Below are 115,343 nucleotides of genomic sequence, written 5' to 3' on the forward strand. Positions count from 1 at the left end.
GAGCGCCAAGAGCGCGCACACGAAGGCGCAGTCGGACGTCACGTCCGCACAGGGCGCGCTGGACGCGGCGAAGAAGATGGCCGCGGACGCGCGGAAGATGCGTGAGGAGGCGGCGCGGGACGCGAAGTCGAAGATCGACGAGGCGTCGGACGCGGGGGTCCAGAACCGGTCGTGGTGGGAGGAGATCAGCGACTGGTTCACCGACAACTGGGACAACATCGTCGCCGCCTGCAAGATCGTGGTGGCGGTTGTCGGCATTGTCGCCATGATCATCGGCGGCCCCATCCTGGCCGCGATCGTCGTCGTCGCCGCGCTCGTCGTCCTCGCCGACACGCTCTACAAATACTCCAAAGGCCAGGCGTCCCTATGGGACGTAGGTCTCGCCGCGCTGGACTGCATACCGGGCGGCAAGGGCCTCACCACCCTGGGCAAGCTCGCCGCAGGCGCGAAGGCGCTGGGCAAAGGCGGCCTCAAGGCCATGGTGAAAGGGCTCGGCAGAGGGCTCCGCAAGGGAGCGGACGACGTCGTCGGCAACAGCAAGCCCGCCAAGGGGCGCTGCAAGAACGGTGATCCCATCGACATGGTCTCCGGCGCGATGATCGTGGAAGAGATCGACGTCAGTCTTCCCGGACTCCTCCCACTGGTGCTGCGGCGTACCCATCTGTCGACGTATCGCTGGGGCGGCTGCTTCGGCCCTTCCTGGGCCTCGACGCTCGACGAGCGCCTCGAACTGGACGAGGAGGGCGCCGTCTTCGCCTCCGAGGACGGCATGATGCTCGTCTATCCCGTGCCCACACCCGGTACGTCGGTCATGCCGTTGGAGGGACCGCGCTGGCCTCTGGACTGGGACGGCGCTCCCGGCGCGCCCATACGCATCACCGATCCGGCCTCCGGACGTACCCGTCACTTCGCGCCGCTCGCCACACCCGTCGCCGCGCACGAGGCGTTCACCCTCCCGCTGGCCGCGCTGACCGACCGCGGTGGACGGCGCATCGACGTCGACCGGGACGAAACCGGCACCCCGGTCGCTGTCCGCGATTCCGGGGGCCGGCATCTGCACGTCGACACCGAGGACGACCGGATCGTCGGGCTGCGGCTGCGCAACGAGGCCGACGGCCCCGAAGGAACGGCGCTGGTGCGCTACGCGTACAGCGCCGAGGGACACCTCACCGAGAGATACAACTCCAGCGGTCTCGCGCTCAGGTACACCTACGACGCCCAGGGACGCATCACGTCCTGGACCGACCGCAACGGCTCCTGGTACCGCTTCACCTACGACGACCAGGACCGGTGTACGGGGGGCGAAGGCGCCGAGGGATTCCTCTCCTGCTCGATCGCCTACGACCCGGAGGTCCACGAGACGCGGTACACCGATTCCCTGGGCCACGTCACGACGTACCGGTACAACGAGCGCGGGCAGGTGGTCGCCCAGACCGATCCCCTCGGCAACACCACGCACGCCGAGTGGGACGCGTACGACCGACTGCTCGCCCGGACGGATCCGCTGGGCCACACGTCACGCTTCACCTACGACGAGCGCGGCAACCTCACCTGTGTGGTCCGGCCCGACGGCACCACGACGACCTGCGAGTACGACCACTCCGACCGCCCGCTGTGGATCACCCTGCCGACCGGGGGAAGGCGCGGCTACGCGTACGACGAACACGGCAACCCCACCGCGACGGTCGACGCCGACGGCGCCGTCACCCGTTATTCCCATGACGCGTCCGGTGCGCTGGTCGCCGTGACGAACGCCCTCGGAGCCACCCACCGGGTCCAGCCCGACGCCCTGGGCCTGCCCGAGTCGGTCACCGCGCCCCTGGGCGGCACGAGCCGGGTGACCCGTGACGCCTTCGGACGCATCGTCGAAACCGTCGACGCCACCGGCGGGACGACCCGCACCACCTGGACGGTGGAGGGGCACCCCGCCGAGCGGGTCATGGCCGACGGCAGCAAGGAGAGCTGGAGGTACGACGGTGAGGGCAACGTCGTCCGCTACACCGGCACCGACGGCCGGAGCACCACCCACACCATCACCCACTTCGACCGGCTGCGGTCCCGCACGGAGGCGGACGGCTCGACGACGTGGTTCGCGTACGACACCGAACTGCGGCTCACGTCCGTCACGAGCGCGTCGGGCGCGGTGTGGACCTACACGTACGACGTGGCCGGCCGCCTCGTCCGCGAGACCGACTTCAACGGCCGTACCGTCTCCTACGCCTACGACGCGGCAGGCCGGCTGACTCGGCGCACCAACGGCGCGGGCGAGACCACCGCATACGTGCGCGATGCGTGCGGACGGGTCGTGGAGCGGCGCTCCGGCCAGGACGTCACGACCTTCGCCTACGACGCCGCCGGGCAGCTGGTCGCGGCGGTCACCCCCGACACCGCTCTCACCCTCACCCGCGACGCGGCGGGCCGCGTCGTCACCGAGGAGTGCGACGGCCGCGCGCTGCACACGGTGTACGACGTCCTCGGCAGGCGAGTGGAACGCCGCACTCCGTCGGGCGTCGTCAGCCGATGGGAATGGGACGCGAACAACCGCCCCACCCGGGTACGGCTCGCCGACAACACGTTGTCCTTCGCTTACGGGGCGTCGGGCCATGAGATCGAACGGCGCCTCGGTGAGGCGGCGGTGCTGTCCCAGGAGTGGGACGCCGGCCACCGTCTGACCGGCCAGACGGTCCTGCCGCGAACGGCCTCCGATTCGGGCGCCCCGGACGGGGCGCTGCTGCGCCGCTCGTACACGTACGGACAGGACGGCGGTCTTGCCGCCGTCGACGACCAGACCCATGGCGTCCGCCGGTTCACCCGTGACCGTCTCGGCCGGGTGGAGGCGGTCTCCGCCGGCGGATGGTCCGAGCGCTACGCCTACGACGCGGCGGGCAATGTCAGCCGGGCCGACACACCGGAGGGCCCGCAGGGCGAGCGGATCCACGACGGGACGCTCATCCGCAGGGCCGGCCACGTCACGTACGAACACGACACACAGGGGCGCCTCGTCCGGCAGACGCGCAAGCTGCTGTCCGGGGGGTCACGGGAATGGACGTACACCTGGGACGCCGAGGACCGGCTCACCCAGGTCACGACGCCAGACGGACGCCGCTGGGCATACGGCTACGACGGTCTCAGCCGGCGTGTGGCGAAGCGCCTGCTGTCCGACGACGGCGGCACGACCGAGGAAACCGCGTTCACCTGGGACGGTTCCCACCTGGTGGAGCAGAGCAGTTCCGGAGACGGCCCCACCAGAAGCTGGGAATGGGCTCCCGGCACCGACCGTGCACTGCTGCAGTTCGACCAGGACGAGGTCGACCACCGCTTCTACGCCATCGTCACCGACCTGGTCGGCACCCCCACCGAGTTGGTCGACGACAAGGGCCGGATCGCCTGGCGGGCACGCACCACTCTGTGGGGCACGCCCCTGGGCGGACACGCGGACCCCGCCGACTGCCCGCTCCGTTTCCCGGGTCAGTACCACGACCGTGAGACCGGCCTTCATTACAACTTCCGCCGCTACTACGACCCCGCGAACGCCCGTTACATCAGCCCGGATCCGCTGGGCCTGGCCCCGGCGCCCAACCATCACGGGTACGTCCCCGACCCGCTGCGCTGGACCGACCCGTGGGGACTGGTCAACTGCGAGAGCAGTAGGCACGGCATCACGGAACAACGTGAGGCCCACATAGAGGGTCAGCACGGACCGGGTGCACAGGACCGGGTGCGCGAGAACGCCGACCCCACCGGGCCGGAGCCCTCACTGCCCGGTGAGTTCTACGAGGACTTCTTCTGGGACGGCGACGACTTTGTCCTGGGCCGACGGCTCCGGGAGGGTGTCGACGGGACCCCGGCCATCCCCAACCCTCGTGCCAGAGCCGGCCAGGACAGCCACCTGCACCGCTTCGACCACGGCGGACCCGTGGGCGTGAACGGCAGCGGCCGGGAGACCAGCGTCGTGGAAGTCGTGATCCGTGACGGCCACATCCATACCGCGTACCCCGTCTGAGAGAGCAGCGGCGGGACGGCAGACCGTGGGCCTTGGCGGAGCCGCCGAGGTCCCTGCCTCCGGGGACGACGTCCGCCCCGGCGTGCCGCCCGCCGGCCGTGGTGGTGCGCGGCACGCGCCTCGCGCATCGCGGCGGCGGACGCCCCGTCAGGCCGCACGCCCGCCCGGCTGCCACCGCGCCCGCCGGCTGAACCGGCCGTTCCACGGCCCCGGACGGGGTGGATCACCCATGTGATCTCGGACATCCGTGTCGGCCGTACGAGTCCTCCCCGCGCGCCCGAACGGGCCGGCGCCAGCGCCCGTTCGGGCGCCTTCGTGCCGGGACGGCGGAGCGGCCGGGGACGGTTCACCGGGCGCTTGTGTCCCGCCCAGGTCGCCCACCCCGCGAGGCCGCCACGTGCACGGGAACCTCCTGCGCCGTCGTCACGGCCGCTCCCCCGGCGCGGCCGGCCGGCCTGGGCCCGCGGGCACCGCGAGTCTCATCCATCGCGCGCCTTACGGGAGTTGGGGATTACCGAACGCGGCCGGCGGGCAGGCTCCGGCCGTCCGAATCGGCCACGCCACTTGACCACAATTTCCACACACCCTCTCTTCATACCGGCCCCGATGGTCTAGATTGACCCTGCTTCGGATGTTCAAGCACGAGGCGACCGATTAAATGATCTTTGAGTCCGGCCCCGTGGGAAGGGAGATTCCGCGGCGCCAGGCGTGGGGGTGATCACACCGCTGAGCCCCGGGGGGGCTCGGGTGCGGCACGCACCCGGGGGACCGGAAGGTCCGCTCGGCTCGTTGCACCGGCGCGGCCGTGTGCCGTTGCCGCCGCGACAGGTTGTTCACGTTGTTCTGACGTACTCGGCATGCCATGCACGGGAGGCGGGGGCCTCCCGGGGTGAGGAACAGCGCGGTTCGGGGGGTGGGGCCCCCGGCGGGAGAAACAGTGTCAGGCGCACACGTCGCATCACCGGGGACCTGGGGGGTTCTGTGCGGCAAGGGGGAGTGGTCAGCCCGTTCCCGTCGGAGCGGGGGCAGCTGGCGGACGGGGAGATCGGCAGAGGCACGGCCGACTGGGAGCACCGGTACCGCCGTACCGTGATCACCGGCGACACCATGGCCACCGCCGTCGTGGTGGCGGGCATCGGGAACTTTTTCGGCGTCCGGGACGCCGCCAACTGGCACGAGAAGTGGGGCATTCTCGCCTTCGGCACCTGGTTACTGGTGCTGGCGGCGCTCGCGGTGAGCCGCTCGTGGGCTCCGACCGTGCTGGGCCAGGGCGCCGAGGAGTTCCGCCGGCTCGGGCGCTCGCTGTTCATGGCGACCGTGGTGCTGGCGCTCGGCGGGATCGCCCTGACCTCGCGCAACATCAAACTCTGGATCTTCGTCGCGGTGCCCGCCATCGCGCTCGTCACCATGACGATGCGGTACCTGCTGCGGCTGCGGCTGCACCGGCAGCGCAAGGAGGGGCGGTGCCTGCGGCCGGTGCTCGCCGCCGGAAGCCCCGCCACGGTGCGCGACCTGATCGCCCGCACCCGCAGGTTCCCGCACCTGGGCTGGCGGGTGGACGCGGTCTGCACCACCGACGGCCCCGGGCTGGGCGGCGACCGGCTGGAGGGCGTGCCGGTGGTCGGACGGCTGGCGGACGTCGCCGAACACGTCCGCAACGACGGCTACCGCGTCGTCGCCGTCACCCCGGACCCGCACTGGTCACCGGACCGGCTGCAGCGGCTGTCCTGGAACCTCGAGGGCAGCGACGCCGAGATGGTGGTCGCCCCGGTGCTGATGGAGGTGGCCGGTCCGCGGCTGCACGTCGACGCGGTCCTCGGCATACCGCTCCTGCGGGTCAGCATGCCGGCGTTCACCGGGGGCCGCAGGGCGGTCAAGGGGGTCGTCGACCGGCTGGGCGCGCTGATCCTGCTGGTGGTGCTGGCGCCGCTGATGCTGCTGGTCGCGCTGCTCGTGGCGACGGACGGCCGGGGCGGAGTGTTCTACCGGCAGCGCAGGGTCGGCAAGGACGGCCGCGAGTTCACCATCCTCAAGTTCCGCACGATGATCCCCGACGCGGACCGCGTACGCGCCGCGCTCACCGACCGCAACGAGGGCGCCGGGCCGCTGTTCAAGATGCGCCGGGACCCGCGGGTGACCCGGGTGGGGGCGGTGCTGCGCCGCTACTCGCTGGACGAACTGCCGCAGCTGTTCAACGTGCTCACCGGGTCGATGTCGCTGGTGGGCCCGCGGCCGCCGCTGCCCGAGGAGTGCGCCGCCTACGGCCCGGACATCCGGCGCCGGCTGAAGGTCAAGCCCGGCCTCACCGGCCTGTGGCAGATCAGCGGACGCAGCGACCTTTCGTGGGAGGAGGCGGTCCGGCTGGACCTGCGGTACGTGGAGGACTGGTCCCTCGCCCTGGACACCGTGATCTTGTGGAAGACGCTGCGCGCGGTGGTGCAGGGGCAGGGGGCCTACTGATGCGCGCCGGCCGTGGGGCGGCCGGGGTGGTGCGGACCGCAGGCCGAGGGGGCCTGCCCGGGGGGAGGAACGGGTCATGAGAGTCAGCGTGTTCGGGCTTGGTTACGTGGGCTGCGTGTCGGCCGCGTGCCTGGCGAGCATGGGTCACGAGGTCATCGGGGTGGACGTCAACCCGGTGAAGGTGGACCTGGTCAACGACGGCAAGGCGCCCGTCGTCGAGGAACGGATCGGCGAGCTGATCGCCGAGGTGGTGGGCGGCGGGGCACTGCGGGCCACCACCGACGTGCGCGAGGCGATCGCGGGCAGCGAGGTGTCGCTCATCTGCGTGGGCACCCCGTCGGAGCCCAACGGCAGCCTGTGCACGACCTACTTGGAGCGGGTGACCGAGCAGATCGGCGCGGCGCTGGCCGAGCGGGGCGGGCGGCACACCGTGGTGTTCCGCAGCACGATGCTGCCGGGCACCTGTCTCGGTCTGCTGGTGCCGGTCCTGGAGAAGCACGTCGGCGGCACCGCGGGCGTGGACATCGGTGTCGCGGTCAATCCGGAGTTCCTGCGCGAGGGCACCAGCGTGCGGGACTTCTTCGATCCGCCGAAGACCGTCATCGGTGAACTCGACCCGGCGAGCGGTGACGTCGTCGCGGCGCTCTACGCGGACCTGCCCGGCGAGGTGTTCCGGGTGCCGGTGCCGACGGCCGAGGCGATCAAGTACGCGGACAACGCCTTCCACGGGCTGAAGATCGGGTTCGCCAACGAACTGGGCGCGGTGTGCCGGGCGCTCGGGGTCGACTCGCACCAGGTGATGGACGTGTTCCTCGCCGACCGCAAGCTGAACATCAGCCCCGCCTACCTACGTCCCGGCTTCGCCTTCGGCGGCTCCTGCCTGCCGAAGGACCTGCGCAGCCTGGTCCACGCGGCGCGGCGGGCCGACGTGTCCGTGCCGATCCTCGCCCATGTGCTGCCCTCCAACGAGGAGCATCTGCAGCGCGCGGTCGAGCTGGTCGAACGCACCGGGAGACGCAAGGTGGGACTGTTCGGGCTGTCGTTCAAGCCCGGGACCGACGACCTGCGCGAGAGCCCCCTCGTCGAACTGGCGGAGCGGCTCTTCGGCAAGGGGTACGACCTGCGCATCCACGACGCCAACGTGAGCCTGTCCCGGCTGCTCGGCGCCAACCGCGAGTACATCGAGACCCGGCTGCCACACCTCGCCCAGCTGCTCGCCGACTCCGTCGACGAGGTGCTGGAGCACGCCGAGGTCGTCCTGGTCGGGACCAAGGACCCCGCCGTGCTGTCGTCGCTGCCGCACGGCGGCGACGGGCCCGTGATCGTCGACCTCGTCCGCCTCCCCGACGCCGAGGCGCGCCGGGCCGAACCCGGGTACGTGGGCCTTGCCTGGTGAGACGAAGGGCGGGCGGGGCCGCCGCGCGCTGATCCTGGTGGAGAACCTGTCGGTGCCGTTCGACCGGCGGGTGTGGCAGGAGTGCCGGACGCTGCGGGACGCGGGCTGGGAGGTCGACGTCATCTGCCCGCGGGGCACCAAGCGGGACACCGAGCCGGAGACCGTGATCGACGGGGTGCGGATCCACCGCTACCCGCTGCGCGCGGCCACCGGAGGCCCGGCCGGCTACCTCAAGGAGTACGGCACGGCGCTGTGGCACACCGCCCGGCTGGCCCGCAAGGTCGGCCCGGTCGACGTGGTGCACGCCTGCAACCCGCCGGACCTGCTGTTCCTGCCCGCCCTGATGCTGAAGCGGCGCGGCGCGAGGTTCGTCTTCGACCAGCACGACCTGGTGCCCGAGCTGTACCTCTCCCGGTTCGGCCGGGGCAAGGACCTGCTGTACCGGGGCGTGTGCGCGCTGGAGCGGATGACGTACCGGGCGGCGGACGTGGTGCTCGCCACCAACGAGAGCTACAAGGACGTCGCCGTGCGCCGGGGCGGGCGGCGCCCCGAGGACGTGTTCGTGGTGCGCAGCGCTCCGGACACCGAGCGGTTCCGCCCGGTGGACCCGGAGCCGGAGCTGAAGCGCGGCAAGCCTCATCTGCTGTGCTACCTGGGCGTGATGGGCCCGCAGGACGGCGTCGACTACGCGCTGCGGGCGCTGGCGAAGCTCCGTGACGAGCTGGGGCGGACCGACTGGCACGCGGTGTTCGTCGGGGCCGGAGACACCTTCGACGCGATGGTCGGGCTGTCGAGGGAGCTGGGACTGGCGGAGCAGGTGGAGTTCACGGGGCGCGTGCCGGACGCCGACCTGGTGCGCCACCTGTCCTCCGCGGACGTGTGCCTCTCCCCCGACCCGTGCAACCCGCTCAACGACGTGTCGACCATGAACAAGGTCCTCGAGTACATGGTGATGGGCCGGCCGATCGTCTCCTTCGACCTGAAGGAGGCGCGGGTCTCCGCCGGTGAGGCCGCCGTCTACGCGGCGGGAGACGACGAGACCGCGTTCGCCGGGCTGATCGCCCAGTTGCTGGACGACCCCGAACAGCGCGCCCGCATGGGCAAGTTCGGGCAGGAACGGATCAACGGACCGCTCGCCTGGCGTCATTCGCAGGCGGCGCTGCTCGCCGCGTACGAGGCCGCCGTCCGGGGCGGCGCGAACGCGGTGGCGGCCCGGAACGGGCGGGAAAGAGGCACGTCCCTTGAGCGATGACGCGATACGCCTGGTGACCGTCGGGCGGATGTTCCGCCGGCGCGGGAGGCTGCTGGCGTTCCTCCTCGCGCTGGGGGCGCTGGCCGGCTTCGGCGCCTCCCTGCTGTTCCCGCCGCGGTACACGACGTCGGCGTCGGTGCTGCTGCCGGGGGCCTGGGAGGAGCGCGTGCTGCTGACCCAGGCGGAGATCGCCACCAGCACGGTGGTCACCGACCGGACGGCCGCCGCGCTGCGCTGGGGCGGGGTGGACGGCGAGGAGCTGCGCGAGCGGGTGCGCGCCGAGGCCACCGACGGCAACATCATCATCATTTCGGGCACCGCCGAGAGCCCCGAGCGGGCCCAGCGGCTCGCCGACGAACTGGCCCGGCAGTTCGTGGAGTTCTCCGCGCGGGTGGTGGACGGGACGGCCGATCCGACCGCGACGGCCGGCCCCGACGAACTGCGGCAGACGGTGCTCACCACCAGCCGCCGCATCACCGAGATGGCCGACTCCGCGGACCCCGGCCGGACGGTGGAGAGCGTGCAGACCCGCACCGAGCTGGCGAAGCTGCGCACCACGCTGCAGGAGGCCCTCGGCAAGCTCAGCCAGACCGACCCGTCCTCGGCGGGCTCCCGCCTGGTCGTGATGGGTCCGGCGGCCGAACCCACCGGCGAGGCCCCGCCGACCCGGGTGCAGCTGGTGGCCGCGGGGGCGGTGCTTTTCCTGCTGCTCACGGTCGTCGGGCATCTCACCGCGGCCCGGGTGAGCCGCCGGCTGCGCGGCGAGCCGGAGATCGCCGCGGCGCTGCGGTCCGGGCTGCTGGGCGGCGTCGACGTCCCCGCCGAACGGGGCGCGCGCCGGCCGGGGGACGGTGGCGCGCGCCACCGGCTCCGCCGGCTGCTGGGCGTCGACCGGCCGTGGAACACGCCGGCTCCGCGGCGGGCCGGCGACGAGGCGGACCTGGGGATCCGGTACCGGCGGGTGTGCGCCCGCGTCCGCGAGCTGCTGCCGGGCGCACGGCGCCTGGTGCTCGTCGTGCCCGACGACGACCCGGTCGCCCTCCGGGCGGCGGCGCGGCTGGTGGAGGAGTCCGGGGGTGATCCGCTGCTGCGGACGGCGGAGGTCTCCGCGGAGGCGCCGCTGGTGGCGGACCGCGACGACGAGTCGGGCGCCCTGGTCGTGCTGAGCGCGGGCACCCGCACCGCCGCCGAGCTGGCCGGCCTCGCGGAGGCGTGCGCGGACGCGGGCCACGACGTCGTCGGCATCGTCCTGGCCGACGCGGTCCGGACCCGTCCGGCGCGGTCCGCCGGCCCGCTGCGGGAGGCCGCCGCGCCGGCCCTCGCGGTCGGCGACGGCGCGCGGGGAGGTACGCGATGACGACGAGTACGCCGGCGGAGCCGACGGCTGCCGCTCCCCTGCTGGATCTGCAGGCGCTGGTGGTGTCGGTGCGCAGACGCCGTCGCCTGTGGGGCTCCCTGGCGCTGCTGGGGCTGCTCCTCGGCGCGGCGGTGGCGGTGCTGCTCCCGCCGCCGCCGACCGCGGTGACCAAGGTGCTGGTGGCCCACCAGGACGACCAGCCGAACGACCCCGGCACGCTCATCCTCACGGACGTGGCGCTGCTGCACACCACGCGGATCGCCGACGCCGCGCTGGAGTCGCTCGGGTCCTCCGGGAGCGCGGAGGACTTCATGGAGGACTACGCGGGCGCCGGTCTGACCAACAACCTGATGGAGATCAAGGCGACGGGCGACACCGGCGCGGAGGCGGTGGCCCGTGCCGAGGCGGTGGCCGAGGCGTTCGTCGCGGACCATGTGCGGCGGATCAAGCAGGCCGCGGCCGCCGACGCCTCGACCCTGCTCGTCCAGCGCGACCGCATGCAGAAAGAGCTCGACCAGGTGAACGAGGCGATCGGCGACGGGCCGCCGGAGGGCAGCCCGGAGCAGTCGGCGAACCTGGAGTCGCTGTTCGCCCGCCGCGCCGAACTCAGCTCCCGCATCAGCGACTTCACGCAGCGCGCCGCGGAGGCCCGGGTCGGCACCCCCCGGCTGATCGCCGGTACGCAGATCGTCGACGCCCCGCACGCGGTGCGGCACTCGACGCCCAAGGCCCTGGCGACCGACGGCGGGATCGGGCTGGTCCTCGGCCTGGTGCTGGGGCTCGTGGTCGCCGCGGTCGCCTCGGTGGTGGGCGACCGCCCGGTGCTGCGGCGGGAGATCGCGGCGCACCTGGGCGCCTCGGTCACCGCGGAGGTGTCCCGCTCGGCACTGCGGCCGGGCGGGCTGTGGCGCAGGCGCCGCAGGCGCGCGGCACGGACCCGGCTCACCTCGTCCCTGGCCCGTACGGTGCGCGGTTCCACCGAGCCGGTGTCCCTGCTGGAGCTGGGCTGTGCGCGCGGCGCCGGCGCGATCGCCCTGGACCTCGCCCGGACGCTGGCGGTGGACGAGCCGGTGGTCGTCGTCGACGCCCTGCCCCGGCACGGTCCATCCGCGCGGCGCCGGCCGAAGCAGGGCGACCCGGAGGTGGTCGGTGTGGAGCGCGCCGCGGCCGTGTCGCCCGAGCGGCGCCGGATCGGTGTCGGTTCGGTGGCGCCCGGCGCGACCTGGGCGGACCTCGCCTCCCTCGGCACCCGGACGGTGCTCGTCGTACGGGCCGGGCACGGCACCACCGCCTGGCTGCACACGGTGGCCCGGCAGCTCGCGGACCGGCGCGTGGAGGTGGCCGGTGTGGTGCTGGTCGACCCCGATCCGCGGGACCGGACCGACGGGACGCTGTGGGACGGGCCGTTCCCCGTGCAGCGCGTCCGGGGGGAGCGCCCGGCCCGGCAGAACGGCGGCACCTCCTCCACCGTGCAGGCGGTGGGGGACGGTGCGCGGCGGACCGAGCGGCTGCCGATGTGGGCGGCGCGGGTCCCGGACAGCGACCAGGAGGCGCGGTAGCACATGTGCGGCATAGCAGGCACGTACCGGTGGCCGGACGGCAAGGCCGTCACCGACCGGCTCACCGAGACCCTCGCCCACCGCGGCCCGGACGGGTCGGGCGGCTACAGTCACGCCCTCGGCGACGGCGAGGTGCACCTCGGACACCGCAGGCTGGCCATCCTCGACCTGTCGGAGAACGGCGCCCAGCCGATGGTGTCGGGCGGTCTGGCCCTGACGTACAACGGCGAGCTGTACAACGCGCCCGAGCTGCGCGCCGAGCTGGAGGGCGCCGGGGTGCGGTTCCGGGGCACCTCGGACACCGAGGTGCTGCTGGAGGCGTGGCGGCGCTGGGGCACGGACTGTCTGTCCCGGCTGCGCGGGATGTTCGCGTTCGCGGTGTTCGACGAGCGCACCGGGGACCTGGTGCTGGTGCGCGACCAGCTCGGCATCAAGCCGCTGTTCCTGCTGCGGCGGGGTGAAGGGCTGGTGTTCGCCTCGGAGTTGAAGGCGCTGGCGGCGGTGACCGGTGGGTCGCTCGAGGTGGACCCGGCGGCTCTGGTCGCCTCGCTGCTGTACTACTGGGTGCCGGACTCGCGGTGCGCGTTCCGCGGGGCGGAGAAGCTGCCGCCGGGGACCTGGCTGCGGTGCCGGGCGGACGGCTCGGTGCAGCGCGGCCGGTTCTGGGACCTGCGCGCGGTCGCCGCCGAGGGGCAGGAGCGGGCGCGGTCCGGTGATCTGCCGGACCTGGCGGCCGTGGTGGAGGAGTCGACGCGACGTCATCTGCTGTCCGACGTGCCGGTGGCGACGTTCCTGTCCGGGGGGCTGGACTCCAGCTACCTGACCGCGCTGGCGGCCCGAGACCGGCCGGGCATCCCCGCGTACACGATCGGGTTCCGGGCGGAGGACGCGCGGTTCGAGGCGATGCCGGACGACCTGCGCTACGCCCGCCGGGTGGCCGAACGGTTCGGTGTGGACCTGCGGGAGATCGAGATCGCCCCGGACGTGCTCGACCTGCTGCCGCGGATGACGTACCACCTGGACGAGCCGGTCGGTGACCCGGCGGCGATCAACACCTTTCTGATCTGCTCGGCCGCCCGGGAGGCCGGGGTGAAGGTGATGCTGTCGGGGATGGGCGCCGACGAGCTGTTCGCCGGGTACCGCAAGCACCTCGCCAACCTGATCGCCGTGCGCTACCGGCGCGTTCCGGGGCCGGTGCGGCGGGGGGTGGCCGCTTCCGTGGACCGGCTGCCGGTCGCCACCAGCCGTCGCGGACTGCGGTCGGTGCGGTTCGCGAAGCGGTTCCTGTCCTTCGCGGGCCTGCCGGAGGAGACGGCGTTCCGGCGCAGCTACACCCTGTACGACCGCCAGGAGCTGGCCGGCCTGCTCGACCCGGATTTGGCCCCGGCGGTGGACGACGTGCTGGCCGAGCACGCGGACGTGTACCGGGACAACGAGCTGGACGACTTCGTCAACCGGATGTGCCTGGCCGACGCCCGGATGTTCCTGCCGGGCCTCAACCTCGCCTACACCGACCGGTCGAGCATGGCCGCGTCGACCGAGGTGCGGGTGCCGTACGTGGACGTCGAGGTGGTCAGGGCGGCGTTCGCGGTTCCGGGGGCCCGCAAGATCGCGGGGCGGCAGGGCAAGGCGGTGCTGAAGGAGGCGGCCACGACGGTGCTGCCGCGGGAGATCGTGTACCGGCCCAAGGGCCTGTTCAGCGCCCCGCTGCGGGCCTGGATGAGCCGGGACCTCGCGCCGCTGGTGCGCGAGGTGGTGAACGACGGCCTGCTGGTCCGCTCCGGGTTCCTGCGCCGGGACGCGCTGGCGCGCATGGTCGCCGAGGACGCGGCCGGGCAGCGGGACTTCTCCAAGCATCTGTGGCACGTGCTGACCCTCGAGTACTGGTACCGCGACGCGACCTCCAGGGCCGGCCAGGACTCCCCCACCTCGACGGCGTAGAGACAAGAGGAACTCCGTGAAACAGGTAGTGCAGAACTACAAGAGCGGTGAGCTGGCGCTGCTCGACGTGCCGGAACCGGGCTGCAAGCCGGGCGGGGTGCTGGTGCGCACCGCCTTCTCGCTGATCTCCACCGGCACCGAGCTGATGAAGGTGTCCGAGGCCGGCATGTCGATGCTGGGCAAGGCCCGTTCGCGGCCGGACCAGGTGGCGAAGGTCGTGCAGAGCGTCGCCGCGAACGGGGTGCCCGCCACCTACCGCAAGGTGATGGGCAAGCTCGACTCGTACACGCCGCTGGGCTATTCGCTGTGCGGGGTGGTGGAGCAGGTCGGCGCCGGCATCGACGACGTGAAGGCGGGCGACCTGGTGGCGTGCGCCGGGAACGAGCACGCGCTGCACGCCGAGCTGAACTGGGTGCCGAAGAACCTCTACGCGCCGGTCCCCGACGGGGTCGCGCCCCGGCACGCGGCGTTCGGCACGGTCGGGTCGATCGCGCTGCAGGGCGTGCGGCAGGGCGAGTCCCGGCTCGGCGAGGTGGCGCTCGTCATCGGTCTGGGGCTGATCGGGCAGCTGGTGACGCAGTTGCTGAACGCCTCCGGGGTGCGGGTGGTCGGCGTGGACCCCGATCCGGCGCGCTGCGAGCTGGCCGAGCGGCTGGGCGCGGCGGCCTGCGGGGACCCCGGGTCCGCGAGCGTGGAGAGCGCGGTCGCCGAACTCACCGGCGGCATGGGCGTGGACCAGGTGTACCTGGCGGCCGGCGGGAGCAGCAACCAGCCCGTCGAGCTGGCCGCGCGGCTGTGCCGGGACCGCGGCCGGGTGGTCGACATCGGCAAGTGCCGGCTCGACCTGCCGTGGAACGCGTACTACGAGAAGGAACTCGACGTCCGCTTCTCCCGCAGCTACGGCCCCGGCCGCTACGACCCGGAGTACGAGCTCCAGGGCCGGGACTACCCGATCGGCTACGTCCGCTGGACCGAGCGCCGCAACCTGGCGTGCTTCCTGGACCTGATCGCCCGGGGCCGGGTGGACGTGGAGCCGCTGGTGTCGCACGTCTCCGGCTTCGAGGACGCGGTGGAGACGTACCGGCGCCTGGAGGAGGGCGATCTGAAGGCCGTCGCCGTGCTGTTCCGGTACGCCGCCCCGGCCGGGGAGACGCCAGCGGAGGAGGCTCCCGAGGTGACCGTGCCGGAGGTGCGGCGGCGGCCCGAGCGGTCGGGGCCCGTCCGGCGTACGGGCACGGTGCGGCTGGCCTTCGTCGGCGCGGGCAACTACGCGTCGTCGATGCTGCTGCCGCACCTGGCCCGCCGGGGCGGTGTGGAGCTGGCCACGGTGGTCACCACGACGGCGCTGTCCGCGGCCAACGCGCAGCGGAAGTTCGGCTTCTCGGAGGCCACCACCGACCTGGACGCGGTGCTCGGCGACCCGGCCGTGGACGCGGTGTGCGTGGTGACCCGGCACAGCTCGCACGCCGAGCTGACCCGGCGGGCGCTGCTGGCCGGCAAGGCGGTGTTCGTGGAGAAGCCGCTGGCGCTCTCCGAGGAGGAGCTGGCCTCCGTGCTGGCGGCGGTGGAGGAGTCCGGCAACGACCGGATCCAGGTGGGCTTCAACCGCCGGTTCGCCCCGCTGCTGCGGGAGGCGCGGGAGCGGTTCGGCGCCCGGTCCGGCCCGGCGAGCCTGCGCTACCTGGTCAACGCCGGCCGCCTGGACCACGGCAGCTGGTATCTGCGCCAGGACACCGAGGGGTCGCGGTTCGCCGGGGAGGGCGGGCACTTCGTCGACACGGCGAGCTGGCTGCTGGGCGCCGACCCGGTGTCGGTGTACGCGGTCGCCCCGGACGGCAACGAGGACCTGCAGATCGTGTTGCGCTACCCGGACGGGTCCACGGCCACGATCAGTTACGTCACGTCCGGACCGTCCTCCTTCCCCAAGGAGACGCTCGACCTCATCGCGGACAACAAGGTGCTGCGGCTGGACGACTTCGTGCGGGCGGCGGTCCACGACGGCCGCCGCCGGCAGTGGGTCGGCTCGCGGCTGCCCAAGGCGCGGGACAAGGGCCAGTCCGCGGAGCTGGCGGCGTTCGTGAAGGCCGTCCGCACCGGCGGGCCGATGCCGGTGCCGCTGGAGTCGCTGGTCGCCACCACGACGGCCACGCTCGCCGTCACGACCGCCCTGACGAGCGGCGTGCCGGTCACGCTGGCGGGGGCGCGATGAGCGTGAGCGCGGGGTGGTACCTGCGGCGGCTGTCCCGGATGGGGCCGCGGGAGGCCGGCGGCCGGGCGGCCGACGCGGTGCGCCGCCGGCGGTGGCGGTCGGGGGTGCCCGGGCGGCCGCCGGTGAGCGGCGCCCGGTTCACGGCCGTGCTGCCGGCGGGCGCGCTCGGCGCGGTGGCGCCGGACGCGGTGAAGCGTCTGGTCGCCGAGGCGGACCGGCTGATGGCCGGGCAGGCCGAGTACTTCGGGGTGACCCGCGACGACATGGCCGACCCTGACTGGCAGTTCGACCCGAGGACCGGCCGCCGGGCCCCACTCGGGTACGCCTTCGACGTGCCGTACCGCGACGAGGGCGCGGTCGGTGACATCAAGCAGATCTGGGAGCCGTCCCGGCACCAGTACCTGACGGTGCTGGCCGCCGCGTACGCGCTCACCGGGAACGACCGGTACGCGGAGCGGGTGGCCGCGCATCTGCGGTCCTGGTGGGAGGCCAACCCGCCGCTGCGGGGCGTGCACTGGGTCAGCGGCATCGAGCTGGGCATCCGGCTGGTGTCGTGGGTGTGGGTGCGCCGGCTGCTGGACGGCTGGGCGGGCGCGCCCGCGCTGTTCGAGGAGAACCCGGTGGCGCTGGACCAGATCTGGCACCACCAGCGCTGGCTCGCCACCTTCCCCAGCCGGGGGTCGTCGGCGAACAACCACGCCGTCGCCGAGGCCGCCGGGCAGCTCGCCGCCTCCTGCGCGTTCGGCTGGTTCCCGTACTCGCCCCGGTGGCGGGCGGACGCGCTGCGCGACCTGGACCGGCATCTGCGCGCCAACACCTTCCTGTCCGGGCTCAACCGCGAGCTGGCGAGCGAGTACCACGGGCTGGTCCTGGAGCTGGGTCTGGCCGCGCTGGCCGAGGCCGACGCGGCGGGCGCCGAGGTCCCGGCGACGGTGCGGCTGGTGCTGCTGCGGATGACGGACGCGCTCGCGGCCGTCGTCGACAACCGGCTGCGTCCGCCCCGCCAGGGGGACGCGGACGACGGGCACGGGCTGGTCGTGGACGGCGCCGGCACCGACCGCTGGGGGTCGCTGCTGGCCACCGGGGAGGCCGTGTTCGGCCGGCTCGACTGGTGGCCGCGGGTGCCCGGCACCGACGTCCGCACCCCGCTGCTGGCCTCGCTGGTGCGGCCGTACGGGACGGCGGTGGCGCGTCCGGTGAGCCGGCCCGCGCACTTCGCGGACGCGGGGCTGACCGTGCTGCGGGGGCCCGGGGAGATCTGGTGCCGCTGCGACGGCGGGCCGCACGGCTTCCTGTCCATCGCGGCGCACGCCCACGCGGACGCGCTGTCCGTGGAGGTACGGCACGACGGGGTGGACGTGCTGGCGGACCCGGGCACGTACTGCTACCACGGCGAGCCCCGGTGGCGGAGCTACTTCCGCTCGACGCTCGGCCACAACACGCTCGAGGCGGACGGCCGGGACCAGTCGCTCTCCGGCGGGCCGTTCCTGTGGACCCGGCACGCCCGCACCCAGGTGCTGGCCGTGGACACCTCCGGCACGCGGGCGGCCCGCTGGTGCGCCGAGCACGACGGGTACCTGCCGCTGACACACCGGCGGCAGGTGGAAGTGGTGCACGGCAGCCGCGAGGTGAGGGTGGTCGACACGGTGAGCGGCGACCGCCGGGAGGTGCGGCTGGCGTTCCACCTCGGACCGGCCGTCACGGCGGAGCTGGAGGGGCACCGGGCGCTGCTCACCTGGGAGCGGGACGGCGAGCCGCGCTCGGCGACGCTCGACCTGCCGGCCAGCCTGGCGTGGCGGGCGCACCGCGGCGAGAGCGACCCGCCCCTCGGCTGGTACTCCCCCGGCTTCGGCCGCAAGGAGCCGAGCACCACGCTGGTCGGCAGCGGACGCGCCGACGGGACGGCCGAGTTCACCACCGTCCTCGGGTTCGGCGGCTAGGGGGTCTGTGATGGGTCTGGGTGGAGCAGGAAGCACGCGCCGCGCCCGGGGAGGGCGGCGCCGCTGGACGGCCGCGGCCGCACTGGCGCTGGCCCTGCTGGCGACCACCGGCTGCGACAGCGAGCCGGACGCCGCGCCGCAGCCGGACGGCACCACGCGGCCGGACGCGAGGACGAAGCCGGAGGACTCCGCGGAGCCGTCCCGGGCCGTGGCGCGGGTGTGCGCCAAGCCGGCCGCCGGGCCGGCGAAGGCACCGTCCGGCGCGGTGACCGTCGACCCCGCCGTCCCGGGCGACCTGGCCGCGAAGACCAAGGCGAGCCCGGCCGGTACCACGTTCTGGCTCCGGCCCGGCAGGCACCGCCTCGACACCGACCGTTACGCCCAGGTCGTGCCCAAGGAGGGCGACACCTACGTCGGCGCGCCGGGCGCGGTGCTCGACGGCCGCGGGACCAACCAGTACGCCTTCGGCGGCACCGCGCGGGACGTCACCCTCTCGCACCTGACCGTGCAGGGGTTCGTCGCGCCGCACGACGAGGGCGTGGTCAACCACGACTCGGCCGACGGCTGGGTGATCGAGCACTCCCGGATCCAGTTCAACTCCGGCGCCGGGCTGATGGCCGGCTCCGGTCAGCAGGTGCGGTCCAACTGCCTGCGCGGCAACGGCCAGTACGGCATGAACGCGTACAAGGGGTCGGGGCAGTTGCGTGACCTGGTGCTGGAGGGCAACGAGATCACCGACAACAACCGGCACGACTGGGAGCGGAAGCGGCCCGGCTGCGGCTGCACCGGAGGCGTCAAGTTCTGGGCCGTCGACGGCGCCGACGTGCGCGGCAACTGGGTGCACGACAACCGCGGCACCGGCCTGTGGGCGGACACCAACAACAACGACTTCGTGATCGAGGGCAACGTCCTGGAGGGCAACGACGGGGCCGCGCTGATCTATGAGACCAGCTACAACGCGGTGATCCGGGACAACACCATCCGGCGCAACAACTGGGTCGAGGGCCGCAGGTCCGCCGAGCGCGGCGACACCTTCCCGTTCGCCACCGTCTACGTGTCGGAGTCCGGCGGCGAGCCCCGCGTGAAGGCGCGCACCGACCGGTTCGAGATCAGCGGCAACCTCTTCGAGGACAACTGGAACGCGATCACCCTGTGGGAGAACGCCGACCGGTTCTGCAACAGCCCCGCCAACACCTCCTCGGGCGACTGCACGCTGCTGGTGAAGGACATGAACCGGTGCGCGCGGCCGGGGATCGCCTCCGCGCCGCTGTACTCCGACTGCCGGTGGCGGACCCAGCGGGTGGACATCCACCACAACCGGTTCCTGCTGGACAAGTCGGTGCTGGACTGCGTGGAGCTGTGCGACCGCATGGCGGTGCTCGCCAACTACGGGACCTACCCGGAATGGTCGCCGTACCAGGGCGAGCGGGTGGCCGAGGCGGTCACCCTGCGGCAGCACAACCGCTGGCACGACAACGTCTATGTCGGGCCGTGGGCGTTCGTCGCGCAGGACGTCGGCCAGGTTCTCGACTTCGCCGCCTGGCAGGACGCGCCGTACCGGCAGGACACGGGCAGCACCCTGCGCGGTGGGGACGGTGGTTGAGATGCGTGCCGGGCCGACGCCGCGGACGGTGGGGACGGTGTGGGGGCTGCTGGTCCTCAACACCCTCGGTTCCACCGGGGCGGAGACGATCGTGCCGCTGCCCCGGTCCCTCATCCAGATGGTCACCATGGGCGCGCTGGTCGCCGCGTTCACGCTGGCGCTCGCCGTCAACCTCCGGCTGCGGATACGGTCCAGCGCGTTCCTGCTGCTGCTCAGCCTGCTGCTGGTGCCGAGCCTGATCTCCAGCGTGGACCTGAGCGCGGGCCTCGGGGCGCTGTTCCGCTGCGGGCGGCTGGCGGTGTTCGTCGCCACGCTGTGGCTGCTCAGCCGCTGGTGGGACGGTTCCACGACGTTCGTACGGCATCACATCCGGATGTACTTCGTGGTCCTGTGCTCGGTGGCGGCCGGGCTGCTGGTGTCGCCCGGCGCCGCGCTGCCCGACCTCTACGGCGGCCGGCTGGTGGGGGCGCTGTGGCCGCTGACCCCGCCGCAGATCGGGCAGTACGCGGCGGTAATCGTCGGGCTCGCCGTGCTGCTGCTCCTGGGCGGCCGGACGGACCGCGGGAGCGCCGCGCTGGTGATCGTGCCGTCGCTGGCGCTGCTCGCCCTCACCCACACCCGCACGGCCACGATCGGACTGCTGGCCGGGCTGGTGGTGGCGATCGGCTCGATGGTGCTGACCAGTGCCGCCGCGCGCCGCTGGTTCGGCTGGGCGGTGCTGTGCGCGGCCGTCGCCGCGGTGGCGTTCGGGTCCCTGCTGCAGGCGTGGTTCCTGCGCGGGCAGACCGAGGAGAACTTCTCCAGCCTCACCGGCCGCGCCAAGGTGTGGGAGGCGCTGCTGGACGCGCCCCGGACGGGCGCGGAGCAGCTGTTCGGCGTGGGGCTCGGTGACAAGTCGTTCGACGGGCTGCCCATCGACAACAGCTGGCTGGCGGTCTACCACGAGCAGGGACTGCTGGGCGTGGGGCTGGTGGCGGGGTTCGTGCTGGTTCTGGGCACGGTCGCGCTGCTGCGCCCGCCGTCGCTCGCGCGGGCCTGCGCCCTGTTCCTGATCAGCTACTGCGGGATCGCGTCGTACACCGAGGCGGGTCTGGGCGACTCCTCGCCGTACCTGCTGCACTTGGCGGTCGCGGCCTCGCTGCTGGTGGTGCCCGTCGCCGCCCCGCCCGCGCCCCCGGCCGGACCGCGGGCGCCGGAACCCGCCCGACGGGCCGCCCCACGGCCGGTCCCCGGAACGGAGGTGGCGTGAGCATGCACGTCATGGTGGTGCACAACCGCTACGCGTCGGCGCAGCCGAGCGGGGAGAACAAGGTCGTCGACCAGGAGGTGGCGCTGCTGCGGGAGGGCGGCCACCAGGTCGGGGTGTTCGAGCGGCGCAGCGACGACATCGCGGCCCGCTCGCTGCCCGCCAAGGCCGCGATCCCGCTGCTGGTGCCGTGGAACCCGGCGGTGCGCACGCGGCTCGCCGAGCGGCTGCGCGCCGAACGGCCGGACGTGGTGCACATCCACAACGTCTTCCCACTGCTGTCGCCGGCGGTGCTGGCCGCCTGCGCGGACGCGGGCGTGCCGGCCGTGGCCACGCTGCACAACTACACCCAGGTGTGTCCGCCGGGCACGCTGCACCGGGACGGCTCGCCGTGCACCGCGTGCGTGGGCCGGGCGCCGCTGCCCGCCGTCCGGCACGGCTGCTACCGGGGCAGCAGCCTGGCGACGGTGCCGCTCGCGGTGAGCATGTCGGTCAACCGGCGGCGCTGGTGGTCGGGCGTGGAGCGGTTCTTCTGCATCTCCGCGGCGCAGCGCGAGGTCCTGGTAGGTGCCGGGATGCCGGCCGAACGGCTCGTGGTGAAGCACAACTTCGTGCCCGAGACGGAGGTGCGCCGCACCGGCCAGGGCGAGCATCTGCTGTATCTGGGGCGGCTCGCGGAGGTCAAGGGCGTCCGGGTGCTGATGGCCGCGTGGGAGGAGCTCGCCGCCGACGGCGGGGTGGGCGTGCCGCTGGTGATCGCCGGCACGGGCCCGCTGGAGGCGGAGGTGGCGGCCTGGGCCGCGGGCCGGGACGACGTGCGCTACGTCGGCCTGTACGACCGGGTGCGGTGCCGGCGGGCGGTGGCGGAGGCGGTGGCCGTGGTGGCCCCGTCGACGTGGCAGGAGGCGTTCGGGCTGGTCGTGGTGGAGGCGATGGCGGCGGGTGTGCCGGCCGTCGCCTCGGGACACGGCGCCTTCACCGAGCTGGTGGAGGACGGGGTGACCGGGCTGCTGCACCGGCCGGGCGACGCCGCGTCGCTGGCCGCCGCGCTGCGCCGGGTGACCGCGGAGGGCGGCCACAACCAGGAGATGGGCCGGGCGGCCCGGCTCCGTTACGAGCGGGGGTTCAGCCCGGAGGTCGGGCTGGAGCGCCTGGTGGAGGGGTACCGCGCCGCGATCGCGGGACACGGCGGGGCGGACGGCCCGTCGCGCGGGGAGACGGACACGGGCTCGCGCCGGGGGGACCTGCGCGAGCGGGATGGGGGAAGCAGATGACACGTTGCCGACTGTGCGGTTCGACGGCGCTGGAGAGCGTCGTCGACCTGGGGGCCACCCCGCCGTGCGAGAGCTTTCTCGCGGCGGAGCAGCTCGACGCGCCGGAACCGGCGTACCCGCTGCACCTGCGGGTCTGCACCGACTGCTGGCTGGCGCAGATCCCGCCGCTGATCACGCCGGAGGACACGTTCAGCGAGTACGCGTACTTCTCGTCGTACTCCTCCTCCTGGGTGGAGCACGCGCGCACCTTCGTGGCGGACGCGGCGGCGCGGCTGGACCTCGGCGGCGACTCCTTCGTGGTGGAGGTGGCCAGCAACGACGGCTATCTGCTGCGGCACGTGGTGGAGCGCGGCATCCGCTGCCTCGGCGTCGAGCCGTCGGTGAACGTCGGCGCCGCCGCGCGGGACGCGGGCGTGCCCACGGTGACGGAGTTCCTCAGCCCGGACACCGGCGCCGCCGTGCGCGCCGAACACGGCCCGGCCGACCTGGTGGTGGCCAACAACGTGTACGCGCACATCCCCGACGTCATCGGGTTCACCAAGGGCCTGCGCGCGCTGGTCGCCGACGACGGCTGGGTGTCGATCGAGGTGCAGCACCTGCTCACCCTGATCGAGGAGAACCAGTACGACACGATCTACCACGAGCACTTCCAGTACTACACGGTGGCGTCCGCGATCCGGGCGCTCGCGAGCGGCGGGCTGACGCTGGTGGACGTGGAGCTGCTGCCCACGCACGGCGGTTCGCTGCGGCTGTGGGCCCGGCCCGACGAGGTGGCCGGCGAGCCCGGCAGGCGGGTGGCCGACGTCCTGGCCCGGGAGAAGGCCGCCGGGCTCCAGGAGCTGTCCGGGTACACCGAGTTCTCCGCCCGGGTGGCCAAGGTGCGCCGGGACCTGCTGCGGTTCCTGATCGACGCGGCGGAGGCCGGCAGGACGGTCGTCGGGTACGGCGCCCCCGGCAAGGGCAACACCCTGCTCAACCACTGCGGCGTCCGGCCCGACCTGCTGCCGTACACGGTCGACCGCAACCCCTACAAGCACGGCCGGTACACCCCGGGCACCCGCATCCCGATCCTGCCGCCCGACCGGATCGCCGCCGACCGGCCGGACTACGTGCTGGTGCTGCCCTGGAACCTGCGGGACGAGCTGGTCCAGCAGCTGTCCTTCGTGCACGAGTGGGGCGGCCGGCTGGTCTTCCCCATCCCGGAACTGAGCATTGTCGAGGTCGAGCGATGAAGGTCGTACTGTTCTGCGGCGGTTACGGGCTGCGCATGCGCGCCGGGGCGTCCGACGACGTCCCCAAGCCGATGGCGATGGTCGGCCCGCGCCCGCTGATCTGGCACGTGATGCGCTACTACGCGCACTTCGGGCACAAGGAGTTCATCCTGTGCCTGGGCTACGGGGCGCACCACATCAAGGACTTCTTCCTCAACTACGAGGAGACCACGTCCAACGACTTCGTGCTGCGCGGCGGGCGGACGGAGCTGCTGTCCACCGACATCGCGGACTGGACCATCACCTTCGCGCAGACCGGCATCGAGTCGCCGATCGGCGAGCGGCTGCGCCGGGTGCGGCACCACCTGGACGGCGACGAGATGTTCCTCGCCAACTACGCGGACGTCCTCACGGACGCCCCGCTGCCGGAGATGATCGACCGGTTCTCCCGCAGGGACGCCGGCGCGTCGATGATGGTGGTCCCGCCGCAGTCCTCGTTCCACTGCGTCGAGCTGGGCGAGGACGGCCTGGTGGGCGGCATCACCCCGGTGAGCGAACTGCCGCTGTGGGAGAACGGCGGCTACTTCGTGCTGCGCCAGGAGATCTTCGACCACATCCCGGAGGACGGCGATCTGGTCGCCGACGGATGCGGCCAACTGGCCAAGCAGGGCAGACTGGTGGCGCACCAGCACCGCGGCTTCTGGAAGCCGACCGACACCGTGAAGGAAAGGGCCGCGCTCGACGAGGCCTACGCCCGGGGCGACCGCCCGTGGGCCGTGTGGGAACGGAAGCGGACCGAGGCGGGGGTGGGGACCGCGTGATCCGGCTGGGAACGGGACGTCTGGAGCGGGTCGTCGCCGTGGGCGCGCACTGCGACGACATCGCCATCGGCGCCGGGGGCACCCTGCTGTCCCTGTGCCGGGCCCACCCGGGCCTGAGGGTCGACGCGCTGGTGCTCTCCGGCGGCGGCACCGAGCGCGAGCAGGAGGAGCAGGAGGCGCTCGCCGCCTTCTGCCCGGGCGCCGATCTGCGGCTGACCGTGGACAAGATGCCGGACGGCCGGCTGCCCGCGCACTGGACGGACGCGAAGGCCGCGGTCGAGGAGCTGCGCGCCCGCACGGAACCCGACCTGGTGCTCGCCCCGCGCACCGAGGACGCGCACCAGGACCACCGGGGCCTCGCGAAGCTGATGACCACCGCGTTCCGCGACCACCTCGTCCTCGGCTACGAGATCGTCAAATGGGACGGGGACCTGGGCCGCCCGGTGGTGTACCAGCCGCTGACGCCCCAGGCGGCCGAGGACAAGGTGCGGCTGCTGCAGGAGCACTACCCCTCGCAGCGGCACCGGCCCTGGTACGACCGGGAGGCCTTCCTGGGGCTCGCCCGGATCCGGGGCATCGAAAGCAACGCGCGCTACGCCGAGGCGTTCGCCGTCACCAAACTCACTGTCGACCTGGGGGGTTGAAACCTTGCGCGTACTGCTCACCGGACACCAGGGCTATCTGGGCACCGTGATGGCCCCGGTGCTCAGGGCCGCCGGACACGAGGTCGTCGGGCTGGACGCCGGCCTGTTCGCCGACTGCGTGCTGGGGCCGGCGCCCGCGGACCCGCCGGGGACGCGGGTGGACCTGCGGGACGTCACGGCCGACCACGTGGCCGGGGTGGACGCCGTGATCCACCTGGCCGCCCTGTCCAACGACCCGTTGGGGGCGCTGGCGCCGGAACTGACCTACGACATCAACCACCACGCGTCCGTACGGCTGGCCCGGCTGGCCCGCGACGCGGGGGTGCGGCGCTTCCTGTACGCCTCCACCTGCTCGGTCTACGGCGCCGCCGGCGGGGACGAACTGGTCGCCGAGGACGCCCCGCTGCGCCCGGTGACGCCGTACGCCGAGTCCAAGGTGCGGGTGGAGGACGACCTGCACGAGCTGGCCGACAGCGGCTTCAGCCCGGTGTACATGCGCAACGCCACCGCGTTCGGGTACTCGCCCCGGCTGCGCGCCGACATCGTGCTGAACAACCTGGTGGGCCACGCGCTGCTCTCCGGTGAGGTGCTGGTGCTCTCCGACGGCACACCGTGGCGTCCGCTGGTGCACGCCGCGGACATCGCCGGCGCGTTCACGGCCGCTCTGGAGGCGCCGCGGGAGGCGGTGCACGACCGGGCGTTCAACATCGGCAGCGAGACCAACAACGTCACGGTCGCGGAGATCGCGCACCAGGTCGCGGAGGCGGTGGACGGCTCCAAGGTGGTCATCACCGGGGAGACGGGCGCCGACCCGCGCTCCTACCGGGTGGACTTCTCCCGGTTCCGGGCGGCGATCCCCGGCTTCCGGTGCGAGTGGACGGTGAAGCGGGGCGCGCTCGAACTCGCCGACGCCTACCGGACGCACGGGCTGACCCGGGAGGCGTTCGAGCAGCGGTTCACCCGGCTGGCCGTGCTGCGCGCGGCGTCCGACGCGGGCGAGGTCGACGGCACCCTGCGGTGGCGGTCGTGACCACGCCCGGCGAGGAGATGCACGCCCTGGTGCGGCGGCTGTACCCGCTGTGCCGGAGCATCACCGGCGACGGGGTGCGCGCCACCCTGGACGTCGTCGGCGAGTACCTGCCGCTGGAGGTGCACGAGGTGCCCACCGGCACGCAGGTGCTCGACTGGACGGTGCCGCAGGAGTGGAACATCCGGGAGGCGTGGATCGCCGACGCCTCCGGCCGGCGGGTCGTCGACTTCGCCGACTCCAGCCTGCACGTGCTGGGTTACAGCGTGCCGGTGTCGGCGAGGATGCCGCTGTCCGAGCTGCGCCCGCACCTGCACACGCTGCCGGAGCACCCGAAGTGGATTCCGTACCGAACCAGTTACTACAAGCCGGACTGGGGCTTCTGTCTGACGCAGGAGACCCTGGACGCGCTGCCGGACGGCGAGTACGAGGTGCGCGTCGACTCCACCCTCGCCGACGGGCACCTCACCTACGCCGAGCACGTGGTGCCCGGGCAGGTGTCCGACGAGGTGATCGTCTCCAGTCACGTCTGCCACCCGTCGCTGGCCAACGACAACCTGGCCGGCATCGCGGTGGCGGCGTTCCTCGCCCGGTCGCTGGCGGAGCGCACGCCGTACCACACCTACCGGTTCCTGTTCGCGCCCGGCACCATCGGGGCGATCACCTGGCTCGCCCGCAACGCCGAGCGGGTGGAGCGGGTGAAGCACGGGCTGGTGCTGGCCTGCGCCGGCGACCGGGGCGCGCTCACGTACAAGCGGAGCCGGCGCGGGGACGCCGGGATCGACCGGGTGACGCGGCACGTGCTGGAGACCTCCGGACGTCCGCACGCGATACGGGACTTCACGCCGTACGGCTACGACGAGCGGCAGTTCTGCTCGCCGGGCTTCGACCTCGGTGTGGGCTCGCTCAGCAGGACCCCGTACGCCGGATATCCCGAGTACCACACCTCGGCGGACGACCCGGACTTCGTCTCCCCGGAGGCGATGGAGGACACCCTCGCCGTGTGCCGCGAGGTGTTCGGGGTGCTGGACCGCGACCGGCGGTACGTGAACCTCAGCCCGTACGGGGAGCCGCAGTTGGGGCGGCGCGGGCTGTACGAGGCGCTGGGCGGCCGCAGTGACGCGCAGGAGGCCCAGATGGCGATGCTGTGGGTGCTCAGCCTCTCCGACGGGGAGCACGGGCTGCTGGACGTGGCCGAGCGGTCCGGTCTGCCCTTCGACACCGTGGCCGCCGCGGCCGACGCCCTGCACGGGGCCGGACTGGTCAAGGTGTGAGGCGGATGGCCACCGAGGGGGACAAGGCGACGGCGCTGGCGCGGCCGGCCCGCACCGTGACGCGGGCCGTCGCGGGGCGGCTGTCGTGGGGGCTGGCCGACCAGGCGGCCTCCAGCCTGTCCAACTTCGCCGTGGGCGTGTACGTGGCACGCTCGCTGGGACTGACCGCGTTCGGCGTGTTCAGCCTGGCCTGGGTGACCTACGGCGTGGTGCTCAGCGTCTCCCGGGGAGTGGCCACCGACCCGCTCGTGGTGCGCTTCAGCGCCGTGTCCGAGACGTCCTGGCGGCAGGCGGTGGCCCGGTCGACGGGCACCTCGCTGGTGGTCGGCGCCGGCATCGGGACGCTGTGCCTGGCGTTGTGGCCGCTGCTCGGCGGCAGCGTGGGCGCCGCGTTCGCCTGCCTCGGCGTCGTCCTGCCGGGGCTGCTGCTGCAGGACGCCTGGAGGTACTCGTTCTTCGCGGCCGGCGTCGGCCGGAAGGCGTTCGTCAACGACGTGGTGTGGGGCGTGGCGCTGATCCCCGCCATGGTCGTGGCGGCCCAGGCGGGCACCGTGCCCGCGTTCGTGCTCGCCTGGGGCGGGTCGGCGGCGGTGGCGGGGGCGTACGGCTGGCTGCAGTCGGGCATCCGGCCGCGGCCCGCGGGGGCGCGCCCGTGGATCCGCGACCACCGTGACCTCGGCCTCCGGTACCTGGTCGAGAACACGTGCGTGAGCGGAGCGAGCCAACTGCGCGCGTACGGGCTCGGCGCGATCGTCGGCGTCGGCGCGGTCGGTGTCGTCCGGGGCGCCGAACTGCTGCAGGGCCCGTTCACGGCGGTGCTGATGGGGCTGACGCTGGTCACCGTCGCGGAGGCGGCGCGGATGCTGCGGCAGGCCCCGCACCGGCTGGGCCGGTTCTGTCTGCTCCTGGGCGGCGGTCAGGCGGTCGCCGCCCTGCTGTGGGGCGGCGTGCTGCTGCTGATGCCGGACCGGGCGGGCGAGCTCGTCCTCGGCGACGTCTGGCCCGCCGCCAAGGAACTCATCGTGCCGGCCACCCTCAGTGTCGCGGGGGCCGGCGTGGGCACCGGAGCCGCCGCCGGGCTGCGCGCGCTCGGCGCGGCCCGGCTCAGTCTGCGGTGCCAGATCTTCGCCTCCGTCTGCTACGTCGGCCTAGGGATCGGCGGTGCGGCCCTCGGCGGCACCGTCGGCTCGGCCTGGGGCGCCGCCGCCGCGTCGGTGTGCGGTTCGGCCGCGTGGTGGCTGCACCTGAGGATCGCACTGCGCGAGCACCACCGAGATCTCATCCGTGAAGTGAGGACGTCATGACCGCGCAACCCCGGCTGAGCATCGGCCTTCCCGTGTACAACGGCGAGGAGTACCTCGCCGAGTCGCTGGAGGCCCTGCTCGGCCAGACGTACGAGGACTTCGAGTTGGTCATATCCGACAACGCGTCGACCGACGGGACCGAGGAGATCTGCCGGCGCTACGCCAAGCAGGACTCCCGGATCCGGTACATCCGGCTGCCCCGGAACATCGGCGCCGCGCCGAACCACAACCACGTCTTCACCGAGTGCCGCGGCGAGCTGTTCAAGTGGGCCTCGCACGACGACCTGTACGCCCGTGACCTGCTGAGGCGCTGCGTGGAGGCGCTGGACGAGCGGCCGGACGTGATCCTGGCGCACAGCGACCAGGCGGTCATCGACGAGGACGGCAAGGTCAAGGTGCCGTACGCGTACACACTGAACACCTCCTCGCCGCACGCCCCGGAGCGGTTCCGCAGCCTGCTGTTCGAGCCCGGCGGCGACGACTTCTACGGAGTGATGCGCGCCGACGTGCTGCGGCGGGTGAGGCCGCACGACAGCTACCACCACGCGGACCGCACATTCGTCGCCGAGATCACCCTGCACGGCCCCTTCCACCAGGTGCCTGAGCTGCTGTACTTCCGCCGCGACCACCCCACCCGCGCCGAGCGGGCCAACCCCTCCAAGCGCGCCCGCTGCGTCAACCTGGACCCGCGCCGGGCCGGGCCGCTGCACCCGACGCCCCGGCTGCTCGCCGAGTACGTCTGGGGGTTCGCGTCGGCGGTCAAACGGGCGCCGCTGTCCGCCGCCGACCGGCGCGCCTGCTACCGGCATCTGGCCGCGTGGGCGACCAGCCGGGTCCGGCCGGGCGCCGGCGAGCGGGTCGAGGACCGGGCCCCGGTGGACCCGGCCGAGCAGGCGGTCTCCGTCGACGCCCTGGTCGCCGGACGCGAGAGGGGGGACGCGTGACGTCCCCTCGTGTGGGCATCTTCGGCCTGTTCGGATCGGGCAACGTCGGCAACGACGGGTCGCTGGAGGCCGTGCTGGACCACTTGCGTGCCGCGCACCCGGACGCGGTCGTGGACGCCCTGTGCGGCGGACCCGAGACCGTCACGGCGCGGTACGGGATCCCGGCGACCCGGCTGCACTGGTACCGCGGCGAGTACCGCACGGCCTCGCGGCTGAAGGACATCGCGGGCAAGGGCCTGGGCAAGCTCGTGGACGCCTTCCGCATCGCGGCCTGGGTGCGCCGGCACGACGTGGTGGTCGTGCCGGGCACCGGCATCCTGGAGAGCACGCTGCCGCTGAGGCCCTGGGGCCTGCCGTACTCGCTGTTCCTGCTGTGCGGGTGGGGCCGGGTGTTCCGCTCCCGGGTCGCGCTCGTCGCCGTCGGCGCGTCCGGGACCGGCAGCCGGCCGGTGCGGCTATTGACCCGGTGGGCGGCGCGGCTGGCCGCGTACCGGTCGTACCGGGACACCCTGTCCCGCGACGCGATGCGGGCCATGGGCGTGGACACCACGCGCGACGCGGTCCACACGGACCTGGTGTTCGCCCTGCCGACCCCGCCACGGGGCGACCTGTCGGGCCCGCCCGGGCCGGTCTGCGTCGGCGTCATGGACTTCCACGGCAGCAACGACGAGCGGGACCGGGCGGGCGAGCTGAACCGCCGCTACCTGGACGGCATCACGCGGTTCGTCGGCGCGCTGGCCGCGGAGGGCAGGACGGTGCGGCTGCTGACCGGTGACGACGTGGACCGGCCGGTGGCCGAGGCGATCATCGAGGCGGTGGACTCGCCGATGGTCACCGCGGCCGCGACGGCGTCCCTGGGCGATCTGATGAAGGAGATGACGGTCGCCGACGCGGTGGTGGCGACCCGGTACCACAACCTGGTCTGCGCGCTGAAGGTCGGCACCCCGGCGCTCGCCGTGAGCTACGCGGCCAAGAGCGACCGGCTGATGGCGGACATGGGCGTGGGCGCCTACTGCCACTCGGCCCGCGAGATCGACGCCGACCGGCTGCTGGAGCAGTTCCGGGAGCTGGAGCGGAACCGGTCGCGGGTGCGGCGGATCCTCGCCGAACGCGACCGGGTGCTCGTGGGGCGGGTCCGGCAGCAGTTCGCCGCGCTGTCCGCCCTGTTACCCGGGTCCGACCCCGCCCCGGCCCCCGTACGACAGGAGACCCCATGAAGGTGACCGAGGTCCCGGCGATCGCCGGGGCGTTCCTGTTCGAGCCGACGCCGTTCGCCGACGAACGCGGCTTCTTCTGCCGGACGTTCGACGCGGACGTGGTGCGTTCCGCGGGCATCGACCCGGCCGCCTTCGTCCAGGACAGCCTGTCCCGTTCGGTGCGGGGCGTGGTGCGCGGCATGCACCTGCGGTCCGGCGCCGGCGAGGCCAAGCTGGTGCGCTGCTCGTCCGGGCGGGTCTTCGACGTGGTCGTGGACCTGCGGCCCGGCTCACCGACGTACCTGGGCCGGGCCACGTTCGAGCTGTCCGGCGAGACGCAGGCGACCCTGTACGTCCCGGCGGGCTGCGCGCACGGCTTCCAGGCGCTGACGGAGACCGCCGACACCTCGTACCGCATCGACCGGCCGCACGATCCGGACGAGGACGTGACGATCGCCTTCGACGACCCCGAACTGGCCGTCCCCTGGCCGCTGCCCGTCACGGCGACGTCCGAACGCGACCGCAAGGCACCGGGACTGGCCGAGGCCCTGCCGACGCTGGAGGCGCGGCGGGCGGGGGTGAAGCCGGCGTGAGCGGCGAGGAGATGCGGCTGCCCCGGTCGCAGGCGGTCAACGAGCGGCTGCACGCCCTGATCCCCGGCGGCGCGCACACCTACGCCAAGGGCGACGACCAGTACCCGCAGGACCTGGCTCCGGTCATCAGTCACGGGCGGGGCGCCCATGTGTGGGACATCGACGGCAACCGCTACATCGAGTACGGCTCGGGGCTCAGGTCGGTGAGTCTCGGCCACGCCCATCCCCGGGTCCTTGCGGCGGTACGGCGGGAACTCGACCGCGGCAGCAACTTCGTCCGGCCGTCCGTGGTGGAGGCGGAGGCGGCGGAGCGGTTCCTCGCCACGGTGCCGACCGCCGAGATGGTGAAGTTCGCGAAGAACGGCTCGGACGCGACCACGGCGGCGGTGCGTCTCGCGCGCGCCGTCACCGGGCGCGCCCGGGTGGCGCTCTGCGCCGACCATCCGTTCTTCTCCGTCGACGACTGGTTCATCGGCACCACGCCGATGTCCGCGGGCATCCCGGCGGAGACCACCGAGCTGACCGTGACGTTCCCCTACGGCGACCTGGCCGCCACGGAGGAGCTGCTCGACCGGCACCGGGGCGAGATCGCCTGCCTGATCCTGGAACCGGCCGCGCAGACCGAGCCGCCGCCCGGCTACCTCGCCGGGCTGCGCGAGCTGGCCGACCGGCACGGCTGCGTGCTCGTCTTCGACGAGATGATCACCGGTTTCCGCTGGTCGGAGGCGGGCGCCCAGGGCCTGTACGGGGTGGTCCCCGACCTGTCCACGTTCGGCAAGGCGCTGGGCAACGGCTTCGCGGTGTCCGCGCTGGCCGGGCGCCGCGCGCTGATGGAGCGGGGCGGGCCGCGCCACGACGAGGACCGGGTGTTCCTGCTGTCCACCACGCACGGGGCGGAGACGCACGCGCTGGCGGCGGCGATGGCCGTGCAGGCCACCTACACCGAGGAGGGCGTCACCGCGCGGCTGCACGCGCTGGGCGAGCGGCTGGCCGCCGGGGTGCGGGACGCGGCGGCCGCGATGGGCGTGGGCGACCACCTGGTGGTCCGGGGCCGGGCCAGCAACCTGGTCTTCGCCACCCTGGACGAGCGGGGGCGGCCGTCGCAGGAGTACCGGACGCTGTTCCTGCGCCGGATGCTGACGGGCGGGGTGCTGGCGCCGTCGTTCGTGGTGAGCGCCGCGCTCGACGAGGCCGACGTCGACCGCACGGTGGACGTGGTGGGCCAGGCGTGCGCGGTGTACCGGAAGGCGCTGGACGCGGGCGACCCGACGCCGTGGCTGGGGGGACGGCCGGTGCGGCCGGTGTTCCGCCGGCGGGCGTGAGGCGCCAGGACCTGTGAGGTCCCGTCAGCCGGTGCGGTGGCGGAGGGCGTCGGCCGCCCGGTCGACCGCCCACGCCACCACCGGCACCACCGCGAGCGCGGTGCCCCAGCCGCCGACGGTGTCGGTCGGGTAGTGCGCTCCGGTGGCGACCTGCGCCCATCCCATGGCGGCTCCGGCGGCCGAGGCGGCGCCCAGGACGAGCGCCGTTCCGGCCGCGGGCCCGAGGCCGAGCCGGCCCGTCGCGAGCAGCGCGACGGTGAGGGCGAACGCGGTGAGGAAGGCGGTGTGGCCGCTCGGGAAGGCGAGGTTGTCGTCGCCGTTGATGGTGCGGGCGGCCAGCGGCTTCAGCAGTTTCGTCACGCCGACGGCGGCACCGCTGCCGGCGACGAGCAGCACGGCGGCGCGCTGCCACCGCAGCAGCAGGCAGCCCGTCACGCCGGCCGCGAGCAGGAGCAGGGCGCCCGCCGGGTCGCCGAGGAAGTCCGTCGCGGAGGCGATGTGCCACCACGGGGCGCCGACCCCGTACGCCGCCTCGCCGATCCGGGCGTCCGTCCGGCCGGGCCCGGCGTCACCGGCGTAACGCATGCCGAGCGCGAGGACCACCAGCGCGGCGAGCGCGGCCACGGCCGCGAGCCGTCCGCGGAGCGCCGCCGGAACCACCGGCGCCACGATCGCCCTGCCGTCCGTCACCGCCACCGTGCCGCCCACCCCCGTGAAACGTCCCTCGTCAGCCTAACCGACGCCTACATGCGGGGAGTTGACGGGCAAAGTGCCGGTGACGTACCGGCTACCGTGTGGTGCACACCCACGTGATCCAGTTGCCGCCGCCGACGCGGGCGATGGCGTCCCGGGTGGCCTCGCCTTCCGAGGCACCGTCCCCACCGTGGTAGTAGTTCGTGGCAGGGTTGTAGGCGACCGCTCCGCAACTGTTGACAAAGCTGGACAGCACCTTGCAGTCGGTACGGTTGCAGCTGCGCAGCGCCGCCGCCTCGGCCGCGGCGCGGCTGCGGTGGTCCCACGCCCTGCCGTACCCGCCGTCCTGGCTCACCGCGATCGCCCCGTAGTAGTCCGGCGAGGGGGGCGGCGGAGGAGGCGGGGGCGGTTCCGGGACCGTGTCCGGCTCGGGCTCGGACTCCTCCTCGGGGTACTCCTCCGCAGGCGGGTCCTTCTCCGCGTAGTCGTCCTCCGCCGGGTCGTCCTCCTGCGGGTCCTCCTGTGTCAGGTCGTCCTCCGACGAGGTACCGTCACCGAAGCCCGGCACCGAGGGGCTCTCCGCCGCGGTGTGGGAGGAGCCGCCGCCGTTGTCGTCCTGCGCGGCCTCCAGGGCGAACAGGGCCACGACGCCCAGCACGACCGCGACGGCGACACCGGCGCCCTTCCTGCCGCCCTGACCGGAAGCCGGCGGCCTCCCGGCAGGGGGTGGCGGTGGCGGGGCGGCGCCGGAAGGTGTCCGTGTGCCGCCGGGCGGCGGGGCGCCCGCATGGGTCCGTCCGGTCCGCGCGCCGGCCGCGGCGGGCCTGGTGGACGCGGTGCGACTCGCGGCACCGAGCACCGCGGCCCACTGCGCCGGTGCCGGTCTGGCCGCCGGGTTCCGGCCGAGGCCCGCCCGGGCCAGCCGACCCAGCTCGGGGCTGAGCGAGGCCAGGGCGGCGGGAGCGGCGGAGGTCTGGTCGCGCGCGAACATCCGTACGGCGAGGAGGGCGAACTTGTACGCGTCGCTCGCCCGGGTGGCCTTCTGCTCGCCGGCGGGGACCTCCCAGTCGGGGGTCTCGGCCTGCGGCAGGGTGGTCGCACCGTGCAGCCGCACGGCGTCGCAGTCGATGAGGAAGCAGCCAGGACGCCGACCGGTCGTGAACAGCAGGTTCTTGGGGGACAGGTCGCCGATCGACATGCCCATGGCGTGCAGCCGGCCCAGTGTGTCCGCGAGGTCCGCCAGGAGCAGCAGCCGGTCGCGTTCACTGATGACCAGTCCGATGCCGGCCACGTAGGCGTCGTCGTTGAGCAGATACTCCAAGTTCGCCAGGCACCGCCCCGCCGCCGTGTTCCCCTGCAGGCCGCGCAGGTCGAACATGAAGCGGTCCGGCACGGCGCGCATCAGGAATCCGCAGGTGACGCCCTGTCTGCGAACCACAGCGGCGGGCCAGGCCGTACGCTCGCACAGCCAGCGGCCCTGCGCGGCGGTCAGTCCGTCCGTCACCCGCACCAGCGCTTCCAGCGCGGGCACGTCGAGGTGCGGGAGCACGGCCGGCGTGTACTCCTTGTACACGGCGTCCCAGCCGCCGCCGTGCGAGCTGCTGACCTTCTTGTTGGTCACCTCGTGCACGGTGCCCTGCCCGCCCTGGCCGAGCCGGCGGCCAAGGGCGAGCGTCCTGTGGTCGACGACGGGCGGGCCGCCGGGCGTCATGGCGCCCCCGCGCCGGTACGGGGCCAGAGCGCGAGCAGCGTCCGGTCGTCGTCGAAGGTCTCCTTGCCGAAGTCCAGGACATGGGCGAGCCACGGCGGGGACGGCGGTTCGGGCGCGCCGAGGCACCGGGCGAACAGCGCGCCGACCGGCCCGTCGCCGTCGCCCAGCGGGTCACCGAAACCGTCCGTGCCGATCAGCACGGCCTGCCCGGGTGCCGGGCGGACGCCCGCGTACGGCAGCGGGTCGGGCACCCGGGGCAGCGGGTTCACCTCGTTGGAGACGATCGCGCCGTCCCCGCCGGTCTTCGTCTCGAACAGCGCCTGGTACCTGCCGTCCGCGAGATCGAGCAGCCAGGCCCCGGAGTCGCCGATCCGGCCGATGTCCACCGCGCATCCCGCGGCGTCGTGGCGTGCCACGCCGAAGACGAGTGTCGTCGCGTACCGGCCCGTCACCTCGTCCGGTCCGGGCTCCGCGCCGCCCGCGTCCCACCTGGCCAACTCCCCCAGGCGCGCGGCGGCGTGCTGGGCCACGTCGCGCAGGTCCGGCGGACCGGGCCGGGTGGACAGCAGCTCCAGCATGCGCCGTACGGCCGTCCGGCATGCCTCGGCGGCACCCACTTCGGCGTGCGTGGCGCTGGACACGCCGTCGGCGACGGCGAACACCGTGCTGCCCGTGGGCTCGTGCACGGCGGCCCGGGCGGAGTCCTGCCGGGGCCGGCCGTAGTAACGGTGCTTGGCACCCCGGACGGAGGCGAACCGCAGGGTGAGCCCCGGGGTGGACCAGCCGTCGCACTCGGTGTCCGGGCAGTCGTGGGCGAACGGGCCCGTGGGCGGCCGCGCCTCGAACTCCGGGCCGGGCTCCCCCACCGTGGGGCGCCGCCAGCGTGCGGCCTCCTCGACGGCGTGCGGGGCCCCAGGGGCGACGGGCGGGTGCGCGGGCCGCGCGGGGATGCCGGGGACGAAAGGCGGGGTGCCGGCGGGGGCGTCACCCCCGTGGCCGGGGAAACGGTGGCCGGGCCCCGTCATCAGCCGACCTCGTCGATGGCCATGGTGAACTGGTCCGGCCGGTTCACCACGAGCTGTGGGCTGCCGGCGTTCAGCGACTGGCCCGAGGCAACCAGGCTGGCGGTCAGCGCGTGGAAGAACTCGGCGACTGCCTGACCCACATCCGTACCGGACTTGGCGACGAACGCGAACTCCTTGCGCGTCGCCACCTCGACCATGGTGGCGGCCTGGGCGTCGCCTATGCCGCACGCGACGATGTTGGGTGCGGCGGGGGTCTGCGCCTTGTCGGTCAGCATGCCGTGCGGAAGGCGCCAGGCCCCGCCGTCGGTGGGCTGTCCGTCGCTGAGGAAGAACACCACGGGGCGGTGCACCTTGTACCCCTCACCGCGCAGCCGCCGGACGTCGCGGGGTATGCGCGTCAGCAGGTCGTCGAACACCGCCTGGTAGTCGGTCAGGCCGCGGACGGCGACCTCGGGCAGGCTGGTCGCGGACCGCATGTCGGCCATCTCCAGCCGCACCTGAACGTCGTCGGAGAATCCCAGTACGGTCAGCCGCAGTTTCGCGGAGACCATCGGCTCCGCCCGCAGGCCCTCGCACAGCGAGACCAGGCCCCCGGTGAGGTCGTTCCGGTACGGCGCCATGGATCCCGACTCGTCGGCCAGGACGTAGGCCGGCAACAGCACGCCCCTCGGTTCCGCCATGCGCACTCTCCCCCGTTCGTCATCGTCATGCCGTTTCCGTGCATGTCCCCGCAAGTAGACAAGAGTCATGCGAAGGGCGTGGCTCCTTCGCACAATCTCCATCACACGCCGGTGTGCGTGTGGGCGGCCCAAAGCGTGGGCGTGCGTGGGTACTTGGCGCGCAAGGAGCGCACGGCGTGGTGCAGGGCGACGGCCGCGCCGTCGAGGTCGGGCGGGCGGCGGCCGTCCTGGGTGAGGCGGCCGTAGAAGTCGGCAGCGAGCTGCTGGGCGGGCCGGTCGCCGACGGGCCACAGCGTGCCGACGACGTGTGGGTAACCGGCGAGCTGGAAGGCGCCGGAGAGGTGCAGCGCCTCGTCGGTGAGCCGGGTCAGCATGGTGGAGCACGCGGACAGGTAGGCGAGCCCGCCGTCCAGCCGCAGCACGGAGACGTCGGAGACGGTCAGCGGGTCCGTCCGGTGGTCGGGCAGCAGCAGCGTCCCCTGCCAGGGGTCGATCCGGGCGGGCCTGTGGTGGCAGGCGAAGTGGACGATCTGGTGGTTGCGGAGGAGGTCGAGCACGGCCGAGCGGGTCGGTGTGGTCAGCACCGTCGCGCCGGGGACCAGCCGGGACAGCAGGTCGGCCTCGGCGGTGGCGCCCGGGAGGGATCCGGCGCCGGGCGCCTCGGGGACGGAGACGACCGCCGTGCGGACCGCGGGGGCCCTGCCGGCGGTGCGTGGGTGGGCCGCCCGGGCACGGGCGAGGCCGCGAGCTGTGGCGGTGTAGGAGGAGATCACCCGGTCGAGCACGGTACGCGGGGCGTGCCTGTGCGGCGTCCCGTCGGGGTCGAGCAAGTCCCTGTGATGACCGGCGGCGTGCAGCGGCAAGTGGGCCAGGTGCCCGACGGGACACCACCACAGTCGCGGCCAGGGTCCCCCGGCGGCCGGGGGCTCGGTGTGGCCCAGGGCGGCGAGCACCGGTTCGGCGACGGTGTCCCAGAGCCAGGCCAGGACGTCCAACACCTCGTCCTGGGCGACCCTGCGCGCGGAGGGGTCCACCGACGGGTCGACGGACCGGCCGAGGGCGGCCTGCAGCTCCACGACCCGCTCGGCGGCCTCGGCCTCCCGCAGGCCGTGCAGCGGCACCACCGACACCGGGTCCTCGGGATCACCGGTCAGGACGAGCGCGTCGGACCGCCTGGGTGTGGAGTAGACGTAGACGACCGGGCCCCCGGCGGCCGCCGTGGTGAGGGCGGCGGCCCGCGGAGGCCGGAGGAAGTCGCCGAAACCGTCCAGTGCGCGGATCCGCCGCAGCACGTCGTGCCACGCCGCCTGCGTCTCCAGCCGGACGACGGCCAGGGACTCGGGTGTGACGGGCGACTCCTCGCCCGAGGGCCCGGGCAGGTCGAGAGCCTCCTGACGGCTGCGCAACACGACGAATTTGTCGGCCAGTTCCGGGGCGGCCGAGCGAAGCCGGTCGAGATCGGCGCCGACGGCAGCGAGGGGTTCCGCGGTCAGCACGCCCCGGGACTGCTCCAACAGTTCCACGGCCTGCCGCGGGCGCCCGGCCGACATCGCGGCGCCGGCGACCGCCGGTGCCACCGCACCGAGGCCACCGAGCAACTGCCCCCGGTCGCCGCGGTCCAGGGCCCCGCTGCCTAGCCGGGGCAGCAGAGCGACGATCGCCTCGGCCGAGGCCAGTGCCTCCAGGGAGTCGGACCACGCGGCGAGCAGGCGGTGGGCGACGACCCGCAGTTCGGGCTCGGCCGACTCGTCCGCACCCACCGTGCGCGCGGCAGCCAGTGACTCCTCGAGCAGGTGGTGCTCGCCGGTGCGGTCGTACAGCAGGTAGAGCGCGGTGGCGTGCTGGTTGAGGGCGGCCGAACGGTCCGGCGGCTCCGGCCCGACGCGTGCGACGACGTCGGCGGAGTGGGCGACGGCCTCGCGCAGCAGGGTGACGTCCTTGTTCCGCAGGAAGGCGAGCAGCAGCGCGCGGGACAGGAGGGCGGTGCCCCACAGGGAGGCCGATCCGTCGTCCTGTGGGGCGGCGGCCTCCCGGCAGCTCCCGATCGTCTCCGCCGCCAGGTCCGGATCGTCGGCCCAGAGGCTGCGGAGCAGAAGCGCCTCGGCGAGCTGGTGCAGCAGACGGACGCGGTAGGGGTGGTCCCGGGCCAGCGTCCCCAGCCCCTCACGGCATGCCTCGACCGCCTCCAGGATGTCCTCGTGCCGCCCTGCCCGGGCGTAGGACATCCGCAGCGCGGAGCACAGGTTACCGAGGAACATCGCCCGGTGGGGGTGGCCGCGGGGAGCCGCCCTGCAGGCGTCCCGGCCGGCCGCGACCGCCGCCGCGAGCGGTGCGGAGTCGCCCGTCTGCCACGCCAGTGTCTGCAGGACCAGGGCGAGGCTGTTCAGGTGCAGGGCACGGTAGGGGTGACGGGCCGGCGTGGCGGCGACGGCGGCCCGGGCGGTCCGGACGGCGTCGCGCAGCACCACGGCGGGATCGTCGGCGTGGACGAACAACTGGGTCAGTGCGTGGGTGAGGTTGTTGAGCACCGTGCCGCGTTCCGGATGGGTGCCCGGCATGGCCTCGAGAACCGTACGCAGGACGGTGACCGCCTCCTCGGCCGGTTCCCGCAGACCGGAGTTGCGCGCCAGCGAGGCGAGCGCCATGCCCAGGTTCATCTGCCACTTGTACGCGGCGGCCGGGTCGCGGCACTCCGCGACTGCGCTGCGGTGACGGTCTACCGCCTCCCGCGCGTACGCCTGACGTCCGGTGTGCTCGTACGCCCGGATCAGCGCCGCGCCGAGGTGTGACTGCGCGGCGGGCCGGTGCCGGTGGCCCTCGGGCAGCGCGGCGGCGGCCTCGCGGCCGACCGTGATCGCCTCCTGGAGGATGCCGTCCCCGCCCACGACGTCGTGCAGCCGGAACAGGGCGAACACCAGGTTGCCCATCCAGCCGGGGCGTGCCGGGTCATCCGCGGTCGAGGCGGTGACGGCGGCCCGGGCGGCGTCGGCCGCCTCGGCCGCCGCCTCGGGGTCCCCGGTGCGCTGGAAACGGACGAGCAGCGCCCGGCTCAGCCCGTTGCGGAACGTCGCGTCCGGGGCGGCGGCCACCGCCTCCCGCGCGAAGGCGACGGCCTCGGCCGCGGCGGCGTCTGCCTCGTCTCCGGCGGGCAAAGCCTCGGCCAGCGACTGCAGGCACCAGCTGATCCGGTGCAGGCGTCCGGCGCGCGCCGACGTGCCGGTGACGGCCGGAGCGCCACGGGCGGTGGTCACCGCTTCCCGCAGCAGGTCCAGGTCGGGGCCCTGAACGCCCCGCACCTCGAGGATCTCTGCGAGAAGCAGGAGTGCCGCGCCGCGCTGCGGGTGTCCTTCGGGGGCAGCGGCGGCGGCCTGCCGGCCGGCGCTGAGGGCTTCGTCGAGAACCGTGGTGTCGCCGGTACGCCTGAACTGCGCCGCCAGCAGGCCGGCCAGCAGTGCCAGACGCGCGCCGTGGGAGGGCTCGCGGGCGTCGGTGGCGGACACGGCCTGTCCGAGCAGCGCGATCGCCTCCGCGCCCGCGGCGGCGTCGTCGTGCAGTTCGGCCCATCTGCCGCGCAGCATCCCGAGGTGCAGGCGGTACCGGGGCAGTTGCGGATGACCCGGGCGGGTCGCCACGACCGCCCGGCGGCAGACGGTGACCGCTTCCTCCAGTACCGCCATGTCGCCGTCGCGTTCGAACAGCTGGAACAGCGTGAGTCCCAGGTTGCTCACAAACATCGCGTGCTCGGGGTGCCATGTGGCCCGCGCCGCCTCCCGGGCCGCCCCGACGGCTTCGTCCAGGCTCGCTCCGTCCCCTGTCGTCTCGTGGGTCATGCGCAGGGTGCACCCCAGGTTGTTCAGGGCCATCGCGCGGTCGAGCGGGTCGGCCAGTCCCCGCTCGACCGCGAGACGGAGGAAGGCCGTGGCACGGTTCAGCGGAACGGTCCGGTCCCGCTCGTGGGCGAGCGCCAGGAGGACACCCAGCTCGAAGGCCTCCTCCGCGTCCGTGGTCGCCGCCCGCTCGTCGCCGGCGTACGCGGGTGTCAGTTCCTGGGGCACCGCGCCCGGGTCCACGGCGTGCACCCCGGCCAGGAAACGCACCGCCTGGACCAGGTTCTCCTGGCCGTCCGCGTCGCCGGGGCGGAAGCACAGCCAGTGGTACCAGCCCAGGACGGCGGCGCTGTCGGGGTCGGGGGCGGGGCCCGCGGCCGGGGCGAGCAACGTGGCCGCTCGCGCGGCACCGGCCGTCCGCAACGCGCGGTCGTCCCCGGTGTCACGGGCATGTTCGACCCGTCCCCGCAGCTCGGCGAGCAGTTCGTGCCGGTCGGGCATCGCTTTCCTCTCTGTCCGTGTGCGGATGATCGCGCAGCGGTACTCTGACAATCCTGAGGCACGGAACCGCAGTTGACTGCTGAACGGTGCGATCGCGGGACGCCGGAGGTGAGGGCCGTGACGGGTGTGCGGGACCGACTGGGACGGCTGTGCGACCAGCTCACCCGGCACGGCACGATGGCGGCGGAGATCGACGCCGCCGGCGCCGGACCGCAGTTGACAGCACTCCTCGGTCTGTTGTCCACGTCCGGTACCTCCGACGACCGGAACCTCCCCGCACGGCTGGAGGATCTGCTGGACGCCATCGAGGAGGCCTGCGCCCTCCACGGTCTGGCCACGCTGGACGTCCGCGGTCCGGCCGACGCACGCCCCGGGGACGGGCGCCTGCCCCCCGGGTTCGGGTCCGCCGCGGAAGGCGCGGTGGACGCATGGGTGTGCCCCTGGAGCCGCTGCGGCCGGGTGGTGTTCCCGGAGGAGGCGACGACCGCCCCGCCCGCCTGCGCGGTGGGCGGCACTTCCCTGCACGCGTTTCCCCCGCGTTGATGTCCGCGCTGCTGACGGGGATCGGCACCCGGATCGCGGAGCGCTGGCTGCAGACGGTCGTCCTGGCCGGTCTGCTGTGGATCGGGACGGCGGTGGTCGCCCTACGGCTCGGCCACGCGCACCCGTTCGACATCGGACAGTTGTCCGCGTGGCTGGACCACGTGGCGCGGGAACGGGCGGGGCGCAGCGCGTCAGCGGTTCTGCTGGCCGTGGCGGGCGCCCTGCTGGCGGCGGGCGCGGCGGGCTTGGCGGCGGGGGCACTCGGCGGCGCGTTTCAACGGCTGTGGGGTGCGTCGGGGGCCGGGCCGCCGTACTCCTGGATGCTGCGGTGGCGGCTGAGCCGTCGGCGGCGGCTGGACGAGCGGGCGCGGCGCGCCGTCGCGCGGTTCGTCACACATCGGGGACGCGGCAAACGGCTGCTGCTCGCCCACGCCGGCCGTGCGGCCCGGCGGCACGGGACGCGGAAGCCAGAGAGTCCGACCCGGATCGGTGACACCTTCACCAGGGTCGCATCCCGGGTGAAGGGCCGCTACGGGCTCGAACTGGAGTCGGCCTGGCCACGGTTATGGACCCTGCTGCCCGAGGCGCCGCGCGCCGACGTCGCCGCCGCCCGCCAGGCGTACGACGCCGCCGCACGCCTCGCCGGGTGGGCACTGCTGTACATGGCACTGGGGGTGGTGTGGTGGCCCGGCGCGGCCATCGGGGTCGGGGTACTCGCCACGGCCGTGGTCCGGGCCCGGGACGCCGCGGAGCTGCTGGCCACCAGCGTGGAGTCGGCGGTCGACCTGCATCTGACGGATTTGGCGGAGCGCCTGAGCGTGCGGGCCGACGAGGACGCCTCCACGTTCGCACTGGGCCACGCGATCGCCCGCCATCTCGCGGAACGGGACGAGTCCGGGAACACGTAAGGCCGCTTCCATGCGCGGAGGCGCCTGGCGGCAGGAGGGCGGCTACGCGGTGCCGCCGGCGCCGGGTGGCGCGAACAGGCGGTACTCGGACACCGTGGTGAACTCCAGCCGCCCGTGCAGCGGTTCGCCCGCCGGGCTGGCGACGAGGGCCGCGGGGCGCATGCCGCGGTCGTGCCCGGCGCGCACGGCTCCGGGACGATCCGTACGCCCTCCGGTGTGCGCGGTGCCGGGCCGAGCCGGTCGAGGGGGCGCGCCATCACCGGGAGGGACCCCAGTTCGGTCAGGCCGTGCCGGGTGAGCGCCTCCCGCGTGCCCACGGGACTGTCCTGCCCCACCCACCACCAGGGCACCCCCGCGAGCGCCTCGCCGGCGGCGGTGACGGCCTCCCCGCCTCCGCCGGCCGCCGCAGCCGGACCACGCCGTTGAAACTGCGGCTGGGCGAGGCCGCTGCGGTAGTGGTCGGTGATGCCCCCGCACCTGCTGCTCCCGACCGGTGAGGATGGCGGAAATTGGCGTACAGCCGGTCCAGGAGTCCGGAGTGCCAGGTGTCCGGGGTGGCCGTCCGTGCGCATGGTGTCGGTCATGCTCGTCGGCGCCTACGGCGTCACGATGCGGTAGTCCGCCACCGGCCGGTAACCGATGCGCGCGTAGAGGCGGTTGCTCACCGGGTTGGACAGGTCGGTGAACAGCAGCACGTGCTCCGCGCCGGCGGGGCGCGCGGCGCGGGACACGGCGGCGGCGACCGCAGCGCCGTAACCGCGCCCACGGTGCGGTGGCGGCACGTACACCGGGGTGATGCGGGCGGTGGCGGCCACGACGGTGGTCATGGCGGCCGTCGCGACGGGCTCGCCGTCGACCGACCAGATCCGCCAGCCGCCCTCGGCGATCCGCTCGTCGACGAACCGGTCCAGGTCCGCGCCGAGCGATCCCGCCTCGGCGACGAAGCGGTCGCACCAGGCGCGCAGCAGGGGCCGGTCGTCCTCGGTCGCCACGCGTGCCGCTCCCGGCGGCGCGTCGACGGGCGGGGCGAGGCGGTCGAGTCGGTGCAGGCGCAGGCTGGGCCCGGTGCCCGGGGCCGCGCCCGTCTCCTTCTCCCAGGCCGCCGCGAAGGCGTGCACGGACGCCTCGTCGGTCATCAGCCCGGCGTACCGGTGGGCGTGGGCGAGGAGCGACCGGGCCAGGCCGCGCACGGCGTCCGGCGGGAGGGCGGTGGCGACCGTGAGGTGCGGCGTCCCGACGAACGCCGCCGTCACCCGGGCGTCGGACGCCTCACGCCACCAGCCAAGGCGGGCACCCGCCAGGGCGCCGGCGAGCGGGGCGCGCTCGAGCGAGTCGAGCGCGGACAGCAGCATCGTGTGCCGGTCGGGCCGCGCGGAGACGAAGGCGCCGGCCTCCCGCCGGAACAGCCTGGGACTGCCGGTGACGGTCCATGCCATCGTCGTGCTCTCCTGCTGTCGGTACCGGGTGCGGCGGTCGCCCCCGCCGTCATCCTGCCTCCGGTACGCGCACGCCGTCCACATGATAGATATCATATGTAATCTATTCATGCCTGCACTCGGCAGCCTGCGTCCAGCACTCCGGCACTCCTGCGCCCGGGCACACGCGAGGGGCGCGCCGTGTCTCACGGCGCGCCCCTCGTCGGTCGACGACTCCTCAGGCCGGATGGTCCGGCTGCTGCTCCGGGGGCTTGCCGCCGCCCCGGCCGCCACCCTTGTTGCCGCGGTCGGTGCCGTGGGCGTGGCCGCCGGCACCCCGGCCGGGCTGGGACGCCTTGCGGGCCTCGCTGTCCTGCGGAGTGGCCCCGCCCTTGTCACTGCGCCGCAGCTCGGGCTGTTGCGGGTTCGACATCGGCTTCCTCCTTGCGTCGCCTGCGCCTCGTTCTCCCTGCCGCTCACCGGGTGACTCGTGGGCCCGCGCCGAAACACCCGGCCCGGGCGCGTCCCCGGATCACTTCGGTCCCGAGCCCTCACCGTCCCCCGTCCCCGGCTCGGCCATCCGCCGGTGGGCCGCCGCCTTCACCCCGTCGGGCAGCACCTTCCCGGCCAGGCCCTGCGCCTTGGTCATCAACGACCCGGTGACGACCTTCTTCTCACCCTTCACGATCGCCTCGAACGCCTGCTCGGCCACCTGCGCGGGGTCGTCCTTCTTCATGGAGCCCATGCGGGTGTCCTCGCTCATGTCCGCCCGGTCGAAGAACTCGGTCTCCGTCGGACCCGGCATGAAGGACGTGACGGTCACACCGGTGTCCTTCACCTCCTCCGCCAGCGCCTGGGCGAAGGACTGCACGAACGACTTGGAGGCGTTGTAGACCGGCTGGAAGGAGCCGGGCATCTGCGAGGCGACGGACGAGGTGAAGGCGAGCCGCCCCTCGCCGCGCGCCGCCATCGCCCGCAGCAGCGGCTTGGCCAGCCGTACGGTCGCGGTGACGTTGAGGTCGATGACCTCCTGGTCGTCGGTGAGGTCGGTGTCGACGAAGGCGCCGCCCTGGCCGACCCCGGCGTTCAGGGCGGCGACGTCGACCGTCAGACCGTCGAGCGCGTCCAGGAGCAGGAACCGTCCCTCGCCGGTCCGCAGGTCGGCGCGCACCGCGCGCACCTGTGCGCCCGACTCCCGCAGGTTCCGGGCGGCGGACTCCAGCTCCTCGTCCTCGGCGTTCACCACGAGGTCGTAGCCGTGCGACGCGAACTGCCGGGCCAGCTCGAGGCCGATGCCGCTGGACGCGCCGGTGATCAGTGCGAGTGGCCGTGTGTCAGTCATGCGGGACGAGTAACCCCGGGGGTCCGCATCACGCACCCCGTCCGCCGCGGGCGACGTTTCCCGCCCACCCGCTCGGTTACCCGCGCGGTGGCGCGCCCCGCACGCCGGGACCGCGCCGCACCCCACGTCCGGCGCCGGGGACGGTCGTCCGCCGGCGGGAGCAGAGACGGAGCTCGCATGGCCAGCACGAAGGTGTCCGACTTCATCCTCCAGCGCCTGCGCGACTGGGATGTCGACCACGTCTTCGGCTACGCGGGCGACGGCATCAACGGTCTGCTGGCCGCCTGGGGCCGCGCCGACAACAAGCCGACGTTCGTGCAGGCCCGGCACGAGGAGATGGCCGCCTTCCAGGCTGTCGGCTACGCCAAGTTCTCCGGCAAGGTCGGCGTGTGCGCGGCCACCTCCGGCCCCGGCGCCATCCACCTGCTGAACGGGCTCTACGACGCCAAGCTGGACCACGTGCCGGTGGTGGCGCTGGTCGGGCAGACCAACCGCAGCGCCATGGGCGGCTCCTACCAGCAGGAGGTCGACCTCGCCGCGCTGTTCAAGGACGTGGCGTCCGACTTCTGCGAGACGGCGACGGTCCCCGAGCAGCTGCCGAACCTGATCGACCGGGCCTTCCGCACCGCCTACGCCCGCCGCACGGTCACCGCGATCATCCTCCCCGGTGACGTGCAGGAACTGGACTACAGCCCGCCCACGCACGCCTTCAAGATGGTGCCCTCCAGCCTGGGCCTGGGCCGGTCGGCGCCGGTCCCCGCGGACGAGGACCTCCAGCGGGCCGCCGACGTGCTCAACGCGGGTGAGAAGGTCGCCGTCCTCATCGGGCAGGGCGCGCGCGGCGCCCGCGAGGAGGTCGAGCGGCTGGCGGACGTGCTGGGCGCCGGAGTGGCCAAGGCCCTGCTCGGCAAGGACGCCCTGCCCGACGACCTGCCCTACGTCACCGGCTCCATCGGACTGCTGGGCACCCGCCCCTCCTACGAGCTGATGCAGGAGTGCGACACCCTGCTGATGATCGGCTCCAGCTTCCCCTACACGCAGTTCCTGCCGGAGCTGGACCAGGCACGGGCCGTGCAGATCGACATCGACCCGCACATGATCGGCCTGCGCTACCCGAACGAGGTGAACCTGGTCGGCGACGCCCGCGAGACCCTGCGGCGGCTGCTGCCGCGCCTGCACCGCAAGGAGGACCGGACCTGGCGGGAGGGGATCGAGAAGAACGTCGCCCGCTGGTGGGAGGTGATGCAGCGGCGCGCCGCCGTCAGCGCCGACCCCGTCAACCCGGAGTACGTGGTGCACGCCCTGGACGGCCGGCTGCCCGACGACGTGATCCTCGCCGCCGACTCCGGCTCCGCCGCCAACTGGTACGCCCGGCACCTGCGCCTGCGCGGCCGGATGCGCGGCTCGCTGTCCGGCACCCTCGCCACCATGGGCCCCGGTGTGCCGTACGCCATCGGCGCGAAGTTCGCCCACCCCGACCGGCCCGCGATCGCCCTGGTCGGGGACGGCGCCATGCAGATGAACGGCATGATGGAACTGGTCACCGCCGCGAAGTACTACCGCGAGTGGTCCGACCCGCGGCTGATCGTCGCCGTGCTGAACAACGGCGACCTCAACCAGGTCACCTGGGAGATGCGCGCCATGTCCGGCGCCCCCCAGTTCGAGGAGTCGCAGCACATCCCCGACCTCCCCTACGCGGACATCGCGCGGTCCTTCGGCCTGGACGGCGTGCGGGTGGAGAAGCCCAAGCAGGTCGAGGCCGCCTGGGACCGGGCGCTCGCCGCCGACCGGCCCTTCGTCATCGACTTCCGCACCGACCCGGCCGTCCCGCCGATCCCGCCGCACGCCTCCCTGGACCAGATCGAGGCGGCGGCCACCGCGATCCTCAAGGGCGACAGCGACCGCGGCTCCATGGTGAAACAGGGCCTGAAGGCCAAGGTCCAGGAGATGCTGCCCGGCACCCGCCACCGCTCCGACCGCCCCGGCGCCGGACCGGACGACAGCGCCGGGGGCACCGGGTGACGCGCCCGGCGCCCGGAGTGACGCCGTGACCGTCGCCGTGGTCCTGTTCACCGCGGACCTGCGCCTGCGCGACCATCCGCCGCTGCACGCGGCGCTGCGGTCGGCGGACGAGGTGGTACCGCTGTTCGTGCTCGACCCCGGCATCCACGCGGCCGGCTTCGACGCGCCGAACCGGCGGGCCTTCCTCGCCGACTGCCTGGGCGACCTCGACGCCGGCCTGCGGCGCCGCGGCGGCCGGCTGGTGGTCCGCTCAGGGCCGGTCGTCCGGGAGGTCCGCGCGGTGGCCGCCGCGTGCGGGGCCACCGAGGTGCACCTTGCCGCGGGCGTCACCGCGTACGCCCACCGCCGTGAGGAACGGCTGCGCCGCGAGCTCGGCGCGGCCGGCGTCGCCCTGCGGGTGCACGAGGCGGTGACCACCGCGGTCGCCCCGGGTACGGTGACCCCGGCCGGCTCGGACCACTTCGCCGTGTTCACCCCGTACTCCCGCCGCTGGTCCGAACGGACCCTGCGCACACCTCTCGCGGCGCCCCGAGCCGTACGCGTCCCCGACGGGGTGCGCGGTGAGCCGCTGCCCGACCGCGCGGACGTGCCGGGCACCTCCCCCGGTCTGCCGCCGGGAGGGGAGACGGCCGGCCGGGACCGGCTCGCGCGGTGGACGCGCTCCGGAGGCATGGCCGCCTACGGGGAACGTCACGACGACCTCGCGGGCGACGCCACGTCGCGGCTGTCGCCGTACTTCCACTTCGGGGCGCTGTCCCCGGTGGAGGCGATCCACCGGGCGCGCGGGATCGGAGGTCCGGGCGCGGAGGCGTTCGTCCGGCAGCTGTGCTGGCGGGACTTCCACCACCAGGTGCTGGCGGCCCGGCCCGAGGCGTCCTGGCGGGACTACCGCACACGCGACGACCGGTGGCGCGGCGAGGACGACGCCGCCGAGGACATCGCCGCGTGGCGGGACGGGCGGACCGGCTACCCGATCGTCGACGCGGCCATGCGCCAGCTGCGTCACGAGGGCTGGATGCACAACCGGGCGCGACTGCTGACGGCGAGTTTCCTCACCAAGACGCTGTACGTCGACTGGCGGATCGGCGCCCGGCACTTCCTGGACCTGCTCGTGGACGGCGACGTCGTCAACAACCAGCTCAACTGGCAGTGGGCCGCCGGCACGGGCACCGACACCCGCCCCCACCGGGTCCTCAACCCCACGGTCCAGGCCAGGCGCTTCGACCCGGACGGCGCGTACGTGCGCCGCTGGGTCCCGGAACTCGCGGACGTCGCCGGCAGGCGGATCCACGAACCGTGGCGCCTGCCCGAGGACCGCCGCATGGCGCTCGCCTACCCGACCCCGACCGTCGACCTCGCCGACGCCCTCACCCGCTTCCGGCATGCGCGGGGCCGTGCCTGAGGGGCGAGTCCCTCGCCGTCCGTCTGCCTCCGGGCGCATGGGCGCGGGCGCCCCTCTCGGCCGGCCGACGCCCCGCCCGTGTACAGCCCGCACGTCCGGGCACCCAGCCCTTCTGACCGATCGGAGAGACCCATGGCCGACCTGCTGCGCGAGGAGACCCGCGCGCCTGCCCGTGCGCGGCGTCCGGGTTGGCCGATGCTGCTGCTTCTGCTCGCGGTGTGTTACGCGGTCGCCGGGCTGGGCAGTATCGCCGCCGCCGGCTCCGGAGAGACCTACCAGGCGCTCGACCGGCCGTCCTGGGCCCCACCTGGCTGGCTGTTCGGTCCCGTGTGGACCGTGCTCTACGGCACCATCGCCGTCGCCGCGTGGCTCGCGCTGCGCGGCGGAGGGCGGCCCGGGCGCACCCCGGCCATGGTCCTGTGGTCCGTCCAGCTCGCGCTGAACCTCGCCTGGACCCCCCTCTTCTTCGCGGCCGACGCCTACGGCTGGGCGTTCGTCGAGATCTGTTTCCTGTGGCTCGCGCTCGTCGCCACGATCGTGGCGTTCGCCCGCAGGCGCCGGGCCGCCGCCGTGCTGCTCCTGCCGTACGCGGCCTGGGTCACGTACGCCGCCTCCCTCAACCTGGCCATCTGGGTGCTGAACACCTGACGTGTCACACGCTCAGCGCCGCCCGCACCGTCCCCTCGGACTGCGCTTCCCCCTCCCCCGAGGAGGTGACGCGTCCGGCCTCCAGGACGTAGTAGCGCTGGGCCGCCCGCATGGCGAAGCCGACGTGCTGTTCGACGAGGAGGACGGAGAGGCCGCCCCGCCGCGTGAGGGCGAGGATCGTCTCCTCGAGCTCGGCGACGACGCGTAGACGGGGCGGCGGCCTGTGCATGGCCCACATGATGGCGGCCGAAGTGGTGCTCCCCAACCGGCGGTTCGCAGGGTGAGACCGCCGGCCGGGGAGGGCGTGGTGTCCGGGGTCAGCCGGAGACCGTGATGTTGGAGCTGCCGCTGCTCTGGTAGCCCTCGGTCGCCATGATCATGTAGTACCGGAACTCACCGAGGTTCATCCCGGCGCGCGCCCAGGCGTCGAAGTGGTTGCCGGTGGTGATGGTGCCGGAGCCACTGGTCACCTTCTGCTGCCGGACGCTCCAGTACTGGTCGAAGGTGCGGGTGCCCTCGACGGAGGGGGCGTTGTACCGGGTCGTCTTGTAGATGTCGTACGTGCCGCCGTCGCTGTGGACAATGCCGCGGAACTCACCCGTGGGCCGGTAGCTGCCCCAGTTGTCGACGATGTAGTACTCGACCAGCGGGTTGGAGGTCCAGCCGTAGAGGCAGCCGTAGCCGTTGCCCGACGGGTTGAAGTAGCCGTTGTAGCGGACCGTCCTGCGTCCGCCGTTGCCCCAGCCCTTGCCGGCGACGAAGTTGCCGCAGTTGGTCCACCGGGTGCTGTAGCTGCCACCGCCGTTGAGCGTCATGGAGACGGAGCCGCCGCCGTCGGTCCAGAACGAGTAGTACATGCCGTCGTAGCCGGTCTGGTTGGTGGTGATGGTGGTGGCGGCGTGCGCGGTGCCGGGCAGTACCAGCCCCGACGCGGTGGCGAGCGCGGCGGCGCCGGCACCGGCGCCGACGAGGAAGCCGCGGCGGCTCAGGCCGCTGAAGGGGGCGGGGTTGTGCTGGATCTCGTGCCGCTTGCCGTCCTGGTTCATGCGTCCTCCCGATGAAGGCTGGTGGGGGGCCGGGCGGCTGCTGCCACCCGCTGCCTTGCATGGCCGACCACCGTCCCCGGCCGTCACGGGACGCCTGGGGCACGGGGGTTGGCTGTCGTGCGGTGGCCCCAGTGTTTTGAGAACGCCATGAGCCTGTCAACACTTTCGGCAACCTTTCGGAAACTTGCCCTTTGCGGGCGAGGTCTTGACTTGACCGTATGCGCTGGTCAGCCATGGCCACTCACGACCTTTCACACGAGGCCGCACCGGAATCCCGAAGATGGCACCGCAAGCCCGAGCCAACGACGCGAAACTTTCGAGCGCCGCGGACGGGCCGGCGTTCACCCGACGCGACACCGGCGCGGCGACCCACCCGCCCGGAGCCCCGCGAAGGTAACGACAGCCGCCCCGAGTTCCCGCGAGAACCAGCCACCGGCACCGGCCCCGACGCACCGCACGCCGGCCCGGCGCCGCCACTTCGCGGCACTCGGCGCCCCGATCCCCCAGCGCACCCCGTAGCCTCTCGCGCTTCGGCCCTCCTCTCGCCACCAACGGATTCACGCCAATCCAAGCCACCCGGCACTTCGTTACCGACCGCGCTACAACCGTTCCACCGCGTGACGCGCATCACGACGGAGAACCGATGATTGCCCCGGTTTCCGCCTGTTTATCAGGTTGGACGAGCCTTCAAGATCCGGTTTCCATAGGGCCCTGAACCGCGGGGGCGGGACCTCCCGTGGGAGCCGAGAAGGGGGTCTCGATGCCACAGGCACGAGGGATATTCAGCAGACGTCAGTCATTGGCCATCTTCGGTGGCATCGCGGCAGGCACCGCAGTGCCCCTGAGTCTCTTCGGGTCCTCCCGGCCCGCGTACGCGGCGGCCGCCGTGACGGACGACGGCGGCCCCCGGCTGCCCGACACCGACCGCGCCAAGGCCGTGCAGGCGTACCGGACCGGCGGCCGCGCGGTGCGTACGGCCGCGGCGGCGGCGCTCGTGGGCGGCACGGACGACGTGACCGCGTTCCTCAGCACCCGGTTGCCGGCGGCCACGGCCGAGGACAACCGCTTCACCCTCACCCAGGCCCTGGTCAACGCGGGCAAGGCGACGCGTACCGGGATCGGACAGGCGCTGTCCGGCGGGGACGCGGCGGTGGCCGCCTACCTCGAGGGAGGCTTCCAGCCGTCGGTGCGCGAAGACCTCCGGGTCGCCGTGACCACCGTCAACGCGCACGGCGGCAAGGCCGTGAAGCGTGAGTCCTCCGAGGCCCTGGCGACCGGAACGGACTTCGCGCTGCGGAGCTTCCTCAGCACCGGGCAGTACGACGCGCACGACGAGGACCAGCGCGTCCAGGTGACCTCCATCCTCGTGACCGCTTCGCCGCAGGTGCGGGAGTACGCGACACGGGCGCTCGACGACGGGTCGCCGCGGGCGATCCAGTGGTTCCTGACGACGGGGCAGTACATCGCCCGGGCGCGGGACGAGGAGTCGGCGACGATCCAGCAGTTGGTCAAGATCGTGGAGTCGGAGGGGCAGCTCGCCGAGCGCAAGACCGACGAAGCCGTCGAGCTGTCCCAGCAGGCGGTCCAGGCCGCCGAGAAGGCCAAGGCGGCCGCGCTGGAGGCGAAGGCCGAGGCGCAGGCCGCCGAGCAGGACGTGCAGCGCTCGGCGAGGGCCGCGAACAAGGCGGCGCGGGCCGCCCAGGGTGCCGCGGCCGCCGCGTCGACGGCGGTGTCCGCCTCGCGCACCGCGCAGGCCGCGGCCCGGCGTTCGGTGTCCGCCGCGAACGCCGCCGCGGCAGCCGCCGCCGCAGCGGGGCGCGCCGCGTCGCGTGCCTATCACGCCGCGATCAGCGCGTCGAAGAACGCGAACATGGCGGAGGCCGCCAACCAGGCGGCGCAGGCCGCGCGGGCCATGGTCAGCTGGGTGCGGTCGGTGGCCGCGAAGGCCAAGCTCGCCGCCCTCTCCTCCGACGCGGCGGAGGCCGCGGGCATCGCCGCCGCGGGTGCCGCGGTCAACTCGGCCGCCGCCGCGCGCGCTTCCGCCGACGCCGCCGTGGCGTCCGGTGCCGCGCAGTCCGAAGCCGCCGAGGCGCAGCGCCAGGCCGCCGTCGCGGAGGCCGCCGCCGGCCGGGCCACCGCGGCCGCGAGCCGGGCCTCGACCCTGTCCCGCAGGTCGGCCGCGGCCGCGCGCACCGCGTCCGCAGCCGCCGACAGCGCGGCCGACCACGCGGAGAAGGCTGCCGACGCCGCCGAGGAAGCGGCCCGCAACGCCGGCAAGGCCGTGGACTACGCCAACCGCTCCACCGCAGCCGCGAAGGCCGCCCTGGAAGCCGCGACCAAGGCGTACGACGCCGTCACCGAGGCGCGGGAGGTCGAGAAGGAGGCCCGTGAGGCCGAGATCGCCCGGCTGAACGAGGAGACCGAGGAAGCCGTCGAGGTCGCCAGGCAGCAGCGGCGTGAGGAGACCGACCGCCTGGAGCGCGCCAACCGGGAGCGCACGCAGGAGGCGCGGCTGTCCGAGGAACTCGTCGCGCTGATCACGGCGATGGAGACGGCCCTCGCCGACGGCAGGACCGGGGAGGCCGTGAGCAAGGGACGGCAGGCCGCCGTCCTGTTCCTCGACCGGTCCGGCACGTGGACCCGGGAGGCAGCGGAGTTCGCGCTGGCCGGCTCGGACGAGGACGTACTGCGTTGGATCGAGGCCGACCGGCTCATCGCACTGGAGCAGGACAACGCCGAGAACGCCGCGGCCGTCTCCGCGATCTCCACGCAGAACGTGGCCGAGGCCGCCGCGACCGCGCTGCGCAGCGAGGACGCCGCCGTCATCCGGGCCTTCCTGGAGAAGGGCGCGGTCGAGGCGGCCAGGGACGACAACGAGGTGGAGATCACCACGCTTCTCGCAGCCCCCTCCACCGGCACCGCCGTGCGGCGGGCCGCCGAGGCCGCCCTGACGGACGGTTCCGCCGAGGCGCTGCACACCTTCCTGCACGTGGAGCGCGCCGCGGCCGTCCATGAGGACGACAGGGTGGCGGCCACCACGCTTCTGGCGAACGGCGGTCCGTACGTACGGGCCGCGGCGCAGGTCGCACTCGAAGGCGACACGCACATGCTGCGCCAGTTCATCGGAACGACGCAGCACGAGTTCGCGCGCATCGACCACGATCACGCCACGCACATCAGCGCTGTCCGTGCGGCGATCGCGCGGGCGGCCAAGATCGCGCAGGACGCGCTCGAGGACGCGGCGCGCGCCTCCGAGGCAGCGGCCGTCGCCCGGGATGCCGCCGAGGAGGCCACCACGTGGTCGAACAAGGCCAAGGGCTGGGCGGCCGACGCCAAGGATTCCGCCGAGGAGGCCCGCGAGAACGCGGAGGCCGCGGAAGCCTCCGCCGCCTCCGCCGCCAAGTCCGCGCAGACCGCGGCGAACGCGGCCGCGGCGGCCCGGAAGGCGAGCGGTGTGGCACGGGACGCGGCCAACCGGGCCGTGCGTTCCGCCTCGACCGCCGCCGCCTACGCCGCCGACGCGCAGGCCTCCGCGACGAAGGCCCGGCAGGCAGAGCTGGCGGCGGGCAAGTCCTACGCCCAGGCGGCCAGGGCCGCCACGGAGGCGCGGATCCTGGTCATCCAGGCCGCCATCCGGCAGGCGATCCAGGACGCGATCGACAACTCGAAGGTGCCGATCGACGGCAAGACCGGGCTTCCCGACGGCGCCGAGAGCTGCCTGACGCCGTTCGGCGACCCGATCGAGCACAGCAACAGCACCAACCCGTGGGAGTTGGGCTGGAACTGGCTGAGCGGCACCGGTCCCCGGTCGCAGTGCTTCGGCCCGAACGACGAGTTCACCCGGCTCTACCGCGAGCACGCGCACACCAAGGGCGCGATCGACTACTTCCTCAGGGAGTGGCAGCGCACCGGGAAGTACCAACTGGGCCGCACCTACATGTACGACTACATGCTCAGCGGCTTCGACGGTGCCGGCAAGTACGTCACCGACTACGGCACGCTCACCACGGCCGGGCTCACCGGGAACCTCGCCTACACCTTCCTCGGTTCGCACCAGGTCCGTATGACGCCCATCCGGGAGAACGCGGACGGCTCGGTCACCTGGCGCTACACCGCGTACAACGAGTCGGACATCGAGTCGGCTACGCACCCGCCGGTCATCGGGTACACGGACTGGTGGAGCGACACCGTGGGCGCGTTCGTCGACAAGGTGGTCGGCGACGAGGGACCGATGTCACCCAAGACCCAGGTGATCGAGTTCGACGTCACGCTGGGCCCGTGACGCGCGGGATGGGGGCCGGACGGTGGCTCCTCGCCGTGCTCGCCGCGTCCGTCCTGCCGCTCGCGGGGTGCTCCGAGGCCGTCGACCCGCAGAAGCTGACCGGTGTGTACCGGAACGACGACGGCGGGCAGATCGAACTCTCGGCGGACGGCACGTTCTCGGCCACCCGCGTGACGACGGGTGAGGGCGCGGGCCCGGTCGACCTCACCGGCACCTGGGACTACGAGGACCCGGGCGCAGGAAGCGACTTCGTGTACCTGGGGATCGAGGACGGCGGGCTCGACGGAATCGGCGGGATCCAGCTCTACGTGGACGACCAGGACACGCTGTACTTCCGATTCGATCCGGACGGCCCGGTCACGGCGACGTTCGACAGGACGGACTGAGCCGCCCGGCGGCCCCGGGGCGTCAAGGCCCCGGCGCCGCGCCCCCTTCCTTCACCGAGCGGGTGCGGATCACGACAACGATCCGCACCCACCGGTCACCGCCCCCTGCCCGTTTCGGCGCGCGATCGGACGTGCTCTCCATCTGCCCGCACTCACACGCGGCTTGAACGCAGACAATCCCGACCTTCTAGGACTGTGATGAAAACACGCAACACACTCGTGCGCGTACTGGGCGCCGCGGCCGCCGCCGGCGCCCTGGCCTGGGCGGTGCTCGCCCAGGGCCCCGCGGGAGCCGCCTCCGGCCCCTCGACCGAGGCCGTCGCCGACGCCGCGCCCGGCTACGCCGTCGAGGACTACGCCTACCCGAACGCCGACAAGATCCTCGCCGAGCACGACGTGCTCCTCAAGCGCGGCGACGGTCACATCGTGCTCACCGACTGCGCCGCCGGGGGCAATCTCCTGCAGTTCCTCACCCGCGATCACGACGACGTCTGCTTCGAGGTCACCGCAGACGAGGGCTTCCTGACCCTGGAACTGCCCGCGGTGCACGGCGTGAAGACGGAGGACTCCGCCAACACCCACCTGGAGATGACCGCCGAGGACGACCAGGTCGAGTACGACATCCCCGCCAACACGTGGGAGGGCGTCGGCGAGTCCGTCGACGGCCGCGAGCACGTGCTGGTCGAGATCACCGTCACCAACTGAGCCACGCAGTCCCGTGATTGAGGAATCCACTCTTATGTCTCTCATCAGACGTCCCCGGACGGCCGCGCTCGGTGCGGTCCTGGCCGCCGGGTCGCTCGCGCTGGGCGCGGCACCCGCGGTCGCCGTCACCGGCGGCACGCCGGTCGCCGGCTCGGACACCACCTACGCCTACACGGCGAAGATCACCGTGGGCGCCCACGACCGCGGCTGCTCAGCCGTCCTGGTCGACGCCGAATGGCTGCTCACCGCGGCCAGTTGCTTCGCCGACGACCCGGCCGCCTCGCTCGCCGTCCCGGCCGGCGTGCCCTCCAGGACGACCACCGCCGTCATCGGCCGGCCCGACCTCTCCGGCACGCAGGGCGCCGAGCGCCGCGTCGTCGAGATCGTGCCGCGCACGGACCGCGACGTGGTCCTGGCCCGCCTCAGCCGGCCCGTCCTCAACGTGACCCCCGCCGCCTTCGCCACCACCGCGCCCGCGTCCGGTGCGGAGCTCACCTTCGCCGGATACGGCCGTACCGACACCGTGTGGGCGCCGCCGAAGCTGCACACCGGCACCTACACCGTGGACTCCACCGAGGCCACCTCCGCGAACGTCACCGGCAAGGACGCCGCCGCCTGCATGGGCGACACCGGCGGCCCGGTCGTCTCCGCCGGCAAGCTCGTCGGGCTCACCAGCCGGTCCTTCCAGGGAGGCTGCCTCGGCACCGACGAGACCCAGACCTCCACCGCGGGTGTCGTCGCGCGGGTCGACGACCTCGCTTCCTGGGTCGAGGAGAAGGCCGGCGCCACCCGTGTCGTCGACTTCAACGGCGACGCCGTCGAGGACATCGCGATCGGCGACCCGATGGCCACGGTCGGCGGCGACACCACCGCGGGTCTCGTCCGCGTCGTCCTCGGCGGCGGCAAGGGCACCGCCGAGATCACCCAGGACCTCGACTGGGTGCCCGGCGGCTCGGAGGCCGGTGACCACTTCGGCAACCACCTCGCGACCGTCGACTACAACGAGGACGGCTACACCGACCTCGTGGTGTCCGCGTCCGAGGAGGACCTCGGCAGCGCGGTCGACGCCGGCTTCGTCGACATCCTGTTCGGAGGCAAGGGCGGCCTCGGCAGCGGCCCGGCTGCCCGCCACCTCGAACAGGGCGCCGGCACCGGCTCCATCGGTACCGCCAAGCCCGAGAGCAACGACCGGATGGGCGCCGCCCTCGAGGCGGGCACCACCGCCGAGGGCAGGCCGTGGGTCCTGATCGGCGCGCCGGGCGAGGCGATCGGTTCGCTCGCCAAGGCGGGCGGCGCCTACTACGTGCACGGCGACACCAGCATCAACATCACGCAGGATTCCCCCGACGTCCCCGGCGCTGCCGAGGCGAACGACGGCTTCGGCACCGCCGTAGCGGGCGACTCCAACTTCATCGCCGTCGGCGCTCCCAACGACGCCATCGGCGGCGACGCGAACGCGGGCAACCTCGCCGTGTTCAGCCACAAGCTGGACAGCGCCGGACGGCCCACCGTGGTCACGGGACTGGACCAGGACAACGCGGAGATCAATGCCGGGGCCGAGGCCGGTGACAAGTTCGGCCAGGCCCTCGCGCTGGTCGCCTACCGCCCGGCCGGCGCGGCCACAGCCACCGACTCGATCCTCGCGGTCGGCGCGCCCGGCGAGGCCCTGGCCGCCACGAGCGGCGGCCCGCAGCTGGCCGGCGCGGGCAACGTCCTCCTCCTGCACTTCAAGGCGGACGGCGGCTGGGAGTACCTGCGCGCACTGAACCAGGGCTCCGGGACCGACGACCGCTCCGGCACGATCGAGGCGGGCGACCAGACCGGAGCGTCCCTCAGCGCGGTCAACATCGCGCCCCGGGAAGTCGGTTCGGCCGAGACGCTGAAGATCGCCGTAGGCACCCCCGGCGAGGACCTCGCGGGTGTCACCGACGCCGGCGCCGTCCACACCTTCTCCCTGATGGGGGCGGCGGGAGCCAACGATCTGTGGATCGAGGCGGGTGACGGCGACGGCGTCCCCGGTCCCCCGAGTGCGGGTGCCAAGCTGGGCACGAGCATCCACTTCACCTCGCGGAACCTCTACGCCGGAATGCCCTACGGGCCCGTCTCCACCGGTGCCCTGCACGTCCTTCCGTACCCGAACGCCGTGACGGGCGGCACGAGCCGGCCCGCGACCACGTACCAGCCGGGCCAGGGCGGACTCCCCTCCCACGGCGAGTACTTCGGGTACGCGGTGCGGTAACGGCCACCGCCGTAGGGCACGCTCGTCGGCCCCGCCGGGCTTCGGCCCGGCGGGGCTTCGCGCGCCTACGGCATACCCGCCGACGGCCCGTCCGCCGTGACGACCAGCGCCGCCTGGTCGTCGTCGACCGTGTGGCCGCACATGAACGCCCGGATGTCCTCCGTCAGCCTCCGCACGATGTCCGTCGCGGTCGGGCGGGCCGGGGCGGAGGCCAGGGCGTCGGCCAGTCGCGCGTCCCCGTACTGTTCCGTGCCCGCGGCCCGGCACTCGGTGATGCCGTCGGTGTACAGCACCAGGCTCTCCGTGGGACGCAGGGTGAAGCGGACCGCGTCGAGCGTGGGCGGGATGCCGATGCCGATCAGGCCGCCGGGGGCCTCGACCGGAGTCACCTTGTGGCCGGCGTCCAGCAGGAGGGGCGGTGTGTGGCCCGCCCGCACGAGGTCGACGGCGAGTCCGTCGGCGGCCGGCGTGAGATGGCCGTAGACGAGCGTCACGAAGCCGTTGTTCTGGTGGGCGTTGCGGTCGTTCAGCGCTCTGTCGACGGCCTTGACGATGCCGACCGGGTCGTCGAGCAGCGGGGCGACGGCGCGGGCGGTGTGCCGGACCAGGGCCGTCGTGGTGGCCGCCCTCGCCCCGCGCCCGCACACGTCCCCGAGGACGAAGGACCAGCTGCCGTCCCCGCGGGGGAAGACGTCGTAGAAGTCGCCCCCGATGTCGAGCCCTTGACCCGCCGGATGGTAGAGGGCGGCCAACTGCGCGCCGGGGACGTCGGGCAGGTCCGGCAGCAGCAGGCCGGTCTGGAGGTCACGGGCGAGGGCGGCGCGCTGCGCGTACTGGCGGGCGTTGCGCGCGGCCGAGGCGGCGCGGCGGGCCACTTCCTCCGCCAGGGCGATCCGGTGGCCGTCGAGGGAGGCGTCGTCCGTCGCGAACAGGCTCAGGACGCCGAAGGGCCGCTCCCGGTCCATGAGCGGCACGCAGACGTATCCGGTGACGCCCAGCTCCCGCCAGAGTCCGGGACCGGCCGGGGTGCGGCGGGCCACTTCGGTGAGGCCGGTGGCCAGGACCCGTGCGACGGCGTCGTCCCCGGTCTCCCTCAGGGCGCTGTGCGAGGCGAGCAGTTCGCGGGCGTGCCCGGTCGTGGCGGCGGCCGCCACCCGGTGCACGCGTCCGGCCTCCACGACGTCCACCACGGCGAGCGGGGCCAGCACCGGGACCGCCAGATCGGCCACCCGTTGCAGGGTCTGCCCCTCGTCCAGCGGGCCGGCCAGCGCGGTGCTGACGTTCAGCAGGAAGGACAGGTCGTCGCGTGCCGCCTTCTCCCGGGCGTCGGCCGCCCGCCGGGCCTGCTCGGCGTGGTGCCGCTCGATGGCGAGGCCGGCGGTGTCGACGAACAGGCGGGCCAGCGCCAGGTCGGTGTCCTGGGGGGCGCGCGGTGTGCGGTGGTACATCGCGAAGGTGCCCAGCACCCGCCCGTCACGGGCGAGGATCGGGGTGGACCAGCACGCGGCCAGCCCCGCCCGGACGGCCAGGTCACGGAAGTCGTCCCACAGGGGGTCGGTGGCGATGTCGGTGACGATCACCTTGCGCCGCCGGTGGGCGGCCGTGCCGCACGAGCCGACGCCCTCACCGGTGGCGATGCCGTCGATGGCCTGGTTGTAGAAGACGGGCAGGCTGGGCGCGGCGCCGTGGTGCAGATGGTGGCCCGCCTCGTCCGCCAGCAGTACCGAGACGATGACGTCGGGAGACAGCTCCTCGATCACCCGGCACATGCCCTCCAGCACCTCGGGCAGCGGCGCCTGACGGGCGATCTGTTCGAGCAGGGCGCGCTGCTCGGCGGCCAGACGCCGGGCGTGCTTGGCCTGGGTGGTCTCCACGCCGATCATGCGTACGCCGATGACGTTGCCGCCGGCGTCGCGGCGGGCCTCGTAGGTGAAGTCGAAGAACGCCTCACGGGCCTGGCGGCCGACGCCGACGACGACGCGGGTGTCACGGCCGACGTGCCGCTCCCCCGTCCGGTAGACCTGGTCGAGCAGCGCGAGGAAGCCCTGGGCCTTCAGCTCGGGCATCAGATCGCCCAGGGGCACACCGGTGCGTTCCCGCCGCTCGCCCCCGATCGCGGTGAAGAACGCCGGGTTCGCGGCCTCCAGCACATGGGCGGGTCCCGCCATGGAGGCGAACAGCGCGGTCGACGTCCCGAACAGCAGCGACAGGTCCTCGTCCGAGGCCCGTGCCTCCGGTGACGGGCGCGTCCCCCGCGGTGACCGCGATTCCCGTTCAGCTCTCATCTCGCCCCTCCGCCGGCGCGTGCACCGCGCCGGCACTCGTTCCCCCCCGGCACCGGCCCCTGCCTCCCGCGGGACCCCGTGTCCTGGCGTCCCGGCTGCCCGGGACGCCGCCGGTCATGACGGGGTGTGGCGCAACGAACGCGGAAGCGGCACCCCGGCCGGGCCGTCCGGGACGGCACGGAGAACCGGTCCGCCCATGAGGGACGGGTCACCGGGACGGGCCGGTGCCGTCGGCGGCATCGCCCGCGGCGAGGGCGGCCAGCGCGTCGGCGACCGTGTCGTGCAGGGGGAGCAGCTGGGAAATACCGGTCATGGTCACCATGCGCACGAGACGGTCGGGAACGCTGGCGAGGCGCAGCGACCCGCCGGCCTCCTGGGTGGCGTGCATCAGGACGATGAGGGTGCTGAGGCCGGTGGAGTCGACGAAGTCCACCTGGGCCATGTCCAGGACGAGGTGCGGAGCACCTTGTCCCACGGCGGTCAGCGCCTGCTCCCGCAGCACGGGTGCGGTGTGCAGGTCGACATCTCCGGTGACGACGACGACGGCGGTGCGCTCCCCGGTCTGTCTGATGGTCGTGTCGAGGGTGTCACTCACGTGGGACATCACTCCTGGACGGGCGGCTCTGGCAGGGCGTGGCGGGTACGGCGGCGAGGGTCACCGCCGCCCGGTCGCCGGAAGAGGACGGGCAAAGGTGCGCATTCCCCCGCCGGGCCGGGTCAACCCTGCGGTCCTTTCCGGGTGCCGGCGTTGTGGACGACGGGGACGAGATCGGCGAGACCCGAGACGGTGAGCACGGGCTCGAGCAGCGGGGGGACGACCAGTTCCAGCCTCTCGGCGTGGGCGAACAGCACGCTCAGCCCGGCGCTGTCGAGGTACTCCACCTCCGTCAGGTCCAGGACGAGGGGGCCCGCGGCACCGTCCAGGGCTTCGGCGAGATGACCGACGTTGCTCATGTCGATCTCGCCGCTGACGGCGAGCCGGACGGTGCCGTCGGGGCTCCGTCCGGGTATGAGCGTGAGCGGGGTTGTCATCAGGCGATCCTCATCTGCATGTCGACGGTGGTGCCGGACGGGCCGGGAGAGACGGTGACGTGCTGCATCAGCGCGTGCATCAGGGACATGCCCCGGCCGCGGTGAGCGTTGTTCTCGGGCTGCGGGACCTTCCACCGGCCGCTGTCGGCCACCGTCACGCGCAGGGTGTCCACCAGTGCCACGGCGCGCAGCCGTACGTCTTCTCCGGGGGCGTTCCGATGGCCGTGCTCGATCGCGTTCGCGCACGCCTCACCGGCGGCGACGAGTACGTTCTGCACCGTGTTCGGCGGCAGGTCGCACTGGGCGAGCCAGCTGCGCAGCGCCTTGCGGACGGGTGCCAGCTGGGAGGACTCGGCCGGGAAGGTGATCTCCAGCGGCGCCGGGTGACGGTACAGCAGCAGCGCCACGTCGTCGTCGTACCCGTCTGCCGGCGCGAGCCGCGACATCACCGCGCTGGCGAGGTCCTCGACCGGCATCTCGCGGCCCTCCTGCATGGCGTCGCCGGCCTGCTCGATGCCCGTGCTGAGGGGACGCCGCCGGCGTTCGACGAGACCGTCGGTGTACAGCAGCAGCGTGGCCCGGGCGGGAAGGGAGCAGGAGGCTTCCGGGCGGGGCCGGCCCGGCCGTACGGCCAGGGGCAGCGCGCGCCCCTCCTCCAGCAGCCGGGTGGTGCCGTCGGGATGCACGAGGATGCCCGGCGGATGCCCGGCGCTGGAGTAGGTGAGCTCTCCGGTGGCGGGGTCGAGCACACCGCAGAACACGGTCGTGCACAACGCGCCGGCCACGCTCGCCGCGAACTGGTCGAGCGCCGTGAGCGTCCGCGCGGGGCTGGGGTCCTGGAGCAGCAGTGCGCGGCAGGCGCTGCGCAGCTGCCCCATGACGCTGGCCGCCTCCAGGCCGCGTCCGACGCAGTCACCCACGACGATGCCGATGCGCCCGTCCGGCAGGGCGACGGTGTCGTACCAGTCGCCGCCCACCTCGAGGGGACGCGTGGCCGGTTCGTACCGCACCGCGAAGCCGTCGGGGAGCTGTGCGGGGCCCAGGATGGCACGCTGGAGGGCGATCGCGGCCTCGCGCTGCTGGTCGATCTGGTGCGCCCGCACCAGGCCCTGCGCGAGGTGCCCGGCGAGCAGCGACAGCAGCAGCTGGTCCTCGGAGGTGAAGGGCCGGTGTCCGCCCAGGTCGACCCACAGGGCCAGCGGGCCCTGCGGGTGTTCCAGCAGGACGCCCGCGCCGCTGTCCTCCGTCACCACGGTGAGCGGGGCCCGGCTGCGCAGCGCTTCCAGCGCTTCCCGGCGCTCGGCCGGCTGGTCCTCCCAGCGCAGGTCCGCGTCGGTGGCCGTGAGCGACGGTGTGTCCTCGTTGCCGAACACGGCGGCCACCACGACGTCCGCCTGCCACAGCGACCGCAGCTGGTCCAGCGCGCCGGACAGCGCCTCGGGCATGTTGGAGGCGCGGGACAACGAGGTGCTCAGCGCCGCCAGCGCCGTCTCGCGCTGGACGGCGTAGTGCTCGGCGGTGACGTCGCGGAAGGTGCCGACCGTGACCCGGCGCCCCGTGTCCGGGTCCTCGGCCTTGTTGTAGGTCACGGCTATCCACAGGCGACGGCCGTCGCGGCTGGTGACCGGCACGGTGTACGAGCCCTGCGCGTTCACCAGCAGGCCGGCGAAGGCGTCGCCGACCTCCTCGTGCGCGCTCGGGTCGGTGACCGCGTCCGGCCACCACGGGTGCACGGGGGTGTACGGCAGGTCCTCGGGACCGTAGCCGAGGATGTCGGTGAAGGCCGTGTTGATCTCCACGACGGCACCGGACTCGTCGCAGACGAAGAACGCCTCCTGGAGCGAGTCGATGAGCGCGGTGCGCCAGCGAAGGTGGTGGCCGCGCAGCCGGGCCAGTTCGACGTTGGCGCGGACCCGGGCGAGCAGCTCGGCGGCGGCGAAGGGCTTCACCAGGTAGTCGTCGGCGCCGGCCTGCAGCCCCTCGATCGACGCCTCCTGCCCGGCCCTGGCCGACAGCAGCAGGACCGGCACGGAGGCCGTACGGGTGTCGCCCCGCAGGCGTGACACCAGCTCCAGGCCGTCCAGCCGGGGCATCATCACGTCGCTGACGACGAGGTCGGGGGTGCGGCGGCGGGCGGCGTCGAGTGCTTCGACGCCGTCGGTGACCGCGGTGACCTCGTACCCCCCGGCGGTCAGGATGCGGGTGAGGTACTCGCGCATGTCGGCGTTGTCGTCGGCCACCAGCACCCGCGCGCTGGCCGTGGGACCGGCGTCCGACCCGAGCGGGGCGGCGCCCTCCGTCTCCGGGCCGTCGTCGGGCGCGGCTCCCGGCGCGCTCTCCGGAAGCCAGCGGAGGGCCTCGTGGACGTAGGGGTCGGCGGCGGCCGAGGCCGGGGTGCCGGCGGGCTCGGCCACCACGGAGTCGGCGGGCAGGTGCTCGGTGCCGAACGGCACCCGGATGGTGAAGGTGGTGCCCTTCCCCTCGGCGCTCTCGGCGTCGATCGTGCCGCCGTGCAGGCCGACGAGTTCGCGCACCAGGGCCAGCCCGATGCCGCTCCCCTCGTTCGACCGGGAGCGGGCGTTCTCGATGCGGTGGAAGCGCTCGAACAGCCGGGGCATCTCCGCCTCCGGCACACCGGTCCCGGTGTCGGCCACCGTGACCACGGCGTGGGAGCCGGACCGGTGCACGGCGACGCGGACCGTTCCCTCGAAGGTGAACTTCAACGCGTTGCTCAGCAGGTTCAGGACCACCTTCTCCCACATGGTGCGGTCCACGTACACCGGCTCGTCCAGCGAGGAGCAGTCCACGTCGAAGGTGAGCCCGGCCCGCTCCACGGCCGAGCGGAAGACGCTGGCCAGCTCCGCCGTGACCGCGCCCAGTTCGACCGGTTCGTAGCTGGCCTGCATCCGGCCGGCCTCGATGCGGGAGAAGTCCAGGAGCGTGTTGACCAGCTTGCCCAGCCGCAGCCCGTTGCGGTGGATGACGTCGAGTTCGGTGCGTATCCCCTCGCCCGCGTCGGTGAGCCGGGCGCGCAGCTCCTCGACCGGTCCCGTGATCAGGGTCAAGGGGGTGCGGAGCTCGTGGCTGATGTTCGAGAAGAAGGTGGTCTTGGCCCGGTCCAGCTCCGCCAGTTCCTCCGCGCGCCGCTGCTGTGCCTCGTAGCTGCGGGCGCTGCCGATGCCGGAGGCGATGTGTCCGGCCGCCAGCTCGATGAATCCGCGGTAGCGCTCGTCCAGCTCGCGGTAGCGGTTCAGGGCGGCCACGAGGAAGCCGTACGGCGCGCTGCCCTGTTGCAGCAGGGGCACCACGAGTGCCTCCGCGGGCGGCTCGGACCAGTCGCCGCCGGGCAGACCGTCGAACGGTGCGCCGGTCAGCGGGACCACCCGCGCCTCGCCCTCGGCCAGCGCCGCGGCGGGCCAGGGGCCCTCGGAGCCGGCCCCGGGGAGAAGTCGGGGTGCGACGGGCAGGCCGGGGGTGAGGCCGGTCGCGCCGGCCAGCCGGGCGTCGTCGCCGTCGAACAGGTAGGTCAGGGTGAAGGGCAGGTCCTTGCGGTTGCGGGACAGCTGCCGGTCGGCGAAGGCCAGCACCTCCTGCTCGGTGCGGATCACGCTCGGGTCGGAGCCCAGGTCACGCAGGGTGGCCATGCGCCGCTCGCCGATCACCCGCTCGGTCTCCTCGCTGACCACGCAGAGCATGCCGACGATGTCGCCGGCGTCGTCCCGCAGCGGGCTGTAGGAGAACGTGTGGTACGTCTCCTCGGTGTAGCCGGAACGCTCCAGGAAGAGGAGCAGTCCCTCGTCCCACGTGGCCTGCCCCGTGCCGAGCACGGCCTCGATGCGCGGGCCGATGTCCCCCCAGATCTCCGCCCACACCTCGCTCGCGGGCCGGCCCAGCGCCCAGGGGTACTTACGGCCGAGGGTGTCGCGCCGGTAGGCCGCGTTGCAGAAGAACGTCAGCTCCTCGCCCCACGCCATCCACATCGGGAACCGGGAGGAGAGCAGGATGCTGACGGCCGTCTGCAGACTCTGCGGCCACTGCTGCGGCGGGCCGAGCGGTGTGGACGCCCAGTCGACCTCGGCGAGGTCCCTGCCCACATCCGGGTCGGCGGTGAACACCTGTACGTCGACTCCGTCTCGCGACCCGCTCACCGACCGGCCTGCACGCTCCACGCGACACCCTTTCCCTCATGCCGGCCCACGTCCTCGGCCACGCCCCTGTCCTCCCGTGCGGTTCGCCCCGTCGCCCCTCACGGGGATGCGCCCCACCCACGGGCCACCGGTCGCGGAGCTCAGGATAATGCGGGCCCTCACGACACCTGCGCGGGAGGTACACCAACGGGACACATGACGGCGCCCCGGAGTCCGTCGCCCCCTCGGCCGCCGCTGACCAGGGGCCGGGAACCGTCCCGAGGACCTTCGTCCTCGTGGGGTGTTACCGCGCCGGGTCACGGCAAACGCGGAGTTTCCCCGGGCGCCGGCCGGCGGCACGGACCCGGCCTCGACGGCGGCTTCGGGGGTCAGGGTCACGAGCACGTCGGCCTCGTAGCCCTCGAACCGGGCGATGACGCCGCCGTTGACGGGGAGGAACGCGACGTCGCACGGGGCGATGAGGACGGCCGAGCCGCTCGTGAGGCCGACGATCCGGGATCGCGTTCCCCGTTCCCGGAGTGGTTCCATGTCTGCACAGCCCTCTCGGTGGTGCGTGGGTGCCGGTCCCGTGCGACCCGCCCGCCTCGCCGTGGCCTCATGCGCGCGTACGCTCCCACGGACCATCAGGACGTGACCGCGGGGGACACATCCGGCCGCTCCCGCCGGCGCCCGGGTGCAGTCCGTACGGCGAGCACCATGGTCAGGCCGCCGCCGGGGGTGTCGTCGGCGTGCAGAGTGCCGCCGATGGCCTCTGCGAAGCCGCGGGCGACCGCGAGGCCGAGTCCCACCCCGTCGCCGCGCGGAGCGTCGCCGTAACGCTGGAAGGGTTCGAAGATGCGGTCCTTGACCTCGTCCGGGACACCGGGGCCGCGGTCGACGACCCTGATCTCCACCCGGTCGGCTATGGCGCTCGCGGAGACCAGGACGCGCTCGCCCGGCGGGTTGTACTTCACCGCGTTCTCGACGATGTTGGCGACCGACCGTTCCAGCAGGCCGCGGTCCACGCCGACCATGGGCAGGCTCTCGGGCACGTCCAGGTCCACGCTGCCCTCGGGTACGCCGCCGAGCGCCATCGGGATGACCTCGTCCAGGTCGGTCTCACGGATGATCGGGGTGACGGTGCCGGTCTGGAGGCGGGACATGTCGAGCAGGTTGCCGACGAGGTGGTCGAGGCGGTCGGCGCCGTCCTCGATGGCCTCCAGCAGTTCCACCTGGTCCTCTTCGGACCACTCGACGTCATCGGAGCGCAGGGAGGTGACCGCCGCCTTGATACCGGCGAGCGGGGTGCGCAGGTCGTGACTGACGGCAGCGAGGAGGGCGGTGCGGATGCGGTTGCCCTCGGCGAGTTCCTTGGCCTGGTTCGCCTCCTGCTGGAGACGCCGGCGGTCCACGACCACCGCCGCCTGGGCGGCGAACGCGGCCAGTACCCGGCGGTCCTCCGCCGGCAGCACCCGGCCGGACAGGGCCAGGGCCGTGTGATCCCCGACCGGGACGTCGACGTCCGCCTCGTCGGGACCGGCGCAGGGGCGCGGGCCGACGCTGCCGGCACACGTCCAGGGCGCCACGTCGCTCTCCCTCTCCAGGAGGGCCACCGACTCCATGCCGAAGGTCTCGCGGACCCGTTCCAGGAGGGCGTCGAGACTCGTCTCGCCGCGCAGGACGTTGCCGGCGAGGAAGGAGAGGATCTCCGACTCGGCCCGCAGCCGCGCCGCCTGGTGGGTGCGCCGGGCCGAAAGGTCCACCACGGACGCGACGGCCACGGCGACCCCGACGAAGACCGTGATGGCGACGATGTTCTGCGGGTCGGCGATGGTGAGCGCGTGGACGGGCGGGGTGAAGTACCAGTTCAGCAGCGTGGAGCCCACCACCGCGGACACCAGCGCCGGGAACAGCCCGCCCAGCATGGCCGCCGCCACCGTCAGGGACAGGAACAGCAGCATGTCGTTGGCGAGACCGACGTCCGGAACGGCACCCGTCAGCAGCCAGGTGAACAGGACGGGGCCCAGCACACCCACGAGCCAGCCCGCGACGACCCTGGACCGCCCGAGGCGTGCGCTGCGGGCCACCGGCAGGCCTCGGCCCTTGCCCGCCTCGGCGTGCGTGATGAGGTGGACGTCGAGGTCGGGACCGGACTCGCGGGCCACCGTGGCGCCGACTCCGGGACCGAAGACGTACTGCCAGCCCCTGCGGCGGGAGACACCCAGCACGATCTGCGTGGCGTTCACCCCGCGGGCGAAGTCGAGCAGAGCGGCCGGGATGTCGTCGCCGACGACGTGGTGGAAGGTGCCGCCCAGATCCTCCACCAGCGTGCGCTGGACGGCCAGTTCCCTCGGCGAGGCGGCGGTCAGGCCGTCACTGCGGGATATGTAGACAGCCAGTACCTCACCCCCTGCGCCCTTCTCCGCCAGCCTCGCCGCGCGCCGGATCAGGGTGCGCCCCTCCGGGCCGCCGGTCAGACCCACCACGATGCGCTCCCGCGAGCCCCATATGGCCGCGACATGGTGCTCGCTGCGGTACTTGGTCAGGTAGGCATCGACCCGGTCGGCGACCCAGAGCAGAGCCAGTTCGCGCAGGGCGGTGAGGTTGCCCGGCCGGAAGTAATTGGACAGAGCCGCGTCGACCTTGTCCGGCTTGTAGATGTTGCCGTGCGCCATGCGGCGGCGCAGCGCCTCCGGTGACATGTCGACCAGCTCGATCTGGTCGGCACGCCGTACGACCTCGTCGGGGACCGTCTCGCGCTGCCGCACCCCGGTGATCGAGTCGACCACGTCACCCAGCGACTCCAGGTGCTGGATGTTGACGGTCGTTATCACGTCGATGCCGGCGGCGAGCAGTTCCTGCACGTCCTGCCAGCGTTTGGTGTTGCGGGAGCCCGGCACGTTGGTGTGGGCCAGCTCGTCCACCAGGGCGACCGCGGGAGCCCGGCGCAGGACGGCGTCGACGTCCATCTCGGTGAAGGTGCCGCCCCGGTGGTCGAGCTCCTTACGGGGCACCTGCTCCAGCCCGCTCAGCATCACCTCCGTGCGCGACCGGCCGTGGTGCTCCACGAAGGCGACCACGCAGTCGGTGCCCCGCTCGACGCGACGGTGCGCCTCCGACAACATCGCGTACGTCTTGCCGACACCGGGAGCCGCGCCGAGGTAGATCCGAAGCTTGCCACGTGCCATGTCGTTCCCCGGTCAGTTCTCGAAGCGGTAGCCCATGCCGGGCTCGGTGATCAGATAGCGGGGTTGGGAGGGGTCCCTCTCCAGTTTGCGGCGCAGCTGGGCCGTATAGACACGCAGGTAGTTGGTCTTACCGCTCTGGGAGACGCCCCAGACCTCCTGGAGAAGGTGCTTCTGCGTGATCAGCCGGCCGGGATTGGTCACGAGGATCTCCAGCAGGTGCCACTCGGTCGGGGTGAGCCGCACGTCACGCCCGTCCCGGACGACCTTCTTGCGCACGAGGTCGACGGTGAAGTCGTCTGTCTCGACCAGAGTCACCGCCGCACCCACCGAGGTGTCCTCGGTACGGCGTACCGCGGCCCGCAGCCGGGCCAGCAGCTCGTTCATGCTGAACGGCTTGGTGATGTAGTCGTCGGCGCCGGCGTCGAGGGCTGCGACCTTCTCGTCGGACGCCTGGCGGGCGGACAGGACCAGGATCGGCACGCGGCTCCAGCCCCGCAGGCCCTTGACGATGTCGACGCCGTCCATGTCAGGCAGACCGAGGTCGAGCAGCACCACGTCGGGCTGCCGTGCGGCGGCGAGCCGCAGGGCCGTGGCCCCGTCCGGAGCCGCGTCCACGCCGTAGTGGCGGGCACGCAAGTTCAGGACGAGGGCCCGCACCAGTTGCGGGTCGTCCTCGACCACGAGCACCCGGGTCATGGGTGTCTGCCTCTCCTGTCGTACGTCGCGCCGGGTACGCCCGGACGCGGGGCGTCCGACGTCACGGATGCGGGAGCCGAGGGCACCGGGGTGTACCTGGAGCCGCGGACTCCCGAAGACATCGTGCAATGCCATCAGCTCTTCGCCACGAGTTCCTTGAGCGCGATGTTGAGTTCGAGGACGTTCACGCGCGGCTCTCCCATGAAGCCGAGGGTGCGGCTTTCGGTGTGCTCGTCGACGAGCTTCTGCACCTGCGCGATGGACAGGCCGTTCTCCTCGGCGACCCGGTGGACCTGGATGTCCGCGTACTGCGGGGAGATGTTCGGGTCCAGTCCGGAGCCGGAGGAGGTGACCGCGTCGGCGGGCACCTGGGACGGCTTCACCTTGTAGGTGCCCGTGGAGTTGTCCTTGACGACGGCGGCCTTGGCGTCCTTCACCCACTGGATGAGCTCTTCGTGGTCCCCGGACCGGTTGGTCGCGCCGGACAGGATGAGCTCGTACTGGGTGTTGACGCTGTTGGTGCCGAGGCCGTTCTGCGGGCGGCCCTGGAACCACTTCAGGTCCGGTGCCGGGGTCTCCTGGCCCTCCTTCAGCGGCAGGTTGTACGCCTGTCCGATGAGGGACGAGCCGACGACCCTGCCGTCCGCCTTCACCTCGGAGCCGTTCGCCCGGTCGGGGAACAGCCCCTGCGCGATGCCCGTGACGACCAGGGGATAGAGGACACCGGTCACCAGGGTCAGCAAGAGAAGGGCGCGCAGGCCCGCCCCGAGCAGCCGGGCGGTGTTCGATACGGAGTTGTTCATGGCCTTCAGCCGATTCCGGGGATGAGGGAGACGAGCAGGTCGATGATCTTGATGCCGATGAACGGAGCGACGAGTCCGCCGAGGCCGTAGACCGTCAGGTTGTGCCGCAGCAGCCTGTCCGCGCTGCCCGGCCGGTACTGCACGCCCTTCAGGGAGAGCGGCACCAGCGCGATGATGATCAGCGCGTTGAAGATGACGGCGGACAGGATGGCGGAGTCCGGGGAGGACAGACCCATGATGTTGAGCTTGTCCAGGCCCGGGTGGACCGAGGCGAACAGCGCGGGGATGATGGCGAAGTACTTGGCGACGTCGCTGGCGATGGAGAACGTGGTCAGTGCGCCCCGTGTGATCAGCAGCTGCTTGCCGATCTCGACGATCTCGATGAGCTTGGTGGGGTTGGAGTCGAGGTCGACCATGTTGCCGGCCTCCTTTGCGGCCGACGTGCCGGTGTTCATCGCCACGCCGACGTCCGCCTGGGCCAGCGCGGGCGCGTCGTTGGTGCCGTCACCGGTCATCGCGACGAGCTTGCCGCCCGCCTGCTCCCGCTTGATGAGGGCCATCTTGTCCTCGGGGGTGGCCTCGGCCAGGAAGTCGTCGACCCCGGCCTCCTCGGCGATCGCCCTGGCCGTCAGCGGGTTGTCACCCGTGATCATGACGGTCTTGATGCCCATGCGGCGCAGCTCCTCGAACCGCTCGCGCATGCCGTCCTTGACGACGTCCTTGAGGTGGATGACGCCCAGGACACGGGCCCCTCGCGCGTCCTCGACCGCGACGAGCAGGGGTGTACCACCGGCTTCGGCGATGCGGTCGGCGATCACATCGGCGTCGTCGGCGACGGTGCCGCCGTTCTCCCGGACCCAGGCGGTGACCGAACCGGCCGCGCCCTTGCGGATCCTGCGCCCGTCGACGTCGACGCCGGACATCCGGGTCTGGGCGGTGAAGGCGATCCACTCGGCACCCACCAGCTCGCCCTGGTGGCGCTCCCGCAACCCGTACTTCTCCTTGGCGAGGACCACGATGGAGCGTCCTTCGGGCGTCTCGTCGGCCAGCGACGAGAGCTGCGCCGCGTCGGCGACCTGTGCCTCGGTCGTGCCGCGCACGGGCACGAACTCGGCGGCCTGCCGGTTGCCCAGGGTGATGGTGCCGGTCTTGTCCAGCAGCAGGGTGGAGACGTCACCGGCGGCCTCGACCGCGCGGCCGGACATGGCGAGCACGTTGCGCTGCACGAGCCGGTCCATTCCGGCGATGCCGATCGCCGAGAGCAGGGCACCGATCGTGGTCGGGATCAGGCAGACCAGCAGGGCGACGAGCACGACCATCGTCAGGTGGGTGCCCGCGTAGTCCGCCAGGGGCGGCAGCGTGGCACAGGCAAGCAGGAAGACGATGGTCAGCGAGGCCAGGAGGATGTTGAGCGCGATCTCGTTCGGCGTCTTCTGCCGGGCCGCGCCCTCGACCAGATTGATCATTCGGTCGATGAAGGTCTCGCCGGGCTTCGTCGTGATCTTTACGACGATCCGGTCGGAGAGGACCTTGGTGCCGCCGGTGACCGCCGAACGGTCGCCGCCGGACTCGCGGATCACGGGCGCGGACTCGCCGGTGATCGCCGATTCGTCGACGGATGCCACGCCCTCGACGACGTCTCCGTCACCGGGGATGACGTCGCCGGCCTCGCAGACGACCAGGTCGTCGATCCTCAGCTCGGTGCCGGGCACGTGCTCCTCGCGGTCGCCCACGAGGCGGCGCGCGACCGTGCCGGTCTTGGCCTTGCGCAGGGTGTCAGCCTGGGCCTTGCCGCGGCCCTCGGCGACGGCCTCCGCCAGGTTGGCGAAGACGACCGTCAGCCACAGCCAGGCGCTGACGGTCCAGCCGAACCAGTCGCCCGGGTCCGTGAAGGAGAAGACCGTGGTCAACACGGAGCCGATCCACACCACGAACATCACGGGGGACTTGGCCATCGCCCGCGGATCGAGCTTGCGAAAGGCGTCCGGCAGCGACTTCACCAGCTGCTTGGGGTCGAAGAGGCCGGCGCCCACACGGCCCTCGGCGGTCTTGTGGCCGGTGAGGGCGTCCTGGTGGGGCGCCAGGGTGGGAGTCGACATGAGGTCCTGCCTCTTTACGTCGGTGGTCATCACGCCAGCCCTTCGGCCAGCGGTCCCAGCGCGAGTGCGGGGAAGTACGTCAGACCGGTGATGATGATGATCGTGCCGACCAGCAGCCCGGTGTACAGCGGCTTGTCCGTGCGCAGGGTGCCCGCGGTGGCCGGGACCGGCTTCTGCACGGCGAGCGAGCCGGCCAGTGCCAGCACGAACACCATCGGCATGAACCGGCCGAGGAGCATCGCCAGGCCGATCGTGGTGTTGAACCACTGCGTGTCCGCGTTCAGGCCGGCGAACGCCGAGCCGTTGTTGTTCGCTCCGGACGTGTAGGCGTACAGGATCTCGGAGAACCCGTGCGCGCCGCTGTTGGTCATCGAGTTCGCCGGCGTCGGCAGCGCCATCGTGAACGCGGTGAAGACGAGCACGAGCGCCGGGGTGATCAGGATGTAGCAGGCCGCCAGCTTGATCTCGCGGGAGCCGATCTTCTTGCCCAGGTACTCGGGTGTGCGGCCCACCATCAGACCTGCGATGAACACCGCGATGATCGCCATGATCAGCATGCCGTAGAGGCCGGAGCCGACCCCGCCGGGCGCGATCTCGCCCAGCATCATGCCGAGCAGGGTGATGCCGCCGCCGAGACCGGTGAAGGAGGAATGGAAGGAGTCGACGGCTCCGGTCGAGGTGAGCGTGGTCGACACCGCGAAGATCGAGGACGCGCCGACGCCGAAGCGGACCTCCTTGCCCTCGTACGCCCCGCCCGCGGCCTGGAAGGCCGGGCCGTGATGGGCGAACTCGGTCCACATCATCAGCGCGACGAAGCCGAGCCAGATGGTGGCCATGGTGGCGAGGATCGCGTAGCCCTGCTTGACCGAGCCGACCATCGAACCGAAGGTCCGGGTGATCGAGAACGGGATCAGCAGAATCAGGAAGATCTCGAAGAGGTTGGTGAAGGGGGTGGGGTTCTCGAAAGGGTGGGAGCTGTTGGCGTTGAAGTAGCCGCCGCCGTTGGTGCCCAGCTCCTTGATGGCCTCCTGCGAGGCGACCGCGCCGCCGTTCCACTGCTGCGTGCCGCCCATGAACTGGCCGACCTCGTGAATGCCGGAGAAGTTCTGGATCGCGCCGCAGGCGACCAGCACGACCGCGGCGACAGCCGCCAGGGGCACCAGGATGCGTACGACACCGCGCACCAGGTCCGCCCAGAAGTTGCCCAGCTCACCGGTGCGGGAGCGGGCGAATCCGCGCACGAGCGCCACGGCGACGGCTATGCCGACGGCGGCGGAGACGAAGTTCTGTACGGCCAGGCCGGCGGTCTGCACGACGTGGCCCATCGCCTGCTCGCCCGAGTACGACTGCCAGTTCGTGTTCGTCACGAAGGAGACGGCCGTGTTGAACGCCTGGTCCGGGTCGACAGCGGCGAAGCCGAGCGAGCCGGGCAGGACTCCCTGGAGCCGCTGCAGGGCGTAGAGGAACAGAACGCCGACCACGGAGAAGGCGAGGACGCCGCGCAGGTACGCGGGCCAGCGCATCCCCGTGTCGGGGTCGGCACCAATGCCCTTGTAGATCCACTTCTCGACACGCAGGTGCTTGTCGGAGGAGTACACCTTGGCCATGTAGGTGCCGAGGGGCTTGTTGGCGAGTGCCAGCGCGGCTGTCAGAGCGAGCAACTGGAGTACGCCGGCGAGTACGGGACCCATCTCTTGTCTCAGAACCTCTCCGGGAAGATCAGGGCGAGGACGAGGTAGCCCAGCAGGGAGACGGCCACGACGAGGCCGACGATGTTCTCGGCGGTCACAGCTTCGTCACCCCCTTGGCTGCGAGAGCCACGAGTACGAAACCCGCGATCGTGACGAGGACGAAGGCCACATCGGCCATCGCGAACTCCTGGAGTGAGGTTCGGTTGATACGGACGATTAGAGGAAAGCGCATCCGTGGCCGGATCAGGCCGGTCGTTGACGCCCCCCTTACGGCGGGGCCCACGGCTTTGACGGAACCCTGACGGCGCCCGGTCCGAGGGGTGAGCAGAGTCGCCATGGAGGCAGACGGCCCGGCCTCACGGCAGCCGGAAACGGCAGCTCACCGCGTTTCGTCTCCCGCCGTACGGCCCCGGGCGGCGACCGCGCCCCGCTGGTTCTGCAGCAGCCGGTCGCCCCGGTGATCATGGCCGTCGCCGTGCGCCGACTGCCCGAGTCGGGGGTGCCCGGCCGTGCCGGCGTCGACTGGCCGGGACAGATCACCGCCGCCGTGGGGTCACAGCATCGCGCCCATCGAACGTGCCGGTCGAAGGCTGGGACGGATGTCCAAGTTGATGGCTACCCGATCCCGTACAGGCCCGGCAGATCGACCAGCAGGAGATCAGCACGCCGCGCCACGGCGTCCAGCAGATCGGGAGGGAACCCGTGGAGAGCGAAGAAGGCCGGCGTGGCGCCCGTGGTGTCGTAGCCCTGCTCGGTGAGCAGGCTTCGGATGCGCTCCAGACGTTGCAGATCGCCGGTTCCGCGAGCGGCGGTGGCCTTGGCCTGGCCGATCAGGACGATCCGAGCGCGCGGCGCCTGCGGACGCTCGCCCCAGGGCAAGGGCGAGGGCGATGACGTCGACCTCGTGCTTGGTACGGGCCGTCGGGTCGGCAACCTCGGTGGTGCCGACGGGGCCGGCAGGCCCCCCGGGGAGGAGCGCGTGTGCGTTGCGGCGGGTGAAGGTGCGGACGAGATCCTGAAAGGGCTCCGCATCCGTGACGAACTCCGTGAGCAGATCCCACTCACGACGCCTTCACCCTGCGTGCCCACGGGATCCTGTCCAAGTCCACTTCGACAGGAATGTGCCAGCTCGAGTCGACTCCGCGGGGCACAACGCCGCTCGACAGCACTCTGCGCAATCAGAATGAGGCTGCGCTCAGTAACTCGAACAGGTCAGCGGCCCTTCGCCACGGGCTCGAGGATCGCCACGCACTCCACATGATGCGTCATCGGGAACAGGTCGTAAAATGCGATCATCCTAAAACCCCAGATCAGGCGGCACTTTCAGGCCCTCCACCGGCCCGAAACCCCCTGTGAGCGTCAGACGAGCGTCAAGCAATCCCGCCTGGCCAGCACCTCAGGACCGGCTGACTACAGACCTCACGGCCGATCTCGACAGGCCCGAAGGGCTCACCGTTGCACCGCACAGCCGCTCGAGCACTGCACGTAGTTGGGCGGGCACCGGAAAGCTGTCTCCCAGGTGGGCACTGCCGACTCTCCCTCTGTACGCCCCCCACTGTCAGGCCGCAGGACCCATTCACCAGATTTGCGGTCGCCGCCATACGCGTTCGCACCGGCAAGCTCGCCGCCGGAAGTGCAGCCTCTCCCTCTTCCTAGGTCAGCTCCGACCGTCCTCTCCTTGTCACAGAACGGTGTCAACGCGGATCCGGTGACGCCTGTGGAGTGGAGGCACCCCGGAAAAGCCCCGATACTGCGTCAGTGACGCATGACTAGCCAGGATTACGGGGGTGCAAGGCGGTGCAGAGCAGCGGATCGTTCGAGACGTCCGTGGTCGGGACGTCCCAGGAGACAGCCCGTCAGCTTGTCCGTTTCATCGCGGGACACCGTGAGCGGGAGACGCCCTGGTCTGTCGAGCATCTCCGGGCGACGGCTCCGTTCATAGTGCTGATGCAGCGCCGGATCGCCATCCTTTCGTCAGCCGCCGCCGAACGGCCGGAAAGGATCGTCGACGGAGGTCCGGGAGCGGAGCTCGGGTCGTGGCTGTCGGAAGCAGCACTCGAGTCCGGCGACCTGGCGCTGGCACAGCTTCTGGACTGGTCGTCGAAAGCCTGGGAGGGGCGCGGCCGTACTGATCTGTTCCGTACGGTCCAGGCTCTCCCTGCGCCTTTGACACACCAGTTAGCGGAAACGGTGGACGGCACGTCGTCGGCGGCCCTGCTGAACTCGCTCGGTTCCGGCCTGCTGAGGAAGCAGGCCGAGAAGCTGCGCGATCTCACCCAGAGTTTGGCGGGGACCTACCGTGCCGTCACGCAAGGCCTGTTCGTCCAGCCGGTCGCCAACTTGCTCAGCGACGTGGCCGATGGTCGGCTGGACGACCACGGGCTGTTGTCCCGCAGCCCGGAGGAGTTGGTCGCCGGGGTCGTACGTTTCCAGCAGGACCAGCAGTCCTTCCGCCATCGGCAGTTGGTGAAGGCCACGACCGAGGTGGTCGCACAGGTTGAGCGGTTGCTGGAACTGGCGGACGCCTTTCCTTGGGAAGCGCCGCGGATTCCCCGCCCGGAAGATCTGTTCGGGGCCGGCCTCGACGCGACGCTCGCGTCCGTGCTGACGGCGGCGCTGGACTACGCCGAAATCGACTCGCCGCGTACAGGCGACGGAGCTTCCCTCCTGCCGTTTCTGGCGCAGCGGGTCCTCGAGGAGGCCGATCCGCTCGCCCGCCCCCGGGTCGCCCTGGTGGTCGAGCATTCCGGCATCCCTCGTCATGTGTTGAACGAGGCCTTGGCGCCTCTAGAAAGACTTGGGGAACAGGCACAGGCTCTGGCGTCACCCGGCGAAGGACCGGGTTCCGAGGATCTGCTCCCGCTGCGCTCCCTCGTCATGGAAGCACTGGCACGCGGGGATCTGGAAGATGCCGAGCAGGGGATCGACATGCTCGCCGAGGCCCGGGAGGAGATGGATCTCGCCCGCCGGCTCGAGACGTACCGTGAGGCGCTGAGCGATCAGACCGAAGAAGACCTGGATCTGCGAACCGCCGAAAGATACCTCAACGACAGGGACTTGCGTGCGGCCGCGCGCTACCTGGACGCAGTTGGGCAGCGCCTCGGCCGGTCGGCGCCCCGGGAGACGGGGCCAGCCGTGGGCCAGGATGCCGGACCTGCCGGAACACCGCCGCCACCCGTTGAGGATTCTGTTCCGTCGGGGACGACGTCCGCGTACCACGGAACCGTTGCGGGAAGCTCTCTCGACACCCGTCTGCGGTTCTCCGACACGGTCGTCGACGATCCGAGCGAGGCCCTGAGGACGCGGATCCTGGCCAGCAGGCGTTTCGACGCCACCCCGGCGATAGTGGCCGAGGCTCAGCAGGCCCTGCACCAACTCGCGCAGTCCGGCGACGACGAGGCGGTGCACCGCACTGCTCGGCAGCTGCTGCAGGTCGACCCCCGGGCAGCCGCCGAACTGCTGGAACGCTCCGAGCTGCGGTTCGCGGCCGCGCTGCGCCCGATGACCTGGCATCTGCTGGAACAGGCGCTCCAGTCCTGCGGCGAGTACACCCGGGCCGAAAAGGCCTTCCACCTCGGCCATCCGCCTCTGCCGCCCGAGGGCCTCTCCTTGTACGCCGCCAAGGCCGGGGGCCTCCCTCTGGAGCCACGACTGGGCAAGGTCCCCCGTTCGTTCGCCGAGAGGCCCGACATGGCGGAACTGGTCGACGCCGTCGCCCTCCACGATGCGCCGCGGGCGGCCCGAGCCTACGCCGAGGCCCGGGCGGCGGGATTCACCTCGGCCCTGGGGCCAGCCGTGGGATGGCATGTGCTGGCCGGACGCCCGACTGAAGGACTGGGCGTCTACAGCCGTTACGGGCGCCGCCAGTACCTCAACGCGTCCGCGGCCTGGAACATCGCCTGCGCGTACGCGGCGGTCGGCCTAGTGGGTCACGCCGTAGAGTCCCTCAAGGTCATGTACCGGATCCTACCCGGGAAGATGTCCCGCGAGCAGCTGGACTCCGTGACCTCGTTCTGTGCCCAGCACGGTGTCCAGTCGCCTTTGGCGGCGGCCGCTCCGCAGCCGACCGTCCAGCACTCGGCCGACGGCAGCCAGACCAGCGAGTCGCTGGCCAAGCATCTGTACGAGTCGGGGCGGGCGGAGGACGCGGCCCGTCTACTGGAACAGGTGCTCGGCGAGAACGCTTCGTCGCCAGGAGCCTTTCTCATGCTGCGCATCTGCCGGGAGTCGGGTGACCTGGCGCGCGCGCGGGCGGTGATCACCCGGATCGCCGAGACGCCGGACGCGCTCGGCTGGCGGCATTACGTCGAGCTGGCCCGTACGGCGCTCGATCCGCGGTGCCTCGACACCGTCGTCGCACGGAATGTGCTGAACCAGGCGCATGACCTGGGAGCGCCGGACACATGGACCGGTCCTCTGGAGCAGCGCCTCCGCGCGATGACCGACTCGGGAAGTTCGTCGCCTTCTGGTTTGCCGGGGGTTGTGACGACGGGGACCGGTGACCCGAACAGCGGTCACGGGGAAACCCTCGTCTTCCGGACCCTAGAGGACAGGCTCCGCGCCGGCGGTCTGCTGGACGCGCTGTGGGAGGCCCGTGCCACGTCCGGACAGGGGGGCATCACGATCTCCGACATCGTGTCGGGGCTCCGGAACACTCAGACACCGATTCCGGACGGACTTCCCTTTGCAGTTCTCCTCGAGGACGTGGAGGAGACAGGCGACGACTACCTGGTACGTGAGGTGTCCTACTGGCTGCTCGACGGCGGCCAGGCAAGGGAAGCGGCCGAACTGCTACAGAGGTGCGTGTCATGGACGCCACCGGAAAAGCTTCCCCGGATGCTGCTGCTCCGTGACCGGGCGGCGCGTGAAGCCGGGATACCGAACGAGCTCCTGCCCAAGAGGCCACCGCGCACGCGGGAGGCGGGACCTCAACAGCCGGCCGCCCGGCGAGAACTGAGGCCCAGGACCGCGACCATCAGCGGTCCGGTGGCCACCGAGCCCGGTATCCGTCTGGCCCAGCAGCCACCGCCCGGATCAACCCTCGACTACATCGCCGACGCTTGGGCGGCGGCAGTCCGTGATCATCCGGTCGCCCTCGCGAACGCGCTGGGCTACCTGGTCCTGGCCGGAAGTCCGGAAGACGCTCTGCTCCTGCACGATCAGTGGGCCGACACCCTGTGGCTCACGGCCGGAGCGGCCTGGAACCTGGGATGCGCCTATGCGGCCACAGGCCGGCTGCACGCCGCCACCACGACCTTCGAATACTGTCTGCGCGTGCTGCCCCGTCAGCCGTCGCCGGATCAGCAGGCCGCCCTCAACGCCCTCTTCACGGAGATCGGCCGTAAGGTCCCCCAGCAGACGGGGCTGGTTCCTGTCCGACGGCGCACCATCGCACAGCCGGACGATGTGCGGGGCAGCGCCTCCTCACGTCCGGCCTCGTCGTCCCCTTCCGTCCAGCACCGGTTTCTCGCCGAGGCGGAGGTCGAGGCGGCCCGTCTGATCGCGCAATGCCGCAGCGCCCCGAGTATCAGCGCCTTCCGCACCGCGGCCGACGCGGTGCGGAAGGCGATGCGCCTGGGAGAAGTCCAGGAGGCCGGGCGTTATGTGCCGATCATGCGGGAACTGTTCTCCCTCACGCCGGATGCCGCCACGGCGGCCGGCCTGGCGATGGTCCTGGAGGCAGCACAGCGTCCGGTCCCCGCCTGGGAACTCCTGACGGAATGGATCGAGAGGACCCAGGCGAACTTCGAGCTGCTCGCCCCGGCGGTCCGCGTGGCGAGGGCGCTCGGGCGTGCACAGGAGCTGCGTGCCCTCTTGGAGCCCTATCACTCCAACGACGCTCACTTCGAGTTCCATCTCTCCCTGGCGAAGCTCTCCCAGCAGTTGGGAGCCCGGGAGGACCTGGGCCGCTATGCCGAGCTGGCGCTGATGAGCAACCCGACCTGTGCCGAGGCCGCGATCCTGCGCAAAGCAGCCGGTCCTCTCCCTTCCCCGGGCCGGGCCGCCGACCGGGTAGTGCGGAACATTGTCGACCAGGGTCTGGACCGGCGGCAGACCGTGCGCAGACTCAAGAAGGAGTACACACCCACCCTGGACGACCTCCGGGTACGGGCGCTGGCACGGTTCCAGCCCCCGACGAGCCCGACGGCCCTGCGGAACCAGCTTCCCGGCTGGGCAAAGGAAGAGGCGCAGGATCTGCTGGAAGCGGCGGCGAACGAGGAATGGGAGCTCGCCTCGGACCACGCCCTAGAGCTCGTCGCCAGGAAGCCCCGCTACGCACGCGTTTCAACGGTGGCCGCTGTCTGCCTGATCAACGCGGAGCGGGACGAGGAGGCCCGTACGGTCGCGTCGCTAATCGGTTCCCGTCGGGACCGACAGGTGGTCCTCGTGTACCTTGCCTGCGCCCGTCGTGACTACGCCGAGGCAGTGAGACTGCTCTCCCTCTCACCTGTCTGGTACTCCGACGAGGACCAACTGCTCGCCCATGCCGGACTGCTCACCGACCGCGAGATGGCTGACATGCCCGTCGCCGCGGTGGAACTGCTGCTGCTGCACGCACGGCTGGACCCGCAGCGCAGTTCCACACCGGCCGCGCTGGCAGCCGTCCTCGCGGACGAGGCAGGGGAGAAGTCACTGGTGGCCCAGGCGCTGGACCTGCTGCGCCAGCCGACCCCACCACCCGGTGACGTCCTGGTCGACACCGCGCTCGCGGCCGGCACACCCGAGGCCCTGAACAGCGGCGTCCAGCCGTTGACCGAGGCGCAGTTGCAGCGTGTGTACGAGTTTCTCGAGGACGATCCCGTGCGCCTGCACAAGTTCCTGAGCGGCAAGGTGCGGCGCTCGACGGGCAGAGCGGCACAGAAGGAAGTCACGACGCGGGCCTTGCTGCTCGGGATGGCCTGTGCGCGCCGAGGACAGTACCGGACCGCAGTCGCCGCCTTCGAGCGAGCGCTGAACGGTGGAGCGCCTCACCACACGGTCTGCTCCCGGCTGGCCGACGCCTTCGAAGAGGCGGGTCTGCCGGACCCGCACGACTACGCCGACCAGATTCTGGCCGGGCGGGCTGTAACCGAAGCGGCGGGAGAGCCGTCCGAGAAGCTCGCGTCTCTGGTGTCTGCGACGAAGGAGCTGCTGAGGAGTCCGAAGCTCGGAGACCACCTGAAGGAAGTCGGCGACACGCTGGCCGAGTGCGCAGTGGGCCTCGACGTGGCAGTGAGCCGAAGCCTCGCCAGGTGCTGGCAGCGGCAGTGGCAGCAGTTCCAGGCTCGGCCGACGAGCAGAGCGTCGGCGGAGACGCTCGAAGACCACACAGCTGAGACCGAGAACCAGATTCGCACGGGAGAGGCGCTGATCCCGGATCTCTCCGAGCCGCTCGGCGTCCACGCCAAGGCGACGCAGGACGCGCTGCGCTCGGTGTGGGACGACTACGGCCGCGATCAGCTGCTGTCGGGTGCGACGTCGTCCGAAGGCTCCGTCACCCTGCGGCGATCCACCGCGACACGGCTCAGCAACGGGCCGGTCGAGCTCCAGCTCGTCGTGCGCGCGGGCCGGGATCTGCGTGACACGAAGGTCACGGTGCTCGGCCACGAGAGGTCTCTCGGGGAGCTGAAGGCGTCGAACACCGTCGGCTGCTTCCTCGCGGTCCCCGCCTCCGACCGCGAACTCACCGTCGAGGTCTCCGGGACGCCGGCCAACGGGGACGAGACGGAAACGGCGCTGTTCACCGTGCAGGTAAAGCAGCTCGTGCGTCAGGAAGCAGTCGTGTCCAAGTTCCGGCCGGGCGAACCGGCAGTGCCGGGCATGTTCGTCGGGCGCACGAGCGAGCTTGAACGTCTGCGCACCGTGTACGCGGATGCTCACCGGCACTCGGTGCCGTCACTCGTCATGATGGGCTCTCGGCGAGCCGGCAAGACATCGATCATCCACGAACTGATGCGCATGCACAGCGGGGCAGCCGGCGAGCTGCTGACGCCGCCGGAATGGCGCATTCCGCGCGCCCTCACCGTTCTGGTCGACGGACAGGAGACGAATCCGGGGTCGGCCCCGATGCTTCAGCAGATCGCAAACTCGGTCCTGGACCGGATCGAGGACGTGTACGGCCGCGACCTGAGCGGCGTGGAGCTTCCCGGGGACAACAGTGTGAACTTCCGCCGCTGGTGGCGGCGCCTGCGCCGCGAGGTGTGGCCGAACGAGGAGATCGCTCTGCTGATCGTCGTCGACGAGTTCCAGGAGCTGCTGAACCGCTATCCGAATTCTCAGGCCAAGGCGAACGACATGGGCGTTCTGCGCGCACTGAAGCTCGACGGAACTCTGGCTCTGCTCTTCAGCGGCTCCTGCACCACCGAACAGTTGCGCCAGTCCCTCGAAGGCACGCTGTCGCAGCAGGACTTCTCCCAGCCCATGCGCATCGGTCCGTTGGACCGTCAGGCGACCCTGCAGATCGTTCACCAGGGCTTCGACAATACCGTCCAGGTGCTCGCCTCTGCTGCCGAGCTCGTCTACGACAAGACACGGGGTCATCCTCAGCACGTCCACATGATGGGCAAGAGGCTCGCCGAGCTGCTGGAGCAGCTGAATCGTACGGTCATCGACGAACAGCTCGTGGACGAGGCCGGCGAGTGGGTCAGGAGGCAGCGTCAAGCTGTGCTGGACATCGCAGACCCCTACGCGAGCGGCGCCCGGATCCCGGACCTGTTCTTCAAGATCGACAGCGAACTGGACACCGATCCGGACGAACTGCAGGTCCGCCGTGCCCTCACGGAGGAGGAACGGCGGCAGCTGGACGACTACCTGGACTACGGATTGCTGGTCCTCGAGGGCAACTGCCTGTCCTGGGCGAATGGAATCGTGCAGGGATGGCTCAAGGAGCAGAGCGGCCCTCCGGAGGACGACCCGGACGGGATGCATCCGCATGAGCGGGAGCTGCGCACTGCCGGCTACCAGGTGCAGGATCGCATCTCTCCGTCCGACAAGCGGTCCTGCGTGGCCGTGCACCGGGACGATCCGTCGACCAAGTACATCGCCAAGTACTACCCCGAAGCGGATCGCAACGTGCTGCGCGAGATCACGAAGGTGCTCGGCGGCGACGCATACGAACAGATGCAGGGAGTTCCTTCGCGCTGGGAAGTCCGGGGAAGCTGGCTTGTCTACAAGCGAGTCAACGGATTCTCACTGGGCGATCACCTTGTCTCGACCCCGTCCATCGATCCGGTGAAAGCCGCCCGTTGGGTGCTGATGGCATGCTGGACACTCCAGAATGTGTGGGAGAACCAGCGCATGTCGCACGGGGACATCCGCCCCGCCAACTTGATCCTGTCCGGCGACGCTCAGAACGACAATCGAGAGGTGTTCGTGGTCGGCTGGGGGTACGGGTGCGTGAGTGCGGGACCCGAGCACCGCCCGCTGCTGACACCGAGAGGTTCGCGCTACTACCGGGCGGCGATGGGGGACGGTGACATCCGGGGGCCCGAGCACGACGCCCTCGCACTGGTGGCCGTACTGTACGAACTGGTCCACCCCGAGCACCTGTTGCCGCTGAAGCCGGACAATTCCGTGGACGCGGAGGCGCTGGTCCGCGACGACCTGCCGGGGGTTCCGCCGGCCCTGCAGTTTCTGTTGAAGGATGTCCTGCACCCGCTTTCAGCCCGCCGGTACCGATCCCCGTCGGATCTGGCAGAAGCACTGATCAGCGCGCTTCCGGCCGAACTCGGCCCGCGGAAGGCACCTCCAGGCCCGAGCGAGGTTTATCCAAACGAACACACCTTCAAGGCAATGCCGGTCTTTCCCTCACCATCCCCGCCACCGGTCATCAACTACGTCACCGCCTCAGCCCGTTCCATCCAGGAGGAATCCATGACTGACAGCAGCATCAAGATCGATCGTTCCACCCTGCAGGGAAATGCGATCGGCCACAAGAGCAAGGCCAAAGTCACCAATACGTCGTCCGTCGGTCCAGATGCGACCGCTGAGAAGCAGGATCTGGGCAAGCTGGTCGCCGAACTCCGCGCGGAGATCGAGCGGATCCATGACCAGATGAACGAGGGCGACGCGAACGACGTGGCGACCACGCTCGAGCGGCTCGAGGGCGAGGTACAGAACGAGCAGCCGAACCCCGGCAGGATCGCCCGACTCGCTGGCTTCCTGCGCGACACGCTTGAGACGATCGCTGGAGCCGCCACGGCATTCACGGCTGCCACACAGATCGTCGACGCTGTCAGCGGCTGACGCTCTCCCGGACGCAGGCGGCTGGTCAACAGCCGCCACAGCTCGGTGCGCCGCGTGCCGTCGGCCAGGACGACGGACAGCCACGCCTCCACCACCCGCTGCCCGCCCGCCCTGGCACGGTAGCGGCGCGGGAGGACCGCGGTAACGCAGGAGTCGTCGGGCAGCGGGCGGCGCACCGTCGGGCGCCGCTTGCGAGTGGAGCGCATCACGAATCGGGCGCCGGTGTCCTGCACGGCTGAGGGAAGTCGACCGCATCGTAGTTGGAGTCGGTCGGCAGGAGCATCGATGCATCCAGACGTCCCAGCAGGCGGCGTGCGTAGATCAGGGCTTCACAGCACGCCGCAGAACCACCGTTCCTGGTGGGCAACAGCTACCGCTCAGAGCCGCCGGTCCTCTCCCCACCGGCGGTCCGAGCGTCATATGAGCGTCACGGGTTCGAAGACGACACCGCCCGGAGTGAGCAGACCCCCTTCAACGCCGGACGGCTTCCGATCCGACGCCGAAGGTGGGCAGCTGAACCCGGCACCCGACGCTCCATCACCTGCATGCACGGGGAAGGCCGTAGAAAGACGGCCCCCGACCGGGTAAGACCTGCCCGGCTGGGCACCCGGCCGGTCCGAGGGGCAGCGTCACGACAGGCCGACGCTGCGGACGGCACCTCTCCGGCCAGTGTCCGCGACCGCCACCAGAACTCACCGGGCAGCGGCCCGGAGCCGCCTGCACGGCTAGCAGAGAGTTTACCCAGTCATGACAAATGTCACCGTCCGCGCTCCGCGTTCCGAGAGTTCCGGCAGCGACTTCGCCCGGCTCTCGAGGAAAATCGCGGATGCCGGACTACTGGGACGCCGCCCCGGCTACTACACACTCCGGATCACCGCGGTGGCCGGGCTCTACGCCACCGGATGGATCGCCTTCGCACTCGTCGGCCGCTCATGGTGGACGTTGGCAGTCGCAGTCTTCCTGGCTGTCGTCTTCGGGCAGGTGGCCCTGGTCGCCCATGACGTGGCCCACCGTCAGGTGTTCCGCCGGCGCAGGGCCAGCGAGGTGTCCGGACGGATCGCCGGAGCGGGCATCGGGATGGGGTACGGCTGGTGGCAGGACAAGCACACCCGTCACCACGCCAACCCCAACAACGAGGACCTCGACCCCGACGTCGCCCCCGACCTGCTGGTCTGGTCCCAGGACCAGGCCCGCGCCGCCACCGGACTCCCCCGTCTCGTCAGTCGGTGGCAGGCGTTCCTGTTCTTCCCGCTCCTCACGTCGGAGGGCTTCAACCTGCACGTGTCGAGCGGTAGGGCGGTCGCCAACCGCTCGCTCAAGCACCGGGCCCTCGACGGCGTTCTGCTGGCCGCGCACTGCGTGGCGTACCTGACCGCCCTGTTCTGGGTCCTGCCGCCCGGCATGGCGATCGCCTTCCTCGCCGTCCACCAGGGCTTGTTCGGCCTCTACCTCGGCTCCCTCTTCGCCCCCAAGCACAAGGGCATGCCGATCCTGAAAGGCGACGACCGCCCGGACTTCCTCCGCCGCCAGGTGCTCACCTCACGCAACGTGAACGGCGGCCGCTTCACCGAGATCGCCCTGGGCGGCCTGAACCACCAGATCGAACACCACCTCTTCCCCAGCATGCCCAGCCCCAACCGGCGCAAGGCACGGCCCCTCGTCCGGCGCTACTGCGAGGAACTGGGCGTGGACTACCTGGAGACCGGACTGATCGCCTCCTACCGACAGGCACTCACCAGCCTCCATCGGGCGGGAGCGCCCCTCCGGCACTACCGCGTCCCCGCCTAGAAACTCCCGGGCGCCCGCGGCCGACGCCGCCGCGGGCGCCCCGGAACCAACCCGTCTTCACCACGTGCCCGGCGACGGTGACCGTTGCGCGGGACGACCGGCCATTGGGCGGGTTCACCGTGATCCGAGTGATCCGTCCCCACAGCAGATCGAGCACGGCCGCCAGTGCGGGCAGTTCGGGACACGGACGGCAGAACTCGCCCCCGGACCTCCGGGCACTTCCCCGCACGGTGTTCCTCGGACCACCCGGCCCGAGGAGAGGCGTCGAGGTCCGAGGCGGGTGATGTGTGCGACTAGAGTGATCGGCGCTCTGGTCCGATCGCATCCAGCCGCGCAGTGAGGTCGCCATGGAGTCCCAGGAAGCGCCCTCGGCCGGGTATGCCGAGGTTCACGTCGTCGCCGCGTCGCCCGAGGACGCACGGCGGGTGGCGGAAGTTCTCCGTCGTTGCTTCGCCGCCACCGAACAGCGCAGTTATCCGGCGAACGGCGAGGGCGGCACCCGTCTCGAACTCACCGTGGACACCACCCGCGCGGCCGAGCCCGCCCGTTCGTGGCTGGAGTCCAGCCGGTCGACCGGACACACCGGTCAGGAGCCCGGGTGCGACTGATCGTCCGCCCACCCCGTGTCGGGACGGCGTACGGCCTCGACCCGGCTCAGGTCGGATCGTCTGCCCCGGGCGGGATGAGCGTCTGATGCCCCCTCCTCACCTGCGTCGTTTCCATGTGCGTGTCACTCGGGGGATCTCCGCGTAGAACAATCGGCCGACCAGCGCGCCACCGAAGATCACGACTCCCACGCCGAGCAGCCAGGACTCGACGACCAGGAGGGTTCCGACGGGTCCGTAGGCGACGGCGTTGGATGCGATCAGCGGCGAGAAGACGAGGGCGGAGAAGATCCTCAGACCGAGCAGCCCGATCACGGTGGCCACGGCACCCGGCAACAGGGCGCGCCAGCGGATGCGCCCGCCGAGCAGCAGGTGCTGGAACCACCAGAGAAACGGGACAGCGCTCAGCGATGCGACAGCCCCGCCTGCCAGCGGTTCCGGCCGTAGTGTGGTGGTGGCGGAGGCGAAGAGGAAGACGGCGAGGACGCTGAGCCAGACCACGTGCCGCCACCTGGCCCACCAGCGAGCCGGCGGCAGGTCCCAGACCTTCTCGTAGCCGGTCTGCACCGCTGCCCCGAAAGCCAGGCCGAACAGGGCGAGGGCGGCGATACCGAACACGGTCGTGCTCCGGAGCGCCTGGCCGGGCCGAGCGAACAACCTCTCGACCTGCTCGCTGGCGGCCGTCGACACGCCCAGCCCTTCGCCCAGCCACTGCGCGAACCCCCGGCCGTGCTCGGGATCGGCAGAGGAGACGATGATCAGCAAAGGCACCAGTGTGAGCAACCCCAGCGCCGAAAAGCCCAGCGAACGCGACCCCAGCTCCATCTGCGCGCCCCGTCGCCATCCGCGCCCGACCGGCGAACGGCTGACGGCGCGGCGCAGCCGCCCGAACCGAAACGAACGGTCCGCGGCCACGGGGGACTTTTCAGGCATGTCTGTCCATTATCACGGGCGATGCCTTCAACAGGGGAGGGCGCGACATGAGGTTCCCCGACAGGCTGTCCCGGATGGACGAGCCCACCGGTCTGGGAGTCGGGACACGCATCGGGCTTTCCGGTGCCCCGGCCGTCCCGGCCCACAGCACCGGTCTGCGCCATCCTGCAACGGGAGGTGTCACCACGGCTGGTACGGGCACTCGGCGAAGTGCCCATTCCGGGTACACCGCCGTGCGGAGGGAAGCCGAAGGATGATCCAAAGTGCGGACATCCGCGAGTGGCGCGCCCACGACGTCGTCGACGCGGGTGGCCACAAGATCGGCACACTGGAGGCTGTCTACGTGGACACCAGCACCGACGAGCCCGCCATGGGCACCGTTCAGGTCGGACTGCCCACCCGCCGCCATTTGGTCTTCGTCCCCTTGCACGGCGCGGTCGTGGGGCCGGGCTACGTGAAGGTCGACTACGAGCGGGCGCTGGTGAAGAAGTGCCCGGCGATCGGGACCGACGACGTGCTGCCCGTCGAGGACGAGGCGGCGGTGTTCGCGCACTACGGCCTGCCCTATCAGCCCGGTGCGAACGGTGAGCGGCAACTCGCCCGACGCTGACCGACCCCGCCGAATCGAAGAGGTGCCTTACCTCATGACGCTCTTCCTCCTCCTCGTCATCGCGGCCATCGTGCTGGGCATCATCGGCGTTGCCGCAGAAGGATTGTTCTACCTGCTCGTCATCGGCATCGTGGTACTGGTGGCGGCCCTGGTGTACCTGGGCATGCACATGCGCGGCTCCGGCCGGCACCAGCGCCTGCGCTGAACGTCCTGAGGGCTGCCGGGCCGGGAGGGGGCCCAATGCCCACCGGCCCGGTTCAACAGCTCCGGGCAGGCTTCCATCCCGCCATCCGCCATGACGGTACGAACGTTGTCGCCCCCCCGGTGCGGCCCAGGACGTCTTCCTTGACGTCACCCGGGACGTCGCCCTACCGACGAAGGCCGCCCCCGCGCTGCGCCTCCCCCGCCCTTCGGCCTCGGACCACCCAGCGACAGGTCCTGACATGCCATTCAGAACGAGCGTCAGATGAGCGTCACGAGGGACCACCTGCCGTCCATGCGAATATCGGGTTCCAGAGCCCGGCGCTCTCTTGGCCGCTGGTCGAAACCGCAGCTCGGGAGCCGCCCGGACGTACGACAAGACTCCACACCATGCACCTCGGAGAACAGGTCGAGGAAGCACCGGCGTTCCTCAGCAATCCAGAGAAACAGCAGGTCAGGACCTCTTTGCTGCAGGCTCCAGAATCGCCACGCACTCCACATGATGCGTCATCGGGAACAGGTCGAAGACGCGCAGCGTCCGCACCTTGTAGCCGCCGTCCCGGAAGTACGCGAGGTCACGGGCGAGCGCGGCCGGGTCGCAGGCCACGTAGGCGATGCGGCGGGCGCCCAGGGACGTCAGGTGCTCGACCGTCTTGCGGCCGGCGCCCGCGCGGGGCGGGTCGAGGACGACGAGGTCGACCTCGGTGATGCCGGTGCGGGGCAGGACCGACTCGACCTTGCCCTGTTCGATGCGCACGCGCGGGAACTCCGCGAGGTTGTGCCGGGCGTCCTCCACCGCGCGCTTGCCGGACTCGATGCCGAGGACGGCACCCTGCTCGCCGACCCGGTCGGCCAGCGCGCCGGCGAACAGGCCGACGCCGCAGTACAGGTCGAGCGCCATGTCGCCCTTGCGGGGCAGCAGGCCCTGCATGACCGCCGTCACGAGGGTGTCGGCGGCCTTCGGGTGCACCTGCCAGAAGCCGCCGTTGCCGACCCGGTGGGTGCGGCCGTCGGCGCGCTCGCGGACGAAGGGACGGCCGTGCACGCGGTGCACCTGGCCGTTGCGCTCGTCGATGCGCAAGACAGAGACCGGGCGGTCCAGTTCGACCAGCGGGAGGCGGGCGCCGGGCTTGGGGGTCAGGACGACCTGACGGTCCTGGGAACCGGTCGCGGCGATCGCCTCGACCGAGTCCATGCCGGTCCAGTCCCGCTTCTCGATGCCCAGCTCGCTGACGCCCTCGGCGGCGATCAGGCAGTGGTCGATCGGCTCCACCTCGTGCGAGCGGTGCCGGCGCAGACCCGCGCGGCCGTCGGCCGTGACCGCGTACTGCACGCGCGTGCGCCACGACGGGACCTGGCCGGCCGGGACCTTGTCACCCTCGGCGGGCATCACGGTGCCGTCCCAGCCGGCCTCCTCGGGCGTCAGCCCGGCCAGCCGCTGGAGCTGCTCGGCGACGACCTCGCCCTTGAGGCGCCGCTGGGCGCCGGGCTTGGCGTGCTGCCAGTCGCAGCCACCGCAGCGGCCGGGACCGGCGAACGGGCAGGGGGCGTCGATGCGGTCCTTGGAGGCGTCCAGCACCGTCACCGCGTCCGCGCGCAGGAACCGCGCGCCCTCCTCGCCCTCGGTGACCCGGGCGACGACCCGCTCGCCGGGCAGCGCGTGCCGGACGAAGAGGACCTGCCCCTCCGACGTACGGGCGATGCAGTGGCCGCCGTGGGCGACGGGGCCGATCTCGACCTCGTACTCCTCCCCCACCAGTGACTTCTTCGGTTCTGCCTGCATGGCGGGGTGACTCCACAACATCGGGTACGGGCGGCCGGGCCCTGCGGCCCGGGACAACAGCCCACCAGTCTACGTGCGCGGGGAGGTGTCCTTCGTCCGCTCCGCCGGCCCCCGGCGCACGGAGCCGGGCGCGGACCAGTTCTGCCGCCTGCGAGCCCGCAGCTTCGCGGCCTCGGAGGACTCCAGCTGGTAGGGCACCGAGGTGACCATCACACCGGGCGTGAACAGCAGCCGGCCCTTCAGCCGCAGCGCGCTCTGGTTGTGCAGGAAGTGCTCGTACCAGTGACCGACCACGTACTCGGGGATGATCACGGACACCACGTCGCGCGGCGACTGCGCGCGCAGGCTCTTGACGTACTCGATCACCGGACGGGTGACCTCCCGGTACGGCGAGTCGAGCACCTTCAGGGGGACGTCGATGCCGCGCCGCTCCCACTCCTCGCGCAGCGCCCGGGTCTCCTCGGCGTCCACGTTGACGCTGAGCGCCTCCAGGGTGTCGGAGCGCAGCAGCTTGGCGTAGGCGAGGGCGCGCAGGGCCGGGCGGTGGACCTTGGAGATCAGCACCACGGAGTGGACCCGGGACGGCCGTACGGTGTCCTCGCCCGGTGCCTCGGGGGCGGCGATCTCCTCGGCGACCCGGTCGTAGTGGCGGCGGATCGCGGTCATGGTCGCGTAGAAGATGCACATCCCGAGCAGCGCCACCCAGGCGCCGTGGGTGAACTTGGTGAGCAGGACGACGACCAGGACCAGGCCGGTGAAGAAGGCGCCGAAGGCGTTGATGGCCCGGGAGCGGATCATGTGCCGGCGTTTGGCCTGATCCTTCTCCGTGGCCAGCAGGCGGTTCCAGTGCCGCACCATGCCGGTCTGGCTGAGGGTGAAGGACACGAACACGCCGACGATGTACAGCTGGATCAGCCGGGTGGAGTCGGCGCCGTAGACCCACACCAGCAGTCCGGCGGCGCCGGCGAGCAGCAGGATGCCGTTGGAGAAGGCGAGGCGGTCGCCGCGGGTGTGCAGCTGGCGGGGCAGATAGCGGTCCTGGGCGAGGATCGAGCCGAGCAGCGGGAAACCGTTGTAGGCGGTGTTCGCGGCGAGGAACAGCACCAGGGCGGTGGCGGCGGCGAGGACGACGAACAGGAAGGTGCCGCTGCCGAAGACGGCCTCGGCGACCTGGGAGATCACCGGGTCCTGGACGTAGCCGGGGCCGAGGGGTACGCCGTTGTGGACCAGGTCCTTGCCCGGGTTCTCGGCCATCCGCACGTCGGTGGCGGAGGCCAGCGCGATGATCCCGCAGAACATGGTGACGGCGAGCAGGCCCATCAGGGCGAGGGTGGTCGCCGCGTTGCGCGACTTGGGCTTGCGGAAGCCGGGCACGCCGTTGGAGATCGCCTCGACGCCGGTGAGGGCGGCGCAGCCGGAGGAGAAGGCGCGCAGCAGCAGGAAGACGAGGGCGAAGCCGGCGAGACCCGGGTGCTCGGGTTTGATCTCGAAGTCGGCGGTCGGCGCCCGCATGTCGTCGCCGAGCACCACTCCGCGGAACGCGCCCCACGCGATCATCAGGAAGACGCCCGCGACGAAGACGTAGGTGGGGATCGCGAAGAGTGTGCCCGACTCCCGGACCCCGCGCAGGTTCATCACCGTCAGCAGCACGATCACGCCGATCGCGCAGGGCACCTTGTTCTCGATGACGAAGGGGACGGCCGAGCCGAGGTTCTCGATGCCGGAGGAGATCGACACGGCGACGGTGAGGACGTAGTCGACGAGCAGGGCGCTCGCGACGGTGAGGCCGGCCTTCGGACCGAGGTTGGTGGTGGCCACCTCGTAGTCGCCGCCGCCGCTCGGGTAGGCGTGCACGTTCTGCCGGTAGGAGGCGACCACGGTGAACATCAGCACGACGACCGCGGCCGCGATCCAGGGGCTGAAGTGGTACGCCGACAGGCCCGCGATGGACAGGACCAGCAGCACCTCGCCCGGCGCGTACGCCACGGAGGACAGCGGGTCGGACGCGAAGACGGGAAGTGCGACGCGCTTCGGCAGGAGGGTTTCCCCCAGCCGGTCGCTGCGCAGCGCGCGCCCGATGAGGATGCGTTTGGGCACGTCGGTCAGTTTGGACACAAGTGTGGATCGTAAGGCGTCCGCCGGTAAGTGACGCACACGCCACCCCACATCCATACGGCATCCATACGGCCGCTGCCCTCCGGGTGAAAAGTGCGGGCAGCGGGGTGCGGATCGGGCAGGCCGGGGGAGTCCCATGCCTGTACGACCTGTACGACCACATGCCCGGCCGTTGTCGCCACGCCTCGTGGAGGGTTCCATGCACACGACCGCAGAACTGATCGGCGCGGCGGCCGGACTCGTCGTCCTCGGCATTCTGGCGGTGGCGAGCGTGCGCAGCATCACGCGCCGGTAGGTCTTGGGCGGCCCGTATCCCGCCGTGGCGGTTCAGGCCGCATGCGGGTGCGGGTCGTCGTGGGTTGCTCGCGCAGTTCCCCGCACCTTTTCCGGGCGCGTTCACCGCGGCACCCTCAGCAGGGGGGCGGGGAACTGCGTTTCGAGTCCTCACCGCGCCGCGGACGGTATCGCCCCCTGGGGAGCGGCCCCCACGGCGGCGCCACGCCCGCGCACGCCCTACCGCCGGTGACGGCGACCCCGCGTACCGTCGGTTACGGCGGGAGGCGCGCCCCCGAGGGGCGTCAGGGTTCACGGACCCCGGCATGATGTTGCCTGGCGGCCCGCACTCAGGCCGCGACGTGTTGCCTGGCGAGCCGAAAGAGAGACATGAGCACGAAGGTCATGAAGGTCGGAAGGCCTGCAGGAAGCGCGGTGTGACGCGATGCATATTGTCATCATGGGCTGCGGAAGGGTTGGCTCCGCCCTGGCCCAGGCCCTGGAGGAGCAGGGGCACACCATCGCCGTGATCGACCAGGACCCCACCGCGTTCCGCCGGCTGGGCTCCTCGTTCGGCGGCCGCCGGGTCACCGGCATCGGCTTCGACCAGGACACCCTGCGCGAGGCGGGCATCGAGGACGCGGGCGCCTTCGCCGCCGTGTCCAGCGGCGACAACTCGAACATCATCGCCGCCCGGGTGGCCCGCGAGATGTTCGGCATCGAGAACGTCGCCGCCCGCATCTACGACCCCCGCCGCGCGGAGGTCTACCAGCGCCTGGGCATTCCCACCGTCGCCACCGTCCGTTGGACGGCCGACCAGATGCTGCGCCGGCTGCTCCCCTCGGGCGCCGAGCCCCTGTGGCGCGACCCCACGGGCGGGGTGCAGCTCGCCGAGGTGCACACCTCCACGGCGTGGGTGGGACACCGCATCTCCCGGCTCCAGGACGAGACGGGCGTGCGGGTCGCGTTCCTGACCCGGCTCGGCGAGGCCATCCTGCCCAGTTCGCAGACGGTGTTGCAGGACGGGGACCTGGTGCACGTGGTGATGCGTACGGACGAGATCGACCGGGTCGAGGCGGCCTTCGCCAAGGGACCCGACGAGGAGGGCGGTCGCTGATGAGGGTCGCCATCGCCGGAGCCGGCGCCGTGGGCCGTTCGATCGCGGGCGAGCTGCTGGAGAACGGCCATGAGGTCCTGCTGATCGACAAGGCGCCGACCGCCATCTCGGTGGAGCGGGTGCCGCAGGCGGAGTGGCTGCTGGCCGACGCCTGCGAGATCACGTCCTTGGACGAGGCGGCGCTCCAGCGCTGCAACGTCGTCATCGCCGCGACCGGTGACGACAAGGTCAACCTGGTCGTCTCGCTGCTCGCCAAGACCGAGTACGGCGTGCCGCGCGTCGTCGCCCGGGTGAACAACCCGAAGAACGAGTGGCTGTTCAACGAGTCCTGGGGCGTGGACGTCGCCGTCTCCACCCCGCGTCTGATGTCGGCGCTGGTGGAGGAGGCGGTGAGCGTCGGCGACCTGGTCCGGCTGCTGCGCTTCAGCCACGGCGACGCCAACCTGGTGGAGCTGACACTCCCGGAGGAGTCCGCGCTGGCGGGCACGCAGGTCGGGGACGTGGAGTGGCCGCAGGACACCTCGCTGGTCACCATCATCCGCGGCACGCGGGTGCTGACCCCTACCCGCGAGGACTCCCTGGAGGCCGGTGACGAGCTGCTCTTCGTCGCCGCGCAGGCCCGGGAGGAGCAGCTGGAGGACCTGCTCTCGGTCCGCAAACAGGCGTAGCCGTGAACGCGCGTACGCGCGTACGAGTGAGGGGCGCCCGGAGAGGATCTCTCCGGGCGCCCCTCATGTCGTCCGGGTCAGGACTCGCGGCGGTGCCGGCCGGCCGGCGCCCCTTCGCTCCCGCCCGAGGCGGCCGCCGCCTTGCGCTCCTCCTCGGCGCGCTCCTCCGCCTCCATCTCGGCGAAGACATCGATCGGCGGCGGCGCCTTCGCCAGGAACACCCAGGTCAGGTAGACCGCGAGCAGGAACGGTGGGATCTTCAGCGCCACCAGCACCCAGCCCAGCTGGGTGGTGTCCGCCCACCAGTACAGCGGGAAGAGGATCGCGCACTTGGCGAGCAGGATCAGGCCCCAGGCCCAGCTGGCCTTGGTGTACGCCTTCTTGCGGCCGGGGTTGCGGGTCCGCCAGGAGAGGTTCTCCTTGAAGACCGGGCCCAGCATCAGGCCGATCAGCGGGACGCCCGCCATCGCCGTGACGATGTACGCCACCGCCAGGCCCAGCGTGTACAGCATGCCCGGCAGGTAGAAGTCCTTGGCGTTGCCGGTCATCATCGCGAAGACCACACCGAAGCCGACGCCGAAGACACCACTGAACGCGTGCTTCACGGTGTCCCTGCGGACCAGCCGGACCACGACCATCGCCAGCGCCACACCGAGCGCCGCGAGCGCCGACATGTGCAGGTTCTTGTTGACCGTGTAGATGCTGACGAACAGCAGCCCCGGCAGCACCGTCTCGACCATGCCCCGGACACCGCCGAACGCCTCGAACAGGGCGGCTTCCGTCACCGCCCGGGCGTCGTCCGCGGACGTGTCCGCGGATGTCTCTTCGGTTGTCGGCTTGTCGAGCGACGTCACCGGCTACTCCCGTCCGAGGGGTCTCAGTTCGTATTTCGGATTGAACAGCACCCGGCGGCCACGGCTCATGGCGATCCGGCCCGATGCGATCAGCTTGCGCCCCGGCTCTATCCCCACGATGGAGCGCCTGCCGAGCCACACCACGTCCAGCGCGGCCGTACCGTCGAAGAGCTCGGCCTCCAGGGCCGGGACTCCCGCACGCGGCCGCAGCGTGACCGTGCGCAAGGTACCAGTAACGGTAACGACCTGCCGGTCCTGGCAGTCACCTATCCGCGTACACCCGGCAGTCGCGGCGTCCTCGCGCAGCTCCTCCGACTCCAGGTCCTCCTGCGAGGACGAGAGCCGGTCGAGCATGCGCCGGAACCGGCCTGCCGGCTTCTCGGATCGAGGAACAGCACTCATATCTGAAGCGTACCGGGGTGCACTGACGGTTACGTACCCCCTGCGTGCCCGGTCCGAACGGACCGGCCTCACTTCTCGAAGCGGTATCCCATGCCGGGCTCGGTGATGAGGTGCCGCGGACGCGACGGGTCGGCCTCCAGTTTGCGGCGCAGCTGGGCCATGTACACGCGCAGGTAGTTGGTCTCCGTCCCGTACGACGGCCCCCACACCTCCCGCAGCAGCTGCTTCTGCGCGACCAGCCGGCCGCCGCCGCGCACCAGCACCTCCAGCAGGTGCCACTCGGTGGGCGTCAGGCGTACGTCCCTGCCGTCGCGGTGCACCTTCTTGGCGGCCAGGTCGACGGTGAACGCCTCGGTCTCCACGACCAGGTCTGCCCCGTCTCCGACGGGCTCCGCGCGGCGTACGGCGGCCCGCAGCCGGGCCAGCAGCTCGTCCATGCCGAAGGGCTTGGTGACGTAGTCGTCGGCGCCGGCGTCCAGCGCCTGCACCTTCTCGGCGGAGGCGTGCCGCGCGGACAGCACCAGGACCGGCACCCGGGTCCACTCGCGCAGACGCCGGATCACCTCGACGCCGTCCATGTCGGGCAGGCCCAGGTCGAGGACGACCACGTCCGGGTGGCGGGCGGTCGCCGCGCGCAGGGCACCGGCACCGTCCACGGCGGAGTCGACGTCGTACGACCGTGCCTTGAGGTTGATCACCAGGGCACGCACGATGGCCGGGTCGTCGTCGACCACCAGCACACGGGTCATGACAACCGCCTCCCCTTCTCCACGTCCCCCCGACCGCACACGGGATCTCCGTCCTCCCGGCCACCCACGAAGTCTTCGCCCACCCGACCAGGCCCGACGCCCCCGGGCCGGGGCGGGAGCCCGGCAGCCCCGGATTCCGGCGGGGCACCCGCTCCTGCTAGCCCGGGCGGCACCTCTACCGATGCGGGCGAGGCACCGGCCCTCGCGGGTTCGGACCCGACGCCCGTCCCCGAGGCGCCGTCGGCGACCCGACCGCGCAGAGGATCACCGGTCGCCCGGTCGTGCGCGAAGTCTCCGGCCGTCCCGTCACGCGCGAAGTCGCCGCCCGCCCGGCCGGGCCCGGCGTCCCGGGGCCCGGGCGGGGTGCCGGGTTCCGTGAGCCCGGGCGGGATGCCGGGTTCCGGGGGCTCGGGGTCGGGGTCCGTCGGGCCGGGCCGTCCGGTCGCGTCCGCGGGCCGGGGCGCCGTGTCCGGCGCCGGGCGGCCCGGCTCGGTGGGCGGGGGTGGGGCCGTCGGGCGGGGGGCGGTCGCGCGCAGGGTGAGGGTCATGGTGAGCCCCCCACCGGGGGTGTCCTCCGCGTTCAGGGTGCCGCCCATCGCCTCCGTGAAGCCCCGGGCGACCGCCAGGCCGAGGCCGACGCCCGCACCGCGCGGGGCGTCGCCGTGCCGTTGGAAGGGCTCGAAGATGCTGTCCTTGGCCTCGTCGGGGACGCCGGGGCCGCGGTCGACGACCCGCACCTCGACCCGGTCGGCGAGGGCGCTGGCGGCCACCAGGACCCTCTCCCCCGGCGGGCTGTACTTCACGGCGTTCTCGATCACGTTGGCCATCGCCCGCTCCAGCAGTCCGGGGTCCGCGGCGACCATGGGCAGCGCCTCGGGGACGTCCAGGGTGACGCTGCCCTCCGGCACACCGCCGAGCGCGCGCGGCACCACCTCGTCCAGGTCGGTCCCGCGCATCAGCGGCGCGACGGTGCCGGTGTGCAGGCGGGACATGTCCAGCAGGTTGCCCACCAGGTGGTCCAGCCGGTCCGCGCCGTCCTCGATGCCTTCGAGCAGCTCGGCCCGGTCCTCGTCCGACCACTCGACGTCCTCGGAGCGCAGCGAGGAGACGGCCGCCTTGATCCCGGCCAGCGGGGTGCGCAGGTCGTGGCTGACGGCCGCGAGCAGCGCGGTACGGATGCGGTTGCGCTCGGCGAGGGCGAGGGCGCGGTCGGCCTCCTCCCGCAGCCGCCGGCGGTCCAGGACCACGGCGGCCTGCGCGGCGAACGCGGCCAGCACCCTGCGGTCCTCGGCGGGCGGCACCCGGCCGGTCAGCGCCAGCGCCATGTGGTCCCCGACGGGCACCTCGACGTCCGCGTCCTCGGGCCGTTCGACCGGCCTCCCCCGGCCGGCCCGTCCCGCGCAGGTCCACGGCTCGACGTCGCCCGCGCGTTCCAGCAGCGCGGCGGACTCCATGCCGAAGGTCTCGCGGACCCGCTCCAGCAGGTCCTCCAGGCCGGTCTCGCCGCGCAGCACGTTGCCCGCGAGGAAGGACAGGATCTCCGACTCGGCGCGCAGCCGGGCCGCCTGGTGGGTGCGCCGGGCCGCGAGATCGACCACGGACGCCACCGACGCCCCGACAGCGACAAAAATCACGATGGCGATGATGTTCCGCGGGCCGGAGACGCTCCAGGTGTGCAGGGGCGGGGTGTAGAGGAAGTTGAGCAGCAGCGAGCCGACCGCCGCCGAGGCGAGCGCCGGCCACAGCCCGCCGAGCAGTGCCGCAGCCACCGTCACCGCCAGGAACAGCAGCATGTCGATGGCGAGGCCCGGGTCGACGGCGCTCAGCAGCACCGCCAGGGCCGCGGGCCCGGCCGTCCCGACCGCCCAGCCCCAGGCCAGCCGCAGGCGTCCCAGCCGGGCACCGCGGGCGACCGGCAGGCCGCGTCCCTTGGCGACCTCCTCGTGGGTGACGATGTGCACGTCCATGTCGGGCCCGCAGTCCCGCGCGACCGTCGCGCCGACGCCGGGGCCGAAGACGTACTGCCAGGCCCTGCGGCGGGAGGAGCCCAGCACGATCTGCGTGGCGTTGGCGCCGCGCGCGAAGTCCAGCAGGGCGGCGGGTATGTCGTCGCCGACGACGTGGTGGAAGCTGCCGCCGAGGTCCTCCACGAGGGTGCGCTGGGCGGCCAGCTCCCCGGGCGAGGCTGAGGTGAGCCCGTCGCTGCGGGATATGTACACGGCGAGCAGTTGCCCGCCGGCGCCCTTCTCCGCGAGCCGCGCGGCCCGCCGGATGAGCGTGCGGCCCTCGGGTCCGCCGGTCAGGCCGACCACGATCCGCTCGCGGGAGCCCCAGATCGCCGAGACCTCGTGCTCGCTGCGGTAGCGCTGGAGGTGGGCGTCGACCCGGTCGGCGACCCACAGCAGGGCCAGTTCGCGCAGCGCGGCGAGGTTGCCGGGGCGGAAGTAGTTGGAGAGGGCGGCGTCGACCTGGTCGGGCTGGTGGATGTTGCCGTGCGCCATGCGGCGGCGCAGCGCCTCGGGCGTCATGTCGACCAGTTCCACCTGGTCGGCCCGGCGCACCACCTCGTCCGGCACGGTCTCCCGCTCCCGTACGCCGGTGATGGCCTCCACGACGTCGCCCAGCGACTCCAGGTGCTGGATGTCGACCGTCGAGAGCACGTCGATCCCGGCGGCCAGCAGCTCCTCCACGTCCTGCCAGCGCTTGGCGTTGCGTGAGCCGGGGACGTTGGTGTGGGCGAGCTCGTCGACCAGGGCGACCCGGGGGCGGCGGGCGAGGACGGCGTCCAGGTCCATCTCCGGGACGACGGCGCCGCCGTGCTCCAGCTCCCGGTACGGGACGCGTTCCAGCCCGGTCAGCAGCGCCTCGGTGCGGGGCCTGCCGTGCGTCTCGACGAAGGCGACGACGCAGTCGGTGCCCCGCTCGGCACGCCGGTGCGCCTCGGCGAGCATCGCGTAGGTCTTGCCCACGCCTGGTGCCGCACCGAGGTGGATCCGAAGCTTGCCGCGTCCCATGGCCCCATTGTCTTCCGCTCCTGTGTCGCGGAGTCGACCTTAGGTCGCCGTGCGCGCGGGACGGGCGGTGGGAGGGGCGCGCGGACCGTCCTTGACGCAACCCTGACGCGGGGACGGGCCGGCCGGGCGGTCAGTGCTCGACGATCTCGCCGTCGTTGAGCTCCAGGACCCGGTCGGCCAGATCGAGCAGCGTGGCGTCGTGGGTGGCGACGAGCGCGGTGACGTTCTCGCTGCGGACGACCGCACGCAGCAGCTCCATCACGGCGTGCCCGGTCTCGGCGTCGAGCTGTCCGGTGGGCTCGTCGGCGATGAGGAGGGAGGGGTTGTTGGCGAGGGCTCGGGCGATGGCGACCCGCTGCTGCTGGCCGCCGGAGAGTTCGCCGGGCCGCTGGGCGGCGTGGTCGGCGAGGCCGACGAGGGACAGCAGCAGGTCGACGCGCTCCTCACGCTCGCGCGGGTCGGCCCCGCGCAGGCGCAGCGGGACGCCGACGTTCTCGGCGGCGCTGAGGATGGGGATGAGGCCGAAGGACTGGAAGACGAAGCCGACGTGGTCGCGGCGCAGGGCGAGCAGGCCGTTCTCGTCGAGACCGGCGAGGTCGCGTCCGCCGACGTCGACCTGGCCCCGGTCGGGGGTGTCGAGGCCGCCGACGATGTTCAGCAGTGTGGTCTTGCCCGATCCGGAGCGTCCCTTGAGGGCGACGAGTTCGCCGGGCGGGATCTCGAAGGAGACGCCGCGCAGCGCGTGCACCGCGGCGGCTCCGCTGCCGTACGACTTGTGCACGTCCTCGACGCGCACCATGGTCTCGGTGACCGTCCGACCCATGTGCCTGCCCCTCCCCGTGAACCGGGCGCCAGTATTGCTGCCCGGCGCCCGGCTGATCAACGGGGTCAGGCCGGGTTGTCCCCATGTGTGAGGGTTTCCCACGCGACGAACAGGTTGTTGGTGCCGGCGGGGCGGGTGCCTTCGGTCAGCGCCTGGGTGTTGGTCATGGCGTGGCCGAGGCGGTTGTGCAGGGCGTTGTAGCCGACCTCGGTGACCGGGCCGAGGCCGCGGTGCAGGGTGCCTCCGCACAGCCAGCCGGGAGCGGCCTCGCCCCGCTCGTACTTCGCCTGGAAGCCCAGCCCGTGCCGCAGCCGCTCGCCGACGTCGGTGCCGTAGAGGTCCTGGCCCTGGATGCGGCTGGTCTCGGCGATGTGGGAGATCGAGGAGAGGCCGTAGCCGGTGTGGGTGAAGTCGCGGCAGGTCTCCTGGGTGAGGCCGGTGACGAAGGTGGACTGGTTCTGCCAGTACCTGACGATCTTGTCCCGGGTGTCGAGGTTCTGGCTCGGCACGGTCTTCGGCAGGGCGCCGTCGGAGGCCAGGTAGACGTACGCGGCGGTGCGGGTGCGGAACTTCGCCATGGCCTTGTCGTAGGAGGCGCGGTCCTCCAGGTGGACGGAGATGCCGACGGCGGCCTCCATCATCGTCAGCTCCCAGTTCCCGTTGGAGTGGGAGCCGTTGATGATCTCGGGCAGGTAGACGTCGCGGAGCACGGTGGCGAAGCGGCCCGCGCCGGGCCAGCCGCCGGTGTAGGTGTGCTTGACGATCTCGGCGGCCTTGGCCCAGGAGGAGCCGGCCCAGCCGGTCTGCAGGGGCGCGTTGCTGTTGGTGTGGTCGCGGATCACGGCGGACCAGGCGTCCATGAGCTGGATGGCCTTCTGGGCGTGGCGTCCGTCGCGGGTGACGTACCACAGGAGCGCCTGGGTGTACGCGGCGATCGCGTCCTCGCGCTCGTCGGTGCAGCCGAGGTTGGGGTTGGAGTACGAGCCGCACTCCACGACCGCGCGGGGCCGGGGCGTGCGGTTCAGGTCGGCGTACTTGCTCGCCGCCATGCGGTCGTAGGCGTTCTTCCAGGGCTGGGCGCCTGCCTGGACCTTGCCGCGCGCGAAGTCCAGCTGGCCTTGGGAAACGGTGACGCCGGGGTGCGTGAAGGCGGCGGGGGCCGCGACGGGGGCGGCGTCGGCGGGCGGGGCGCCGGGGCGGAGGACGAGGGTGCCGACCAGCGCGGTGGTCAGCAGGGCGAACAGGGTGGCACGAGCTCTGCGGCGGTGACGTGGGGGTGCAGCGGACATGTGGGGCCATCCGTTCTCGTACGTGAACAGCAGGCGTCCTTTTGAACGCCCGGATGACCCGGCACGGTAGGTCCAGACCAATTCACCGTCAAGGGTCCGCGCACGAGTACGGCCGGTGCCGTCGACGTCAGCCCAACGTCTGCGTCAGCTCGCTGCGCCCCGGCGCTTGCACGACGCGGCCACGGGCCCCGTTGACGATCGGCATGTAGGGCGGGACGTGGCCGCACTCGACGTCCGCGATGATCGGCACGCCCAGGGAGCCGAGCGCGTCGAGGACGGCCTCGTGCTGGCTGAGGGAGGCACCGTCCGGCGCGCCGGTCCGGCCGACGAGGATCGCGTTGGCGTGGTCGAAGAACCCGGCCAGCCGCATGCCGTGCAGGTTCCGGCAGATGGTGTAGGCGTTGTCCTCGGCGGCCTCCACGTACACGAGGAGCCCTTCCGGCGCCTCGTCGCGGGCGAAGGCCGAGACGTCGAGGTACGGCGTGCCCGCGAGGTTGCACAGCGTCTCGACACACCCACCGATCAGCCTGCCCTCGGCCTCCACGGGGCCGTCGCCGTCGAGCCGGGTCCAGGTGCCCCGCGCGTCGAGCGTGTACTCCCGTACGTCGGGGAAGGCGGCGAAGTCGTCGAAGCCGACGGTCCGGTGGCGGCCGGGCGGGGTCTGCGTGAACCGGTGACCCGCGGGGGCGGCGACGACGTCGAGCCACGACAGCAGGCCCTCGGGCACGCGATAGGGCGTGTCCATCAGATTGTTGCCGTGCAACGTCGCCGTGCCGGTGAGCAGCGTCAGCGGGGTCATCAGGGTCGAGAGGTCGGAGAAGCCGACGAGCCAGGTCGGCTCCGCCTCACGCAGCCGGTCCCAGTCGAGCAGCGGGATCAGGTCGATGGCGGTCTCCCCGCCCCACGGCGGCACGACGGCCTTGATGGCGGGGTCGGTCAGCATCGCCGTCAGCTCGCGCGCACGGTCGGCGGCCGGGGCGCCGACGTGCCCGGAGCCGTCCAGGCACTCCCCGACGACGACCTCGTAGCCGCGTGCGCGCAGGTCATGGAGGGCGACGTCCAGCCGCGCGAGCAGGGGCTTCGGGACACCGCTCGACGGAGCGGTCACACCCACACGGTCACCGGGGCGCAGGGGGCGCGGGTAGCGAACTGACATGCGCCGGATCCTGACACAACGCCCACACGCGCCGACAGCGGATTTCGCCACCGAACCACCTGGTCGACGCAGCCGAGTTGAACCACGGCGGCCCCTGCGGCCGGACTTCCGCCCCGGCACCCACGGGGAGTGGCCGGCCGGGGGCTCCGCGGGCCAGCCGGAGGGAGCCGGGACCGGAGGGCCGGTCGTGAGCGACCGGGGCCGGAGGCCGGTCGTGAGCGACCGGGGCCGGAGGACGGCCGAAGGGGGCGGGGCCGGAGCGAGCGGCACCGCACCCGCTCCGGCGCGGGTTCAGCGGACCTCGGTGATCTCCGGGCCACGCTGGAGGCGGCTCATGCCGCCGGCGAAGCGGGAGCCGCCCTCGTCCTGCTGCACGTTCTCGGGGACCATCTGCGCGTCGTTCGGCAGCTGCAGGACGATCGGGTCGCGCGGGGCCATCGGGCCCTCACCGCGCACCACCACGGTGTCCCGGAAGATCTGCTCCAGCAGTCCGGCGGCCTGCGGCTGCACCGCGCCCTGACCGGAGATCACACCGCGCAGGAACCAGCGGGGGCCGTCCACGCCGACGAACCGCACGACCTGGAAGCCGCCGGTGCCGTCCGGCAGCTGCACCGGGACCTGGGCGCGCAGCTCCCAGCCGAGCGGGCCCTCGACCTCGTCGATGATGCCGCCCTGCTGGGTGATGCCGGTCGCGATCTCCTCGCGCACCTCACCCCAGATGCCCTCACGCTTGGGCGCGGCGAAGGCCTGCAGCTGGACGGCGCTGTCGCGCAGCACGACGGTCGCCGCGACGATCGCGTCACCCGCGACCTCCACGCGCAGTTCCATGCCGTCCACACCGGGCACGAACAGGCCGCCCAGATCGACCCGGCCCTCGCCGGGTTCGCGGACCTCGGAGCTGTCCCAGGGCCCGTCGGGCCGCGGCGCGGGCTCGAGCCTCAGCCGCCCGGCCTCCCCGCCCGCCTCAGCGTCGACACCGTCGACGACCTGCTCGGCCTCGCCGGCCGCACCGTCGGCGGCATCCGTCTTCTTGCGACGTCCGAACACGTCACTGTCCTTCCCGGTCGGATACGACCGAAGCGTATCGATTCCCACCCGCTGCACCGCCCACGGCGGCCTGAACGCTTGTGCCGCTCTTACCTTCCACCGCGGCATGGCCGCCGGTGGATCCGAAGCCCCCCTCGGCCCTGGCCGAGACAGGAAGCTCCGCGACCGACACGAAGCGCACCCTCTCGACCTTCTGCACGACCAGTTGGGCAATCCGGTCGAAGCGCTCGAACCGCACGGTCTCGCGCGGGTCGAGATTCACCACGATCACCTTGATCTCCCCACGGTACCCGGCATCAATCGTCCCCGGGGCATTCACCAGGGCGACGCCACAGCGGGCGGCGAGACCGGATCGCGGGTGCACGAAGGCCGCGTACCCCTCGGGGAGCGCGACAGACACCCCGGTGGGCAGCACGGCCCGCTCACCGGGCTCCAGCACGCACGCCTCGGTGGTGCGCAGATCGGCCCCCGCGTCGCCCGGGTGCTCGTACGCCGGAAGCGGTACGTCCGGGTCGTCGCGCCGGATCCGCACCTCGAGTGCGCCGCCGGCCGGCTCGCTCACGGGTTCACCTCGAAGGCGCGGGCCCGGCGGACCTGGTCGGGATCCTCCATGGCGGCCTGGATCTCCTCCTGCCGGCCGTGGTCGATGAAGTGGTCGACCTTGACCTCGATGAACAGCGCGTCCGCGCGGACGGCGACGGGGCCCTCGGGGCCGCCGATCCGCCCGGTGGCGGTGCAGTAGATCTTGCGTCCCGCCACGGCCGTCACCTCCGCCTCCAGATGCAGCACGGTGCCGACCGGCACGGGCTGCACGAAGTCGGTCTCCAGCCGGCCGGTCACCGCGATCGTGCGCAGCAGCCAGTTGAGCGAGCCGAGCGCCTCGTCCAGGGCGGTGGCCAGCACGCCGCCGTGGGCGAGACCGGGGGCGCCCTGGTGGGCGGGCTGCACGGTGAACTCGGCGGTGATCGACACGCCTTCACCGGCGCGCGCCTCGAGGTGCAGCCCGTGCGGCTGCTCGTCGCCGCATCCGAAGCACTGCCCGTAGTGCGCGCCCAGGAGCTCACCGGGTGCGGGGGCGTCGGGGTGGCGGACGGGCGGTACGGCGTCGGCGGGGGGCTGAAGAGCTGCGGAATTACCACTCACAGGCGCGAACCTTACCCGCCCGCCCTGTGGGTGCTCCGCACGCGCCCGCCCTGGAGCCGGACGCCCGCGGGGAGCGTGCCAAGCTTGGGTTCATGCAGCTCTCCGCCGCCCCGTACGAAGAACGTCTCACCGCGCCCCGCTCCTGGTGGTTCCTGTCCCTCCTGGCCGGGTTCTCCCTCGCGCTGATCATGCTGCCGTTCGGCACCCTGCCGATGCTGGCCGGGCTGGCCGGCGGCACCGCCGCGGCGGCGGTCGTGGTGAGCGCGTACGGCTCGGTGCGGATCCGCGTCGTGAACGGTCATCTGATCGCGGGCGACGCGAAGATCCCGGTGGCGGCGCTCGGCACCGCGGAGATCCTGGACGCGGAGGAGGCCCGCGCCTGGCGCGGCCCCAAGGCCGACCCGCGCGCCTTCATGCTGCTGCGCGCGTACATTCCCGGTGCGCTGCGCGTGGACGTCACGGACCCGGCGGACCCCACGCCCTACGTCTTCCTGTCGACCCGCGAGCCCGAGCGGCTGACGCAGGCGCTCCGGGCGGCGAAGGACGCGGCGGACGCCTCGTAGGCGCCCGCGCGTACAGAAGGGGCGCCGCGCGCACGGGAGGGCCGTGCGGGCGGGAGGGCGGCGCGCACGGGATGTCGCCCGCACGGGGGAGGCCTTAGGGGGCGGAGTGCCCGTCGTCCTTCCGGGGACGGCCGCCCAGCTCCTTCAGGGCGTCCTCGGGCAGGACGTCGTGGGGGTGCTGCAGCGCCGGAAGCGCGGGCAGCGCGTCCCAGGACACCTGGATCTTGCGCAGGTCGTCACGGATGCGGGTGGCGAGCTTTCTGGTGTCGCGCCGGTTCATGACGGCGCCCACGGCCGCCCCCACGAGGAACGGCATCAGGTTCGGCAGGTTGCGTACCGTGCGCTTCATGATCCGCTGGCGCAGCTCGCGCTTCATGCGGCTGTTCAGCGCCGCGCTCACGGTGGACGGCTTGGTCGCCTCGACTCCCCGCTCCTGCGACCAGGAGTTGAGGTAGACGGTGCTGCGCTGGGCCAGGCCGCCCGCCGGGCGTACGCCGTAGACCTCGTGCAGTTCGGCGATGAGCTTCAGCTCGATCGCGGCGACGCCGGTGATCTCCGCCGCCAGTTCCGTCGGCATCGCGGGCGGTACGGGCATCATGGCCGCCGCGCCGACTCCGGCCCCGACCGTCGCGGTGGCCTTCGCGGCGCCCGCCACGAGCTTGTCGGCGAGCTCCTCGGGCCCGAGCCCGGGGAACTGCTCCCGCAGTGTCGCGAGGTCCCGTACGGGCACGCGCGGGGCGATGTCGATGATCCGGTCGGCGAGGTGCGCCAACGCCGCGCGGGCGCGGGCGCCGCCCTTGCGGACGCCTTCCCGGGCCTTGTCACGGACGACGGCGGCACGTCTGCGCGCCACGGGCGCGGTGACCTCCAGGGACGCCGGGAGGTCACCCCGGCCGGCCGGCGCTTCGAGCGAGGCCGACCCGGATCCGGTCCAGCCTCGCTCTCGGTCACGCGTGTCGTGCTGTGGGTCCTCGGAGGACCCTTGGTCCGCTCCCTTCGAGAAGAAGCGGCGCTTCCGCGGTGGGGTCGAGCCAGTCACGGCCGACCCCGCCTCAGTCGCAGTCGCGGCAGATCGGCTGGCCGTTCTTCTCGCGGGCCAGCTGGCTGCGGTGGTGCACCAGGAAGCAGCTCATGCAGGTGAACTCGTCCTGCTGCTTGGGCAGGACCCGGACGGCCAGCTCTTCGTTCGAGAGGTCCGCACCGGGCAGTTCCAGGCCTTCCGCGGCCTCGAACTCGTCGACATCCACGGCCGAGGCCGACTTGTCGTTCCGCCGGGCCTTCAGCTCTTCCAAGCTGTCCGAGTCGACGTCGTCGTCGGTCTTGCGTGGAGTGTCGTAGTCGGTAGCCATGTCGCTCTCCCCCTCTGGGTGTATGCGGTGTCTCCAGCGCACGTAACGCGTGAGAGGCCGGACTTGTGCCCGACCTGAGGCGGAGATTTTGCCTCACATCAAGGTCTGTTACTCAATCGACACCCAACCGGACTCCTCACGAGTGATCGGCTTGGATGGCGAAGGGGACCGTACACGGTCCCGATGCCGCACTTCAAAGGCACCTCACCGTGTACTTCCCGTGATGAGGGCCCCTGAAAACCGGGACTTTTCCGGCCTTACAGCGGCACTCATGATCACGGAGAGTAGATGGCCGAATCGGCGCGTCTGTGATCGATCACACATGAATTCGATTGCGGAGCGACTCGAAAATTCCGCGCAGAGCGAACACATGTCGGGGACGCGGCATGATGTCAGATCGGCAGGGTGACACGCATCACGAGGCCGCCTCCCTCTCTCGGCTGGGCGTAGATGTGTCCGCCGTGCGCCCGGGCGACCGACCGCACGATGGACAGACCGAGTCCCACGCCCTTGTCGCTGCCCGTCCGCTCGGTGCGCAGCCTGCGGAACGGCTCGAAGAGGTTCTCGATCTCGTACGCGGGGACGACCGGGCCCGTGTTGGACACCACGAGGATCGCCTGCCCGTGCTGGACCTCGGTGGTGACCTCCACCCAGCCGTCCTCCGGCACGTTGTACCGCACCGCGTTCTGCACCAGGTTCAGGGCGATCCGCTCCAGCAGCACGCCGTTGCCCTGGACGACCGCCGGGCGGCGGCTGCTGCGGATCGCCACGTGCCGGGCGTCCGCCTCCGTGGTCACCTGGTCGATGGCCTGCCCGGCCACCTCGGCGAGGTCGACGGGGCCCCGCTCGACGATCTGGTTGTCGCTGCGGGCGAGCAGCAGCAGACCCTCGACGAGCTGTTCGCTGCGCTCGTTGGTGGCCAGCAGCGTCTTGCCGAGCTGCTGGAGCTCCACCGGCGCCTGGGGGTCGGAGAGGTGCACCTCGAGCAGCGTGCGGTTGATCGCCAGCGGGGTGCGCAGCTCGTGGGAGGCGTTGCCCACGAAGCGCTGCTGGGCCGTGAACGCGCGCTGGAGGCGCTCCAGCATGTCGTCGAACGTGTCGGCCAGCTCCTTCAGCTCGTCGTCCGGGCCGTCCAGCTCGATCCGGCGGGAGAGGTCCGAGCCGGCCACCGCGCGGGCGGTGCGGGTGATGCGGCCCAGCGGCGACAGCACCCGGCCCGCCATGGCGTAGCCGAAGGCGAACGCGATGACGGCTAGGCCGAGCAGGGCCAGCAGGGAGCGGCTGAGCAGGTTGTCCAGGGCGCCCTGGCGCTGGTGGTCGATGCACTCGCTGATCGCGGAGTTGAACTCGGACAGCGAGAGGTTGCCGTCGGCGATGCCCGGACAGTCGTTGCTGGAGACCTTGAGGCCGTCGAAGTCGACGATCTTGAACAGCGGCTGGCTGCCGGTGCGCAGGGCCTGCGCGGCGAGCAGGTAGATGATCGACAGCAGCAGGATGCCGGCGATCAGGAACATGCCGCCGTACAGCAGCGTGAGCCGTATGCGGATGGTGGGACGCAGCCAGGGCAGCGGGGTGGGCGACCGAGGGTCCCAGGTGGGCTTGGGGGGCGCCGTGGGGGGCGCGGGGGTGGCAGCCATGGTCAGTTGATCAGATCCGGTATCCGGAGCCGGGCACGGTCACGATGACCGGCGGCTCGCCCAGCTTGCGGCGCAGGGTCATGACGGTCACCCGCACCACGTTGGTGAACGGGTCGGTGTTCTCGTCCCAGGCCTTCTCCAGCAACTGCTCCGCGGAGACCACGGCGCCCTCGCTGCGCATGAGGACCTCGAGCACGGCGAACTCCTTCGGTGCGAGCTGCACCTCCTTGCCGTCGCGGAAGACCTCGCGGCGGTTGGGGTCGAGCTTGATCCCGGCCCGCTCCAGGACGGGCGGCAGGGGGACGCTCGTACGCCGGCCGAGGGCCCGCACGCGGGCGATCAGCTCGCTGAACGCGAAGGGCTTGGGGAGGTAGTCGTCGGCGCCGATCTCCAGGCCCTCGACGCGGTCGCTGACGTCGCCGGAGGCGGTGAGCATCAGCACGCGGGTCGGCATGCCGAGCTCGACGATCTTGCGGCAGACGTCGTCGCCGTGCACGAGGGGGAGGTCGCGGTCGAGCACGACCACGTCGTAGTCGTTGACGCCGATGCGCTCCAGGGCGGCCGCGCCGTCGTACACGACGTCGACGGCCATGGCCTCCCGGCGCAGTCCGGTGGCCACCGCATCGGCGAGCAGTTGCTCGTCCTCGACGACGAGTACACGCACGTCGCTTGTCCTTCCTCATGACCGGCCCGGCGGCCTTCGAGAGCGCGCACTCGGGCAGGGGTACGGGTGGGTGTGTTGCCTCCATCCTGCCCTTTTCGACCGTAAGTCGGCTGTAAGGCGGCCGGGCCAGGGGGTGCCCGGCAGCCCGGGGCCGGGGAACCTGCGGGCGAACGGGGCGGGAATACGAGAATTTCTCGCGCGGTGAGGTTTCCGCGGGAGGGAGCTTGGGGAGGACGGGTTTTACATCCCGCGATCACGCTCTGCACGTACCGCACCACCATGCGGTGCACACGGTCCGCTTCCGCAGAGCGGGCGTGGATGTCCGGTACCGTCGCCGCCCGGCCAGCGGCGCTGGGCATCCGCCACGGACGTGATCATCCCTTCCGACGGCACACCCCCGTGCCACCGACCCACCGACCCAGGACGAGGGGGCGCAGCATGGACGCATTCACCGCAGGACTTCTGCAGCGCATAAAGGCGACCGAGTCCGATCTGTCGCGTGCCCGCGACGAGGGCGACGACTTCCTCGTCGAAGTGGAGCAGGGCGAACTCGACGACCTGCGCCGCCTCGCCGCCGAGCACGGCGTGGAAGTCGGCGCGTACAGCGTCTGACCAGCCGGCACAGCACCAAGGACGGGCCCCGACGGATCCAGCCGCCGGGGCCCGCTCCTGTGTCACACACGTGCGCGGGCGCCCGCCGGAAGCAGGTCCGCCCCACCGGACACCGTCCACACGGCCGACTGCCGAGTACGACCGGCCGCCCACCCCATCCCGCCCAGCCGCGCGGACGACCGAGCCGACCGCACGTCCGGTCGCCGGGGCCCGCCCCTGAGCGGGCACCCGTCCGCATGGCCGCTCCCGCACCCGCCCGGCCACCCGATGGCGCCCGGTCGGCCCTCCGGACGGCTCAGACGACCGCGGAACCAGCCACCGGAGCTCCTCCCGAGCGCGCAGCCGGCCCCCGGTGACCGGCCGACCGGCCACATCCGCACAGCCCCACGACCAGCCACCGACTCCGGCCGAGCGGCCATGCTCGCCGCCGATCCGCCTCCACGCGCGCGCCGTGCGCACGGCCAGCCCCGGGCGGCCGGACCGGCCCCCCGGGGCTGGCCTCCATCCGCCGGGCCACTCGGCCGGCTGCCGACTACGGCCACCCACCACCGCCCGCCCGGCCGTTCGGACGGCTCCGCGGCGGGTGCCGGGCTCGGTGCCGGCGGGCGTTGGCGCCGGACGGTGCCCGCCGGTGCCCACGCGCCAAGGAGCCCCGGCGCTGGGATCAGCGTCGGAGCCCCTTGGTGTGCGGGCGGTGTCCGGGGCGCTCCGTCAGCCGGCCGGCACCCTCAGTCGTGCCACGCGCCGAAGTCCTCCAGGAGGTGGAGGAGGGGGTCGAAGACGCCCGGGGAGGCCGCCACCGCGAGCTCGCCTGACGGCGCGCCGCCGGGGTGGCGGCCGCCGGTGCGGGCGCCCGCCTCCCGCGCTATGAGGTCACCCGCGGCGAGGTCCCACGGGTGCAGCCCGCGCTCGAAGTAGCCGTCGAGCCGGCCCGCGGCCACGTCGCACAGGTCGATCGCCGCCGAACCGCCGCGCCGGATGTCCCGCACCAGCGGGATCAGCCGGCGCGCCACCTCGGCCTGGTGGTCGCGGACCCCGGCGACGTAGTTGAAGCCGGTGGAGACAAGCGCCTGGTCCAGCGGCGGCGACGGCCGGCAGGCCAGACGCCGCTCGCCCTCCCAGGCGCCCGTGACCCAGGCCCCGCCACCCAGCACCGCGTGGTACGCCTCGCCGCGCATCGGGGCGAACACCGCGCCGGCCACGGTCACCCCGTCCTGCTCGGCCGCGATCGAGACGGCCCAGGTCGGCAGTCCGTACAGGTAGTTCACCGTGCCGTCAAGGGGGTCGACGACCCAGCGGACGCCGCTGCTGCCGGCCGTGGAGGCGCCCTCCTCGCCGAGGACGCCGTCCTCCGGGCGGCGCTCGGCGATCAGCCCGGTGATCAGCTTCTCCGCGGCGATGTCCATCTCGGTGACGACGTCGACCGCGCTGGACTTGGTGGCGGCGACCGCGAGATCGGCCGGGCGGCCGTCGCGCAGCAGCTCACCCGCGCGCCGGGCGGCCTCCCGGGCCAGCTCCAGCAGTTCCGCGTGCAGGGGGTCGGTCATGGGGCTCCTCAGGCGTAAGGGCTGTCGGCACCCGCGGCGGCGGGGCGCGGGGCGCGGGCCGGGCAGCAGCCCACCGGGCACAGGTCGTGGCCGGCGCCGAGCGCGCCCAGGGCGCACGGGGTGATCTGCCGCCCGCTCTCGGTGGCCGCGCGCTCCAGGATCAGCTCACGGACGGCCGCGGCGAACCGGGGGTCGTCGCCGACGGTCGCGGAGCGCCGCACCGGCAGGCCCAGTTCCTCCGCCTTGGCCGTGGCCTCGGTGTCGAGGTCGTAGAGGACCTCCATGTGGTCGGAGACGAAGCCGATGGGCGCCATCACCACGGCCGGGACCCCGGCGGCGTGCCGCTCCTCGAGGTGGTCGCAGATGTCGGGCTCCAGCCACGGGATGTGCGGGGCGCCGGAGCGGGACTGGTAGACGAGCTGCCAGGGGTGGTCCACACCGGTGCGCTCGCGGACGGCGTCGGCGATCAGCCGGGCCACGTCCAGGTGCTGGGCGACGTACGCCCCGCCGTCGCCGTGCGCCTCGACCGGGCCCGAGGTGTCCGCGGCCGCGTCGGGGATGGAGTGGGTGCAGAAGGCGATGTGCGCGCCGTCCCGGACGTCCTCGGGGAGATCGGCGAGCGACCGGATCACCCCGTCGACCATGGGCTCGACGAAGCCGGGGTGGTTGAAGTAATGGCGCAGCTTGTCGATCCTCGGCAGGTCCAGCCCTTCCTTCTCCAGCGTGGCCAGCGCGTCGGCGAGGTTCTCGCGGTACTGGCGGCAGCCGGAGTAGGAGGCGTACGCGCTGGTGGCGAGGACCAGGACGCGGCGCCGGCCGTCACGGACCATGTCGCGCAGGGTGTCGGTGAGGTAGGGGGCCCAGTTGCGGTTGCCCCAGTAGACCGGCAGGTCCAGGCCGTGCTCGGCGAAGTCCTTGCGCAGCGCGTCCAGCAGGGCCCGGTTCTGGTCGTTGATGGGGCTGACCCCGCCGAACAGGAAGTAGTGCTGTCCGACTTCCTTGAGGCGTTCCTTGGGGATGCCCCGCCCACGTGTCACGTTCTCCAGGAACGGGACCACGTCGTCCGGGCCTTCCGGGCCGCCGAAGGAGAGCAGGAGCAGGGCGTCGTAGGGACTGGCATCGAGCACGTCAGACATGTCTCGATCCTCCCACCCGGCACCGACAGCCGGGACAGGGCCCGGGGGGTGTCGCCGGAGGTGCCGCGGATCACCGGTGCAGGCGGGTGACGCCGCCAGTAAGCTGTATCGACTGCGGTAGCACCTTACTGATCTTCCGGAGAACCCCGTGCCCAGCCCCTATCGCGCCCTGTTCGCCGCCCCCGGCAGCAGGGCCTTCTCCGCCGCGGGGTTCCTCGGCCGGATGCCGCTGTCGATGATGGGCATCGGCGTGGTCACGATGATCTCCCAGGTGACCGGCCGGTACGGCCTGGCCGGCGCCCTCTCGGCCACCATCGCGCTCTCCGCCGCGCTGGCGGGCCCGCAGGTGTCGCGCCTGGTGGACCGGTACGGCCAGCGCCGGGTGCTGCGCCCGGCCACGCTCCTCTCGCTGTCCGCGGCGGCGGTGCTGCTGTTCGCCGCGCACTACGGCTGGCCGGAGTGGGTGCTGTTCGTCGCGTGCGTCGGGATCGGCTGCGTGCCCAGTCTGGGCGCCATGGTCCGGGCGCGCTGGGCCGCCCTGTACCGGGGCACGCCCCGGCTGCACACCGCGTACTCGTTCGAGTCGGTGGTGGACGAGGTCTGCTTCATCGTCGGCCCGATCGTCTCCATCGGCCTGTCCACGGCCTGGTTCCCGGAGGCCGGCCCGCTGCTGGCGGCCTGCTTCCTGGCGGTGGGCGTCTTCTGGCTGACCGCGCAGCGCGCCACCGAGCCCGCGCCGCATCCCCGCGAGCAGCAGGGCGGCGGCTCGGCGCTGCGGTCGCGGGGTCTTCAGGTGCTGGTCGCGACCTTCGCGGCGACGGGGACGATCTTCGGCGCAGTCGACGTGGTCACGGTGGCCTTCGCCGAGGAGGAGGGGCACAAGGCCGCGGCCAGCGTGGTGCTCGCCGTGTACGCCCTCGGCTCCTGCGTGGCCGGGCTGGTGTTCGGGCTGCTGCACTTCGCGGGGGCACCGGAACGCCGGTGGTTGCTGGGCGTCTGTGCCATGGCCGTGAGTATGATCCCACTCCTACTGGTCGGGAACTTGCCGTTTCTGGCCGTGGCGCTGTTCGTTGCGGGTCTGTCCATCGCTCCCACGATGATCACGACCATGTCCCTCATCGAAGAGCACGTACCACGCGCGCAGCTCACCGAGGGCATGACCTGGGTGAGCACCGGGCTCGCGGTCGGGGTCGCCCTCGGTTCCTCCGTGGGTGGCTGGGTGATCGACGCGGCCGGGGCGCGCGCCGGGTACGGGGTTCCGGCGGTGGCCGGGGCCGTCGCGGTCGCGGTCGGTTTCCTCGGGTACCGCCGGCTCGAGCGGCCGGCACCGGGTCGGGGAGGCTTCGTTGGGCAGCACGACGGGCACGAGGAACCGCACGTGGCGTAACTGGGGAGGCACCGTCTCCGTCCGGCCCGCCCGGGAGGTCACGCCTGCCTCCGTCGACGAACTGGCCGCGGCGGTGCGCCGGGCCGCCGAGGACGGGCTGCCGGTGAAGGCGGTCGGCACCGGCCACTCCTTCACCTCCATAGCCGCCACCGACGGCCTGATGATCCGCCCTGAGCTGCTGACGGGGATCCGGGGGATCGACCGCGAGGCGGGCACCGTCACGGTCGAGGCGGGCACCCCGCTGAAGCGGCTCAACGTGGCCCTCGCGCGGGAGGGCCTGTCGCTGACCAACATGGGCGACATCATGGAGCAGACGGTCTCCGGCGCCACCAGTACCGGCACCCACGGCACCGGCCGCGACTCCGCCTCCCTCGCCGCCCAGATCAAGGGCCTGGAACTGGTCACCGCCGACGGCTCGGTGCTCACCTGCTCCGAGAAGGAGAATCCGGACGTCTTCGCCGCCGCCCGGATCGGCCTCGGGGCCCTGGGTGTCGTCACCGCGGTCACCTTCGCCGTGGAGCCGCTCTTCCTGCTCACCGCGCGCGAGGAGCCCATGACGTTCGACCGCGTGTGCGCCGAGTTCGACGCGCTGCACGCCGAGAACGAGCACTTCGAGTTCTACTGGTTCCCGCACACCGGCAACACCAACACCAAGCGCAACAACCGCAGTGCGGGCCCCGAGCGCCCCGTGCCGCCCCTGCGGAGCTGGTTCGAGGACGAGTTCCTCTCCAACGGCGTCTTCCAGGTGGCCAACTGGGTCGGCCGCGCCGCGCCGGTGAGCATTCCGGCCGTCGCGCAGATCTCCAGCCGGGCGCTGTCCGCGCGGACGTACACCGACATCCCCTACAAGGTGTTCACCTCACCGCGCCGGGTGCGCTTCGTGGAGATGGAGTACGCCGTACCGCGCGAGGCGCTCGTGGAGACGCTTCGGGAGCTGAAGTCGATGGTCGACCGGTCCGGGCTGCGGATCAGCTTCCCCGTCGAGGTGCGCACCGCGCCGGCCGACGACATCGCGCTGTCCACGGCGTCCGGCCGGGAGAGCGCCTACATCGCGGTCCACATGTACAAGGGCACGCCGTACCAGCGGTACTTCACCGCCGCCGAGCGGATTTTCACCGCCCACGAGGGGCGACCCCATTGGGGGAAGATGCACACACGGGACGCGGAGTACCTCTCACGGGTGTATCCGCGTTTCGAGGAGTTCGTCGCGCTCCGGGAACGGCTCGATCCGGAACGGCGGTTCCGCAACGACTACTTGCGGAGGGTCCTGGGGGCGTAGACATGCCTCCGTTTCCGGCGATTACGTGAAGTTCCCCACAAGTCCCCCATGTTCAGGGCCGGATGAGTGGGGCAACCACGGCCAAGTCCCGCCCCTTGCGCGAACTCGGGCGGCGCGCCAATCCACGCACGTGGCCCAAATGGAGTACTGTGGCGAACCCTGGGTCCGGACTCCCGTCAGGGTGCCCGGGTCCTCGGAGGACCGCCGGGAGGGGGCTAGTTGCACAGGGTGACGCATTTGGTCACTTAGCGTTGCGAATAGGTAACCGTGCCATAACGGCGATCCAGGGCCCGCGCCCGACACGCCGGGCAACTCGGCAAGGTTGTGGCAGGCTGCACCCGGGCAGGCCACACTCGACTAGCGGAAGCAGCGACGCACGTGACGTCGGCAGGCACCACCCGGGAGGTCCCCATGCCCGAACTGCGTGTCGTGGCCGTCTCGAATGACGGCACACGGCTGGTGCTGAAGGCTGCGGACAGCACGGAGTACACGCTTCCGATCGA

81 protein-coding genes and 3 pseudogenes (1 of these 84 running past the window's edge) are annotated in these 115,343 nt (G+C 72.3%); 43 read left to right on the top strand and 41 right to left on the bottom strand.

Annotation, left to right across the window (positions count from 1 at the left end; genetic code table 11):
- The 22 genes from B100_RS0116390 to B100_RS0116495 form a co-directional block, all read left to right on the top strand.
- A partial coding sequence (locus B100_RS0116390; protein WP_024885522.1) for an RHS repeat domain-containing protein occupies positions 1–4,003 on the top strand: 4,003 nt, incomplete at its 5' end.
- 981 nt (positions 4,004–4,984) lie between these two features.
- Entirely contained in the window at positions 4,985–6,463 is a 1,479-nt protein-coding gene (locus B100_RS0116395) for a sugar transferase (protein ID WP_024885523.1), read from the top strand.
- A gap of 76 nt (positions 6,464–6,539) precedes the next feature.
- The gene (locus tag B100_RS0116400) at positions 6,540–7,859 is read left to right on the top strand and encodes a nucleotide sugar dehydrogenase (RefSeq protein ID WP_024885524.1); all 1,320 of its coding nucleotides are present in this window, start codon (positions 6,540–6,542) and stop codon (positions 7,857–7,859) included.
- Positions 7,849–9,111, top strand: coding sequence for a glycosyltransferase family 4 protein (locus B100_RS0116405; protein WP_037722924.1), 1,263 nt, complete (start codon positions 7,849–7,851; stop codon positions 9,109–9,111). Before B100_RS0116400 ends, B100_RS0116405 begins: the two co-directional genes overlap by 11 nt.
- Positions 9,101–10,468, top strand: coding sequence for a membrane-bound polysaccharide biosynthesis protein (locus tag B100_RS0116410; RefSeq protein WP_024885526.1), 1,368 nt, complete (start codon positions 9,101–9,103; stop codon positions 10,466–10,468). The genes B100_RS0116405 and B100_RS0116410 overlap by 11 nt, the downstream gene beginning before the upstream one ends.
- Positions 10,465–12,027, top strand: coding sequence for a Wzz/FepE/Etk N-terminal domain-containing protein (locus tag B100_RS0116415; RefSeq protein WP_024885527.1), 1,563 nt, complete (start codon positions 10,465–10,467; stop codon positions 12,025–12,027). The genes B100_RS0116410 and B100_RS0116415 overlap by 4 nt, the downstream gene beginning before the upstream one ends.
- 3 nt (positions 12,028–12,030) lie before the next feature.
- Positions 12,031–13,968, top strand: coding sequence for an asparagine synthase (glutamine-hydrolyzing) (gene asnB, locus B100_RS0116420; RefSeq protein WP_024885528.1), 1,938 nt, complete (start codon positions 12,031–12,033; stop codon positions 13,966–13,968).
- 16 nt (positions 13,969–13,984) lie between these two features.
- Positions 13,985–16,177: a bi-domain-containing oxidoreductase gene (locus B100_RS0116425; protein WP_024885529.1), complete on the top strand. Its 2,193-nt coding sequence runs from the start codon at positions 13,985–13,987 to the stop codon at positions 16,175–16,177.
- On the top strand, positions 16,174–18,117 hold the full coding sequence (locus B100_RS0116430; protein ID WP_024885530.1) for an alginate lyase family protein: 1,944 nt from the start codon (positions 16,174–16,176) through the stop codon (positions 18,115–18,117). Before B100_RS0116425 ends, B100_RS0116430 begins: the two co-directional genes overlap by 4 nt.
- A gap of 10 nt (positions 18,118–18,127) precedes the next feature.
- Entirely contained in the window at positions 18,128–19,720 is a 1,593-nt protein-coding gene (locus tag B100_RS0116435) for a right-handed parallel beta-helix repeat-containing protein (protein WP_024885531.1), read from the top strand.
- A 1-nt stretch (position 19,721) separates the two neighbouring features.
- Positions 19,722–20,969, top strand: coding sequence for an O-antigen ligase family protein (locus tag B100_RS0116440; RefSeq protein ID WP_024885532.1), 1,248 nt, complete (start codon positions 19,722–19,724; stop codon positions 20,967–20,969).
- A 2-nt stretch (positions 20,970–20,971) separates the two neighbouring features.
- Entirely contained in the window at positions 20,972–22,240 is a 1,269-nt protein-coding gene (locus tag B100_RS0116445) for a glycosyltransferase (RefSeq protein ID WP_024885533.1), read from the top strand.
- On the top strand, positions 22,237–23,472 hold the full coding sequence (locus B100_RS0116450; RefSeq protein WP_024885534.1) for a class I SAM-dependent methyltransferase: 1,236 nt from the start codon (positions 22,237–22,239) through the stop codon (positions 23,470–23,472). The genes B100_RS0116445 and B100_RS0116450 overlap by 4 nt, the downstream gene beginning before the upstream one ends.
- Entirely contained in the window at positions 23,469–24,272 is an 804-nt protein-coding gene (locus tag B100_RS0116455; RefSeq protein ID WP_024885535.1) for a glucose-1-phosphate cytidylyltransferase, read from the top strand. Before B100_RS0116450 ends, B100_RS0116455 begins: the two co-directional genes overlap by 4 nt.
- A complete protein-coding gene (locus B100_RS0116460; protein ID WP_024885536.1) occupies positions 24,269–24,916 on the top strand; it encodes a PIG-L deacetylase family protein in 648 nt (215 codons plus the stop codon). Before B100_RS0116455 ends, B100_RS0116460 begins: the two co-directional genes overlap by 4 nt.
- 4 nt (positions 24,917–24,920) lie before the next feature.
- A complete protein-coding gene (locus B100_RS0116465) occupies positions 24,921–25,946 on the top strand; it encodes an SDR family oxidoreductase (protein WP_024885537.1) in 1,026 nt (341 codons plus the stop codon).
- Entirely contained in the window at positions 25,934–27,217 is a 1,284-nt protein-coding gene (locus B100_RS0116470) for a DUF4910 domain-containing protein (RefSeq protein ID WP_024885538.1), read from the top strand. Before B100_RS0116465 ends, B100_RS0116470 begins: the two co-directional genes overlap by 13 nt.
- Before the next feature lie 5 nt (positions 27,218–27,222).
- Positions 27,223–28,521, top strand: coding sequence for a membrane protein (locus B100_RS0116475; RefSeq protein WP_024885539.1), 1,299 nt, complete (start codon positions 27,223–27,225; stop codon positions 28,519–28,521).
- A complete protein-coding gene (locus B100_RS0116480) occupies positions 28,518–29,465 on the top strand; it encodes a glycosyltransferase family 2 protein (protein WP_024885540.1) in 948 nt (315 codons plus the stop codon). The genes B100_RS0116475 and B100_RS0116480 overlap by 4 nt, the downstream gene beginning before the upstream one ends.
- An 11-nt stretch (positions 29,466–29,476) precedes the next feature.
- Positions 29,477–30,682: a polysaccharide pyruvyl transferase family protein gene (locus tag B100_RS0116485; RefSeq protein WP_024885541.1), complete on the top strand. Its 1,206-nt coding sequence runs from the start codon at positions 29,477–29,479 to the stop codon at positions 30,680–30,682.
- Complete coding sequence (gene rfbC, locus B100_RS0116490; protein WP_024885542.1) at positions 30,679–31,254, top strand: dTDP-4-dehydrorhamnose 3,5-epimerase; 576 nt, start codon at positions 30,679–30,681, stop codon at positions 31,252–31,254. Before B100_RS0116485 ends, rfbC begins: the two co-directional genes overlap by 4 nt.
- 11 nt (positions 31,255–31,265) lie before the next feature.
- Positions 31,266–32,576 (top strand): glutamate-1-semialdehyde 2,1-aminomutase, encoded by a 1,311-nt coding sequence (locus tag B100_RS0116495; protein ID WP_037722955.1) that lies wholly within the window; start codon positions 31,266–31,268, stop codon positions 32,574–32,576.
- 24 nt (positions 32,577–32,600) lie between these two features.
- On the opposite strand, the gene B100_RS0116500 is transcribed toward B100_RS0116495, so the two are convergent.
- From B100_RS0116500 to B100_RS0116520, 5 genes are all read right to left on the bottom strand, one after another.
- A complete protein-coding gene (locus tag B100_RS0116500; protein ID WP_024885544.1) occupies positions 32,601–33,284 on the bottom strand; it encodes a phosphatase PAP2 family protein in 684 nt (227 codons plus the stop codon).
- Positions 33,285–33,363: 79 nt separating this feature from the next.
- Positions 33,364–34,980, bottom strand: coding sequence for a DUF4189 domain-containing protein (locus B100_RS34855; RefSeq protein ID WP_024885545.1), 1,617 nt, complete (start codon positions 34,978–34,980; stop codon positions 33,364–33,366).
- Positions 34,977–36,005 (bottom strand): protein phosphatase 2C domain-containing protein, encoded by a 1,029-nt coding sequence (locus B100_RS0116510; RefSeq protein WP_024885546.1) that lies wholly within the window; start codon positions 36,003–36,005, stop codon positions 34,977–34,979. The genes B100_RS34855 and B100_RS0116510 overlap by 4 nt, the downstream gene beginning before the upstream one ends.
- Positions 36,005–36,685: a hypothetical protein gene (locus B100_RS0116515; protein ID WP_024885547.1), complete on the bottom strand. Its 681-nt coding sequence runs from the start codon at positions 36,683–36,685 to the stop codon at positions 36,005–36,007. Before B100_RS0116515 ends, B100_RS0116510 begins: the two co-directional genes overlap by 1 nt.
- Before the next feature lie 101 nt (positions 36,686–36,786).
- Positions 36,787–41,013, bottom strand: a complete 4,227-nt coding sequence (locus tag B100_RS0116520) for a CHAT domain-containing protein (protein ID WP_024885548.1) — start codon at positions 41,011–41,013, stop codon at positions 36,787–36,789.
- 117 nt (positions 41,014–41,130) lie between these two features.
- Between B100_RS0116520 and B100_RS0116525 the strand changes: the two genes are divergently transcribed.
- Positions 41,131–41,556 carry a hypothetical protein gene (locus tag B100_RS0116525; protein ID WP_024885549.1) on the top strand — a complete coding sequence of 142 codons (426 nt, stop codon included), beginning with the start codon at positions 41,131–41,133 and terminating at the stop codon, positions 41,554–41,556.
- Positions 41,556–42,464, top strand: a complete 909-nt coding sequence (locus tag B100_RS34860) for a hypothetical protein (protein ID WP_024885550.1) — start codon at positions 41,556–41,558, stop codon at positions 42,462–42,464. Before B100_RS0116525 ends, B100_RS34860 begins: the two co-directional genes overlap by 1 nt.
- Before the next feature lie 596 nt (positions 42,465–43,060).
- On the opposite strand, the gene B100_RS0116540 is transcribed toward B100_RS34860, so the two are convergent.
- From B100_RS0116540 to B100_RS0116550, 3 genes are all read right to left on the bottom strand, one after another.
- Positions 43,061–43,900, bottom strand: a complete 840-nt coding sequence (locus B100_RS0116540; protein WP_024885551.1) for a GNAT family N-acetyltransferase — start codon at positions 43,898–43,900, stop codon at positions 43,061–43,063.
- A 217-nt stretch (positions 43,901–44,117) separates the two neighbouring features.
- Complete coding sequence (locus B100_RS0116545; RefSeq protein WP_006133547.1) at positions 44,118–44,312, bottom strand: hypothetical protein; 195 nt, start codon at positions 44,310–44,312, stop codon at positions 44,118–44,120.
- A 99-nt stretch (positions 44,313–44,411) separates the two neighbouring features.
- Complete coding sequence (locus tag B100_RS0116550) at positions 44,412–45,221, bottom strand: SDR family NAD(P)-dependent oxidoreductase (protein ID WP_024885552.1); 810 nt, start codon at positions 45,219–45,221, stop codon at positions 44,412–44,414.
- Between the two features lie 177 nt (positions 45,222–45,398).
- Here B100_RS0116550 and B100_RS0116555 point away from each other — a divergent pair, with 177 nt between their 5' ends.
- The 3 genes from B100_RS0116555 to B100_RS0116565 all read left to right on the top strand — a co-directional run bounded on the left by B100_RS0116555 (position 45,399) and on the right by B100_RS0116565 (position 49,293).
- Entirely contained in the window at positions 45,399–47,243 is a 1,845-nt protein-coding gene (locus B100_RS0116555; RefSeq protein ID WP_024885553.1) for a thiamine pyrophosphate-requiring protein, read from the top strand.
- Between the two features lie 25 nt (positions 47,244–47,268).
- Positions 47,269–48,645, top strand: a complete 1,377-nt coding sequence (locus B100_RS0116560; RefSeq protein ID WP_024885554.1) for a cryptochrome/photolyase family protein — start codon at positions 47,269–47,271, stop codon at positions 48,643–48,645.
- A 132-nt stretch (positions 48,646–48,777) separates the two neighbouring features.
- Positions 48,778–49,293: a TspO/MBR family protein gene (locus tag B100_RS0116565; protein ID WP_024885555.1), complete on the top strand. Its 516-nt coding sequence runs from the start codon at positions 48,778–48,780 to the stop codon at positions 49,291–49,293.
- A 4-nt stretch (positions 49,294–49,297) separates the two neighbouring features.
- On the opposite strand, the pseudogene B100_RS0116570 reads toward B100_RS0116565, so the two are convergent.
- Positions 49,298–49,495 (bottom strand): annotated as a pseudogene (locus tag B100_RS0116570) (ABC transporter ATP-binding protein); the annotation flags it as partial.
- Between the two features lie 115 nt (positions 49,496–49,610).
- Entirely contained in the window at positions 49,611–50,339 is a 729-nt protein-coding gene (locus tag B100_RS0116575; RefSeq protein WP_024885557.1) for a glycoside hydrolase family 11 protein, read from the bottom strand.
- Positions 50,340–51,174: 835 nt separating this feature from the next.
- Here B100_RS0116575 and B100_RS0116580 point away from each other — a divergent pair.
- From B100_RS0116580 to B100_RS0116595, 4 genes are all read left to right on the top strand, one after another.
- Entirely contained in the window at positions 51,175–54,621 is a 3,447-nt protein-coding gene (locus B100_RS0116580) for a hypothetical protein (protein WP_106967026.1), read from the top strand.
- Entirely contained in the window at positions 54,618–55,007 is a 390-nt protein-coding gene (locus B100_RS0116585) for a hypothetical protein (protein WP_024885559.1), read from the top strand. The genes B100_RS0116580 and B100_RS0116585 overlap by 4 nt, the downstream gene beginning before the upstream one ends.
- Positions 55,008–55,205: 198 nt before the next feature.
- Positions 55,206–55,712: a hypothetical protein gene (locus B100_RS0116590; protein WP_024885560.1), complete on the top strand. Its 507-nt coding sequence runs from the start codon at positions 55,206–55,208 to the stop codon at positions 55,710–55,712.
- Between the two features lie 34 nt (positions 55,713–55,746).
- Positions 55,747–57,951, top strand: coding sequence for a S1 family peptidase (locus B100_RS0116595; protein ID WP_024885561.1), 2,205 nt, complete (start codon positions 55,747–55,749; stop codon positions 57,949–57,951).
- Between the two features lie 65 nt (positions 57,952–58,016).
- Here B100_RS0116595 and B100_RS0116600 read toward each other — a convergent pair whose 3' ends face one another.
- From B100_RS0116600 to B100_RS0116655, 11 genes and pseudogenes are all read right to left on the bottom strand, one after another.
- Positions 58,017–60,236, bottom strand: coding sequence for a SpoIIE family protein phosphatase (locus tag B100_RS0116600; RefSeq protein WP_024885562.1), 2,220 nt, complete (start codon positions 60,234–60,236; stop codon positions 58,017–58,019).
- Between the two features lie 208 nt (positions 60,237–60,444).
- A complete protein-coding gene (locus B100_RS0116605) occupies positions 60,445–60,840 on the bottom strand; it encodes an STAS domain-containing protein (RefSeq protein ID WP_037722930.1) in 396 nt (131 codons plus the stop codon).
- Between the two features lie 113 nt (positions 60,841–60,953).
- Positions 60,954–61,268: an STAS domain-containing protein gene (locus B100_RS0116610; protein ID WP_024885564.1), complete on the bottom strand. Its 315-nt coding sequence runs from the start codon at positions 61,266–61,268 to the stop codon at positions 60,954–60,956.
- Positions 61,268–65,248 carry a SpoIIE family protein phosphatase gene (locus B100_RS0116615; RefSeq protein ID WP_486585655.1) on the bottom strand — a complete coding sequence of 1,327 codons (3,981 nt, stop codon included), beginning with the start codon at positions 65,246–65,248 and terminating at the stop codon, positions 61,268–61,270. The genes B100_RS0116610 and B100_RS0116615 overlap by 1 nt, the downstream gene beginning before the upstream one ends.
- A gap of 791 nt (positions 65,249–66,039) precedes the next feature.
- Complete coding sequence (locus tag B100_RS0116620) at positions 66,040–68,583, bottom strand: sensor histidine kinase (RefSeq protein WP_024885566.1); 2,544 nt, start codon at positions 68,581–68,583, stop codon at positions 66,040–66,042.
- 12 nt (positions 68,584–68,595) lie between these two features.
- Positions 68,596–69,279 (bottom strand): response regulator transcription factor, encoded by a 684-nt coding sequence (locus B100_RS0116625; RefSeq protein ID WP_024885567.1) that lies wholly within the window; start codon positions 69,277–69,279, stop codon positions 68,596–68,598.
- 134 nt (positions 69,280–69,413) lie between these two features.
- Positions 69,414–70,082 carry a potassium-transporting ATPase subunit C gene (locus tag B100_RS0116630; protein WP_024885568.1) on the bottom strand — a complete coding sequence of 223 codons (669 nt, stop codon included), beginning with the start codon at positions 70,080–70,082 and terminating at the stop codon, positions 69,414–69,416.
- Positions 70,083–70,087: 5 nt separating this feature from the next.
- A complete protein-coding gene (gene kdpB, locus B100_RS0116635; RefSeq protein WP_199785256.1) occupies positions 70,088–72,211 on the bottom strand; it encodes a potassium-transporting ATPase subunit KdpB in 2,124 nt (707 codons plus the stop codon).
- On the bottom strand, positions 72,211–73,872 hold the full coding sequence (gene kdpA / locus B100_RS0116640; RefSeq protein ID WP_024885570.1) for a potassium-transporting ATPase subunit KdpA: 1,662 nt from the start codon (positions 73,870–73,872) through the stop codon (positions 72,211–72,213). Before kdpA ends, kdpB begins: the two co-directional genes overlap by 1 nt.
- Positions 73,873–73,880: 8 nt before the next feature.
- Positions 73,881–73,970, bottom strand: coding sequence for a K(+)-transporting ATPase subunit F (kdpF, locus tag B100_RS35055; protein WP_037722934.1), 90 nt, complete (start codon positions 73,968–73,970; stop codon positions 73,881–73,883).
- Between the two features lie 517 nt (positions 73,971–74,487).
- Positions 74,488–74,893: pseudogene (locus B100_RS0116655) on the bottom strand (ATP-binding protein); the annotation flags it as partial.
- 926 nt (positions 74,894–75,819) lie between these two features.
- Here B100_RS0116655 and B100_RS0116665 point away from each other — a divergent pair.
- Both B100_RS0116665 and B100_RS0116670 read left to right on the top strand, forming a co-directional pair.
- Complete coding sequence (locus B100_RS0116665) at positions 75,820–84,096, top strand: protein kinase family protein (protein ID WP_158686723.1); 8,277 nt, start codon at positions 75,820–75,822, stop codon at positions 84,094–84,096.
- A gap of 747 nt (positions 84,097–84,843) precedes the next feature.
- The gene (locus B100_RS0116670) at positions 84,844–85,884 is read left to right on the top strand and encodes an acyl-CoA desaturase (RefSeq protein ID WP_024885573.1); all 1,041 of its coding nucleotides are present in this window, start codon (positions 84,844–84,846) and stop codon (positions 85,882–85,884) included.
- Here B100_RS0116670 and B100_RS37620 read toward each other — a convergent pair.
- The gene (locus tag B100_RS37620) at positions 85,829–86,233 is read right to left on the bottom strand and encodes a DUF5994 family protein (protein WP_486585652.1); all 405 of its coding nucleotides are present in this window, start codon (positions 86,231–86,233) and stop codon (positions 85,829–85,831) included. The genes B100_RS0116670 and B100_RS37620 overlap by 56 nt on opposite strands.
- On the opposite strand from B100_RS37620, the gene B100_RS0116675 reads away from it, so the two are divergent.
- Entirely contained in the window at positions 86,232–86,492 is a 261-nt protein-coding gene (locus B100_RS0116675; protein ID WP_024885574.1) for a hypothetical protein, read from the top strand. The genes B100_RS37620 and B100_RS0116675 overlap by 2 nt on opposite strands.
- A gap of 96 nt (positions 86,493–86,588) precedes the next feature.
- On the opposite strand, the gene B100_RS0116680 is transcribed toward B100_RS0116675, so the two are convergent.
- The gene (locus B100_RS0116680) at positions 86,589–87,422 is read right to left on the bottom strand and encodes a YhjD/YihY/BrkB family envelope integrity protein (RefSeq protein WP_024885575.1); all 834 of its coding nucleotides are present in this window, start codon (positions 87,420–87,422) and stop codon (positions 86,589–86,591) included.
- Positions 87,423–87,675: 253 nt separating this feature from the next.
- Here B100_RS0116680 and B100_RS0116685 point away from each other — a divergent pair, with 253 nt between their 5' ends.
- Positions 87,676–88,032, top strand: coding sequence for a PRC-barrel domain-containing protein (locus tag B100_RS0116685; protein WP_024885576.1), 357 nt, complete (start codon positions 87,676–87,678; stop codon positions 88,030–88,032).
- 34 nt (positions 88,033–88,066) lie between these two features.
- Positions 88,067–88,237 carry a hypothetical protein gene (locus B100_RS37245; RefSeq protein WP_199785257.1) on the top strand — a complete coding sequence of 57 codons (171 nt, stop codon included), beginning with the start codon at positions 88,067–88,069 and terminating at the stop codon, positions 88,235–88,237.
- Positions 88,238–88,687: 450 nt separating this feature from the next.
- On the opposite strand, the gene B100_RS0116695 is transcribed toward B100_RS37245, so the two are convergent.
- Both B100_RS0116695 and B100_RS0116700 read right to left on the bottom strand, forming a co-directional pair.
- On the bottom strand, positions 88,688–90,016 hold the full coding sequence (locus B100_RS0116695) for a class I SAM-dependent RNA methyltransferase (RefSeq protein ID WP_037722936.1): 1,329 nt from the start codon (positions 90,014–90,016) through the stop codon (positions 88,688–88,690).
- Positions 90,017–90,085: 69 nt separating this feature from the next.
- Positions 90,086–92,131 (bottom strand): APC family permease, encoded by a 2,046-nt coding sequence (locus B100_RS0116700; protein WP_024885578.1) that lies wholly within the window; start codon positions 92,129–92,131, stop codon positions 90,086–90,088.
- A gap of 718 nt (positions 92,132–92,849) precedes the next feature.
- On the opposite strand from B100_RS0116700, the gene B100_RS0116710 reads away from it, so the two are divergent.
- Both B100_RS0116710 and B100_RS0116715 read left to right on the top strand, forming a co-directional pair.
- Positions 92,850–93,521 (top strand): potassium channel family protein, encoded by a 672-nt coding sequence (locus tag B100_RS0116710; RefSeq protein WP_024885579.1) that lies wholly within the window; start codon positions 92,850–92,852, stop codon positions 93,519–93,521.
- On the top strand, positions 93,521–94,189 hold the full coding sequence (locus tag B100_RS0116715; protein WP_024885580.1) for a potassium channel family protein: 669 nt from the start codon (positions 93,521–93,523) through the stop codon (positions 94,187–94,189). The genes B100_RS0116710 and B100_RS0116715 overlap by 1 nt, the downstream gene beginning before the upstream one ends.
- 77 nt (positions 94,190–94,266) lie before the next feature.
- Here the strand turns inward: B100_RS0116715 and B100_RS0116720 are convergent, their stop codons facing one another.
- The 10 genes and pseudogenes from B100_RS0116720 to B100_RS0116765 form a co-directional block, all read right to left on the bottom strand.
- Positions 94,267–95,043 (bottom strand): DUF3159 domain-containing protein, encoded by a 777-nt coding sequence (locus B100_RS0116720; RefSeq protein WP_024885581.1) that lies wholly within the window; start codon positions 95,041–95,043, stop codon positions 94,267–94,269.
- Positions 95,044–95,046: 3 nt separating this feature from the next.
- Positions 95,047–95,445: an OB-fold nucleic acid binding domain-containing protein gene (locus tag B100_RS0116725; RefSeq protein WP_064751474.1), complete on the bottom strand. Its 399-nt coding sequence runs from the start codon at positions 95,443–95,445 to the stop codon at positions 95,047–95,049.
- 68 nt (positions 95,446–95,513) lie between these two features.
- Positions 95,514–96,194 (bottom strand): response regulator, encoded by a 681-nt coding sequence (locus B100_RS0116730; protein ID WP_024885583.1) that lies wholly within the window; start codon positions 96,192–96,194, stop codon positions 95,514–95,516.
- A 476-nt stretch (positions 96,195–96,670) separates the two neighbouring features.
- Positions 96,671–99,208, bottom strand: a pseudogene (locus tag B100_RS0116735) (ATP-binding protein); the annotation flags it as partial.
- A 130-nt stretch (positions 99,209–99,338) separates the two neighbouring features.
- Positions 99,339–100,031 carry an ABC transporter ATP-binding protein gene (locus B100_RS0116740; protein WP_024885585.1) on the bottom strand — a complete coding sequence of 231 codons (693 nt, stop codon included), beginning with the start codon at positions 100,029–100,031 and terminating at the stop codon, positions 99,339–99,341.
- Positions 100,032–100,096: 65 nt separating this feature from the next.
- On the bottom strand, positions 100,097–101,320 hold the full coding sequence (locus tag B100_RS0116745; protein ID WP_024885586.1) for an alginate lyase family protein: 1,224 nt from the start codon (positions 101,318–101,320) through the stop codon (positions 100,097–100,099).
- Positions 101,321–101,447: 127 nt separating this feature from the next.
- Positions 101,448–102,476: a S66 family peptidase gene (locus tag B100_RS0116750; RefSeq protein ID WP_024885587.1), complete on the bottom strand. Its 1,029-nt coding sequence runs from the start codon at positions 102,474–102,476 to the stop codon at positions 101,448–101,450.
- Between the two features lie 291 nt (positions 102,477–102,767).
- A complete protein-coding gene (locus tag B100_RS0116755; RefSeq protein ID WP_024885588.1) occupies positions 102,768–103,523 on the bottom strand; it encodes a DUF3710 domain-containing protein in 756 nt (251 codons plus the stop codon).
- A 1-nt stretch (position 103,524) separates the two neighbouring features.
- Positions 103,525–104,085 (bottom strand): dUTP diphosphatase, encoded by a 561-nt coding sequence (dut, locus tag B100_RS0116760; protein WP_024885589.1) that lies wholly within the window; start codon positions 104,083–104,085, stop codon positions 103,525–103,527.
- Positions 104,082–104,666: a PaaI family thioesterase gene (locus B100_RS0116765; protein ID WP_024885590.1), complete on the bottom strand. Its 585-nt coding sequence runs from the start codon at positions 104,664–104,666 to the stop codon at positions 104,082–104,084. The genes dut and B100_RS0116765 overlap by 4 nt, the downstream gene beginning before the upstream one ends.
- A 92-nt stretch (positions 104,667–104,758) precedes the next feature.
- Here B100_RS0116765 and B100_RS0116770 point away from each other — a divergent pair, with 92 nt between their 5' ends.
- Positions 104,759–105,229 (top strand): DUF3093 domain-containing protein, encoded by a 471-nt coding sequence (locus B100_RS0116770; RefSeq protein WP_024885591.1) that lies wholly within the window; start codon positions 104,759–104,761, stop codon positions 105,227–105,229.
- Between the two features lie 94 nt (positions 105,230–105,323).
- Here B100_RS0116770 and B100_RS34005 read toward each other — a convergent pair whose 3' ends face one another.
- The 4 genes from B100_RS34005 to B100_RS0116790 form a co-directional block, all read right to left on the bottom strand.
- Positions 105,324–106,268 carry a hypothetical protein gene (locus B100_RS34005; RefSeq protein WP_024885592.1) on the bottom strand — a complete coding sequence of 315 codons (945 nt, stop codon included), beginning with the start codon at positions 106,266–106,268 and terminating at the stop codon, positions 105,324–105,326.
- 13 nt (positions 106,269–106,281) lie between these two features.
- A complete protein-coding gene (locus B100_RS0116780; protein WP_003993510.1) occupies positions 106,282–106,578 on the bottom strand; it encodes a DUF4193 domain-containing protein in 297 nt (98 codons plus the stop codon).
- A gap of 392 nt (positions 106,579–106,970) precedes the next feature.
- The gene (locus B100_RS0116785; protein WP_024885593.1) at positions 106,971–108,215 is read right to left on the bottom strand and encodes a sensor histidine kinase; all 1,245 of its coding nucleotides are present in this window, start codon (positions 108,213–108,215) and stop codon (positions 106,971–106,973) included.
- A 10-nt stretch (positions 108,216–108,225) separates the two neighbouring features.
- Positions 108,226–108,879 carry a response regulator transcription factor gene (locus B100_RS0116790; RefSeq protein ID WP_003993508.1) on the bottom strand — a complete coding sequence of 218 codons (654 nt, stop codon included), beginning with the start codon at positions 108,877–108,879 and terminating at the stop codon, positions 108,226–108,228.
- A gap of 438 nt (positions 108,880–109,317) precedes the next feature.
- Between B100_RS0116790 and B100_RS37250 the strand changes: the two genes are divergently transcribed.
- On the top strand, positions 109,318–109,491 hold the full coding sequence (locus tag B100_RS37250) for a hypothetical protein (protein ID WP_199785258.1): 174 nt from the start codon (positions 109,318–109,320) through the stop codon (positions 109,489–109,491).
- Between the two features lie 728 nt (positions 109,492–110,219).
- Here B100_RS37250 and B100_RS0116800 read toward each other — a convergent pair.
- Positions 110,220–111,038, bottom strand: coding sequence for an inositol monophosphatase family protein (locus tag B100_RS0116800; protein WP_024885594.1), 819 nt, complete (start codon positions 111,036–111,038; stop codon positions 110,220–110,222).
- A gap of 8 nt (positions 111,039–111,046) precedes the next feature.
- Positions 111,047–112,174 (bottom strand): ferrochelatase, encoded by a 1,128-nt coding sequence (locus B100_RS0116805; protein ID WP_024885595.1) that lies wholly within the window; start codon positions 112,172–112,174, stop codon positions 111,047–111,049.
- A 148-nt stretch (positions 112,175–112,322) separates the two neighbouring features.
- On the opposite strand from B100_RS0116805, the gene B100_RS0116810 reads away from it, so the two are divergent.
- The 3 genes from B100_RS0116810 to sepH all read left to right on the top strand — a co-directional run.
- Positions 112,323–113,561 (top strand): MFS transporter, encoded by a 1,239-nt coding sequence (locus B100_RS0116810; RefSeq protein ID WP_024885596.1) that lies wholly within the window; start codon positions 112,323–112,325, stop codon positions 113,559–113,561.
- On the top strand, positions 113,521–114,840 hold the full coding sequence (locus B100_RS0116815) for a D-arabinono-1,4-lactone oxidase (protein WP_024885597.1): 1,320 nt from the start codon (positions 113,521–113,523) through the stop codon (positions 114,838–114,840). Before B100_RS0116810 ends, B100_RS0116815 begins: the two co-directional genes overlap by 41 nt.
- Before the next feature lie 411 nt (positions 114,841–115,251).
- On the top strand, positions 115,252–115,343 hold the 5' end (the start) of the coding sequence (gene sepH / locus B100_RS0116820; protein WP_024885598.1) for a septation protein SepH. 958 nt of this gene lie beyond the right edge of the window; 92 of the gene's 1,050 nt are visible here — the first part of the coding sequence; its start codon is at positions 115,252–115,254; the stop codon falls past the right edge of the window.

It is taken from the genome of Streptomyces sp. CNH189, assembly GCF_000527195.1.

Coding starts and splice junctions, on each gene's coding strand:
- B100_RS0116415 (WP_024885527.1), top strand. CDS start 10,465: ATGACGACGAGTACGCCGGCGGAGCCGACGGCTGCCGCTCCCCTGCTG.
- B100_RS0116675 (WP_024885574.1), top strand. CDS start 86,232: ATGGAGTCCCAGGAAGCGCCCTCGGCCGGGTATGCCGAGGTTCACGTC.
- B100_RS0116680 (WP_024885575.1), bottom strand. CDS start 87,422: ATGCCTGAAAAGTCCCCCGTGGCCGCGGACCGTTCGTTTCGGTTCGGG.
- B100_RS0116750 (WP_024885587.1), bottom strand. CDS start 102,476: ATGTCAGTTCGCTACCCGCGCCCCCTGCGCCCCGGTGACCGTGTGGGT.
- B100_RS0116540 (WP_024885551.1), bottom strand. CDS start 43,900: ATGGCATGGACCGTCACCGGCAGTCCCAGGCTGTTCCGGCGGGAGGCC.
- B100_RS0116670 (WP_024885573.1), top strand. CDS start 84,844: ATGACAAATGTCACCGTCCGCGCTCCGCGTTCCGAGAGTTCCGGCAGC.
- B100_RS0116400 (WP_024885524.1), top strand. CDS start 6,540: ATGAGAGTCAGCGTGTTCGGGCTTGGTTACGTGGGCTGCGTGTCGGCC.
- B100_RS0116495 (WP_037722955.1), top strand. CDS start 31,266: ATGCGGCTGCCCCGGTCGCAGGCGGTCAACGAGCGGCTGCACGCCCTG.
- B100_RS0116445 (WP_024885533.1), top strand. CDS start 20,972: ATGCACGTCATGGTGGTGCACAACCGCTACGCGTCGGCGCAGCCGAGC.
- B100_RS0116725 (WP_064751474.1), bottom strand. CDS start 95,445: ATGAGTGCTGTTCCTCGATCCGAGAAGCCGGCAGGCCGGTTCCGGCGC.
- B100_RS0116620 (WP_024885566.1), bottom strand. CDS start 68,583: ATGGCACGTGGCAAGCTTCGGATCTACCTCGGCGCGGCTCCCGGTGTC.
- B100_RS37620 (WP_486585652.1), bottom strand. CDS start 86,233: ATGGCGACCTCACTGCGCGGCTGGATGCGATCGGACCAGAGCGCCGAT.
- B100_RS0116450 (WP_024885534.1), top strand. CDS start 22,237: ATGACACGTTGCCGACTGTGCGGTTCGACGGCGCTGGAGAGCGTCGTC.
- B100_RS0116600 (WP_024885562.1), bottom strand. CDS start 60,236: ATGAGAGCTGAACGGGAATCGCGGTCACCGCGGGGGACGCGCCCGTCA.
- rfbC (WP_024885542.1), top strand. CDS start 30,679: ATGAAGGTGACCGAGGTCCCGGCGATCGCCGGGGCGTTCCTGTTCGAG.
- B100_RS0116785 (WP_024885593.1), bottom strand. CDS start 108,215: ATGGCTGCCACCCCCGCGCCCCCCACGGCGCCCCCCAAGCCCACCTGG.
- B100_RS0116805 (WP_024885595.1), bottom strand. CDS start 112,174: ATGTCTGACGTGCTCGATGCCAGTCCCTACGACGCCCTGCTCCTGCTC.
- B100_RS0116665 (WP_158686723.1), top strand. CDS start 75,820: ATGCAGCGCCGGATCGCCATCCTTTCGTCAGCCGCCGCCGAACGGCCG.
- B100_RS0116615 (WP_486585655.1), bottom strand. CDS start 65,248: ATGTGGATGGCGTGGGGCGAGGAGCTGACGTTCTTCTGCAACGCGGCC.
- B100_RS37250 (WP_199785258.1), top strand. CDS start 109,318: ATGGACGCATTCACCGCAGGACTTCTGCAGCGCATAAAGGCGACCGAG.
- B100_RS34860 (WP_024885550.1), top strand. CDS start 41,556: ATGTCCGCGCTGCTGACGGGGATCGGCACCCGGATCGCGGAGCGCTGG.
- B100_RS0116730 (WP_024885583.1), bottom strand. CDS start 96,194: ATGACCCGTGTGCTGGTGGTCGACGACGACCCGGCCATCGTGCGTGCC.
- kdpA (WP_024885570.1), bottom strand. CDS start 73,872: ATGGGTCCCGTACTCGCCGGCGTACTCCAGTTGCTCGCTCTGACAGCC.
- B100_RS0116440 (WP_024885532.1), top strand. CDS start 19,722: ATGCGTGCCGGGCCGACGCCGCGGACGGTGGGGACGGTGTGGGGGCTG.
- B100_RS0116480 (WP_024885540.1), top strand. CDS start 28,518: ATGACCGCGCAACCCCGGCTGAGCATCGGCCTTCCCGTGTACAACGGC.
- B100_RS0116430 (WP_024885530.1), top strand. CDS start 16,174: ATGAGCGTGAGCGCGGGGTGGTACCTGCGGCGGCTGTCCCGGATGGGG.
- B100_RS0116435 (WP_024885531.1), top strand. CDS start 18,128: ATGGGTCTGGGTGGAGCAGGAAGCACGCGCCGCGCCCGGGGAGGGCGG.
- B100_RS0116685 (WP_024885576.1), top strand. CDS start 87,676: ATGATCCAAAGTGCGGACATCCGCGAGTGGCGCGCCCACGACGTCGTC.
- B100_RS0116590 (WP_024885560.1), top strand. CDS start 55,206: ATGAAAACACGCAACACACTCGTGCGCGTACTGGGCGCCGCGGCCGCC.
- B100_RS0116630 (WP_024885568.1), bottom strand. CDS start 70,082: ATGAACAACTCCGTATCGAACACCGCCCGGCTGCTCGGGGCGGGCCTG.
- asnB (WP_024885528.1), top strand. CDS start 12,031: ATGTGCGGCATAGCAGGCACGTACCGGTGGCCGGACGGCAAGGCCGTC.
- B100_RS0116715 (WP_024885580.1), top strand. CDS start 93,521: ATGAGGGTCGCCATCGCCGGAGCCGGCGCCGTGGGCCGTTCGATCGCG.
- B100_RS0116520 (WP_024885548.1), bottom strand. CDS start 41,013: ATGCCCGACCGGCACGAACTGCTCGCCGAGCTGCGGGGACGGGTCGAA.
- B100_RS0116605 (WP_037722930.1), bottom strand. CDS start 60,840: ATGTCCCACGTGAGTGACACCCTCGACACGACCATCAGACAGACCGGG.
- B100_RS0116625 (WP_024885567.1), bottom strand. CDS start 69,279: ATGACCCGGGTGCTCGTGGTCGAGGACGACCCGCAACTGGTGCGGGCC.
- B100_RS0116515 (WP_024885547.1), bottom strand. CDS start 36,685: ATGGCGGAACCGAGGGGCGTGCTGTTGCCGGCCTACGTCCTGGCCGAC.
- kdpB (WP_199785256.1), bottom strand. CDS start 72,211: ATGACCACCGACGTAAAGAGGCAGGACCTCATGTCGACTCCCACCCTG.
- B100_RS0116710 (WP_024885579.1), top strand. CDS start 92,850: ATGCATATTGTCATCATGGGCTGCGGAAGGGTTGGCTCCGCCCTGGCC.
- B100_RS0116745 (WP_024885586.1), bottom strand. CDS start 101,320: ATGTCCGCTGCACCCCCACGTCACCGCCGCAGAGCTCGTGCCACCCTG.
- B100_RS0116555 (WP_024885553.1), top strand. CDS start 45,399: ATGGCCAGCACGAAGGTGTCCGACTTCATCCTCCAGCGCCTGCGCGAC.
- B100_RS0116565 (WP_024885555.1), top strand. CDS start 48,778: ATGGCCGACCTGCTGCGCGAGGAGACCCGCGCGCCTGCCCGTGCGCGG.
- B100_RS0116595 (WP_024885561.1), top strand. CDS start 55,747: ATGTCTCTCATCAGACGTCCCCGGACGGCCGCGCTCGGTGCGGTCCTG.
- B100_RS0116780 (WP_003993510.1), bottom strand. CDS start 106,578: ATGGCTACCGACTACGACACTCCACGCAAGACCGACGACGACGTCGAC.
- B100_RS37245 (WP_199785257.1), top strand. CDS start 88,067: ATGACGCTCTTCCTCCTCCTCGTCATCGCGGCCATCGTGCTGGGCATC.
- B100_RS0116510 (WP_024885546.1), bottom strand. CDS start 36,005: ATGACGGGGCCCGGCCACCGTTTCCCCGGCCACGGGGGTGACGCCCCC.
- B100_RS0116740 (WP_024885585.1), bottom strand. CDS start 100,031: ATGGGTCGGACGGTCACCGAGACCATGGTGCGCGTCGAGGACGTGCAC.
- B100_RS0116550 (WP_024885552.1), bottom strand. CDS start 45,221: ATGACTGACACACGGCCACTCGCACTGATCACCGGCGCGTCCAGCGGC.
- B100_RS0116575 (WP_024885557.1), bottom strand. CDS start 50,339: ATGAACCAGGACGGCAAGCGGCACGAGATCCAGCACAACCCCGCCCCC.
- B100_RS0116770 (WP_024885591.1), top strand. CDS start 104,759: ATGCAGCTCTCCGCCGCCCCGTACGAAGAACGTCTCACCGCGCCCCGC.
- B100_RS0116695 (WP_037722936.1), bottom strand. CDS start 90,016: ATGCAGGCAGAACCGAAGAAGTCACTGGTGGGGGAGGAGTACGAGGTC.
- B100_RS0116800 (WP_024885594.1), bottom strand. CDS start 111,038: ATGACCGACCCCCTGCACGCGGAACTGCTGGAGCTGGCCCGGGAGGCC.
- B100_RS34855 (WP_024885545.1), bottom strand. CDS start 34,980: ATGACGCCCGGCGGCCCGCCCGTCGTCGACCACAGGACGCTCGCCCTT.
- B100_RS0116475 (WP_024885539.1), top strand. CDS start 27,223: ATGGCCACCGAGGGGGACAAGGCGACGGCGCTGGCGCGGCCGGCCCGC.
- B100_RS0116610 (WP_024885564.1), bottom strand. CDS start 61,268: ATGACAACCCCGCTCACGCTCATACCCGGACGGAGCCCCGACGGCACC.
- B100_RS0116545 (WP_006133547.1), bottom strand. CDS start 44,312: ATGTCGAACCCGCAACAGCCCGAGCTGCGGCGCAGTGACAAGGGCGGG.
- B100_RS0116455 (WP_024885535.1), top strand. CDS start 23,469: ATGAAGGTCGTACTGTTCTGCGGCGGTTACGGGCTGCGCATGCGCGCC.